97 protein-coding genes and 1 tRNA gene (1 of these 98 only partly in view) are annotated in these 95993 nt (G+C 69.0%); 53 read left to right on the plus strand and 45 right to left on the minus strand.

Annotated features, from left to right (window positions below; translation table 11 throughout):
* The 7 genes from DDE23_RS18080 to DDE23_RS18110 all read right to left on the minus strand — a co-directional run.
* Positions 1-159, minus strand: partial view of an ABC transporter substrate-binding protein gene (locus DDE23_RS18080; RefSeq protein WP_107751926.1) — the 5' end (the start) only. Its footprint begins 1170 nt before the window's first position; 159 of the gene's 1329 nt are visible here — the first part of the coding sequence; its start codon is at positions 157-159; its stop codon lies beyond the left edge, outside the window.
* A gap of 139 nt (positions 160-298) precedes the next feature.
* Positions 299-1546 carry a sigma-54-dependent transcriptional regulator gene (locus DDE23_RS18085; RefSeq protein ID WP_107751927.1) on the minus strand — a complete coding sequence of 416 codons (1248 nt, stop codon included), beginning with the start codon at positions 1544-1546 and terminating at the stop codon, positions 299-301.
* On the minus strand, positions 1539-3515 hold the full coding sequence (locus DDE23_RS18090) for a sensor histidine kinase (RefSeq protein WP_107751928.1): 1977 nt from the start codon (positions 3513-3515) through the stop codon (positions 1539-1541). Before DDE23_RS18090 ends, DDE23_RS18085 begins: the two co-directional genes overlap by 8 nt.
* The gene (locus DDE23_RS18095; protein ID WP_107751929.1) at positions 3512-4798 is read right to left on the minus strand and encodes an ABC transporter substrate-binding protein; all 1287 of its coding nucleotides are present in this window, start codon (positions 4796-4798) and stop codon (positions 3512-3514) included. Before DDE23_RS18095 ends, DDE23_RS18090 begins: the two co-directional genes overlap by 4 nt.
* 205 nt (positions 4799-5003) lie before the next feature.
* The gene (locus DDE23_RS18100; RefSeq protein WP_107751930.1) at positions 5004-6095 is read right to left on the minus strand and encodes a M24 family metallopeptidase; all 1092 of its coding nucleotides are present in this window, start codon (positions 6093-6095) and stop codon (positions 5004-5006) included.
* A 78-nt stretch (positions 6096-6173) separates the two neighbouring features.
* The gene (locus DDE23_RS18105) at positions 6174-7769 is read right to left on the minus strand and encodes an ABC transporter substrate-binding protein (protein WP_107751931.1); all 1596 of its coding nucleotides are present in this window, start codon (positions 7767-7769) and stop codon (positions 6174-6176) included.
* A 24-nt stretch (positions 7770-7793) separates the two neighbouring features.
* The gene (locus DDE23_RS18110; protein WP_107751932.1) at positions 7794-8423 is read right to left on the minus strand and encodes a helix-turn-helix domain-containing protein; all 630 of its coding nucleotides are present in this window, start codon (positions 8421-8423) and stop codon (positions 7794-7796) included.
* Between the two features lie 160 nt (positions 8424-8583).
* On the opposite strand from DDE23_RS18110, the gene DDE23_RS18115 reads away from it, so the two are divergent.
* From DDE23_RS18115 to DDE23_RS18170, 12 genes are all read left to right on the plus strand, one after another.
* Positions 8584-9666, plus strand: a complete 1083-nt coding sequence (locus DDE23_RS18115) for an ABC transporter permease (protein ID WP_107751933.1) — start codon at positions 8584-8586, stop codon at positions 9664-9666.
* Positions 9663-10580 carry an ABC transporter permease gene (locus tag DDE23_RS18120; RefSeq protein WP_107751934.1) on the plus strand — a complete coding sequence of 306 codons (918 nt, stop codon included), beginning with the start codon at positions 9663-9665 and terminating at the stop codon, positions 10578-10580. Before DDE23_RS18115 ends, DDE23_RS18120 begins: the two co-directional genes overlap by 4 nt.
* A complete protein-coding gene (locus tag DDE23_RS18125; RefSeq protein ID WP_107751935.1) occupies positions 10577-11407 on the plus strand; it encodes an ABC transporter ATP-binding protein in 831 nt (276 codons plus the stop codon). Before DDE23_RS18120 ends, DDE23_RS18125 begins: the two co-directional genes overlap by 4 nt.
* Positions 11404-12159: an ABC transporter ATP-binding protein gene (locus DDE23_RS18130; RefSeq protein WP_107751997.1), complete on the plus strand. Its 756-nt coding sequence runs from the start codon at positions 11404-11406 to the stop codon at positions 12157-12159. The genes DDE23_RS18125 and DDE23_RS18130 overlap by 4 nt, the downstream gene beginning before the upstream one ends.
* Positions 12156-12635, plus strand: coding sequence for a GAF domain-containing protein (locus tag DDE23_RS18135; RefSeq protein ID WP_107751936.1), 480 nt, complete (start codon positions 12156-12158; stop codon positions 12633-12635). The genes DDE23_RS18130 and DDE23_RS18135 overlap by 4 nt, the downstream gene beginning before the upstream one ends.
* A gap of 344 nt (positions 12636-12979) precedes the next feature.
* On the plus strand, positions 12980-14815 hold the full coding sequence (thiC, locus tag DDE23_RS18140) for a phosphomethylpyrimidine synthase ThiC (RefSeq protein ID WP_107751937.1): 1836 nt from the start codon (positions 12980-12982) through the stop codon (positions 14813-14815).
* Positions 14812-15765 (plus strand): FAD-dependent oxidoreductase, encoded by a 954-nt coding sequence (locus DDE23_RS18145; protein WP_107751938.1) that lies wholly within the window; start codon positions 14812-14814, stop codon positions 15763-15765. The genes thiC and DDE23_RS18145 overlap by 4 nt, the downstream gene beginning before the upstream one ends.
* Positions 15755-15952 (plus strand): sulfur carrier protein ThiS, encoded by a 198-nt coding sequence (gene thiS / locus DDE23_RS18150; RefSeq protein ID WP_107751939.1) that lies wholly within the window; start codon positions 15755-15757, stop codon positions 15950-15952. Before DDE23_RS18145 ends, thiS begins: the two co-directional genes overlap by 11 nt.
* A 1-nt stretch (position 15953) precedes the next feature.
* A complete protein-coding gene (locus DDE23_RS18155; protein WP_107751940.1) occupies positions 15954-16739 on the plus strand; it encodes a thiazole synthase in 786 nt (261 codons plus the stop codon).
* Positions 16736-17347: a thiamine phosphate synthase gene (locus DDE23_RS18160; RefSeq protein WP_107751941.1), complete on the plus strand. Its 612-nt coding sequence runs from the start codon at positions 16736-16738 to the stop codon at positions 17345-17347. Before DDE23_RS18155 ends, DDE23_RS18160 begins: the two co-directional genes overlap by 4 nt.
* Complete coding sequence (locus DDE23_RS18165; protein ID WP_107751942.1) at positions 17334-18284, plus strand: HesA/MoeB/ThiF family protein; 951 nt, start codon at positions 17334-17336, stop codon at positions 18282-18284. Before DDE23_RS18160 ends, DDE23_RS18165 begins: the two co-directional genes overlap by 14 nt.
* Positions 18281-18979 carry a hydroxymethylpyrimidine/phosphomethylpyrimidine kinase gene (locus DDE23_RS18170; RefSeq protein WP_107751943.1) on the plus strand — a complete coding sequence of 233 codons (699 nt, stop codon included), beginning with the start codon at positions 18281-18283 and terminating at the stop codon, positions 18977-18979. Before DDE23_RS18165 ends, DDE23_RS18170 begins: the two co-directional genes overlap by 4 nt.
* Positions 18980-19046: 67 nt before the next feature.
* Here DDE23_RS18170 and DDE23_RS18175 read toward each other — a convergent pair.
* Positions 19047-19136: transfer RNA gene (locus DDE23_RS18175), tRNA-Ser, on the minus strand.
* Between the two features lie 12 nt (positions 19137-19148).
* Positions 19149-19613 carry a cupin domain-containing protein gene (locus DDE23_RS18180; RefSeq protein WP_107751944.1) on the minus strand — a complete coding sequence of 155 codons (465 nt, stop codon included), beginning with the start codon at positions 19611-19613 and terminating at the stop codon, positions 19149-19151.
* A 347-nt stretch (positions 19614-19960) separates the two neighbouring features.
* On the opposite strand from DDE23_RS18180, the gene DDE23_RS25860 reads away from it, so the two are divergent.
* Positions 19961-20260 (plus strand): REP-associated tyrosine transposase, encoded by a 300-nt coding sequence (locus DDE23_RS25860; protein ID WP_420330171.1) that lies wholly within the window; start codon positions 19961-19963, stop codon positions 20258-20260.
* On the opposite strand, the gene DDE23_RS24935 is transcribed toward DDE23_RS25860, so the two are convergent.
* Positions 20187-21227: a hypothetical protein gene (locus tag DDE23_RS24935; protein ID WP_133239586.1), complete on the minus strand. Its 1041-nt coding sequence runs from the start codon at positions 21225-21227 to the stop codon at positions 20187-20189. The genes DDE23_RS25860 and DDE23_RS24935 overlap by 74 nt on opposite strands.
* The gene (thyX, locus tag DDE23_RS18185) at positions 21224-22129 is read right to left on the minus strand and encodes an FAD-dependent thymidylate synthase (RefSeq protein WP_107751945.1); all 906 of its coding nucleotides are present in this window, start codon (positions 22127-22129) and stop codon (positions 21224-21226) included. Before thyX ends, DDE23_RS24935 begins: the two co-directional genes overlap by 4 nt.
* A gap of 141 nt (positions 22130-22270) precedes the next feature.
* Here thyX and DDE23_RS18190 point away from each other — a divergent pair, with 141 nt between their 5' ends.
* Both DDE23_RS18190 and DDE23_RS18195 read left to right on the plus strand, forming a co-directional pair.
* Entirely contained in the window at positions 22271-22699 is a 429-nt protein-coding gene (locus tag DDE23_RS18190) for a VOC family protein (protein ID WP_107751946.1), read from the plus strand.
* A gap of 36 nt (positions 22700-22735) precedes the next feature.
* Positions 22736-23455, plus strand: a complete 720-nt coding sequence (locus tag DDE23_RS18195) for a DUF1194 domain-containing protein (RefSeq protein ID WP_107751947.1) — start codon at positions 22736-22738, stop codon at positions 23453-23455.
* A 42-nt stretch (positions 23456-23497) separates the two neighbouring features.
* Here DDE23_RS18195 and DDE23_RS18200 read toward each other — a convergent pair whose 3' ends face one another.
* The 4 genes from DDE23_RS18200 to DDE23_RS18215 all read right to left on the minus strand — a co-directional run bounded on the left by DDE23_RS18200 (position 23498) and on the right by DDE23_RS18215 (position 26873).
* Positions 23498-24388, minus strand: coding sequence for a DMT family transporter (locus tag DDE23_RS18200; RefSeq protein WP_170121840.1), 891 nt, complete (start codon positions 24386-24388; stop codon positions 23498-23500).
* A 113-nt stretch (positions 24389-24501) separates the two neighbouring features.
* On the minus strand, positions 24502-25722 hold the full coding sequence (locus tag DDE23_RS18205; protein WP_107751949.1) for a DUF2254 domain-containing protein: 1221 nt from the start codon (positions 25720-25722) through the stop codon (positions 24502-24504).
* 7 nt (positions 25723-25729) lie between these two features.
* Entirely contained in the window at positions 25730-25930 is a 201-nt protein-coding gene (locus DDE23_RS18210) for a heavy-metal-associated domain-containing protein (protein WP_107751950.1), read from the minus strand.
* Between the two features lie 106 nt (positions 25931-26036).
* On the minus strand, positions 26037-26873 hold the full coding sequence (locus DDE23_RS18215) for a hypothetical protein (protein WP_107751951.1): 837 nt from the start codon (positions 26871-26873) through the stop codon (positions 26037-26039).
* Positions 26874-26975: 102 nt separating this feature from the next.
* On the opposite strand from DDE23_RS18215, the gene DDE23_RS18220 reads away from it, so the two are divergent.
* Positions 26976-27647 carry an orotate phosphoribosyltransferase gene (locus tag DDE23_RS18220; protein WP_107751952.1) on the plus strand — a complete coding sequence of 224 codons (672 nt, stop codon included), beginning with the start codon at positions 26976-26978 and terminating at the stop codon, positions 27645-27647.
* A 552-nt stretch (positions 27648-28199) separates the two neighbouring features.
* Positions 28200-29702 carry a replicative DNA helicase gene (locus DDE23_RS18225; protein WP_107751953.1) on the plus strand — a complete coding sequence of 501 codons (1503 nt, stop codon included), beginning with the start codon at positions 28200-28202 and terminating at the stop codon, positions 29700-29702.
* 136 nt (positions 29703-29838) lie between these two features.
* Here DDE23_RS18225 and DDE23_RS18230 read toward each other — a convergent pair whose 3' ends face one another.
* From DDE23_RS18230 to DDE23_RS18245, 4 genes are all read right to left on the minus strand, one after another.
* Entirely contained in the window at positions 29839-31482 is a 1644-nt protein-coding gene (locus DDE23_RS18230) for a CTP synthase (protein WP_107751954.1), read from the minus strand.
* Positions 31483-31617: 135 nt separating this feature from the next.
* Positions 31618-31989 (minus strand): preprotein translocase subunit SecG, encoded by a 372-nt coding sequence (secG, locus tag DDE23_RS18235; RefSeq protein WP_107751955.1) that lies wholly within the window; start codon positions 31987-31989, stop codon positions 31618-31620.
* 79 nt (positions 31990-32068) lie between these two features.
* Positions 32069-32452 carry a VOC family protein gene (locus tag DDE23_RS18240; RefSeq protein ID WP_107751956.1) on the minus strand — a complete coding sequence of 128 codons (384 nt, stop codon included), beginning with the start codon at positions 32450-32452 and terminating at the stop codon, positions 32069-32071.
* Positions 32449-32847, minus strand: a complete 399-nt coding sequence (locus DDE23_RS18245; RefSeq protein WP_107751957.1) for a DUF6524 family protein — start codon at positions 32845-32847, stop codon at positions 32449-32451. The genes DDE23_RS18240 and DDE23_RS18245 overlap by 4 nt, the downstream gene beginning before the upstream one ends.
* Positions 32848-33003: 156 nt before the next feature.
* Between DDE23_RS18245 and DDE23_RS18250 the strand changes: the two genes are divergently transcribed.
* Both DDE23_RS18250 and DDE23_RS18255 read left to right on the plus strand, forming a co-directional pair.
* Complete coding sequence (locus DDE23_RS18250) at positions 33004-34302, plus strand: adenylosuccinate synthase (protein ID WP_107751958.1); 1299 nt, start codon at positions 33004-33006, stop codon at positions 34300-34302.
* Positions 34302-34526 carry a DUF2842 domain-containing protein gene (locus DDE23_RS18255; protein WP_107751959.1) on the plus strand — a complete coding sequence of 75 codons (225 nt, stop codon included), beginning with the start codon at positions 34302-34304 and terminating at the stop codon, positions 34524-34526. The genes DDE23_RS18250 and DDE23_RS18255 overlap by 1 nt, the downstream gene beginning before the upstream one ends.
* A 65-nt stretch (positions 34527-34591) precedes the next feature.
* Here the strand turns inward: DDE23_RS18255 and DDE23_RS18260 are convergent, their stop codons facing one another.
* Positions 34592-37264: a hypothetical protein gene (locus tag DDE23_RS18260; protein WP_107751960.1), complete on the minus strand. Its 2673-nt coding sequence runs from the start codon at positions 37262-37264 to the stop codon at positions 34592-34594.
* Positions 37265-37401: 137 nt separating this feature from the next.
* Between DDE23_RS18260 and DDE23_RS18265 the strand changes: the two genes are divergently transcribed.
* Positions 37402-38094: a thiamine diphosphokinase gene (locus DDE23_RS18265; RefSeq protein WP_107751961.1), complete on the plus strand. Its 693-nt coding sequence runs from the start codon at positions 37402-37404 to the stop codon at positions 38092-38094.
* Here DDE23_RS18265 and DDE23_RS18270 read toward each other — a convergent pair.
* The 5 genes from DDE23_RS18270 to ribB form a co-directional block, all read right to left on the minus strand.
* Positions 38039-38974 carry a DMT family transporter gene (locus DDE23_RS18270; RefSeq protein WP_238150046.1) on the minus strand — a complete coding sequence of 312 codons (936 nt, stop codon included), beginning with the start codon at positions 38972-38974 and terminating at the stop codon, positions 38039-38041. The two genes, DDE23_RS18265 and DDE23_RS18270, sit on opposite strands and share 56 nt — an antisense overlap.
* A 359-nt stretch (positions 38975-39333) precedes the next feature.
* Positions 39334-40707, minus strand: a complete 1374-nt coding sequence (locus DDE23_RS18275; protein ID WP_107751962.1) for an L-serine ammonia-lyase — start codon at positions 40705-40707, stop codon at positions 39334-39336.
* Positions 40708-40808: 101 nt separating this feature from the next.
* Positions 40809-41288, minus strand: a complete 480-nt coding sequence (nusB, locus tag DDE23_RS18280) for a transcription antitermination factor NusB (RefSeq protein WP_107751963.1) — start codon at positions 41286-41288, stop codon at positions 40809-40811.
* On the minus strand, positions 41285-41818 hold the full coding sequence (locus DDE23_RS18285; RefSeq protein ID WP_107751964.1) for a 6,7-dimethyl-8-ribityllumazine synthase: 534 nt from the start codon (positions 41816-41818) through the stop codon (positions 41285-41287). The genes nusB and DDE23_RS18285 overlap by 4 nt, the downstream gene beginning before the upstream one ends.
* Before the next feature lie 3 nt (positions 41819-41821).
* Positions 41822-42940 (minus strand): 3,4-dihydroxy-2-butanone-4-phosphate synthase, encoded by a 1119-nt coding sequence (ribB, locus tag DDE23_RS18290; RefSeq protein ID WP_107751965.1) that lies wholly within the window; start codon positions 42938-42940, stop codon positions 41822-41824.
* A 236-nt stretch (positions 42941-43176) separates the two neighbouring features.
* On the opposite strand from ribB, the gene DDE23_RS18295 reads away from it, so the two are divergent.
* A complete protein-coding gene (locus tag DDE23_RS18295) occupies positions 43177-43893 on the plus strand; it encodes a transmembrane-type terpene cyclase (RefSeq protein WP_107751966.1) in 717 nt (238 codons plus the stop codon).
* Between the two features lies 1 nt (position 43894).
* On the opposite strand, the gene DDE23_RS18300 is transcribed toward DDE23_RS18295, so the two are convergent.
* Both DDE23_RS18300 and DDE23_RS18305 read right to left on the minus strand, forming a co-directional pair.
* Positions 43895-44776 (minus strand): patatin-like phospholipase family protein, encoded by an 882-nt coding sequence (locus DDE23_RS18300; RefSeq protein WP_107751967.1) that lies wholly within the window; start codon positions 44774-44776, stop codon positions 43895-43897.
* Positions 44777-44786: 10 nt separating this feature from the next.
* Entirely contained in the window at positions 44787-45215 is a 429-nt protein-coding gene (locus tag DDE23_RS18305) for a MarR family winged helix-turn-helix transcriptional regulator (RefSeq protein ID WP_107751968.1), read from the minus strand.
* A gap of 89 nt (positions 45216-45304) precedes the next feature.
* Between DDE23_RS18305 and DDE23_RS18310 the strand changes: the two genes are divergently transcribed.
* Genes DDE23_RS18310 through DDE23_RS18325 form a run of 4 tightly spaced genes read left to right on the plus strand, consistent with a single transcriptional unit; the run spans position 45305 to position 48610 of the window.
* On the plus strand, positions 45305-46255 hold the full coding sequence (locus DDE23_RS18310) for an MBL fold metallo-hydrolase (RefSeq protein WP_116548250.1): 951 nt from the start codon (positions 45305-45307) through the stop codon (positions 46253-46255).
* 4 nt (positions 46256-46259) lie between these two features.
* On the plus strand, positions 46260-46778 hold the full coding sequence (locus DDE23_RS18315; protein ID WP_107755099.1) for a DinB family protein: 519 nt from the start codon (positions 46260-46262) through the stop codon (positions 46776-46778).
* A 13-nt stretch (positions 46779-46791) separates the two neighbouring features.
* A complete protein-coding gene (locus DDE23_RS18320) occupies positions 46792-48423 on the plus strand; it encodes an FAD-dependent oxidoreductase (RefSeq protein WP_107755098.1) in 1632 nt (543 codons plus the stop codon).
* Between the two features lies 1 nt (position 48424).
* Entirely contained in the window at positions 48425-48610 is a 186-nt protein-coding gene (locus DDE23_RS18325) for a DUF2783 domain-containing protein (RefSeq protein ID WP_107755097.1), read from the plus strand.
* A gap of 170 nt (positions 48611-48780) precedes the next feature.
* Here DDE23_RS18325 and DDE23_RS18330 read toward each other — a convergent pair whose 3' ends face one another.
* From DDE23_RS18330 to DDE23_RS18380, 11 genes are all read right to left on the minus strand, one after another.
* Positions 48781-49974 (minus strand): UbiH/UbiF family hydroxylase, encoded by a 1194-nt coding sequence (locus DDE23_RS18330; protein WP_107755101.1) that lies wholly within the window; start codon positions 49972-49974, stop codon positions 48781-48783.
* Positions 49975-50039: 65 nt separating this feature from the next.
* A complete protein-coding gene (locus DDE23_RS18335) occupies positions 50040-50285 on the minus strand; it encodes a hypothetical protein (RefSeq protein WP_107755096.1) in 246 nt (81 codons plus the stop codon).
* 208 nt (positions 50286-50493) lie between these two features.
* Entirely contained in the window at positions 50494-51099 is a 606-nt protein-coding gene (gene plsY, locus DDE23_RS18340) for a glycerol-3-phosphate 1-O-acyltransferase PlsY (protein WP_420330172.1), read from the minus strand.
* A gap of 2 nt (positions 51100-51101) precedes the next feature.
* Positions 51102-52379: a dihydroorotase gene (pyrC, locus tag DDE23_RS18345; protein WP_107755094.1), complete on the minus strand. Its 1278-nt coding sequence runs from the start codon at positions 52377-52379 to the stop codon at positions 51102-51104.
* An 86-nt stretch (positions 52380-52465) separates the two neighbouring features.
* The gene (locus DDE23_RS18350) at positions 52466-53017 is read right to left on the minus strand and encodes a hypothetical protein (protein ID WP_107755093.1); all 552 of its coding nucleotides are present in this window, start codon (positions 53015-53017) and stop codon (positions 52466-52468) included.
* A 74-nt stretch (positions 53018-53091) separates the two neighbouring features.
* Positions 53092-53541, minus strand: a complete 450-nt coding sequence (locus tag DDE23_RS18355) for a hypothetical protein (protein ID WP_107755092.1) — start codon at positions 53539-53541, stop codon at positions 53092-53094.
* A 49-nt stretch (positions 53542-53590) separates the two neighbouring features.
* Positions 53591-54607, minus strand: a complete 1017-nt coding sequence (gene hflC / locus DDE23_RS18360) for a protease modulator HflC (RefSeq protein ID WP_107755091.1) — start codon at positions 54605-54607, stop codon at positions 53591-53593.
* Positions 54607-55791 (minus strand): FtsH protease activity modulator HflK, encoded by a 1185-nt coding sequence (gene hflK / locus DDE23_RS18365; protein WP_107755090.1) that lies wholly within the window; start codon positions 55789-55791, stop codon positions 54607-54609. The genes hflC and hflK overlap by 1 nt, the downstream gene beginning before the upstream one ends.
* 129 nt (positions 55792-55920) lie before the next feature.
* Positions 55921-57279, minus strand: coding sequence for a glutathione-disulfide reductase (gene gorA / locus DDE23_RS18370; protein WP_238150047.1), 1359 nt, complete (start codon positions 57277-57279; stop codon positions 55921-55923).
* A gap of 119 nt (positions 57280-57398) precedes the next feature.
* On the minus strand, positions 57399-58181 hold the full coding sequence (rpiA, locus tag DDE23_RS18375; protein ID WP_107755088.1) for a ribose-5-phosphate isomerase RpiA: 783 nt from the start codon (positions 58179-58181) through the stop codon (positions 57399-57401).
* A 100-nt stretch (positions 58182-58281) separates the two neighbouring features.
* Entirely contained in the window at positions 58282-59724 is a 1443-nt protein-coding gene (locus DDE23_RS18380) for a hypothetical protein (protein WP_133239587.1), read from the minus strand.
* Between the two features lie 415 nt (positions 59725-60139).
* Between DDE23_RS18380 and DDE23_RS18385 the strand changes: the two genes are divergently transcribed.
* The 10 genes from DDE23_RS18385 (at position 60140) to DDE23_RS18430 (ending at position 69777) form a co-directional block, all read left to right on the plus strand.
* Positions 60140-60823, plus strand: coding sequence for a glutathione S-transferase family protein (locus DDE23_RS18385; RefSeq protein WP_107755083.1), 684 nt, complete (start codon positions 60140-60142; stop codon positions 60821-60823).
* A 278-nt stretch (positions 60824-61101) separates the two neighbouring features.
* The gene (speB, locus tag DDE23_RS18390; RefSeq protein WP_107755081.1) at positions 61102-62067 is read left to right on the plus strand and encodes an agmatinase; all 966 of its coding nucleotides are present in this window, start codon (positions 61102-61104) and stop codon (positions 62065-62067) included.
* On the plus strand, positions 62064-62813 hold the full coding sequence (locus tag DDE23_RS18395) for an SDR family NAD(P)-dependent oxidoreductase (protein WP_107755079.1): 750 nt from the start codon (positions 62064-62066) through the stop codon (positions 62811-62813). Before speB ends, DDE23_RS18395 begins: the two co-directional genes overlap by 4 nt.
* 256 nt (positions 62814-63069) lie before the next feature.
* Complete coding sequence (locus DDE23_RS18400; RefSeq protein ID WP_107755078.1) at positions 63070-64251, plus strand: SPOR domain-containing protein; 1182 nt, start codon at positions 63070-63072, stop codon at positions 64249-64251.
* A gap of 103 nt (positions 64252-64354) precedes the next feature.
* Complete coding sequence (locus DDE23_RS18405; protein ID WP_107755076.1) at positions 64355-65506, plus strand: D-alanyl-D-alanine carboxypeptidase family protein; 1152 nt, start codon at positions 64355-64357, stop codon at positions 65504-65506.
* On the plus strand, positions 65503-66129 hold the full coding sequence (gene tmk / locus DDE23_RS18410) for a dTMP kinase (protein ID WP_107755074.1): 627 nt from the start codon (positions 65503-65505) through the stop codon (positions 66127-66129). Before DDE23_RS18405 ends, tmk begins: the two co-directional genes overlap by 4 nt.
* Positions 66126-67229 carry a DNA polymerase III subunit delta' gene (locus DDE23_RS18415; protein WP_107755072.1) on the plus strand — a complete coding sequence of 368 codons (1104 nt, stop codon included), beginning with the start codon at positions 66126-66128 and terminating at the stop codon, positions 67227-67229. The genes tmk and DDE23_RS18415 overlap by 4 nt, the downstream gene beginning before the upstream one ends.
* A gap of 14 nt (positions 67230-67243) precedes the next feature.
* Entirely contained in the window at positions 67244-68032 is a 789-nt protein-coding gene (locus DDE23_RS18420) for a TatD family hydrolase (RefSeq protein ID WP_107755071.1), read from the plus strand.
* Complete coding sequence (locus DDE23_RS18425; protein WP_107755070.1) at positions 68029-68829, plus strand: MBL fold metallo-hydrolase; 801 nt, start codon at positions 68029-68031, stop codon at positions 68827-68829. The genes DDE23_RS18420 and DDE23_RS18425 overlap by 4 nt, the downstream gene beginning before the upstream one ends.
* A gap of 18 nt (positions 68830-68847) precedes the next feature.
* Positions 68848-69777 (plus strand): AEC family transporter, encoded by a 930-nt coding sequence (locus tag DDE23_RS18430; RefSeq protein WP_107755068.1) that lies wholly within the window; start codon positions 68848-68850, stop codon positions 69775-69777.
* Positions 69778-69959: 182 nt separating this feature from the next.
* On the opposite strand, the gene DDE23_RS18435 is transcribed toward DDE23_RS18430, so the two are convergent.
* The gene (locus tag DDE23_RS18435) at positions 69960-71618 is read right to left on the minus strand and encodes an NAD+ synthase (protein ID WP_107755067.1); all 1659 of its coding nucleotides are present in this window, start codon (positions 71616-71618) and stop codon (positions 69960-69962) included.
* Between the two features lie 182 nt (positions 71619-71800).
* Positions 71801-72145, minus strand: a complete 345-nt coding sequence (locus DDE23_RS18440) for a cupin domain-containing protein (RefSeq protein WP_107755066.1) — start codon at positions 72143-72145, stop codon at positions 71801-71803.
* A gap of 121 nt (positions 72146-72266) precedes the next feature.
* Between DDE23_RS18440 and DDE23_RS18445 the strand changes: the two genes are divergently transcribed.
* On the plus strand, positions 72267-73067 hold the full coding sequence (locus DDE23_RS18445) for a crotonase/enoyl-CoA hydratase family protein (protein WP_107755065.1): 801 nt from the start codon (positions 72267-72269) through the stop codon (positions 73065-73067).
* Between the two features lie 318 nt (positions 73068-73385).
* Here the strand turns inward: DDE23_RS18445 and DDE23_RS18450 are convergent, their stop codons facing one another.
* Complete coding sequence (locus DDE23_RS18450; RefSeq protein ID WP_107755063.1) at positions 73386-74813, minus strand: amidase; 1428 nt, start codon at positions 74811-74813, stop codon at positions 73386-73388.
* A 145-nt stretch (positions 74814-74958) separates the two neighbouring features.
* On the opposite strand from DDE23_RS18450, the gene DDE23_RS18455 reads away from it, so the two are divergent.
* From DDE23_RS18455 to DDE23_RS18505, 11 genes are all read left to right on the plus strand, one after another.
* On the plus strand, positions 74959-75900 hold the full coding sequence (locus tag DDE23_RS18455) for an aspartate carbamoyltransferase catalytic subunit (RefSeq protein ID WP_107755062.1): 942 nt from the start codon (positions 74959-74961) through the stop codon (positions 75898-75900).
* A gap of 514 nt (positions 75901-76414) precedes the next feature.
* Entirely contained in the window at positions 76415-77008 is a 594-nt protein-coding gene (locus DDE23_RS18460) for an aspartate carbamoyltransferase catalytic subunit (RefSeq protein ID WP_107755060.1), read from the plus strand.
* Positions 77009-77089: 81 nt separating this feature from the next.
* Positions 77090-77899 (plus strand): S49 family peptidase, encoded by an 810-nt coding sequence (locus DDE23_RS18465; protein ID WP_107755059.1) that lies wholly within the window; start codon positions 77090-77092, stop codon positions 77897-77899.
* Positions 77899-78102, plus strand: a complete 204-nt coding sequence (locus DDE23_RS18470) for a hypothetical protein (RefSeq protein ID WP_107755057.1) — start codon at positions 77899-77901, stop codon at positions 78100-78102. Before DDE23_RS18465 ends, DDE23_RS18470 begins: the two co-directional genes overlap by 1 nt.
* Positions 78099-79031: a calcium/sodium antiporter gene (locus tag DDE23_RS18475; RefSeq protein ID WP_107755056.1), complete on the plus strand. Its 933-nt coding sequence runs from the start codon at positions 78099-78101 to the stop codon at positions 79029-79031. Before DDE23_RS18470 ends, DDE23_RS18475 begins: the two co-directional genes overlap by 4 nt.
* A 7-nt stretch (positions 79032-79038) precedes the next feature.
* Complete coding sequence (locus DDE23_RS18480; protein WP_107755055.1) at positions 79039-79821, plus strand: SDR family oxidoreductase; 783 nt, start codon at positions 79039-79041, stop codon at positions 79819-79821.
* A gap of 301 nt (positions 79822-80122) precedes the next feature.
* A complete protein-coding gene (gene uvrC / locus DDE23_RS18485) occupies positions 80123-81973 on the plus strand; it encodes an excinuclease ABC subunit UvrC (RefSeq protein ID WP_107755054.1) in 1851 nt (616 codons plus the stop codon).
* A gap of 75 nt (positions 81974-82048) precedes the next feature.
* Entirely contained in the window at positions 82049-83434 is a 1386-nt protein-coding gene (locus tag DDE23_RS18490; RefSeq protein WP_107755053.1) for a PAS domain-containing protein, read from the plus strand.
* A 2283-nt stretch (positions 83435-85717) separates the two neighbouring features.
* On the plus strand, positions 85718-86386 hold the full coding sequence (pgsA, locus tag DDE23_RS18495) for a CDP-diacylglycerol--glycerol-3-phosphate 3-phosphatidyltransferase (RefSeq protein ID WP_107755100.1): 669 nt from the start codon (positions 85718-85720) through the stop codon (positions 86384-86386).
* Positions 86383-86634 carry a molybdopterin converting factor subunit 1 gene (gene moaD, locus DDE23_RS18500; protein ID WP_107755052.1) on the plus strand — a complete coding sequence of 84 codons (252 nt, stop codon included), beginning with the start codon at positions 86383-86385 and terminating at the stop codon, positions 86632-86634. Before pgsA ends, moaD begins: the two co-directional genes overlap by 4 nt.
* A gap of 3 nt (positions 86635-86637) precedes the next feature.
* A complete protein-coding gene (locus tag DDE23_RS18505; protein WP_107755051.1) occupies positions 86638-87078 on the plus strand; it encodes a molybdenum cofactor biosynthesis protein MoaE in 441 nt (146 codons plus the stop codon).
* A 31-nt stretch (positions 87079-87109) separates the two neighbouring features.
* Here DDE23_RS18505 and DDE23_RS18510 read toward each other — a convergent pair whose 3' ends face one another.
* From DDE23_RS18510 to ubiA, 4 genes are all read right to left on the minus strand, one after another.
* Positions 87110-87736 (minus strand): hypothetical protein, encoded by a 627-nt coding sequence (locus DDE23_RS18510; protein ID WP_107755050.1) that lies wholly within the window; start codon positions 87734-87736, stop codon positions 87110-87112.
* A gap of 127 nt (positions 87737-87863) precedes the next feature.
* Positions 87864-88187, minus strand: a complete 324-nt coding sequence (locus DDE23_RS18515) for a hypothetical protein (RefSeq protein WP_107755049.1) — start codon at positions 88185-88187, stop codon at positions 87864-87866.
* A gap of 23 nt (positions 88188-88210) precedes the next feature.
* Positions 88211-90205, minus strand: coding sequence for an OmpA family protein (locus DDE23_RS18520; protein WP_107755048.1), 1995 nt, complete (start codon positions 90203-90205; stop codon positions 88211-88213).
* Between the two features lie 70 nt (positions 90206-90275).
* Positions 90276-91280, minus strand: coding sequence for a 4-hydroxybenzoate octaprenyltransferase (gene ubiA / locus DDE23_RS18525; protein ID WP_238150048.1), 1005 nt, complete (start codon positions 91278-91280; stop codon positions 90276-90278).
* 12 nt (positions 91281-91292) lie between these two features.
* Between ubiA and DDE23_RS18530 the strand changes: the two genes are divergently transcribed.
* The 6 genes from DDE23_RS18530 to DDE23_RS25615 form a co-directional block, all read left to right on the plus strand.
* Positions 91293-92045, plus strand: coding sequence for a 16S rRNA (uracil(1498)-N(3))-methyltransferase (locus tag DDE23_RS18530; RefSeq protein WP_107755046.1), 753 nt, complete (start codon positions 91293-91295; stop codon positions 92043-92045).
* Positions 92046-92255: 210 nt separating this feature from the next.
* Positions 92256-93119 (plus strand): GNAT family N-acetyltransferase, encoded by an 864-nt coding sequence (locus tag DDE23_RS18535; protein ID WP_107755045.1) that lies wholly within the window; start codon positions 92256-92258, stop codon positions 93117-93119.
* Positions 93116-93631 (plus strand): hypothetical protein, encoded by a 516-nt coding sequence (locus tag DDE23_RS18540; protein ID WP_107755044.1) that lies wholly within the window; start codon positions 93116-93118, stop codon positions 93629-93631. Before DDE23_RS18535 ends, DDE23_RS18540 begins: the two co-directional genes overlap by 4 nt.
* Before the next feature lie 57 nt (positions 93632-93688).
* Complete coding sequence (locus DDE23_RS18545) at positions 93689-95059, plus strand: glutamate--cysteine ligase (protein WP_107755043.1); 1371 nt, start codon at positions 93689-93691, stop codon at positions 95057-95059.
* Between the two features lie 267 nt (positions 95060-95326).
* Positions 95327-95587 (plus strand): hypothetical protein, encoded by a 261-nt coding sequence (locus DDE23_RS18550; RefSeq protein WP_107755042.1) that lies wholly within the window; start codon positions 95327-95329, stop codon positions 95585-95587.
* A 144-nt stretch (positions 95588-95731) separates the two neighbouring features.
* A partial coding sequence (locus DDE23_RS25615; protein WP_238150049.1) for a hypothetical protein occupies positions 95732-95993 on the plus strand: 262 nt, incomplete at its 3' end.

Below are 95993 nucleotides of genomic sequence, written 5' to 3' on the forward strand. Positions count from 1 at the left end.
GTCGTATTCCGGATGCGCCGCCTCGAACGCGGCCTCGATGACCGAGGTCATGTCATCGGGGAAGGACGTCACGACGACGACGCTCCCCTCGGCCCAAGCCATGGATGCGGTGCTGGTCAGAACGAGCGCCGCCGCCGTTCCCTTCAGGATCTTGCGCATGATTTCCCTCCCTATGCGTCTGACGAATGGTCAGCATCGGTAGGCCATGACGAAAATTTGCGCAAACTATTAAAAACGCAAGGAAAAATATGGGCTATTGGGTCAGGATCGACACGCCGGACGGGTCAGTTCCGACCCGTCACGACAGGCCGCAGGCCCGCATCCTGAGGTAAAGCCGCTTGCGCGGGATGCCCAGCGACTCGGCCGCTTCCGCCTTGCGCCCGCCCGCGCGCCTGAGCGCCGCCAGCAAGAGGTCGGTCTCGAAAAGCCGCATGGCGCTGTCATAATCCTGCGCCTCGTCCGGCGGCTGGGGCCGGTCCTTGAGCGAGACGCTGAGCCCGATCACCAGCCGTTCGACCACGCTTTTCAGCTCGCGCAGATTGCCGGGCCAGCCATGCGCCCGGAGCTGGCGCAACTCGGCCGCGGGCACCACCGGGAAGGGGCGGTTGTGGCGCGCCACGGCGTCGCGGACGAAATGCTCGAAGAGGAAATAGAAATCGTCGCCCCGTTCGCGCAGGGGCGGCACGGCGATCTCGGCCAGGTTCAGCCGCAGGACGATCTCGCGCAGCTGGTCGGCGGCCTCGTCCGGCGTGGCCGAGGCGATGATGCGGCAGCGCCCCTCGGTCGGCCGGGTGGTCAGGAGCGTCAGCAGGCGCGACAGCATCGGCTCGCCGATCGCCGCCAGCCGGTCGATGAAGAGCGTGCCATTCGCTGCCAGCGCCATGACCCCGGCCCGGTCGCCACCGCCGCGCATCGTGTCGTCGAAATTGGCCTCGGTCAGGGCCGGGCCGCTGATGGTCACGAAATCGCCCCTGGTCCCGGCCACGTCGTGGATCACCCGGGCGATGCTCTCGCGTTCGGTCCCGGCCTCGCCGACCAGCAGAACGTCGATGGCGGTATCGGCCACCGCCACCACCTCGCGCCGCAAGGCCTTTACCGGCTCGGACCGGCCGAGGATCCGGGCGCGGATATCGGTGCCCCGCGCGATCCGGGCCCGCAGGCGCCGGTTCTCCAGCACCAGCGCCCGCGCGTCGAGCGCGCGCTTGACCGTGGCCCTGAGCAATTCGGGCGGGGCCGGTTTTTCGAGGAAATCGAAGGCCCCGCCACGGGTCGCGGCAACGGCGGCGGGAATGTCGCCATGGCCGGTAATCAGGACCACCGGCACGTCGGGGGCGGATTTGCGCAGCTCGGCCAGCAGGTCGAGGCCGCTCATCCCCGGCATCAGCAGGTCCGAGACGACGACGCCCTCGAATTCGGGATCGAGGCCCCTGAGCAGCGCCTTGCCCGTGTCGAAGCCGCGCGCCTCGAACCCGGCCTTGACCAGCATCTCCAGCATCGCGGCCAGGAAATCGGCGTCGTCATCGACCACGAAGACCTGTCTAGCCATGGGTGTCGTCCTCCGCTGCCCGGGGCAGCCGCAGCGTGGCCACGGCGCCCGGCCCGTCCGCACGCGCGGCGAGGGTCAGATCGCCGCCCATGTCGCGGGCGATGTTGTAGGAAATGGACAGGCCCAGCCCCATGCCGCGGCCCGCCTGCTTGGTCGAGACGAAGGGCATCATCGCCGCCTCCGGCTCCAGATCGCCCAGCCCGATCCCGGTGTCGCAGACGGCAAGGCGCCAGGCCTCGGGCTCGGGTTCGGCCGCCACCCGGATGCGGCGGCGCGTGGCGGGGGCCTCGGGGCCCAGATCGACCACCGCGTCGACGGCATTGGTCAGGATGTTCAGCACCACCTGTTCGGTCAGGATCGGATCGCCCATCACCCGCGCGCCCTTGAGCGAGGGGTCGAGGTCCAGCGCGATCCCCGCCTCGCGCAGCCGTGGCTCCAGCAGACGCGCCGGGTTGCCGACAAGGTCGTCCAGCGCCAGCGCCGTCGGCTCGAACCGGCCGCGCCGGGCAAAGCGGCGCAGGTGCTGGACGATGCGCTGGATGCGCTCGGACAGCGCCGTCACCAGCTCGGCCTGCCGCGTCACCTCGGGCAGATCGCCCGCCCCGGCCGCGTCGCTGAGCAGGCTCATGCGGTAGCTGATGGCGCCGAGGGGCTGGTTGATCTCGTGGCTGATGCCCGCCGACAGCGCACCCAGCGCCGCCATCTTGCCCGCCTGCACCAGCTCGTCCTGGGTGCGGCGCAGGGTCTCGATGGCCGCATCGCGGGCGGCGATGGCGCGCTGGAATTCGCCCACCGCAAAGGACAGCCGCTCCAGATCGTCGCCGCCCCGGGGCCCGGCCTCGGCCTCGGCGGTGGCCATCAGCCGCTCGGTCAGCGACCTGAGCGGCACCACGATCCGGGTGCGGATCAGCCGGTCGATGCCCAGCGCGCCCAGCCCCACGACCAGCGCCGTGCCCCCCACCAGCCAGAAGGTCATGGTCCTGATCTGCTCGGCCGAGGCCTCGATCCGGGCCAGCACCGCCTCGCGCTCGGTGTTGGACAGATCGCCCAGCCGGGTCTGGATCGCGTCGATCTCGGCCAGCGTGGCGGTGATCGCCTGATAGGCGCGGTCGCGGGCCTCGATCCAGCGGCGGCGGTGGTCGATGACCGAACCCTCGCCGGCAAAGAGCGCGAAGAGCCGGTCGATGGACTGGCGCAAGGTCACCAGTTCCGGCGCCTCGGGCAGGGCCGAGAGGCGCTCGTTCAGCCGGGCGCGGAAATCGTGCAGCAGCGTCTCCAGCTGGGTGACCCGCTCGGCATCCTCGGCCACCGCGCCCTGCACGACCAGCGTCATCGCCACCGCCGCATCCGAGCCGATCTCGGCGAAGATGTCGCGTTCCTCGCGCTCGGCGCCGATGCTGGCGGCGAGCGCGGCCCGGGCGGCCGGGTCCCCGGCCTGCCAGAGTTCCAGCATCCGCGCGGCGATGTTGTAGTCGAAATCGCGCAGGACCGGCTCCACCTCATCCTGGATATCGACGTTGAGCCAGCGCAGGGCCTCGACCTGCGCGTCAAGGCGGGCGCCGAGGTCGCGCTGCGCCTCGGCCGCCAGCAACACCTCGGCGAGCGTCGCACCCAGCCCGCCCTGGCCGATGGGATTGACCGCCTCGGCCCCCGATCCGGCGGCGGCGAGGCTGGCGCGGATCGCGTCGCCGATGCTGCGCGTCTCGGCGACGAAAGCGTCCTCGCCGGTCTGGCCGGACAGAACCGAGGTGGCAAGCCCCGCCAGATCCGCCGAATGGCGCGAGAGTTCGCCGACCAGCAGCAGCCGCGGCACCTCGGTATCGACCAGCGCCCGGTAATTCTGCTGCGCCCCCCAGAGGAGATAGATCGCCGCCGCCAGATTGGCCCAGAGGATGAAGACGATCAGCCCGACCAGCAGCAGAAGCCGCCGCCAGACGCTGCGGCCGGATCGGGACGCGCGGCGGCTCATGGCGCCCGCCCTTCCAGCGCGCTCAGCGCGCCGTCGACCGCGGCCAGCTGCCCGGCGATGCGGTCGTCCCAGTTGCGGATCAGGGCCCGTTGGGCGGCGGGCAGGTCGGTCAGCTCCATCACCCGGCTCACCGCCGGGCCGCGGTCGAGGTTCAGCACCTCGCTTTCGCTGACCGGCAGGCGCGAGAGCTGCCGGGCCAGCAGGTCCAGCGCATGCGCATCGCCCCGCCCGCGCAGGGCCTCGAGCCGTGACCAGAGCAGACGGCGGGTCTCCAGCCGGTCGGTGATCGCCAGATCGAAGAGCACGTTCACCGCCCAGAACCGGTCCGAGGCGAGGCCCGCGTTGTAATCGAGCCAGCGCGAGCGCAGCGCGGTGGTGATCTCGGGCGGGATCAGCGCGCCCGCCGCCTCGCGCACCGGGGCCGAGGCGGGGATTCGGCCGATGCCGGGGGTCAGCATCAGCCGCTGTCCCTCGTCCCCCGTCACCAGCGTCAGGAAATCGCAGCCCATGCCCGGGTCCCCCGCCCCGGCCAGAACGCCGATCTGCGCCGGGAACAGCACGGCGGGCGTGCCGTAGTGGAACATCAGTTCGGGTTGCGAGGACCCGGCGAGGAAGTCGATGGTCAGCCCGATGTCGAACCGCCCGCTGCGCACCCCGTCGGTCACCGCGAAGCTGCGCGAGGTGACGGTGGCGAGGTTGCGCGCCAGCCGCAGCAGGAAACCCCAGCCGTCGTTCCAGCCCCGCACCTGCAGGAACCGCTCGACCAGCATATGCGAGGTGCCCGAGCGCGAGGGCGGGGCCATGCCGATCTGCCCCTCGTAGCGCCGGTCAAGCAGCTCTTCCCAGGTCCGCGGCACCCGCTGGCCGCCGTCGCGGCGCAGGGTCCAGCCGATCGAGGAGATGGCGAAGGGCGCATAGCCCGCCTGCCCCGCCGCCGCGCAGGTGCCGCCCCCCGCGAAACGGCCGTCGCGGGACAGGATCTCGAACGCCTCGGGCGAGGAGGCGAAAAACACGTCGAAGGCCCGGGCATTGCCGCGCAAAAGCTCCTCGACCGCGGCGACGGTGTTCTTGTTGAGGACCAGCACCTCGGTCCCGGGGTGATGGGCGCGGAAGGCCTCGACCAGCGGCGCGGTGGTGGCGGGGGGCAGCGAGGTGAGGATGCGCAGCACCTCGGCCCCGGCGGGCGGGGCGGCGAGGGCCAGAAGCGCGGCGCCCAGTCCCGCAAGGCGCAGCCGGAACCGGGGCCACGCCCGGCGCGGCTGCACTCTGTTGATGCGGGCCATCCTCCCTGCCCTCCTGCCTGCTGCGCCCCAACCGGCGCGGTCCCGTCCGGGACGCGGCAGGGGCCTCCTCTGCCCCCGTCGCACCGCCACGGGATCTTGTCCTTTCCCGACCCGGCGTGGATAGCGCAAAGGCCCGCGGGGAGGCCAAGGAAAGCAGCGCGGCGGGGAAACGTGTCAGTTTTGACACGCACCCCGCCGCCCCGGGTCAGAGGTCCAGCATCCGCGGCAGGCCGCTCAGCACCTCCGCCCCGTCCTTGCGCAGCACCACGATATCCTCCAGCCGGACGCCGAACTCGCCGGTCAGATAGATCCCGGGCTCGATGGAGAAGACATTGCCCTCCTCCAGCACGCTGTCCGAGGTGGCGGTGATATAGGGCGTCTCGTGCACATCCATGCCCAGCCCGTGGCCGGTGCGGTGGACGAAACGCGGCCCGTAGCCCGCGGCCTCGATCACGCCGCGCGCGGCGCGGTCGACCTCACGCGCGATGGCGCCCGGCTTGGCCGCCGCCAGCGCCGCCTGCACCGCGGCCTCGACCGTCTCGCGGACCTTCTTGTACTCGGCCGGCTCCTCGCCGAACCAGAAACTGCGCGTCATGTCCGAGGGATAGCCGCCGATCCGGCAGCCGGTGTCGATCAGCACCGCCATGTTGTCCTGCAGCACCGTGTCGCCGGTGTGGTGGTGCGGGAAGGCGCCGTTGGCACCGAAGCCGATGATGGTGAATTCGGCCGCCGCGCCATGGGCCTTGTAATAGTCGCGGATGATCGCCTGCAGCTCCAGCTCGGTCATGCCCGCGCGCAGCCGGGTCATGGCATGGCGCACCGCGTCGTCGTTGAGCCGGGCGCAGGCGATCAGCGCCTCGGTCTCGGCCGCGTCCTTGCGGGCGCGCAGCCGGCCGATGGTGTCGGCGGTATAACGGCGTTTCGGCGCCTCCAGCGCATCCAGCACCATCAGCGCGAAATCGGCGCGCATCGTCTCGTCCAGCACGATGGACAGACCCGGGCGCCCGGCGTCGCATTTGTCCAACAGAGCGGCCAGCGCGGCGGCGGGCCCTTCGGCATCGGCCCATTCATGGAACGGCAGACCGGTATGCTGGCGGGCCATGTCGGCGTTGAGCGCGGGCATCAGGAAGCCTGCGTAATCCTTGGCGACGATGACCAGCACCGGGCGCTCGTCGCCATGCGGATCGACGCCGGTCAGATAGACCATGCTGGTCGAGGGGCCGAGGACCACGAGGTCGGTGGCGGTTTCGGCCATCACCGCGCGCAGGGCGGCAAGGCGGGTTTCGTGGATCCCCATCGGGACCTCCGTCCTAAGTGTGAAAAGGGCCGCCCGCATCTGGCGGACGGCCCGTTCTTGGTCAGGCCTGAACCTGGATCACTCGGCCTTCTCGACTAGACGGTAATAGACGAAATCCGAGGTCGCGCCGTTCACATAGCCCGAGACCCGGTTCGACATCGCCACCTGATAGGACGCCTGGAACATGATGACGATGGGGCTTTCGGCCTGCACCTGACGCTGCAGGTCCAGATACATCTCCTCGCGCCGCGCCGGGTCGGCCTCGGTCAGGGCGGCCATCGTCTCGGCGTTCATCTCGGCCGGAACCGCCCAGGAATTGCGCCAGGTCGTGGTGGCGGCATAGGCATCCTGCGCGTTGTTCGAGTTATAGGCGAAGGCCTTGGCGTTGGAATGCGGGTCCATGAAGTCCGGGCCCCAATAGAGCAGCATCGCCTGATGGCTGCGCTCGCGGTAGCGGGTGATGACCTGGCTGCCGGTGCCGGGCAGGATCTCGAAATTGATCCCGGCAGGCGCGAAGGACGCCTGCAGCGATTGCGCCATATCGGTGAAGGGGGCTGCGTTGATGACGTCGAGCGTCACGGTGATCGGCAGTTCCACGCCCGCATCGGCCAGGATCTGCTCGGCCCGGGCCGGGTCATAGGTGAAGGGCGTGTCGTTCAGCGCGCCCGGGAAGCCGTTCGGCCAGAAGGCCTGATGGACTTCCATCTGACCGGCGAGGAAGCTGTCCACCATGCCTTGATAATTCACGAGGTAACGCGCGGCTTCCCAGACGGCGGGGTTGGTCAGTTGCGCGTCGGCCTGGTTGAAGGACAGGAAGTGGACGGCGGCCTGCGGGAAGGTCTCGACGCTGAGGGCGTCGGTATCCAGCCCGGCGATCTGGTCGGCGGTCAGGTTGCGCGCCAGATCGACGTCGCCCTGTTCCAGCAGCAGCTGCTGGGTGGCCGATTCCGCGACATGGCGGATGATGACGCCATCAATCGCCGGGGCGCCGTTGAAGTAGTTTTCGTTGGCCTCAAGCCGGATCATCTCGGCCGGGCGGAACATCCGCAGCGAGAAGGGGCCCGAGCCCGCCGAATTGGCGTTCAGCCAGGCGTTGCCCATGTCGCCGTCGACCTCATTGGCCATGACGGTTTCCGCGTCGACGATCGAGGCCGGGCGCGCGGCCAGCACGTTCATCACGAAGGCGGGCGAGAAATCGCCGGCGTAGCGGATGGTGACACTGTTGCCCTCGCCCGCCGTGACCATCTGGTCCACGTTCTCGGGCGTCCAGCCGAGCTGGGTCAGGATGAAGGCGGGCGTGAGGTTCAGCTTGACCACCCGGGACAGCGAGAAGACCACATCCTCGGGCCGCACCGGGTTGCCGGAATGGAAGGTCGCGCCATCCCGCAGGGTGAAGGTGATGGTCTTGCCCTCGGCGTCGATCTCCCAGCTTTCGGCCAGGCCCGGCGCCAGCACACTGGTGTCGGCGGCGTCGTATTGCACGAGGCGGTCGTAGACATTGGTGACCAGCTCGCCCGAGGTGAATTCATAGGCCTGGGCCGGGTCGATGGCGACGATGTCGTCGATGTTCTGGGCCACGACCAGCACGTCGGCGGGCGTGTCGGCAAGCACGGGCAGCGTGCTCAGCGGCATCGCCAGCACGGCGGCCAGGATGGCAGGGCGAAGGATGGACATGGCAGTCTTTCTCCGTGTTGGGGGTCAGGTTTCGAGATTGGCCGGCAGCATCTCGGGGATGATGTCCGGCAGGTGGGTCTTGGGCCGGCTGCCCAGGACCGAAAGCGTCCCGGTCCACAACAGCCGCGCGGGCCGTCCCGTCCGGTTGGCCCAGGCATGCGGCGTCGAGCCGCTGTAATGCAGGCTGTCGCCCTCGCGCAGGATGAAGGTCTCGTCGCCCAGCGTCTGGACGACCTCGCCCTCCAGCACGAAGAGGATCTCCTCGCCCTCATGCGCCACGGTTTCCGAGACGAAGCCGGGCGGCACATGCAGCAGGTAGGACGAGAGTTCCGAACCCGGGAAGGGCGTGGCCAGCGCCTCGTAGCCCATGGTCGAGCCATCGACCGAGAATTGCGCCCGCTGCCCGGCCCGGGTCAGCGCATCCGAAGGGCGCGAGCCGCCGACGAAATGCTCGAGCCCCAGGTCCAGCCCGTCGGCGATCTGCGCCATGGTGCCCAGGGACGGCGAGGCAAGGCCGCGCTCCACCTGGCTCAGGAACCCCGGCGAGAGCCCGGCGCGGTCGCAGAGCTGCTGCAAGGTCAGGCCCAATTGCTTGCGCCGCCGCCGGATGCGGGTGCCGAGATTGGGGTCGGTCTGGGGCTTCGGTCTGGCCATCTCTGCGGGGGCGCCGCGCTCCGGTTTGTCAAAATTTTTTTGATCTAACCAAACTTTTTTGTTACAGCCAAGAAAATTGTTGCCGTGATCGGCAGCAGAACGCCGCTTTTCCCTGCCGCCCGGGCGCCTGTCCGGCGGGCGCTTTCCTTGCAGGAGTCCCATGAGCACAGACGTCGAATCCGGCGCGATTTCCGGCCCTCCGGCGCCCGTCCGGCGCGGAGGGCGCCGCTTCGCGGGCCTGCGCAGGCTGGCCGAATTCCTGGTGATTCTCGCCTTCACCTTCCTCGGGCTTCTGGCCATCACCTTTTTCATCGGCCGGGTGATCCCCATCGACCCGGTGCTCTCGGTCGTGGGCGACCGCGCCACTACCGCGCAATACGAGGCCGCGCGGATCGCCATGGGCCTAGACCAGCCGCTGCCGGTGCAATTCGTGCATTATGTCGGCGACGTGTTCTCGGGCGATCTGGGCCGTTCGGTTTCCACCAACCGGCCGGTGGCCGATGACCTCGCCCGAGTCTTCCCGGCCACGCTGGAGATGGCGACGATCGGCATCGTCATCGGCGTCCTGCTGGGCGTGCCGCTGGGCGTGCTGTCGGCGGTGAAACGGGGCAGGCTCATCGACCAGCTGATCCGCATCTTCGCGCTGCTGGGCTATTCGGTGCCCGCCTTCTGGCTGGGCCTCGTTGGGCTCGCGCTCTTCTACGCCGGGCTGGGCTGGGTCGGCGGGCCGGGGCGGGTCGATATCTTCTATGACGGGCTGGTCGATCCGGTGACGGGCCTTCTGCTGGTCGACAGCCTGATCGCGGGCGATCTGGACGTCTTCTTCTCGGCGCTCGATCACATCATCCTGCCCGCCACGATCCTCGGCTTCTTCTCGCTGGCCTATATCGCCCGGATGACGCGCTCCTTCATGCTGGACCAGCTGGGGCAGGAATATGTGACGACCGCCCGGGTCAAGGGCGTGCCGGAATGGAAGGTGATCTGGGTCCATGCTTTCGGCACCATCCGCGTGCCGCTGATTACCGTGATCGGGCTTTCCTACGCCGCCCTGCTGGAAGGCTCGGTGATGATCGAGACGGTGTTCAGCTGGCCCGGCATCGGCAATTACCTGACCACCGCGCTGTTCAACGCCGACATGAACGCGGTGTTGGGCGCGACGCTGGTCATCGGGACGGTCTTCATCCTGATAAACAAGCTGTCCGACGTCCTTTACCGCATCCTCGATCCCCGGAGCCGTACATGAGCCCCAAAACCACGGGTCTGTCTGCCTGGCTGACCGACGACGCCCCCGCCTCGCGCGCGCAGGCCAATCTGGGCCGCGCCTATGACATCTTCCGCCGCCTGTGCCGCAACCCGCTGGCGGCGCTGGGGATGGCGATCCTGCTGGTGCTGGTGATCTGCGCCGCCTTCGCCCCCTGGATCGCGCCCTATTCGCCGATCGGTCAGGACCTGCCGAACCGGCTGCTACCGCCGTCCGCCGCGCATTGGATGGGCACCGACGAACTGGGCCGCGACATCTTTTCCCGCGTGGTGCATGGGGCGCGGCTGACGCTGCTGATCGTCGGGCTGGTCGCGGTGATCTCGGCCCCCGTGGGTCTGATCCTCGGCGCGGTGTCGGGGTATTTCGGCGGCTGGGTGGACCGGATCCTGATGGGGATCACCGATATCTTCCTGTCGCTGCCCAAACTGATCCTCGCGCTGGCCTTCGTCGCCGCGCTGGGTCCGGGGATCGAGAACGCGATCATCGCCATCGCCATCACCGCCTGGCCGCCCTATGCCCGCCTTGCCCGGGCCGAGACGCTGACCTTCCGCGCCGCCGAATTCGTGCAGGCGGCGCGGCTGGCGGGGGGCAGCCATGCGCGGGTCATCGGGCTGCATATCCTGCCCTTGTGCACCTCCTCCACCATCATCCGGGTGACGCTCGACATGGCCGGGATCATCCTGACCGCCGCGGGGCTCGGCTTCCTCGGCCTCGGCGCGCAGCCGCCCCTGCCGGAATGGGGCGCGATGATCTCGCGCGGGCGGGCCTTCATCCTCGATCAATGGTGGGTCGCGACCATGCCGGGCTTTGCCATCATCGTCGTCTCGCTGGGCTTTTGCTTCCTCGGCGACGGGCTGCGCGACGTGCTGGATCCGAAGAGCGGGGACAAGGCATGAGCCTGCTGGACATCCAAAACCTCACCGTCACCTTCCCGACGCCCCGGGGCCCGGTCAACGTGGTCGATGGCGTCTCGCTGACGCTGGGCCAGGAACGGCTGGGCATCGTCGGCGAATCGGGCTCGGGCAAGTCGATGACCGGGCGCGCGATCCTGGGGCTGGTGCGCCCGCCGGGCGTGGTGAAAGCCGACCGCATGGCGTTCGAGGGGCAGGAATTGCAGGGCCTCTCGGACCGCGCCATGCGCAAGATCCGGGGTGCCCGGATCTCGATGGTCATGCAGGATCCGAAGTTCAGCCTCAACCCGGTGATGACCGTGGGCCGCCAGATCGAGGAGGCGCTGCGCACCCACGAAAGCCTGCCCCGCCGGGCGCTGAAGGCCCGCGTGGCCGAGATGCTGGAGGCCGTGCGCATCCATGACCCCGAGCGGGTGATGGACCTTTACCCGCACGAGGTCTCGGGCGGGATGGGCCAGCGCATCATGATCGCCATGATGCTGATCCCCCGCCCCCGGATCCTGATCGCCGACGAGCCGACCTCGGCCCTGGATGTCAGCGTGCAGGGGCAGGTGCTGGACCTGATCGACGAGCTGGTGCGCGAGAACGGGATGGGCCTGATGCTGGTCAGTCACGACCTGCATCTGGTCGGCCGCTATTGCGACCGGGTGATGGTGATGAACGCGGGCCGCGTGGTCGAGGTGCTGGACGCGAAGAACCTGCACGCGGCCCAGCACCCCTATACGAAGGGCCTGCTGGCCGCCGTCCCCCGGATGAACGAAACGCGCGCCGAGCTGCCCACGCTCGACCGCTCGCAATGGGCTTCGACATGAGCGCCATCCATCTGAAAGACCTCAACATCTTCTACGGTGACACGCAGGTTGTGCATGACGTCACCCTCGACGTGGCAGCCGGGGAAAGCTTCGCGCTGGTCGGCGAATCGGGCTCGGGGAAATCGACGATCCTCAAGGCGATCATGGGCCTCGCGCCAGACTGGACCGGGGCCATCGAGGTCGACGGCAAGCCCCGCAGCCACGGGCCGGACCGGGCTTTTTCGCGCCAGTGCCAGATGGTGTTTCAGGACCCCTATGGCTCGCTCCATCCGCGCAAGACCATCGACGCCACCTTGGCCGAGCCCTTGCTTATCCACGGGCTGAAGAACCGCGACGCACGGGTGGTGGAGCTGCTGGGCGAAGTCGGCCTCGACGCGCGCTTCCGCTTCCGCTTCCCGCATCAGCTGTCCGGCGGGCAGCGCCAGCGGGTCGCCATCGCTCGGGCGCTGGCGCTGGAGCCGCGGTTCCTGCTGCTGGACGAACCCACCTCGGCGCTGGATGTCTCGATCCAGGCGGAAATCCTGAACCTCTTGAAACGGCTCAGGAAAGAACGCGGGCTGACCTATCTCATGGTCACCCACAACCTGCCCGTCGTCGCCTTCATGTGCGACCGGCTGGCGGTGATGCGGCACGGCCGGATCGAGGAAATCGCCAGTGCCGAGGCGCTGAAGACCGGCGCCCTGGCCACCCCCTATGCGCGCGAGCTTTACCGGCTCAGCAATCCCGAAGAAACGGCCGAGGAACAGCCATGACCACCCCGCTTGCCACCTTCACCACCGCCCTCGAAACCGCCCGCACCCGGGCCGAGGCCTTCGACGCGCTAGGCGCCTATGTCGCGGCCGAGATCGGCGTGAAGCTCTTCACCGTCTCGACCATGAAGCTCGAGGAAAAGATCGCCCGCCGCGCCTGGACCAACATGCCGGACGCCTATCCCGTCTCGGGTGACAAGGCGGTCGAGCGGGACGCCTTCTACGAGGAGGTCATCGACCAGGGCCGCTGCTTCATCCGCAACACGATCGAGGAGATCGCGCTGGTCTTCGGCGACCATGAACTCATCAAATCGCTGGGCTGCGGCTCGGTCCTGAATATCCCGGTGCGGATCAAGGGCCAGTTCACCGGCACGCTCAACCTGTTGGACGCAGACCATTATTTCGACCCGGCGACGGTCGCGCGCTGCGTCGCGCTCCTGCACGTGCCGGGCATCGCCTGCTTCCTCTTGCCGGAATGACCCGCGCCGGGGCGGGTCCCTTCCGCCCCCCGCACGCACGCACTGGTTGAAGCGCTCTGTTGACGCCCCCCCGACCCTTGGTCTATGACAGCCGGACTGTCAGGGGAGTCCCGCCCAAGGGACTGAGAGGCTGATGGCAGGGGCAACCCTGCGGTGACGCGACCCTTTGAACCTGACCCAGTTGATACTGGCGTAGGAAGCACAAGCGGTCGCGCTGCCGGTCCCGAAAGGGTCGGTCCGCCCACGGGAACGGTCCAGACCGGATCCCGACATGGCACAGGGCGACCACGGGAATTCCCGGCTTCTTCCCCTTTTCGACGGGTCATCAATGCGAAGAGGCTTTGATGAACCAGATCGACCTGAACCCGCAACCCGCCGCGCGGGCCTCGGCCCTGCCCGAGGTCACCACCGGGCCCCTGCCCGCCTCGACCAAGCGCCATGTCGCGGGCCACCTGCACCCCGGCATCCGCGTGCCGATGCGCGACATCGCGCTGCACCCTTCGGCGGGCGAACCGCCGGTCACGGTCTACGATGCCTCGGGCCCCTATACCGACCCGGCGGTCACGACCGACATCACCCGCGGCCTGCCGCCGCTGCGCGAGGGCTGGATCGCCGCGCGGGGTGACTGCGAGGCCTATGAGGGCCGCGCCCTGCAACCCGCCGACAACGGCTTCGTCTCGGGCGAGCGGCTGACGCCGACCTTCGCCCTGACCCGCGCCCCGCTCAGGGCCCGAAATGGCGCCGCGGTCACCCAGCTGGCCTATGCCCGGGCCGGGATCATCACCCCTGAGATGGAATTCGTGGCGATCCGCGAGAATCTGGGCCGCACCGCCGCCGCCGGTCCCCGCGACGGCGAGGATTTCGGCGCCGCGATCCCCGATCTGGTGACGCCCGAATTCGTCCGGCAGGAGATCGCCGCCGGTCGTGCGATCATCCCCGCCAACATCAACCACCCCGAGCTGGAGCCGATGATTATCGGCCGCAATTTCGCGGTGAAGATCAACGCCAATATGGGGACCAGCGCCGTCACCTCCTCCATGGCCGAGGAAGTCGACAAGATGGTTTGGGCGATCCGCTGGGGTGCCGATACGGTCATGGACCTGTCGACCGGCCGCAACATCCACAACACCCGCGAATGGATCCTGCGCAACGCGCCGGTGCCGATCGGCACGGTGCCGCTCTATCAGGCGCTGGAGAAGGTGAACGGCATCGCCGAGGACCTGAGCTGGGAGGTGTTCCGCGACACGCTGATCGAACAGGCCGAGCAGGGGGTGGATTACTTCACCATCCACGCGGGCGTGCGGCTGCACATGATCCCGCTGACCGTGAACCGGGTTACGGGGATCGTCAGCCGGGGCGGCTCGATCATGGCGAAATGGTGCCTGCACCATCACCGCGAGAGCTTCCTCTACGAGCATTTCGCCGAGATCTGCGAGATCATGCGCGCCTATGACGTGAGCTTCTCGCTGGGTGACGGGCTGCGCCCCGGCTCCATCGCCGACGCCAACGATGCCGCGCAATTCGCCGAGCTGGAGACGCTGGGGGAACTGACCCAGATCGCCTGGGCCCGTGATTGTCAGGTGATGATCGAGGGGCCGGGCCATGTCGCCATGCACAAGATCAAGGCCAATATGGACAAGCAGCTGGCCACCTGCGGCGAGGCGCCGTTCTATACCCTCGGCCCGCTGACCACGGATATCGCGCCGGGCTATGACCATATCACCAGCGCCATCGGCGCGGCGATGATCGGCTGGTTCGGCACCGCCATGCTCTGCTACGTGACGCCCAAGGAACATCTGGGCCTGCCCGACCGCGCCGATGTGAAGACCGGGGTCATCACCTACAAGATCGCCGCCCATGCCGCCGATCTGGCCAAGGGTCTGCCCGGCGCGCAGGCCCGCGACGATGCGCTGAGCCGGGCGCGGTTCGAATTCCGCTGGGAGGACCAGTTCAACCTCTCGCTCGACCCCGAGACCGCCTGCGCCTTCCACGACGAGACGTTGCCGAAAGAGGCCCACAAGACCGCGCATTTCTGCTCCATGTGCGGGCCGAAGTTCTGCTCGATGCGGATCAGCCACGACATCCGCTCGGAAGCGCAGAAGGAGGGCATGGCGGCGATGGCCGAGAAGTTCCGCGAGAAGGGCGAGGTGTATCTGCCCAAGGACGGGGCGGCGGAATGATGACCATCCTCGGGGCTGGCGTGGCGGGGCTTTGCACCGCGACCGCGCTGGCCGAACGGGGGCGCGCCCTGCGTGTCCTCGACCCCGGGCCCGAGGGGGCCGGGGCAAGCTGGCTGGCCGGTGGCATGCTGGCGCCCGATGTGGAAAGCGACGGCGCCCCGGCCGAGGTGGCGCGGCTGGGCGCCATGGCCGCCGATTGGTGGGCGGCCCGGGTGCCGGGCGTGCAGCGGCGCGGCACACTGGTGGTGGCGCCGCCGCGCGACGGGGCGGAGCTGGACCGCCTTGCGCTGCGCACCCGGGGCCATCGGCGCCTGGGGCCGGAGGGCATCGCAGCACTTGAGCCCGACCTCGCCGGGCGTTTCCCTGCCGCGCTGTTCTACCCGGATGAGGCGCATCTCGACCCCCGCGCCGCGCTTCGGGCACTGGCCCAAGGCTTGCGGAACCGGGGGGTGGAGATCCGTCACCATGCACCCCCGCCCGAAGGGGAGGTGATCGACTGCCGCGGCATCGCCGCCCGCGACGCCCTGCCCGGTCTGCGCGCCGTGCGGGGCGAGATGATGCTGCTGCATTGCCCCGACCTGACCCTGACCCGCCCGCTGCGGCTGCTGCATCCGCGCTTCCCGGTCTACCTCGTGCCCCGCGGTCAGGGCCTCTACATGCTGGGCGCGACGATGATCGAAAGCGACGCGACCGGCCCGATCACGCTGCGCAGCAGCATGGAGCTGATGGCCGCCGCCTTCGCGCTGCATCCCGCCCTGGCCGAGGCCGCGATCCTTGAGACCGGCAGCGGGTTGCGCCCGGCCTGGCCCGACAACCTGCCCCGCCTGTCCCGCGCCAGCGACCGGCTGCACCTCAACGGCCTCTACCGCCACGGCTTTCTCACCGCGCCCGCGCTGGCCGAACAGCTGGCCGACACCCTCACCCGACCGGAGCCCGCCCATGCGCCTTGACCTGAACGGCACGCCCACCGAAATCACCGCCACGACGCTCGCCGAGGCGCTGACCGACCTCGGCTATCAGACCGGCGCCCTCGCCACCGCCCTGAACGGCCGCTTCGTTCCCGCGGCCGAGCGCGCCGCGACCCCGCTGCGCGAGGGCGACCGGATCGAGGTTCTGGCGCCGATGCAGGGGGGCTGAGATGCGGCTTTACGACATCCAACTCCCCTCGCGCCTGATGCTGGGCACGGCGCAATACCCCTCGCCCTCGGTGCTGACCGAGGCCATCGCCGCCTCGGGCGCCGCCGTCGTCACCGTCTCGCTGCGGCGCGAGGCCGCCGGGGCGCCCGGCGCGAACGGCTTCTGGGCGCTGATCCGGCAGACCGGTGCCCGCATCCTGCCCAACACCGCCGGTTGCCATTCGGTCACCGAGGCCGTGACCACCGCCCGCATGGCGCGCGAGGTCTTCGGCACCGACTGGATCAAGCTGGAGGTGATCGGCCATGCCGACACGCTGCAACCCGACCCTTTCGCGCTGGTCGAAGCCGCGCGCATCCTGACCGCCGAGGGCTTCGCCGTCCTGCCCTACACGACCGAGGATCTGATCGTCGGCGAGCGCCTGCTCGAGGCCGGGTGCCGCGTGCTGATGCCTTGGGGCGCCCCCATCGGCACCGGCCGCGGGTTGCGCCATGCCGAGGCGCTGGCGACGATGCGCCAGCATTTCAAGGACGTGCCGCTCATTGTCGATGCCGGCCTCGGCGCCCCCAGTCAGGCGGCGCAGGCGATGGAGATGGGCTTTGACGGCGTACTCCTCAACACCGCCGTGGCCCGGGCGGGCGATCCGGTGGCGATGGCGCGGGCCTTTGGCCTGGCGGTCGCGGCCGGACGGCTGGCCCATGAGGCCGGGCTGATGCCGCCCCGCGACATGGCCGCGCCCTCGACCCCGGTGCTGGGGCTGGCCGACCTCGGCCTCGGCGGGCTGCCATGAGGTTGCCCCGCGTTTATGCCGTCCTGCCCGATGCGGCGATGATCGCCCGGCTGGTGCCGCAGGGCCTGCGGCTGGTGCAACTGCGCTTCAAGGGCGCGGCCGAGGACGTGCCCGCCCAGATTGCCGCCGCCCGGGCGATCTGCGCCCGCCATGGCGCGCAGCTGGTGGTCAACGATCACTGGCAGGCGGCGCTCGATCAGGGCGTCGATTTCATCCATCTCGGGCAGGAGGATCTGGACAGCGCCGATACCACCGCCATCGCCCGCGCCGGGGCCCGGCTGGGGATCTCCACCCATGACCGGGCGGAACTCGACCGCGCTCTGGCGCTCGCCCCCGCCTATGTCGCGCTGGGGCCGGTCTGGCCGACCCGGCTGAAAAAGATGCGCTGGCAGCCGCAGGGGCTGGAAAAGGTCAGCCGCTGGAAGGCACGGATCGGCGACCTGCCGCTCGTCGCCATCGGCGGGATCACCGCCGAGCGGCTGCCGGCACTCTTCGCCGCCGGAGCGGATGTCGCCGCGGTGGTCAGCGATCTGGTCACCGCCCCCGAGCCCGAGGCAAGGACCCGCCACTGGCTGACCGAGGCGGAGGCCGCGCATGACCCGCTATGACCGCCAGATCGCCGTGCCCGGCGTCGGACCCGAAGGGCAGGCCCGGCTGGGCGCGGCGCAGGTGCTGGTGGTCGGCGCCGGGGGCCTGGGCTCGGCCGTGATCCCGGCACTGGCGGCGGCGGGGCTGGGGCATCTCACCATCGCCGACCCGGACCGGGTGTCGCTCAGCAACCTGCACCGCCAGACGCTGTACCGCGCGGCCGACATCGGCCAGCCCAAAGCCCCTCTCGCTGCCGCCCGGGCCGCGGAGATCAACTCTGATTGCCGCACGCGGGGCCTGCCGCTCAGGCTCGACCCGGCCAACGCCCCGGCCCTGATCGCCGAGGCCGATCTGGTGATCGACGCCGCCGACAGTTTCGCCGTGACCTACACGCTGTCGGACCTCTGCAAGGCGGCGGGGAAACCGCTGGTTTCCGCCTCGGTTCTGGGACGCGCGGGCTATGCCGGTGCCTTCTGCGGCACCGCCCCCTCCGTCCGCGCGGTCTTTCCCGACCTGCCCGAGCAAGCCGCCAGCTGCGCCAGCGCCGGGGTCCTCGGCCCCGCCGTCGCCGCGCTGGGGGCAGTGCAGGCGCAGATGGCGCTCACCCTGCTGATCGGGCTCTCGCCCGGCCCGCTGGGACGGCTCGTGACCCTCGACATGGCGCGCTGGCATTTCGGCGGTTTCGACTTCCGCAACGCGACCGAGGCACCGGGCTTCGGCTTCCTCGCGCCTGCGCAGATCGAACCCGGGGACCACCTCATCGACCTGCGTCCGGCGGGCAGCGTCGCGACCCTGCCCGGCGCGCGGGCGCTCGGCCTCGACGACCTCGCCCGCTGGCCGATCCCCCCGGGGCGCGTGGTGCTCTGCTGTTCGAGCGGCCTGCGCGCCTGGCGGGGCGCCTCGGTGCTGGCCGCGCGCGGGGCGACGCGGCTCGCGCTGCTGGCGGACGGGCAATGAGCGTGCTGATCGTCGCCGGGCTCGACAGCTCGACCGGCGCCGGGCTGGCCCGGGACCTCGCGGTCATGGCCGAGCTGGGCCTGCAAGCGCGGATCGCCGCCACCGCCGTGACCGCGCAGGACGCGGCGGGCGGCTGCCTGCGGCATCCGGTGCCGGGCGCGATGGTCGCCGCCCAGATCCGCGCCGCCGGGCCGGTCCGGGCGGCGAAACTGGGGATGCTGGCCGATGCCGAGGTCGTGGCAGCGGTGGCCGAATCGCTGCCCCCGGTGCCCATCGTGCTGGACCCGGTCCTCGCCACCAGCGCCGGTGTGGCGCTGATCGACGCGGCGGGTCTGGCGGCGATGCTCGCCCGCCTCTTCCCCCTCGCCACGCTGATAACCCCCAACCTGCCCGAGGCCGCGCGGCTGACCGGCCTGCCCGAGGAGACCGCCCCCGACCGGCTGGCCGCGGCCCTCGTCGCGCTGGGCGCGCGGGCGGTCCTGCTGAAAGGCGGTCATGGACAGGGGGCGGAGGCGGTCGACTGGCTCTTCCGACCGGATGCCCCCGCCCTGCGCCTCGCTTCGCCGCGCAAGCCCGGCACGACGCGCGGCACCGGCTGCACCCTGGCCAGCGCCATCGCCGGGCATCTGGCGCTCGGCGCCGATCTGGCTGTGGCCTGCGCAGGGGCCAAGGCCCATCTCGACGGCTGGTTGTGATTGCGGCTGAAACCGGGCGTCCGCGGCCCGTTCAGGACGCTTCCGACGGATCAATCAGGGGGAAGGGTGGCGGAGAGACAGGGATTCGAACCCTGGGTGGGCTCTCACCCACAACGGTTTTCGAGACCGCCCCGTTCGACCGCTCCGGCACCTCTCCGCGCTTCGGTGGTCAACGTGGGGCGGATTTAGCGGGGTTCGTGGGCGGGTGCAAGGGGGTTTCGGCATCACCGGGAATGTCGAAGCCGGGCGGCGCGAGGGTGAAGCCCGCGAAGTCGAAACCGGGCGAGACGAGGCAGGAAACCAGCGTGAAATCCCCGGTCGTGCGCGCCGCCTGCCAGTGATGGGGCGGGACGATCACCTGCGGCGTCAGGGGGGCGAGGGCATGGGCGCGGGCGGGGCCGGCCCCGGTCTCGCTCAGCCGCAGGATCAGGGGGGCGCCGGCGTGGTAGAGCCAGATCTCGGTCTGGTCGATCCGGTGCCAATGCGAGGTCTCGCCGGCCTTCAGGAGGAACAGGATCGCGGTGCCGGAGGGGCGCCCGCCAGGCTCGGCCGGGGCGCGCCAGGTCTCGCGGTAATGGCCGCCCTCGGGATGGGGGCTGAGGCCGAGCTGGGCGATGAGCGCGTCGGGGTCCATGGGGGGAGGATGGCCCCGGACGGGGCGGCTGACAAGGGGTGTCCCACGCGTGGGACAGTTTTCGGGGCGTGTGATTTCAAGGGGTTGGGGTAGCGTTTAAGGATTTGGCAAGACGTCCCACGGTTCCGCGAGGGCGTCCGGCCCCCGTAGGGTGGGTTTTCAACCCACCGTCGCGGGCCAGTTTCGAGGGCCCCCCCCTGTAGGGTGCGTGCTCGCACGCACCGATTGGGGGAACGGCCCGATGGGTGGATGTCGTGGCGGAGGGGCGGTGCGGTGCGTGCCAGCACGCACCCTACGGCCGGCTGCGCAGGCGGGTCGAACGCCCGGTCGGCATCGACGCCTGAGTGGTGTTGCCGGACCATAGGCATTGCGTCTGGGCTCTGCCCGAGGGGGACGCCGATTTTGCGACCCGGTGGCGCGTGATCAAGGCCCGGTTCGCGCGCGCGATTCCGCCGGTCGCGCGGCGGGAAAGCCTCAGGCGGCGGCGCGAGCATGGGGTGTGGCAGCGGCGGCTCCGGGAACACCCCATCCGCGATGAACAGGATTGGGACAATCACATCCAGTATTGTTGGTTCAATCCGGCTTGGCAAATAGGTTATAGAGCTTCTTTCTATCATGATCAGGCATCAAACCCAAAGGATCCCTAAGCTCAATCATATAGTCGACCTGCTCTTGAGAAAAAGCCGGCAGAGATAAAATCCTTGCAACTTCGTCCTCAGTAAAATACCTGCGCAAGTGATCATACGGAAAAACAATTTGCTTCTCTATCTGATGTAGCACCAAACGCAGGTTCGCAATGCCTTCAAATGTCTTGCGTGCAGTGTAGCACCTAGAGATCTCGAGAAACCCACCATCGAATATCAAGCCACTTCTGGAGAGGTAGCCTCGATGCAGAGCTGCCGCAGCACTATAGTAATTCTTCAGCGCAGGGACAATATCAACGGAATCCGATCTTTTGACGAATTCCCGTGCCGCAGAGTTCCATTTCATTTCGCGTAGAAGCGCGGCCGAATCAAAGTATATTTTCGAACTGACCCGCCTATGAACGCCGAACCTGACCATGAAAGCCGACGAAGCCCGCGGAATGTACTGATGACTAATCCCATTCCTCAATCCCTGAACAAACTGAGCCAGCGCCTGATCAGAGAACATCTCAGTTCGGAAAGCATCAAAGGCATCCTGAGAAGCCCGTGAGAGCTCACCCCTCAATCCTCTATATGCATCGACGAGAGAATAGGCGGCATAAGAGAACTGAAAGATCGCATTTAGTGCCTCCCTCTCTATTCTATCATGATTAACAATATCTGAGAACTCAGCCGACGCTTGGAGCTCGCCGTAAATAAGGAGAATTCTATCAAAGGAGTCTGAGAGAATTCTAAATCCAACCTCGACACAATCAATCTTCTTCCAAGTCGGCCAAAAGGGATGCGCACTAACAATTTCCTCGAAATCCATGACATAATGCCATAGATCATTTAACTGGACACGACTTAGGCTGCCGCCCCGCCTCCAAGTCGTCGAAAAATCTTCCTTCACCTGCTCAAGACCAGACTCGCGCTGGCTTTCAATGGCCTTCATTATAGCAATGAAGTCCTTAGGGGGTTTGTCGCTCACTCCCAAACCCCCTTAAACTCTCGCCACTCGCCCACACTCATCCCCGAGGACTCGCGCGTCACCTCTTCACCCTTCAGCATCCGCTTCAACGCGTCAACGGCCTTGCCCGAAAGGTTCACGCCGCCCATCCGGTAATCCTCGAACGCCCCGAACGCGAGGGGCACCCAGTCGGCGACCATCTTGGCAATCGCCTCGGCATAGACGCGGATCTCGTATTGGGCGTGGGCATCGGCGCGCAGGCGCAGGAAATGGAAGAGGTTGTGCAGATCCGTCTTCCAATACCATTGCGTATAGATGTTCATCGGCAGGTTCATCCGCGCCAATTCACGGGCGAGGCCCTGTTGGCCGTCCTGCGAGAGCATCTCCTCGTAATGGTCGTACATCTGGGCGGCGTCGGATTTCAGCAGCGCCAGCACCCGGGCGGCCTCGGCCCCCTCCAGCACGGCGCCCCGGCCCTGGTTGTTGACCGTCGATTGGGCGGCCAGTTGGGCGGGTTCGGGGATATAGAACTCGCGGTCCAGAATCGAATAGCGGGCCGAGTATTCGTTGACGTTGGCGGTGCGGTGGCGGATCCACTGGCGGGCGACGAACACCGGCAGTTTGACGTGGAGTTTCAGCTCGCACATCTCGAAGGGGGTCGAGTGCCAGTGGCGCATGAGGTAGCGGATCAGCCCCTCGTCGTTGGACACGTGCTTGGTGCCGGCGCCATAGCTGACGCGGGCGGCCTGCACGATGGCCGAATCGTCGCCCATGTAGTCGATGGCGCGCACGAAGCCGTGGTCCAGCACCGGATGGGCGGTGTAGAGATGCGCCTCCATCCCCGGGGCGACGGCGCGCAGCGTCATCTGGGGCGTGGCGCGGGCGGCGGCGATCTCGGCCTCTTGCTCGGGGGTGATGGTCATGGCGGGCCTCCTGGGGGATTCGGGTTGGTCCCTCTATAGCATCCGCGCGGGGGAGGCACGCAACATGATGGGTGTCGCGGAAAGCCCCTGACAAACGCTTGCGGCGGGTTATGTTGGGGGAAAGCAACATCGGAGGGGCGCATGGGCCTGACTTATCTGCACACAATGGTCCGGGTGAAGGATCTGGAGGCCTCGATGGCCTTCTACCGGCTGCTGGGTCTCGAGGAGACGCGGCGGATGGACAGCGAGAAGGGCCGCTTCTCGCTGGTCTTCATGGCCCCGCCCGGCCAGCCGGAATGCCCGGTCGAGCTGACCTATAACTGGGACGGGGACGAGGGGCTGCCCTCGGACAGCCGCCACTTCGGGCATCTGGCCTACCGGACGGACGACATCTATGCGCTGTGCCAGCACCTGATGGACAACGGCGTCACCATCAACCGGCCGCCGCGGGACGGGCATATGGCCTTCGTGCGCAGCCCCGACAACGTGTCGGTGGAGCTGCTGCAGGCGGGCGATGCGCTGGCCCCGGCCGAGCCCTGGGCCTCGATGCCCAATACCGGGCATTGGTGAGGGATGGCCCCGGGCGCAAGGCGTATTTGGGGCAGAATGAAGCGGCGCGCGCGGGGCCTGGGGCCTGGCGCGCGCTTTTTGCTGGCGGGGGTGCTGGCGGCGGCTCCGGCCGGGGCGCAGGAATGTCGGCTGGCGCTGGTGCTGGCCTTCGACGTCTCGGCCTCGGTCGATCAGCGGGAATACCGGCTGATGATGGAGGGCACGGCGGCGGCGCTCAGGGCGCCCGAGGTGCAGGCGGCGGCGCTCAGCGGGGCGCCGGTGGCGCTGGCGGCCTATGTCTGGGCCGGGCGGCGCGAACAGGCGATCGCGGCGGATTGGCGGGTGATCCAGAGCGCCACGGATCTGGCGGAGCTGGCGGACCGGCTGGCGGGGTTTCCGCGGCCCTCGGGCGATCCGCTGGGCATCTGGTCGGGGCGCACCGGGGTCGGTGCGGCGCTGGCAGCGGGCGGGCGGCTGCTGGAGCGGGCGCCGGATTGCGAGGCGCAGGTCATCGACCTGGCGGGTGACGGGCAGAACAACGACGGGCCGGAAACGGTGCGCTTCGAGGCGGTGACGGTCAACGCGCTGGCGGTGGCCGGCAACATGCCGCTCGATTACGACGGGGCGGTGGACGGGCTCGCGCGCTGGTACGCCGAGAACGTCCTGCAGGGGCCGGGCGCCTTCGTGCTGGAGGCGCAGGGCTACGAGGATTTCGCGCGGGCCATGCGGATCAAGCTGGAGCGCGAGTTTCGGCCGCTGCTGCTGGGGGCGCTGTAGCGGCGGGTAGGATGGGCAATCCTGCCCATCCTGCGCCAGCCCTCAGCGGGGCGGACGGCTCATGACATGGGCCATGACGGCGATGGCGCTGCCCGAAACCAGGATCAGCCCCATGCCCGCCAGCGTCACCGTATCGGGGATATGGCCGAAAAGGCTCCATCCCATCAGCGTGGCCCAGACGAAATGCAGGTAATTGACCGGCGCGATCAGCGAGGTCGGCGCCTCGCGGTACGCCATGCCGAAGAGGAAATGCCCCAGCGTGAAGATCGCCCCCAGCGCCGCCATCATCAGCGCGTCGGTGAGATCCGGCAGGGGCGCGTCCAGGGTCGGCAGCGCCGCGACGAGGAAGAAGCTGGCGCCGATCGCATTGACCCAGAAGAGCAGCGCCAGCGGCGTCTCGGTCCGGGTCAGCACCCGGGTCATCAGGTGAAAGACCGTGTTGCTGGCGGCCAGCAGCAGCGCCAGCCCCACGCCCGCCGGGTTCAGCGCCGATCCCGGCCGCACGATCAGGAGCACTCCGGCAAAGCCCAGCGCTGCCAGCACCCAGCCGGTGCGGGTGACCGTCTCGCCCAGCAGCGGCACGGCCAGCGCCATCACCGCGAAGGGCGCGAGATACATGATGGCGATGGTCTCGCCCACCGGCAGCAGCCTCAGCGTGTAGCCGATGACCAGCGTGGCAAGCGTCAGGATCAGCGCCCGGATCCCCACCAGCACCGGCCGCTTCACGGTCCAGAGCAGGCGCCCGGCCCTTGGTGCGACGAAGATCAGCAGGATCAGGAGGCCGACGCCATAGCGCACGGCGGCGATGCGCTCGACCGGGTGGCGTTCGGTCAGGACCTTGGTCAGCGTGTCGCCGGCGGCGAAGAGGAACACGGCCGAAACCGCAAGGCCGATGCCCAGCAGGAGGCGGGCGGCAGGAGGGGCGGCGGTCACGGGGGCCTCGGGGCAAGGGATCTTCCTCGCCGGGTTAGGGGGTTCCGCGGCGCTTGTCGAGCGCGGGCGGCCGGTAGGATGGGCAATATTGCCCATCCTACGGGGGGCGGCGCTCAGGCCTCGGGCGGCAGGCGGGCGGTGTCGGCCTCGAGCCTGAGCGCGGCCTCGGCATGGGCGCGGGCGCGGGTCTGCATGGCGCGCGCCGCCTCGGCCAGGCGGCCCTCGGGCGCCTGGCCCAGCGCCGTCAGCGCCTCGAGCAGATGGCCCGCGACCTCCAGCATCGGCGCGCCGTCGCGGGCGATGGCAGCGAAGGCGGCCTCGATCAGTTCCGGCGGGGTCCAGGGGTGGACGAAGACCCCCGGCCCCTCGACCGCGTCGCTTTTCGAGGCCTGCGCCCAGTCCCAGAGCAGCCGTTCCAGGCGCGAGACGACTTCGATGGCGGTCCCCGGGTCGTTGACCGCGGGCGACAGCGCGCGTGAGGCGATCTCGGACAGCACGGTCAGCGCGAAGGCCGGGTCCTGTTCGAAGGTCCGGGTGTCGCCGATGACGAAGCAATCGAGCATCGCCTCGTCGCTGGCCGTATCCCCCTGCCCTGCCGGCACCTGCAGGAACGGTGCCCCGCGCAGGATCTGCTGGCCGGGCCGTCTGAGCACCCAGACCGGCCCCGGCGCGCAGCGAGCGAGGCCCTGCACGTCGATCACCTGCAACACCCCCGAGCGGGGCGCGGCGATGGTGCGGGCATCGTCTGGCAGCACGGTGTCGGGACCGATCGGGCTGGCGCCCAGCGCCGGTTTGTGGCGGTGGCGTTTCAGGGCGCTGCGGGCCTGATCCTCGGCCCGGGCCAGCGCGTCGCGCAGCGTGCCGAGCGTGGTCAGATGGGCGATCCAGCGCAACAGCGCCAGCACCACCGCGCCGGTCACCGCCAGGGTGACGCCCAGGACCAGCGCCGCGCCCGAATCGAAGCCCGCCTGGAACAGGATCAGCGCGGTCAGCGCATAGACGAAGGCACCGATGAAGATGCCCAGCACGTTATGGGTCAGCCCGTCCTCGAGCATCAGGTCCAGCACCCGGGGCGTCGCGTTCTGCAGCGCCGACCGGTGGGTCTGCACCATGATCCCCAGCGAGAAGGTCGAGACCGCCAGCATCGAGGAGGCGAGGATCTCCAGCACCGGCAGCACGGCCTCGGCGTCGATCCGTTCTTCCAGCCAATCGGGCACCAGCGGCGCCGCGAGATGGGCGGCGATGACCGCGAGGAAAGCGAGGACCGCGAAAAGCGCGACCCTCAGCCAGAGCGCATGGGCAAGGCGCCTCAGCCAGACGAAGAGTCTGAACATTCCGGCGTCAGACCGGCTCGGCCGGGAAGCCGATCCGGTCGAGCGCGGCGATCACCGCCTCGGGCGTGGCCTCGCCGCTCACGGTGACGCGACGCTGGCTCATGTCGAAATCGGCCTTGGCGCCAAGCGGCGTCACCGCCGAATCGATCGAGGCGCGGCAATGGCCGCAGCTCATGTCGGGGACGGAAAGGGTGAAGTGCCGGGTCATGGAAACCTCCTGTGATCGCCTGACGGAACGCCTTGCCCCGGTCCCTGTCAAGTCTTCCACCCAGTGGAACGCGGCGCGGGGCCGCAGGGTTCCGCCCCCTCCGCCCTCAGCCGCCGAAGGCCCGGTCGAGGCAATCCTGCGCCGCATCGGCCATGGCCTGCGAGGCGGGCCAGGGCAGGCCCGGCAGCAGGGTGACGCCCTCGGGCGGCTCGGCATCCTCGGCCGCGAGGTCGGCCAGCAGCGCGAAGGCCTCGGCCGCCTCGCTCTCGGCCGCGGCGGGCGGAGGGGCGAGGCCGCTGACGGCAATGCGCTGGCCCTCCAGCACCGGCGCGGCGGCGATGAGGGTGGCGGACAGCGCCTCCCAGGCCTGGGGATCGGCGTGCAGCGTGCTGACCGGGCAAAGGGCGCGGGCGATGTCCAGATCGAAGGTCACGAGGTAATCGTACAGCGCCCCGGGCAGGGCCGGATCGACCTGCAGCCACAGACGGATCATCGGGATCGTGGTCTCGGCAATGGTCGCCTCGCGCGTGGTCATCAGCCGCCCGTCCTGGCGGAACAGGGTCCAGGGCGCGCCGTCGAGCGCCAGCAGCGGCCAGAGCGGCGCCACCTCCTCCCCGGCGAAGGGCGAGGCATTGGCGCCGTCGGGCTCGATCCCGATCTCGAAACTGTTGCCGCGGAAGGCGCCCGAGGCGGTGGGGATCGGCAGCACGCAGCCCGGCGCCGCGGGCTGCGCCCCGCAATCGCCGGCCGGCGCCCGCCAGGTGACCGAGGTCGCGCGGTCACCGGCGATGGTCAGCACCTCGATATGGCCGGGCAGCACGCCCAGCATGTCGCCGATGGCCATCCAGGTGCCCTCGATCCGGGCGCCCTCGGAGGCGGCAAAGGCAGGGGTCGCGGCGCCGAGAAGCGCGGCGAAGGTCAGGGAAGGGGTGAGTCGCGGCATGGGGCCTCCTGTTCGGGCCGTGATAGCAGCGCGCGCGATTGTCAGCGATGGCGTTTGCCGCTAGGACGCCGGGAATCCCCAAACTGCCGCAGGAGTGACCCGATGATCCCGACCTCGCATATCGAACCGGCCGTCATGGCGCGCCTTGCGGCGCGGATGCTCCTGGACATCGGCGCCGTGCATTTCAACGCGCGCGACCCTTTCACCCATGCCTCGGGCAACAAGGCGCCGACCTATGTCGATTGCCGCAAACTGATCTCGTACCCGCGGATCCGCGCGACGCTGATGGATTTCCTGGTGGCGAAGGTGATGGGCGCGGCCGGGTTCGAGGCTTTCGACAACATCGCCGGCGGCGAGACGGCGGGCATTCCCTTCGCCGCGCTGGTGGCTGACCGCATGGCGCTGCCGATGACCTATGTGCGCAAGAAGCCCAAGGGCTACGGGCGCAACGCCCGGATCGAGGGGGTGATGACCGAGGGCCAGCGGGTGCTGCTGGTCGAGGACATGACCACCGACGGCGGCTCGAAACTCTCCTTCGTCGATGCGATCCGCGACACCGGGGCGAGCTGCGCGCATACGGCGGTGATCTTCTATTACGACATCTACCCCGAGACAGTGACCCGGCTGGGCGATCACGGCGTGTCGCTGCATTACCTCTGCACCTGGTGGGACGTGCTGGCCGAAGCCCGCGCCCGCGGCGATTTCGACACCGAGACGCTGGATTCGGTCGAGGCCTATCTGCGCGCGCCGAAGAGCTGGACGCCGCCCGCCTGAGCGGTTTCGCCCTCGGCTGCGCCTGCGGGCGACCAACGGCGCGGCAGAGCCGCGCCGACAGGGGGGCGCTGCCCCCCTCGGCCTGCGGCCTCACCCCCCGGGATATTTGCAGAACGAAGAGGGACGGGGCGGCGCGGGCGTACACGGCGGGGCGACGATAGGGACGCGCGCCGGAAGAGCTCGAGGCGCGACACACCTCCGGGTCGCGAGGCTCCCTTTCTCAGAGGCGCGCGGGCGCTGCCCTGCGTTAACGCCTGATTAACCCGCATCTTCGTTCTGCAAATATCCTCGGGGGGTGAATTGGCCCTCGGGCCAAGAGGGGGGCAGAAGGCCCCCCTTCCCTGACCACCGGCCGGGCGCGACCGGACTTATCCACAGCACCGTCCCCCGCTTATTTGCCCTGGCCGATTGTCGCGGAGGGTCGCATTTGCGATAAGGGGGCACGGTGCCGCCGGACCTCCGCCCCTTCCGGGCCCCGGACCGCCGGGCGCCGTCGCCCTGTTCCGTGCCCGCGCCCCACCGCGTTTGCCGCCCCCTGCCCCGGACCCGCCCATGACCGAGATCGCCGCCCTTCGCCCCGCCGCCCCGCAAGGCTCCGACACGACGGCGGCCGCCGAGGTCCTGCCGCATAACGTCGAGGCCGAGCAGCAGCTTCTGGGCGCGATCCTGACCAACAATGATGTCTATGACCGCATCTCCTCGCTGGTGAAGCCCGACCATTTCTTCGAGCCCGTGCACCGGCGCATCTTTGAAATCGCCGCGGCGCGGATCCAGAAGAACGCGCTGGCCTCGCCGGTGACGCTCAAGGCCTTCATGGACGACGATGCCGGGCTGAAGGAGCTGGGGGGCGCGGCCTACCTCGCGCGGATCGCGGGCGCCGCCGTCGCCTCCTATGCCGCGCGCGATTACGCGCAGATGATCTACGACCTGGCCGTCCGGCGCGAGCTGATCCAGCTGGGCCGCGACATCGCCGCCCGCGCCGCCACCGTCGAGGTCAAGGACGAACCCAAGGAGCAGATCGTCGCCGCCGAGCAGGCGCTCTACAAGCTGGGCGAGCAGGGCGTGGCGGAGAAGGGTTTCCAATCCTTCCTGCGCGCGGTGACCGAGGCGGTGAATGTCGCCGCCGCCGCCTATCAGCGGGACGGCGGGCTGGCGGGCATCTCGACGGGCCTGGTCGATCTGGACAAGAAACTGGGCGGTCTGCACCCTTCGGACCTCATCATCCTTGCCGGACGGCCCTCGATGGGCAAGACCTCGCTCGCCACCAACATCGCCTTCAACATCGCCAAGGCCTACAAGCGCGGCATCCGCCATGACGGGCAGGAGGGCGCGGTGAACGGCGGCGCGGTGGGGTTCTTCAGCCTCGAGATGTCGGCCGACCAGCTGGCGGCGCGGATCCTGTCCGAGGCGGCCGAGGTCCCCTCGGAACAGATCCGCCGCGGCGACATGTCCGAGGAGGAATTCCGCCGCTTCGTCGAGGTGGCGAAAACGCTGGAGAATTGCCCGCTCTACATCGACGACACCCCCGCCCTGCCGATTTCGCAGGTGGCGGCGCGGGCGCGGCGGCTCAAGCGGACGCATGGGCTGGACGTGCTGATGGTCGACTATCTGCAACTGCTGCGGGGCTCGTCCAAGGAAAGCCGGGTGCAGGAGGTGTCCGAGATCACCCAGGGCCTCAAGGCCATCGCCAAGGAGCTGAACATCCCTGTTATCGCCCTCTCGCAGCTCAGCCGCGCCGTGGAAAGCCGCGACGACAAGCGGCCGCAGCTGTCGGACCTGCGCGAATCGGGCTCGATCGAGCAGGACGCCGACGTGGTGATGTTCGTGTTCCGCGAGGAATATTACCGCGAGCGCGAGAAGCCCTCGGACCACGATCTCGACGCCATGGCCAAGTGGCAGGAGATCATGGAGCGCGCCCATGGCAAGGCCGAGGTGATCATCGGCAAGCAGCGGCACGGGCCGATCGGCACGGTCGAGCTGAGCTTCGAGGGGCGCTTCACCCGCTTCGGCAATCTGGTGCAGAGCTGGCAGCAGGACAGCGGGCCGGAATACTGACGCCCCCTTCCCCGACGCAAAAGGGGCGCAAGCTGGCTGCTTGCGCCCCTTTTCTCATGCCGCGCACCTGTAGCCGGAAGGCGGGGGCCGCAGGCGGGGTGGGCGGGCGGGAGCCTGCGGCCCCCGCCTTACGGCCTCAGACCAGCCGCGAAACCTCGACCGCGGCGCGGACGAAATCGGCGAACAGCGGATGCGGCTTGAAGGGTTTGGATTTCAGCTCGGGGTGGAATTGCACGCCGATGAACCAGGGATGGCCCTTGTGCTCGATGATCTCGGGCAGGCGGCCATCGGGCGACATGCCCGAGAAATGCATCCCGCAGGCTTCCAGCTTGTCGCGGTAGCGGATGTCGACCTCGTAGCGGTGGCGGTGGCGTTCCTCGATCTGCGTCGCGCCATAGACCCGCGCCACCAGCGATTCGGGGTCGAGCGCCGCGTTATAGGCGCCCAGCCGCATGGTGCCGCCCTTGTCGTCGCCGAGCTTGCGCTCGACCACATGGTTGCCCTGCACCCATTCCTTGAGGTGATAGACCACCGGCTCGAATTTCTTGTTGCCGCGCTCGTGGTCGAATTCCTCGGACCCCGCGTTCTGGATGCCCGCCAGGTTGCGCGCCGCCTCGATGACGGCCATCTGCATCCCGAGGCAGATGCCCAGATAGGGGATCTTGCGCTCGCGCGCCCAGGCGGCGGCGCGGATCTTGCCCTCGGTGCCGCGTTCACCGAAGCCGCCGGGCACCAGAATGGCGTGGAAGCCTTCGAGCACCTCGGTCGGATCGCCCTTCTCGAAGAGTTCGGCGTCGATCCATTCGGCCTTGACCCGCACCCGGTTGGCCATCCCGCCATGGGTCAGCGCCTCGGCGATGGATTTATAGGCGTCTTCCAGCTGGGTGTATTTGCCGACGATGGCGACGCGGACCTGCCCTTCGGCATGGGTCAGGCGGTCCATCACGTCTTCCCAGCGGCTGAGGTTCGGGCGCGGCGCCGGGGTGATCCCGAAGGCGTCCAGCACCGCCTGATCCAGCCCCTCGCGGTGATAGGCCAAGGGCGCCTCGTAGATCGTCTTCAGGTCATAGGCCGGGATCACCGCATCGGGCCGGACGTTGCAGAACAGCGCGATCTTGGCGCGTTCCTTGGCCGGGATCGGGTGTTCCGAACGGCAGACCAGCACATCGGGCGCAAGGCCGATGGATTGCAGTTCCTTCACCGAATGCTGGGTCGGCTTGGTCTTCAACTCGCCCGAGGCCGCCAGATAGGGCAGCAGCGTCAGGTGCATCAGGATGCACTGGCCGCGCGGGCGTTCGTGGATGAACTGGCGGATCGCCTCGAAGAACGGCAGCCCCTCGATATCGCCGACCGTGCCGCCGATCTCGCAGAGCATGAAATCGACCTCATCGTCGCCGATGCGGAGGAAATCCTTGATCTCGTTGGTGACATGCGGAACGACCTGGATGGTCTTGCCCAGGTAATCGCCGCGGCGTTCCTTCTCCAGCACGTTGGAATAGATCCGCCCGGACGAGATGGAATCGGTCTTGCGGGCCGGAACGCCGGTGAAGCGCTCGTAGTGGCCCAGGTCGAGGTCGGTTTCGGCCCCGTCGTCGGTGACGAAGACTTCGCCATGCTCAAAGGGCGACATCGTGCCCGGATCGACGTTGAGATAGGGATCGAGCTTGCGCAGGCGGACCGTGAAGCCCCTGGCCTGCAACAGCGCACCCAGCGCCGCAGAGGCCAGCCCTTTGCCAAGGCTCGACACCACACCACCGGTGATGAAGACGTAGCGCGCCATGCTGGAAACCCCCGTGTTCGTCGCAGCCAAAATGATCGGATCACGGGAGTCGAGCTATACCTCAAACCCCCGGCTTCCGCAATACGGACCCAACATCCTGCGTTAATTGGGTGCAGGCCCCAAAATCTTGAGAGATCAGTCCTGCCGCGGCGGCAGGACGGGTGCGTCACCGGCCGGCGGCAACTGGATATCGGGCAGTTGCACGCCCGGCGTGGCGGGTGCCGCGGGGGCCGGAGCCGTCGGCGCATCGACGCCGAAGCGTTCCAACACCGAGGTATCGGCCGAGTTCGAGGCGGCGATGACAGTCAGCGCCAGCGAGGTCATGATGAAAGCCCCGGCGAACAGCCAGGTCAGCTTGGCCAGCCCCGTCAGCGGCGGACGACCGGCCTGCGGCCCGAGCGACGCGCCCCCCATGCCCAGCCCGCCATTCTCGGAACGCTGAAGCAGCACCACCCCCATCAGCGCCAGCGCGAGGAGGAGATGGATGATGAGAACGACAGTCTGCATGGACGGGCCCTTGTCTCCGGTTCGGGCCTATCTATGCCGCGTGTTCGGGGCGTGCAAGCCCTTTGCCCCTCTGCCGGGCTCAGCCGGGCCGGTCGCAGACCGCCGAGAGCTTGTTGCCGTCGGGGTCGCGCAAGTAGCAGGCGTAGAAATCGGGGCCATAGTCGCGCAGGCCCGGCGCCCCCTCGTCCGTGCCGCCGTGGCTCAGGCCCGCGGCATGGCAGGCATCGACCGCGGCGCGGCTCGGGGCGATGAAGGCGGGCATCGAGCCGTTGCCGGCGCTGGCCGCGCGCCCGTCCCAGGGGCGCATCACCCAGAAGACCGCCTGTTCCATCCCCGGCGCGCCGTAGCCAAGGCTCTGCGGTCCGGTCGAGAGGCGCAGGTAGCCCAGCGCGCCCAGCACCGCGTCATAGAAGCGGGCCGCGCGCGTCAGGTCGTTCGAGCCCACGTCGACGTAGCGGATCATTCCTGATCCACATCGTCGACATCCGCCTGGCCGCTGATTCGGCGCCGGATGATCGACCAGCTCATGCCGATGCCCAGCACCAGCGAGCCGATGAACACCGCCAGCCACTGGTTCAGCGCCGCGTTGCCGGTGCCGAGCAGGCCGTAATAGACCAGCACCCAGATCACCGCGGCACAGAGCGCCAGCACCAGCCCCACGCCCAAAGGCCCGATCGAGCGGAAGGTCGCGCGCAGATAGACGACATAGCCCACCAGCAGCACCAGCCCGCCCAGCACGGTGACGGGCAGGTTGTCGGTGCCGTTCGCCCGGACCCAGTTGATGAAGTTCCACTGGGTCGGGTTCCAGGTGGCGGCGAGCAGAATGAAGGCGATGAGCCAGCGCAGAAGAAAGGCCATGATGAAAATCCTTGGTGTCCGATCCTCGATTGGTGCCCAACCTGCGACGCCCTGTCCAGTGCCCCTGCCCGCCCCCCCGATCAAAAGGGTGTTTCGCCCGGGCGCCCGTGTCGCTATAGAACGCACGGCTTCAGCGAACCGAGGAAGGATTCCGGCATGGCCAACGTGGTTGTCGTAGGCGCCCAATGGGGCGACGAGGGCAAGGGCAAGATCGTCGACTGGCTCAGCGAGCGCGCGGATGTGATCGCGCGGTTCCAAGGGGGCCATAACGCCGGTCATACCCTGGTCATCGACGGCAAGGTCTACAAGCTGAACGCGCTGCCCTCGGGCGTGGTGCGGGGCGGCAAGCTGTCTGTCATCGGAAATGGCGTGGTGCTGGATCCCTGGCATCTGGTGGGCGAGATCGCCAAGATCCGCGAGCAGGGGGTGGAAATCAGCCCCGAGACGCTGATGGTGGCCGAGAACACGCCGCTCATCATGCCCTATCACGGGGAACTCGACCGCGCGCGCGAGGCTTCGGCCGCGGGCTCGAAGGCCAAGATCGGCACCACCGGGCGCGGCATCGGTCCGTGCTACGAGGACAAGGTCGGGCGCCGGGTGATCCGGGTCGCCGACCTCGCCGATCCGGCGACGCTGGAACTGCGGGTCGACCGGGCGCTCTTGCACCACAACCCCTTGCGGGCCGGTCTGGGGCTGGAGCCCATCGACCGCGACGCGCTGATCGCGTCGCTCAATGCCATCGCGCCGCAGATCCTGGAATATGCGGCCCCCGTGTGGAAGGTGATGAACGACCTGCGCCGGGCCGGCAAACGCATCCTCTTCGAGGGCGCGCAGGGCTCGCTTCTGGACATCGACTTCGGCACCTATCCCTATGTCACCTCGTCCAATGTCATCGCGGGTCAAGCCGCGACCGGCGTCGGCATGGGCCCGAACGCGATTGATTTCGTGCTGGGGATCGTCAAGGCCTATACCACCCGCGTCGGCGAAGGCCCCTTCCCGACCGAGCTGATGGACGATGACGGCGAGCGTCTGGGCACGCGCGGCCATGAATTCGGCACCGTGACCGGGCGCAAGCGCCGCTGCGGCTGGTTCGATGCGGCGCTGGTGCGCCAGACCTGCGCCATTTCCGGCATCAACGGCATCGCCCTGACCAAGCTGGACGTTCTGGACGGGTTCGAGACGCTGAAGATCTGCGTGGGCTATGAGCTCGACGGCCAGACGCTGGATTACCTGCCGACGGCCGCCGATCAGCAGGCCCGCTGCACGCCGATCTACGAGGAAATCGAGGGCTGGTCGGAATCGACCGAGGGCGCGCGCTCCTGGGCCGATCTGCCGGGCGCCGCGATCAAATACGTCCGCCGGGTCGAGGAGTTGATCGGCTGCCCGGTGGCGCTGCTCTCGACCTCGCCCGAGCGCGACGACACCATCCTCGTCACCGATCCGTTCGAAGACTGATGGCGCTGTCCTATCGCACCCGCAAGCGCCTCTCGGTGCTGATCCTTCTGGTCGCGCTGCCGGCCTATATTGTCGTGGCCATCACGCTGGTGGGCCTGTTCGACCGGCCGCCGTTCCTGCTGGAACTGGCGATTTATGTCGGGCTGGGGGTGATCTGGGCCTTCCCCCTGAAGGCGATCTTCAAGGGGGTCGGCCAGCCCGATCCCGACGCCCCGGAAGAGTGACACGAGTCCTGGAATGAGAAAAGGCGCCGGTTTCCCGGCGCCTTTTTCATGGTCTTGGCGGCGTCTCAGGCCTGGGCGAAGCGCTTGGCCTGTTCGGCGAACTCGGACCCCGGCGCCAGCTCGAACTGGCCACGACGCGAGCGCTGCATGGTGCCCTGCCGCATCAGGAGGCCAAAGGTCCGCAGCAGATTCTCGCGCGAGCGGGTCATCGGCTGGCCGGTCGAGACGACATGGCGCATGACCTGCGGGCGGCTGAATTCCTCCAGCCCCTCGACATGGGTGACATAGGCCGCGGCGGCCTCGGTCAGCTCGGCCAGCGTGGTCAGATGCATCGGCCCGACGAAATCGCCGAAGGCCTTGCCGCGGGGCGCGGGGGTCACCACCGCCTCCTCGTCGAACAATTCCTCCATCGCCAGCGCGCCGGTGTTGATGCGGCGCGGGCGCACCAGCTCGGTCTCGGCCGGTTTGTCGATGCGCTGCTCGCTGACCAGGACCAGCGGCGGCTGGGCGTTGCGCGGACGTTCGGTGCGATGCACCTGCGGGCGGGCCGGACGGCGCGGCGCGCCCTCGTCGGCGGGCTCGTCGGCGCCACGGCGGACCGAGCGCTCCAGATCGGCGCGGTAGCGGGCGATCTCGTCGCGTTCCTCCTGTTCGGCGTCACGGGGGGCACCCGCTTCTTCCTCGGCGCGGGTGGCGACGACGGCGGCCTTGAGATGGCTCAACGTCGACTGGCGGCGCTGCGCCTCGGCGCCCGACAGCGCGCTGTCGGCCTGACTGATCAGCCGGTCGACCGAGGCGTCGGCCGCCTCGCCGCGCAGCAAGGCGCGGCGTTCGTTCTCGGCCCGGCGGGCGGTTTCGGCCTCGCGCTCGACGGCGGCGAGTTCGGCGACCAGCGCGGCTTCCTCTTCGGCGGTGAGGCCGGTCTCGCCCAGCGCTTCCGCCACACGGCGTTGCAGGGCGTCGTCGTCGGTCAGCGGTTCGTCGTCGTCGATGACCTCGGCGTCGGCCTCGGCCCGATCCGCGGCCTGAGCGGGCGCGGGGGTGTCGTCTTCCTCGTCATCCTCGTCGGCGAAACCCTCGGTGGCGAAGGCCGAAGCCGTCGATTGCACGGGTGCCGGGGGGGCCGCAGGCGCCGGGGTGGGTTCGCTGGTCACCGCCTGCGCGGCCAGCGCCGCGCGGACGGCGGCCGAGACATCGCTGCCGGAGCCTTGCGGCGCCGCGGCGGTTTCCGATTGCGGCGCGGGCTGGGGCGCGGGCTGGACCGGGGTGCTGCGCACCACGACGACCCGGCGAACCGGACGCTCGGCCGGCGCCGCACCGTCGCGCTTGGCGATCTCGGCGCGGATCTCGTCCTCCAGCTTGCGGCGCTCGGCGGCCAGGCGCTCGCGCTCGGCATCAGCGGCTTCGGGGGCAGTTGCCTCGGCCTCGGGGGTCTGGGTCTCCGCCGTGCGGCGCTCCAGCGAAGCCAGAGCCGCCGCCTCGATCGCCGCAAGCTCCGCTGTCGCCCGCGATTCCTGCTCGGCGGTGAGGCGGTCGGCTTCCAGACGAGCCGCTTCTTCAGCCGCCAGACGTTCAGCCTCCAGACGTGCCTCTTCCTCACCCGCCAGACGCTCAGCCTCCAGACGAGCCGCTTCCTCGGCCGCCAGACGCTCCGCTTCCAGACGAGCCGCTTCCTCAGCCGCGAGACGCTCAGCCTCCAGACGAGCCGCTTCCTCGGCCGCCAGACGCTCCGCTTCCAGCCGAGCCGCTTCCTCAGCCGCCAGACGCTCAGCCTCCAGCCGAGCCGCTTCTTCAGCCGCCAGCCGTTCCGCTTCCAGACGAGCCTCTTCCTCCGCAGCGAAACGCTTAGCCTCCAGACGGGCCTCTTCCTCAGCCGCCAGACGCTCCGCTTCCAGACGGGCCTCTTCCTCAGCCGCCAGACGCTCAGCCTCCAGACGAGCCTCTTCCTCGGCCGCCAGACGTTCGGCCTCCAGACGTGCCTCTTCCTCAGCCGCCAGACGCTCAGCCTCCAGCCGCGCCGCTTCCTCAGCCGCCAGCCGCTCCGCTTCCAGACGGGCCTCTTCCTCAGCCGCCAGACGCTCCGCTTCCAGACGGGCCGCTTCGTCGAAAGCCAGACGCTCGGCCTCCAGACGGGCCGCGTCCTCGGCGACCAGACGGGCCTCTTCCGCATCCGCCTCGGCCTGCGCCGTCGGCGCCTCGTCCTCCTCCTCGTCGAAGAGCGGCGCCTCGGGGGTCAGGGCGAGCGGCGCGGGCGCTGCCTCTTCCTCGGTCCCGTCCTCGTAGTCGCGGACCCGGGCCACGGCGGCGCGGATGCGCTGCAGCTTGGCCGAGATGCCGGAAATCGATCCCGCCTCGTCGCGCTCGGCCAGACCCGCGGCGGCCATCGGCGCCGAGACCATCGACGCGGCGGCGGCCACCGGCGCTGCGGCAGCGGGGCGCTGGTGCATCGTCGCCCGCGGCATCGGGGCTTCCTCGGCCGCCTCGATCTGCGGACGGAGAATCACGCCATTGTCCTGGATCTTGGCCTCGACCCGGCGCTTGATCTCGCGCTCGGCGATCTTGTGCAGCATCTCGGCGTCAGGCGTCGGCGGCTCGGCGCCGAAATAGCGATCCTCGGCGGCAAGGTCACGGAAATACTCGGCAATCGCCTTCATCGTGTCGAAAGGCTCGTCAAAACCCTCCAGCGTGCACGAGAAGGTGCCATAGGACACCGTCAGAATTTTGCTCGGACCGACCATAGGAATTCGTCCCTTGTTCATACTCCGGTTCACCATGCCTGCGTCGACGGTACCTCAGTAAGGAGCCCAGAAGGTAATTTCTTGATCGGATTATGGCCATGCTTGCGCTTGGCTGCCCCAATTGACAAGAACAACGCATGGCGCGCGCATTTGCAAAACCCCTGGGGATCACGCTTGTGGGAGGCGGCGGCACCGATGCCGCAAGCCTGTCGCGGGCCCTGAGCATCGCCCCCTCGCTGGTGGGCGTCGATGGCGGCACGGATGCGGCGCTGGCCCTGGGCTTCACGCCGGAGCTGGCCCTGGGCGATTTCGATTCGATCTCCGAGGCGGCGCGGGCGACGCTGGGCCCCGACCGACTGCGCCACGATCCCGATCAGGAGACGACCGATTTCGACAAGGCGCTGGCGCTGACCCGGGCGCCACTGATCCTGGGCGTGGGCTTCACCGGCGGGCGGCTCGACCATACGCTGGCGGCGATGTCGACGCTGGCGCAGAACCCGGACCGGCGGGTGATCCTGGATACCGGGCATGATCTGGTGCTGCTCTGCCCGCCGCATCTGGTGCTGGATCTGGCGGCGGGGACGCGCGTCTCGCTCTACCCGCTGGCGCCGGTCCGCTGCGGATCGAGGGGGCTGCAATGGCCGACCGATCCGCTCTCTTTCGACCCGCTGGGCCGGATCGGCACCTCGAACGCGGCAACGGGCGGGCCAGTGACGCTGACCCCCTCGGCGCCCCGGATGCTGCTGCTCTTGCCGCCCGGGACGCTGGCGCCCCTCAGCGCCGCGCTGCGCGCCGCGCCGACCTGGCCAGCACCTGCTCGCGGGCAATGATATAGAGGCCCGAGGCGACGATGATCGCGATCCCGGCCCAGCTGAGCCGGTTCGGCCAATCGCCGAAGAACAGCCAGCCGAAGAGCACGGCATTGACGATCTCCAGATAATGCAGCGGCGCCAGCGTGGCCGAGGGCGCCCAGCGCAGCGCATAGGTCATCGCCATATGCGAGACGCTGGCGGCGAGCCCCACGCCCATCAGCCAGAACCAGATCTGCGGCGCGGGATTGGTCAGCATCAGCCCTTCCAGCCCCAGCCCGTGGCCCAGCGCCAGCGCCGGCAGCATCAGCAGCGTGCCCATCCAGGCGGTATGGAATTGCATCGCCTCGGGCGGGACCTCCTGCGCGACGCGGCGGGTCAGCAGCATGTAGAAGGCGAAGAACAGCGCCGTCGCCAGGGGATAGAGCGCCACCACCCCGAAAGCCGCGAAATTCGGCTGAATGACCAGCAGCGCCCCCAGAAACCCCACGACCGAGGCCGCGATCCGCCGCGGGCCGACCTGATCGCCGAACAGAAGCGCCCCCAATGCCAGCAGGATGAACGGCTCGATGAAGACGATGGCCAGCGCATCGGCCAAAGGCATCTCGCGCACCGCGCCGACGAAAGCCGCGGTCGAGCCGATCAGCATCAGCGAGCGCCAGATGTTGAGCCAGACCAGCCGTCGGCTCAGCCTGAGCGACTGGCCCAGCACCAGCACGACGGGCGCCATCAGCACGGCCTGAAAGACCATGCGGAAGAAGGTGACCTGGGCGATCGACACCTCCTGCGAGGCGATCTTCGACGAGACGTCGATCAGGGGAGCGATGGCGCAGAAGGCCAGCATCATGACGATGCCGAGGGGCACGCGATCGGAAGACAGGGTCGGGGTCAGGCTGCTCATGCCACGGGGCTACGCGCTGGCCGCAATGCCGTCCACTCCGTTTGCGACATGCCGGGCAGGTTCTTGACCCCGGGCGGGATCGGCGAGTGACTGCCGGGGCAGGATGGCCGCGCAGGGCGGCCGCTCCCTGCCTCTGGCCGCCTGCCGGGCTTCACCTTTTCCAACCTCACCTCGGCCGACTTTCCCGTCCGCCCGCCTCATCCTTCCACAAATCGAACAAACGTCCCTGCCCCGAAAAACGTCTGACCTTCCGCCTTCTTTGTTCGTCAAATATCCTCAGGGGGGTCCGGGGGGCAGAATGCCCCCCGGCTTCCGGCGCCCGAGGCGCCCGCGTCAGCGGGGAACGAGGGCGAAATCCCTCAGCAGTTCGGCACGTTGACCGCCAGCCCGCCCAGCGCGGTTTCCTTGTATTTCTCGCTCATGTCGGCGCCGGTCTGGCGCATCGCCTCGATGCAATTGTCGAGCGGCATGAAATGCACCCCATCGCCGCGCAGCGCCAGCGAGGCCGCCGAGACCGCCTTGATCGCCCCCAGCCCGTTGCGCTCGATGCAGGGCACCTGCACCAGCCCCTTCACCGGGTCGCAGGTCATGCCCAGATGATGCTCCAGCGCGATCTCGGCCGCATTCTCGACCTGCTCGGGCGTGCCGCCCATCACCGCGCAGAGCCCCGCCGCCGCCATCGCCGCGGCCGAGCCGACCTCGGCCTGGCAGCCGCATTCGGCGCCGCTGATGCTGGCGTTGTGCTTTATCAGCCCGCCGATGGCCGCCGCGGTCAGCAGGAAATCCTCGATCTTCTCGCGCGACGCGCCCGGCACGTGGTCGAGGTAATAGCGGATCACCGCCGGCACCACGCCCGCCGCGCCATTGGTCGGCGCCGTCACCACCTGGCCGCCGGCCGCGTTCTCCTCGTTCACCGCCATGGCATAGACCGACATCCAGTCGTTGATCACATGCGGCGCGGTCAGGTTGAGGCCGCGCTCGGCGATCAGCGCGTCATGGATCCCCTTGGCGCGGCGGCGCACCTTCAGCCCGCCCGGCAGGATGCCATCGGTGACCAGCCCGCGCTCGATACAGGCGTCCATCACCGCCCAGATCCGGGCGATCCCCGCCGACAGCGCCGCCGGGTCGCGCCGGGTCAGCTCGTTGGCGCGTTTCATCGTGGCGATGGACAGGCCCGAGTCGCGGGCCATGGCCAGCATCGCCTCGGCGCTCTCGAAGGGGAAGCGGATGGGCGGGCCCTTGGGGCCGCTGGCCGCGCCGTTCATCTCGGCCTCGGTCACCACGAAGCCGCCGCCGATGGAGAAATAGGTCTCTTTCAGGATCACGTCGCCCTGGCCGTCGGTGGCCATCAGGATCATGCCATTGGCATGGCCGGGCAGCGCCGGGCCGTAATCGAAGATCAGATCGGCCTCGGGGTCGAAGCGCAGGGGCGGCAGGTCGGGGGGGCTGACGGTTTTCGTCGCCCGGATCTCGGCCAGCACCGCCTCGGCCCGCTCGCCGTCGTAGCTTTCGGGCAAAAACCCGGCCAGGCCGAGGATCACCGCCCGGTCGGTGGCATGGCCCACGCCGGTGAAGGCGAGCGAGCCGTGCAGCGAGGCGCGCAGCCCCGCCGCCTGGAACGGCGAGCCGCGCAGCCGGTCGAGGAACCGGCCCGCCGCGACCATCGGCCCCATCGTATGCGAGGACGAGGGGCCGACGCCGATCTTGAAGATGTCGAAGACGGAGAGGAACATGGGGAAAGGCTCCGCGAGGGTTTCGCGAAGCCTAGCCATCGCGCCCGGAACCGGACGCCCGCCAGCGACCCCTCGCCCGCCGATTGCGGCTTGAGCGCGGGTCAGAAGGCCTCGGGCCGGACCTCGCGCGCCATATGGTCAAGGACGGCGTTGACGAATTTCGATTCCTTGCCTTCCGGGAAGAAGGCCTGGGCGATCTGCACGAATTCGGTGATGATGACGCGCGGCGGCGTCTCGGTCTCGACCAGTTCGGCCCCGGCGGCGCGAAAGAGGGCGCGCAGCGTCGGGTCGATACGGGCAATCGGCCATTTGGCGACCAGCGCCCGGTCGGTCAGCTGGTCGATGGTGCCCTGCTGGTCAACGGCCTTGTCCACCAGCGTGCGGAACAAGGACACATCGGCCTCGACCCAGGTCTCGTCCTCGCCTTCGGCGCCGATGCGGTAATTCTCGAATTCGGCGCGGATCTTGTCGACGGTCTGGCCCGAGCTTTCCATCTGGAAAAGCGCCTGCACGGCGTAGAAACGCGCCGCCGAGCGCAGCGCGCGTTTTTCCTGCGCGCGTTGGTCCTTGGCGGTGGTCATGCCTTGGCTCCCCCGTCGGCCAGCTGGATCGTCTCGCCCAGCGGACGGAAGCCGACCGCGCCTTTCGGTTTGCCCCAGCGCTGTTGCAGCGCGATGAGATGCAGCGCGGCGGCCGCAGCGCCGCCGCCCTTGTCCTGCTCACCGGCGCGAACCGCAGCCTGTTCGTGGTTCTCCACGGTCAGGATGCCGTTGCCGAGGCAGCAGCCCTGCAGCGACAGCAGCGTCAGCCCGCGCGAGCTGTCGTTGCAGACGGTGTCGTAATGCGTGGTCTCGCCGCGGATGACGCAGCCCAGCGCGACGAAGCCGTCGAAATTGGCCATCCGCCAGGCCTGGCTGATGGCCGCCGGAACCTCCAGCGCGCCGGGGACCTCGATCAGGTCCCAGCTGCCGCCGGCCTCCTCGATGGTCGCCTTGGCCCCGGCGATCAGGTCATCGGCGATGTCGCGGTAATAGGGCGCGACGACGATCAGCAGTTTCACCGGCTTGTCGAAGCGCGGCAGCGGCAGGGTGTAGTGGCTGGCTCCGGCCATGGCTCACTCCTTGGGGATGGGGCGGGTGCCCGCGATATGAAGGCCGTAAGCCTCGAGCCCGACCACGCGCGGGGTCGGCGAATTGGTGACCAGCGTCAGTTCGTGCAGGCCCAGCGCGGCGAGGATCTGCGCGCCGAGCCCGTATTGGCGCAGGATCTGCGGCGAGGTGCCCTCGTCCAGCGCCAGTTTCATGGCGGTGTCGCGCAGCAGGACCACGACGCCCCGCCCCTCGGCCGCGATGAGCCGCATGGCGCCGCGCAGATCGCCCGCATGGCCGTCGCCGATGCCCAGCACGTCCTCCAGCGGGTTCATGGCATGCATCCGCACCAGCACCGGATCGGCCGTGGTCAGGTCGCCCATCGACAGCACGACATGCTCGGCGCCCTGCGTCTGGTCGGTGAAGACCCGCATCAGCCAGTCGCCGCCATGCACCGAGCTCACCGCCCGCTGCGCCGTCTCGCGCACCAGGTTGTCGTGGCGGCGGCGATAGGCGATCAGGTCGCTGATCGTGCCGATCTTCAGGTTGTGCTTCTGCGCGAAGGCGATCAGGTCCGGCAAACGGGCCATGTCGCCGTCGTCCTTCATGATCTCGCAGATCACGCCCGAGGGGTTCAGCCCCGCCAGCCGCGAGATATCGACCGCCGCCTCGGTATGCCCGGCGCGGACCAGCACCCCGCCGTCCCGCGCGCGCAGCGGGAAGATGTGGCCGGGCGTGGCGATATCGGCGCCGGTTTTCGACGGGTCGATGGCCACGGCCACGGTGCGGGCGCGGTCATAGGCCGAGATGCCGGTTGTCACGCCCTCGCGCGCCTCGATCGAGACGGTGAAGGCGGTCTCGTGCCGCGAGGCGTTGTTGGTGGACATGAGCGGCAGGCCCAGCGCGTCGATCCGGTGGCCCGGCATCGACAGGCAGATCAGGCCGCGGCCATGGGTGGCCATGAAATTGATCGCCTCGGGCGTGGCCATCTGCGCCGGGATCACCAGATCGCCCTCGTTCTCGCGGTCCTCGTGGTCGACGAGGATGAACATGCGGCCGTTGCGCGCCTCGTCGATGATCTCTTCGATCGACGAGATGGCGTCGCGCCAGTTTTCCTCGACGGGGCCGGGCTTTTCGTAGTCCATCGCGCGCTCCTTGGCTTCAGGGGTGCAGATAACCCAACGAATGCCCCTGTGAAAGGGGGAGGCGGCCCTGCAAACGCGCGATGACGCAGCGGTCCCTGCCCCGCGCGACAGACGAAACGGGGACGCCGCGTCAACCGGCAGGGGAAACGGTGCGGACCCGAACAGCTTGCGGGAGGCGGCGCCAGACGGCAGAGTGCAATCCGTTCAATCTGTTACGGTAATGTTGGAAGACGCGAATGCAGGGTTACACGATCGCCGCCTATCATCTGGCAACCTATAGCTGGGCGCTGTGCTACATCGCGCTGATCTACCGGGGGTTCAAGGACAAATCCTACGGCATGCCGATTGTGGCGCTGTCCCTGAATCTGTCGTGGGAACTGGTCTTTGCCCTCTTCATCCCGCCCTATGGATCGGCCGATGCCGGCCTCATCCCCCATGGCGGGCTCAAGGCGCAGATCATCTTCCTGATCTGGGCAACGCTGGATCTGGTGATCCTCTATACCTATTTCCGCTACGGCTATCCCTATTTCCAGAAGAGCTATGGCATCAGCAAGGCGACATGGCTGGCCTTCACCGCCGGGCTTATGGTGTTTTCCTTCGCGCTGATGCTGACGGGGGGCGATTTCTTCCGCCAGTTCACCCTCTATTTCAACAACGACCAGATCGAGGGCGCCAAGCTCATCGCCTTCGGCCAGAACGCGCTGATGTCGATCTCGTTCATCGCCATGTATTACCTGCGCGGCAACACCGACGGGCAGAGCTTCACCATCGCCTGGACGAAATGGATCGGCACCTCGATGACCGGGGGGATCATCTATATTCTCGACCGCGGCTCGGACGGGGCCTTCGTCATCACCTTCATCGCCTGCGTCTTCGTCTGCGACGTGTATTACATGCAACTGATCTACCGGGCGTTGAAGCGGCAGGGGATCAACCCCTGGAAACGCTTCTGACCTAAAGGCCCAGGCTCGCCGCCAGATGGTCGGCCTGCGCCTTGACGATGCGGTGGCCCTCGTCGATGCATTCGGCGGCGCGGTGGAATTCGATCACCGTGACCCCGGGCAGCCGCGCGCCCAGCAGCACCTGCGGCGGATCGCCCGCCAGCCGCGAACGGCGGATCTGGTCGGACATGATGTCGATCGTGGCGTTGACCAGCGCCATGTAGGAGGGCGCGGCGGGGGCGGGTTCGCCCGGTGCCTCGCTGCCCAGAAACGCGCGCAACCCCTCGGGCAACAGCGCGGCGAGGTCGGGCTTCGGCTCGGGCTCGTCATAGAATCCGGCGCTGACGGCGGCATTGGGATTGACCGCGATCACCGATTCCGCGCCCAAGGCCCGCGCGGCCGAGACCGGCACCGGGTTCACCACGCCGCCGTCGATCAGCCAGCGCCCGTCCAGAAGCTCGGGCTTCAACACGCCGGGGATCGAGACCGAGGCGCGGATCGCCGGGATCAGCGGCCCCTGCCTGAGCCAGATCTCGCGCCCGTGGCGCAGGTCGGTGGCGATGGCGACGAAGGGGCGGGCCAATTCCTCGATCGTCTCGGGCAGGCCGAGGCCGCGCAGCATGGTCAGGATCCCCTGCCCGCCGACCAGCCCGGCCCCGGGAAGGCCGATGTCGATCAGCGGCAGCATGGAACGCATGGTCAGCCCGCGCGCCCAATCCTCCAGCGCGTCGAGCCGCCCCGCCGCATAGGCCGCGCCGACCAGCGCCCCCATCGAGGAACCGGCGACGACCTCGGCTTTGAGGCCCATCGCCTCCAGTTCGCGCAACACGCCGATATGGCACCAGCCGCGCGCCCCGCCCGAGCCCAGCGCCAGCCCGATCACCGGTTTCGCCATGGTCTGCTCCTCATGCCTGTCCGAAGAGACGTTCCAGCACTTTCAGCCCCTCGTCCAGCTTTTGCCGGTCTTCCGGCGTCAGGGGGGCCAGCAGCGCCTCGGTCGCCTGCTCCATCTCGGGGCGGATGCGGTTGAAGGCGCGCCTGCCCTTCAGCGTGAGACTGGCATGGGCCACGCGGCGGTCGGCGGCGTCGGTGCGCCGGGTCAGCCAGCCCTTGGCCTCGAGCGAGGCGAGCGCCCGGCTGACCTTGGTCTTGTGCGCCGGCACCCGCTCACACAACTCCGAGGCGGTCAGGCTCTCCGCTTCCGCCAGATTGACCAGCACCCGCCATTCCGGCCGCGTCAGATCGTGGCGGCGGCGATAGATGGCTTGGGTGTTTTCCGAGGTCAATTCGGCCAGAAGGTTCAGCCGATAGGGAAGATACCCCTTCAGAAACATGCGGATAGTCGTTCCCGTTGATAGTTACATTCTCAACTAATACCCTGTGCAAAGATGATTCGCATAGACAAGAAACGGGAGTGTGGCGGATGACCAAGAGCTTTGCCTCGGCCGGCGACATGGCGGAAAAGAAGATTTCGTTTACCGAAGTTGGCGAGGGCCTTTACGCCTTCACCGCCGAGGGCGATCCCAACACCGGCGTCATCATCGGCGACGACAGCGTGATGATCGTCGAGGCGCAGGCGACCCCGCGGCTGGCGCGCAAGGTGATGGAATGCGTGCGTTCCGTGACCGACAAACCGATCAGCCACCTCGTCCTGACCCATTACCACGCGGTTCGCGTGCTGGGCGCCAGCGCCTATGGCGCCCGGGAAATCATCATGTCGGACGTCGCCCGGTCGATGGTGGTCGAGCGCGGCCAGGAGGACTGGGATTCGGAATTCGGCCGCTTCCCGCGCCTCTTCCAGGGACACGAGGAAATCCCCGGCCTGACCTGGCCGACCACCACCTTCTCGGATTCCATGACCGTCTATCTCGGCAACCGCCGGGTCGACATTCTGCACCTCGGCCGCGCCCATACGGCCGGTGACGCCGTGGTCTGGGTCCCGGATCAGGAGGTGATGTTCACCGGCGACATCGTCGAATACCACTCGGCCTGCTATTGCGGCGACGGGCATTTCAGCGACTGGGAAGACACGCTGATGAACATCGCGGCCTACGAGCCGAAGGCGATCGCGCCGGGCCGTGGCGACGCGCTGGTCGGTGAAGAGATGGTGGCCAAGGCCCTGGAAAACACCGCCGATTTCGTCCGCTCGACCTATCGCCCGGTGCAGAAAGTGGCGGCCCGGGGCGGCTCGCTGAAGGAAGCCTGGGACGCGGTGCGCGCCGAATGCGACCCCAAGTTCAAGGAGTATGCGATCTACGAACATTGCCTGCCCTTCAACGTGGCGCGGGCCTATGACGAAGCCCGCGGCCTCGACACCCCCCGCATCTGGACCGCCGAGCGCGATCAGCAGATGTGGGCCGATCTGCAGGGCTGAGCCGATGCGCGATCCGTTCCTGACCATGGCCCTGAACAACGCCTGGGCGAATGCCACGCTGTTCGGGGCCATAACCGGGCTTTCGGAGGCGGCTTTCACGGCGCCGCGGCCGGGGTTCTTCCCCTCGCTCAAGGCGACGCTCAACCATATCTGGCTGGTCGACCTCTATTACCTCGACGCGCTGGAGGAAGGCGGCCAGGGCTACCGGATCTTCGACGAGACCCCGGAACAGACCTCGGTCGCAGGCCTCGCCGCCAGACAGGCCGCCGCGGACATGCGGCTGGCCAGGTTCTGCCAGCGGCTCACGCCCGATCTGCTGGACGCGCCGCGCATCACCCAGCGCCGTGACGGGCCGGTGACGGAACAGGTGGGGCCGCTGCTGCTGCACCTCTTCCAGCACCAGATCCACCACCGCGGACAGGCGCATACCATGATCGGCGACGCCGGGATCGCGCCGCCGCAACTCGACGATTTCCACCTGGAATTCGGCCGCGTGCCCAGCGCACAGGCCTATTTCGCCTGACGGAGGAGGGGCCATGACCGCCCAGACCAAGATTTTCGAGACCCCGCTCTACCCCTATGCCCGCCACCCCGATCAGGACGCGACAACACCCGCGCGCCACACGGCGGTGGTGGTCGGCGCGGGGCCGGTGGGGCTGGCGCTGGCCATCGACCTCGCGCAGATGGGCGTCGAGGTGCTGGTCATCGACGACAACGACAAGGTGAGTTTCGGCTCGCGCGCCATCTGCTTCGCCAAGCGCCCCTTGGAGATCCTCGACCGGCTGGGCTGCGGCGTGGAGATGGTCGACAAGGGCGTGGTCTGGAACCTCGGCAAGGTCTTCTTCGACGACCGCCAAGTGTACGAATTCAACCTTCTCCCGGAAAAAGGCCATAAATTCCCGGCCTTCATCAACCTGCAACAGTATTATTTCGAAGATTACCTCGTCGCCCGCGCCCGCGAGCTGCAGGCCGAAGGCGCGCCCATTTCCCTGCGCGGCAAGAACAAGCTGACCGCCATCGACCAGCAATCCGACCATGTGATGCTGGAGATCGACACGCCCGAAGGGCCGTACCGGCTGCGCGCCGACTGGCTGATCGCCTGCGACGGAGCCGGCTCGCCCGTGCGGCGGATGCTGGGCCTCGACTTCGTCGGCGAAGTGTTCCAGGACAACTTCCTGATCGCCGATGTGGTGATGGAGGCAGATTTCCCGACCGAACGCTGGTTCTGGTTCGACCCGCCCTTCAACCGCGGCCAATCGGCGCTTCTGCACAAGCAGCCCGACAACGTCTGGCGGATCGACTTCCAGATCGGCTGGGACATCGACCGCGAGAAGGAGCTGGACCCCGCCAATATCGACAAGCGGCTGAAGGCGATGCTGGGCGAGGACATCCAATACGAGCTGGAATGGTCCTCGATCTACACCTTCCAGTGCCGGCGGATGGAGAAATTCCACGACGGACGGGTGATCTTCGCCGGGGATTCGGCGCATCAGGTCTCGCCCTTCGGCGCGCGCGGCGCGAATTCCGGGCTGCAGGATACCGACAATCTGGCGTGGAAGCTGAAGCTCATTCAGGACGGGACCGCGCCCGAGAGCCTCCTCGACAGCTACGATGCCGAGCGCATCCATGGCGCGAAGGAGAACATCCTCAACTCCACCCGCTCGACCGATTTCATCACGCCGAAGTCGGAAACCAGCCGGATCTTCCGCGACGCGGTGCTGGACCTGTCGGAACGCCACGATTTCGCCCGGCCCTTCGTCAATTCCGGGCGGCTGTCGGTGCCCTGCATCTACGACGGCTCGCCGCTGAACACGCCTGACGCGCTGCCCGAAGGACCCGCCCGCGCCCGCCCCGGCGCCCCCTGCCCCGATCTGCCGCTGGCGGACGGATTCCTGCTGGAACGGCTGGGCGGCCGGACGGCGCCGCGCTTCCAGCTGCTGGCCATCGGCGTGGATGTTCCCGCCGACCTCGCCGTCCCGGGCCTCGACCTCGAGGTGATCGCGCTCGCCCCCGACGCCACTCCGGCGCTGACGGAACGCTATCTGGGCGAGGCCCAGACGGCGCTCTACCTGATCCGCCCCGACCAGCATGTCGCCGCTCGCTGGCCCGGCTTCGACCGCGCGCAGGTCGAGACCGCCCTCGCCCGCGCCCTCGGCAAGGAGGCCTGAGATGTCCCTGATCCTGACCCGCAACACCCCCCATGCCGACGACGTCTACCAGCGGCTGATCGACGCCCATGAGGGCAAGACCAAGGCCGAAAGCGACGCCTTCAACGCGCGGCTGATCCTGATCCTGATGAACCATATCGGCGACGAGACGGTCATCGCCGAGGCGCTGGCGGCGGCCGAGATCTGAGCGAGGCGCAGGGGGCACGCGCCGGGGGCCAGCCCCCGGACCCCCGGGATATTTGAGGAACAAAGATCAAGGTTAACAAAACCTTAACCGCCATCTTCGTGCTGCAAATATCCCACGGGGGTCCGGGGGTGTGAAACCCCCGGGGCCCGCCACGGGCGCCCGGCCCCGGCTCAGCGCATGCCGATCCCCAACTGCATCAGCCCCTTGCGGACCGGGGCCAGCGAATAGAGCGCGTTCAGCGCCGCGGCACGGGCGTCGCGCAGGGGGCGCGCTTCGATCATCGAGGCGCGGTTCAGCGCGTCCACCCCGGCCAGCCGAAGCGCCACCTCGGGCCAGCGGCGGCGCTGGTAGGCTTCGAGCGGTGCGGGCTCGCCCAGCGTGTCGGGGCGAGCGAGGTCGATCAGCGCGGTGAGGTCGCCCAAGCTCATGTTCAGCCCCTGCGCGCCGATCGGCGGCACGACATGGGCGGCCTCGGCCATCAGTGCCGTGCGCTGGCCGATGAAACGTTCCGCCTGCTGGGTGATGATCGGCCAGACGGTGAGCGCCGAGGCCTGTTCCAGCCAGCCGAAAAGCCCGCCGCTGCGGATGTTCATGGCGTGCGCGAAATCCTCGCGGCTCAGGGATTTCAGCCGGTCGACCTCGGGCCCCGTCTCCATCCAGACCACGGCCGAGCAGGGTTTGCCATCATGATCGGGCAGCGGCACCAGGGTGAAGGGGCCGCCCGAGCGGTGGACCTCGGTCGAGACATTGTTGTGCGGATCGGGGTGGGTGACGGCGAAGGCCAGCGCCTTCTGCCCGTAGCGGGTGGTCTTCACGCCGATCCCCAGCGCCTTGCGCACCGGCGAGTGGCGCCCGTCAGCGGCGACCACCAGCCTTGCGGTCACGCTGCTGCCGTCCGAAAGCCAGACCAGCGCCTCGCGGTCGCGGGTCAGCAGGCGTTGGGTGGCGACACCGGGGCGGAAATCGACCGCCGGCAGCTCGTCCAGCCGGGCCACGAACTCGCGCCGCAGCAGCCAGTTGGGCAGGTTCCAGCCGAAGGGCTGGGCCGAGACATCCGAGGCGTCGAAATCATGGACCACCCGTGCCACCGGCTCGGCCCCGCCCGCATCGACGATGCGCATGACCTGCAAGGGCATCGCATGGGGTTCGAGCCGTGCCCAGAGTCCCGCCGCCTGCAGGACCGGGATCGAGGGTTGCAGGAAGGCCGTGGTCCTGAGATCGGCGCCGGGCGCATCGCCCGAGGTCACCGGCGGCGCCGGATCGACGCAGATCACCGAATAGCCCGCCGCCCCGAAAGCGGCGGCTGCCGCGAGTCCCGCGACACCGCCGCCCGAAATCAGCACATCCACCGCTGTCTTCTGCATCGCTGCCTCCATCGTTGCGCCTTCCATAGCGCGTTCCGGCGGCGGGGGCGAGGCGACAGCGCGCCTCAGCCGCGGGTGATCAGCACCAGCATGACCACCATCAGGGGCGCGGCGACCACCGCCGGCAGGTAGAGGGCGGGCAGGCCGAAGAGGGTGATGGCGATGCCCCAGATCGAGACCAGCGCCAGAATGACATAGAGCGGGAAATCCGGGTCGCCATCGGTCCATTCGCGGGCCATCGCGCCAAGGATCGGCAGGCGATAGGCAAACGAGCGGCGGGCATTGGGGACGGCGATGTCGGCGCTGGCCATTGGTAACTCCGGGATAAAGGATTTACCGGGATATGGCTTTTGCCGGGCGTTCGGGCCATCGGGCGCGATGCCGCACTGCGGCAACGGGTCGCGCGCGCGCCGTTGTCGCAACCCGGGCGCTGCGGGCGGGGGGTGAGGCGCGTCAGCGCCGAGGGGGGAGGCCCCTCCCCCCTGCGCGGCCGCGGAACGCGCCGCGCCCTGCGACCCCTCAGCGCTTGCCGACGCGGGGTTCGGTGCCGGCCATCAGCCGGCCGATATTGGCGGCGTGGCGGAACCAGACCAGCGCCGCCAGCAGCAGCGCCAGCACGATCATGCTGGCCGGTCCCAGAACCCACAGCCAGACCGCCGCCGATGCCGTGGCGATCAGCGCCGAAGCCGAGGAGATGCGCAGCAGCGCGAAAGCCGCGGCCCAGGTGGCGCAGCAGGCCAGGCCCACCGGCCAGGCCAGCGCCAGCATTGTGCCGAGGAACGTCGCCACCCCCTTGCCGCCCCTGAAGCCCAGCCAGACCGGGAACAAATGCCCCAGGAACGAGGCCAGCGCCGCCAGCTGCGCCGCATCGGCCCCGGCGACGGCGCGGGCGATCAGCACCGCCACGCCCCCCTTGCCCGCGTCCAGCAGCAGCGTTGCCGCCGCCGCGCCCTTGTTGCCGGTCCGCAGCACATTGGTCGCGCCGATATTGCCCGAGCCGATCTTGCGCACATCGCCCAGCCCCAGCGCCCTTGTGATGACCACGCCGAAGGGGATGGAGCCCAAGAGATAGGCGCCGATGCCGATCAGGGCCAGCGCCAGGGGCGCGGTGGTGATCTCTGGCAGCATCAGGCGGCCTCGCGCTGATAGACCGGCGCACCGGCGACATAGGTGGCAAGGACCTTACCCTGCAGCCTCGCGCCGTCAAAGGGCGAGTTCTTGGATTTCGAGCGCAGCGTGAAACGGTCCAGCACGAAGGGCGCATCCGCGTCGAAGAGCACGAGGTCGGCGGGGGCGCCCGCCCCCAGCCGCCCGGCGGGCAGGCCCAGCCGTTTCGCCGGGTTGAGGCTGAGCGCGCGCCAGAGCTGCGGCAGCGTCAGGTGGCCGTTGTGGTAAAGCCGCAGCGCCGCGGGCAGCAGCGTTTCCAGCCCGACGGCGCCGGGCGCGGCCTCTTCATAGGGCAGGCGTTTCGATTCCTCGTCCTGCGGCGTGTGCATGGAGCCGATCACGTCGATCAGGCCCGAGGCCACGGCCTCGATCACCGCCAGCCGGTCGTCCTCGGACCTGAGCGGCGGGGTCAGCTTGAAGAAGGTGCGGTAATCGCCGACGTCGAAATCGTTCAGCGTCAGGTGGTGGATCGACACGCCCGCCGTCACGTCGAGCCCGTTCTTCTTGGCCCGCTCCAGCGCCGGCAGGGTGCGGGCGCAGGTGATCTGGTCGGCGTGATAGCGCGCGCCGGTCATCTCGATCAGCGCCATGTCGCGGTCAAAGCCCATCCGTTCGGCCATGGGCGAGACGCCGGGCAGGCCCCTGAGCGAGGCGAATTTGCCCGAGGTGACGGCGGCCCCGGCGGACAATCCCGGGTCCTGCGGGTGGCCCACGACCAGCGCATTCAGCGACCTTGCATAGGTCAGGCAGCGCGACAGCACCTTGGTATCGCGCGTCACCTTTTCGCCATCGGTGAAGGCCACGGCGCCCGCGTCCAGCAGAAAGCCGATCTCGGCCATCTCGCGCCCCTCGCGGCCGCGGGTCAGGGCGGCCATGTGGCGGACGTTGACCAGCGCCTCGACCCCGGCGCGGCGGGCAAGGAAATCCAACGCCTCGGGCGTGTCGGTGACGGGTGTGGTGTCGGGGCGGGTGATGAAGGTGGTGACGCCGCCCGCGGCCGCGGCCAGCCCCGCCGAGCGGTAGCTTTCCTTGTGCCGCGCGCCGGGTTCGCCGACATGGACGCCCCAGTCGACGATCCCCGGGGCGAGGCATTTGCCGCGCGCATCCAGGCGGGTCGCGCCTGCGGGGGCGGGCTGGTTCAGGGCGGCGATCTTGCCGTCGATGACGGTGAGACTGCCCTGGGCATCGGTCCCGGCCTCGGGGTCGATCAGCCGTGCGTTGTCAAAGTGAAGGATCATGCGCCCCGCCTCGGTTCCGCCCCGGCACGGGGCCCGGGCGGCTTATAGCGCCGGACGGCGGGCGGCGCTACCGGGGTTGTGCGGCCTCAGGGGCTTGGCGGACCGGCCCCCTGCCCGGTGCGCCGGGCGACAAGGCCCCGGATCATCCGCGCCGCGCCATGGGCATCCGCCAGCCCGGTCAGCCGCAGCGACTGCATGCCCTGCCCGTCAAGCCGCAGCCGGGCCGGGGCGACGGCGATGCGCCCGATCTCGGCCAGCGGCAGGCTGGCGCCCAGATCGGTGACGACGCGGCGGTCGGTGACGATCCAGCGGCTGCCCGCTGCCTGCGCCAGATGGGCCAGCCAAGCCAGCAGGAACGGCGCGAGGAACAGATAGGCCACCGCGGGCCCGGCGCCGAAGACCAGCTGTTCGGCCAGCGCCGCGGCCATGGTCACGGCCAGAAGAAACAGGGCCAGAATGCCCAGCACCCGGGGATCGGGGCGGATCTCGGTGAGGATCCGCTCCCCGGGGGCGAGGCTCAGCGCCGGTCGTCGGATGAGGAAGGCCTGCCGCACCGGCGCGAGGCCGGGCAGGCGCCACAGCAGCGCCAGCGCCAGCGGGACAAGGATCAGGATCTCGGCGGAGACAGAGGCGTTCATCGGACAAACCCTTTGCGTCAGCGCAAAGGGTGGCCCGACTCCCGTTAGCGGCCAGTAAACCGTTCGTGCGCGGCCTAATCTGCGCGGCGTTTCGCCCGCCGCTCGCGCGCCTGCAGGATTTTCGCCACCAGCCCGGCGCCGTCTGCCACATGCTTGAGCAGATGCTTGTCGCCCGAGCGGGTGATGAGCTGCACATCGCCCAGCAGCGTGCGGACGGTTTCCAGCTCCAGAAGCGGCACGCTGCGCTGACCCGGCAGGATCACCCGCCGGTCGGTCAGCACCCAGCGCAGCCCCAGCGTTTCCGACGAGAGATAGAGGGCGCGCACCCCCACGGCGAGGATCGCGCCCAGCGAGCCGATGGCCGGATAGGGCGTGCCGGTGGCCCAGAGGACCAGCCCGGCCAGCGCCATCAGCCCCACGGCCATCACCCCATGGTCGCGCCAGTAGCGGCCGCGGTCGGGGCGGATCTCGGCCAGGATCTTTTCGCCCGGCTCAAGCAGGGGATGGTCGGCGGTGGCGGTCATGGCAGGGTCCCGAAAAGGCCGCGCCCCCGGTGAGGGGGGCGCGGGAAGGTCAGTTGCCGGCGGCGGGCGCCGGTTCTTCGGCGGGTGCCTCGGCCGGTGCTTCCGCCGGGGCCGGGGCCGGTTCCGGCTCGGCCGGGGCCGCAGCGGCGGCATCGGCGCGGGCCTGATCCTCGGCCGCCTGGTCGGCGGCGGCGGTGCCCGACGGGTCGATCTGCCGCAGGAAGCGGAAGAAGTCGCTGTCCGGGCTCAGCACCATGCTGGTGTTCGCCCCGGTCAGCGCCCGTTCGTAGGAGGTGAGCGAGCGCGAGAAGGCGAAGAACTCGGGATCCTGACCGAAGGCTTCGGCATAGATCCGGTTGCGCTGCGCATCGGCTTCACCGCGGACGATCTCGCTGTCGCGGCGGGCCGAGGAGACGAGTTCCACCACCGTCCGGTCGGCCTGGGCACGAACCCGCTGCGCGGCCTCGTTCCCGCGGGCGATCTCGTCCGCGGCCTCGCGTTCCCGTTCCGCGCGCATCCGCGCATAGGTGGCGGCGAGGTTCTGCTCGGGCAGGTCGGTGCGGGTCAGCCGCACGTCGATGACGTCGACGCCCAGCGAAAGCGCCTCGCGCCGCGACACGTCGCGGATCTGGTTCATCAGCCCGGTCCGGTCCTCGGAGAGCACGGCGTTCGAGGGCACCGAACCCAGCACCTGACGGATGGCGGCGTTCAGGATCCGCTCGATGCGGACCTGGGCGGCGCGGACGCCTTCGGTGCCGACGGCCTGCCGGAACTGCTGCACATCCGAGATGCGCCAGCGCAGGAAGGCATCGACCACCAGACGGCGGTCATCGGCCGGGGTGACTTCCAGAGGCTGCGACTGCAGGCCGAGGATGCGCGAATCGTAGCGCACCACCTGGTCGAAGAAGGGCAGCCGGAAATAGAGACCCGGATCGGTGCGGATCTGCTCGACCTGGCCGAAGCGCAGGACCAGCACGTTTTCGCGCTCATCAACGATGAACATGGCCGACAGCGCGATGGCGGCGGCGATGATCGCGGCGGGGATCAGAAGCGTGAGCCGTTTCATCAGTTGCTCCCCTGGCTGGTCTGGCCGCTGCGCGGCGTGCTTCCGGCAGGTTCGCGCCGCAGGCTGTCAAGCGGCAGATAGGGCACGACGCCCGAGCCGCCCTCGCCCGTCACGTTGTCGAGGATGGTCAGATCCATCCCGCCCAGCACGCGTTCCATGGTTTCGAGATACATGCGCTCGCGGGTGACCTCGGGGGCGTTGCGGTATTCGTTCCAGACGGCGAGGAAGCGGCTGGCCTCACCCTCGGCGTTATTCACCACCTCGGCGCGGTAGGCCTCGGCCTCTTCCAGCACCTGCGCGGCTTCACCGCGGGCCCCGGCGAGAACGCGGTTGGCATAGGCATCGGCCTGGCGTTCCAGACGATCCCGTTCCTGCCGCGCGGCCTGCACTTCGCGGAAGCTGTCGATCACCTCGCGCGGGGGGTCGGCGCGGTCGAAGTTGATCCGGATGACCTGGATCCCCGAGGCGTAATCGTCGAGGATCTCCTGCACCGCGGTCCTCAGTTCGGCGGCGATCGCCTCGCGGTCGCGGTTGAGGATGGGCGAGAGTTCCGAGCGCGCGATGATGTCGCGCATCGCCGATTCCGCCGCCGCCCGCACCGTGTTGGTGGGATCGGCCAGGTTGAACAGGAAATCGGACGGATTGGTCACGTTCCAGACGACCTGGAATTCGATGTCCACCACCGCCTCGTCGCGGGTCAGCATCAGGCCCGAATCCAGCGCCGAGCGGCCGGTGCCGACCTCGGTGATGCGTTCGGTCGTGGTCTGCACGATCTCGGCCTGGATGATCGGCCAGGGGGCGAAGTTCAGACCGGGGCTGCCGGTGCTGGATTCCTGCCCGAAGAGCAGCTCGACCGAGCGTTCTTCCGGCCGCACCTGATAGACCGAGGCATAGACCCAGAGCGCCCCCAGCGCCAGCAGGCCGAAGATGACGCCCCGCCCGGTGATTCCCGGACCCGAACCGCCACGGCCCGATCCGCCGGTGCCACCGCCATTGCCGCGGCCGCCGAAGATCACCTTCAGCTGCTGCTGGCCCTTCTTGACGATATCCTCGATTTCAGGGAGCGGGGGCCGCTCGGGACCGTTGTTGTTGCCGCCGCCGTTGCCGCCGGGGCGATTGCCGCCCCCACCCGAGTTGCCGCGGTTACCACCGCCGCCCCACGGGCCTCCACTGTTGCCTGACATGGCCTCTCCTTGGTTCAGGTCTGTCATCTCTCGCGTATCATGCCCTCAATTGGGCACGTTCGGCGGGGATTCAAGCCAAATCCGCCGCCGCCCTGCCCGTCTGACGGGCATTTTAACCGAAGCGCGCCCTCAGCGGGTGGGCTTCTTCATCAGCACCAGTTCCTCGCTCATCGTCGGATGCACCGCGATCGTGGCGTCGAAATCGTCCTTGGTGGCGCCCATCTTCACCGCGACCCCGGCGATCTGGATCAATTCGCCCGCCCCGGGTGCGACGATATGACAGCCCAGCACGCGACGGCTGTCACGGTCCACGACCAGCTTGAACAGCGCCTTGGTCTCGGCGCCGATGAACGAGGTCTGCATCGGGCGGAAGCTGGCGATATAGACCTCGACCGCGTGATCCTTGCGCGCCTCTGCCTCGGTCAGGCCGACGCTGCCGGCCTCGGGCCGGGTGAAGACCGCCGAGGGGACGTTGCTGTGATCGACCTTGACCGGCTTGCCGCCGAAGACGGTATCGGCAAAGGCATGCCCCTCGCGGATCGCCACCGGGGTCAGCTGGATACGGTTCGTGACATCGCCCACGGCAAAGATCGAGGGGACATTGGTCTGGCTGTAATCATCGACGATCACCTCGCCGCCCTCGCCCAGCGCCACGCCCGCCGTCTCCAGCCCCAGCCCGGCGGTGTTGGGCGTGCGGCCGGTGGCGAAGAGCACCGCCTCGAACTCGCGGGTCCGGCCCTGGGTGTCGGTGGCGCGGAACCGGCCGTCCTCCAGCCGCTCCAGCGCGGTGAGGTCGGTGTTGACCTCCAGCCCGATGCCCTGCCCGACCAGAGCCGCCGCCACATGCTCCTGCAGATCCTCGTCGAAGCCGCGCAGCACCTGGCGGCCGCGGTACATCAGCGTGACCTGCGATCCCAGCCCCTGGAAGATCCCCGCCATCTCGCAGGCGATGAAGCCGCCGCCCAGCACCAGGATGGAGGCGGGCAGCCGGTCCGACAGGAACACCTCGTTCGAGGTCCAGGCGCCCGCGTCGCGGAAGGCCTCGGGCACGAAGGGCGTGCCGCCGGTGGCAATGAGAATATGCTTCACCGCCAGTGTGCGGCCATCGGCCAGCGTCACCTCATGCGCGCCCGACACCGTGGCGCGCTGGTGGAAGATCGTCACCCCGGCGCTTTCGGCGTTGCGGGTATAGATGGATTCGAGCCGGTTCAGTTCCGCATCCAGCCGGTGGCGGAAGGCCATCCAGTCGAAACGCCCCTTCTCGACCTGCCAGCCATAGGCCGCGCCCTCGTCCATCGCGGCACCGTGGCCGGCGGCAAAGACCATCAGCTTCTTCGGCACGCAGCCGCGGATCACGCAGGTGCCGCCCATGCGGTATTCCTCGGCCATGGCGACCTTGGCGCCGTAGTCGCTGGAGGCGATCCGCGCCGCGCGCACCCCGCCCGAGCCGCCACCGATGACAAAGAGGTCGTAGTCGAAATCGGGCATCATTCTCTCCAGGCGGCCGTGTCCCGTCTAGGTAATCGGCCACCCGGCCGAGGACAAGCGCCGCCTGCCTGCTTCATTCTGCCCCAAATACGCCCTTCTGGGGCAAGGCCGCAGCCGGCTCAGAGGTCCTTGAAGATGTTGTCCGGCTCCTCGAAGACGATCCGCTCATGCTCGACCGTGCCCGAGGCGATGTCGCGCATCTCGACCCGTCCGTCGCCGTAACCGATCACCACCGCGTCGCAGATGTCGATGAAGAGCCCGTTCTCGACCACGCCCGGCACCTGGTTCAGCGCCAGCGACAATTGCCGCGGGTTGCCGATCCGGCCCAGCGCCAGATCGAGGATATGGTTGCCCTGATCGGTGACGAAGGGCCGCTCGCCGTTCATCCTGAGCCGGGCCGAGGTGCCCATCACGTCCATGGCGTTGAGCAATTCCTCGATCAGCATGCGGCTGGCCTGCCAGCCGAAGGGGATCACCTCGACCGGCAGCGGGAAATGGCCCAGCGTCTTCACCTCTTTCGAGGCATCGGTGATGACCACCATCCTGTCGCTGGCCGTGGCCACGATCTTTTCCATCAGATGCGCGCCGCCGCCGCCCTTGATCAGTGTGAGATCGGCGTCGAATTCATCGGTGCCGTCGATGGTCAGGTCCAGCCAGCCCGCCTCTTCCAGCGAGACGATCTTCAGCCCGAGTTCCCGCCCCAGATCGCCGGTCCTGACCGAGGTCGGCACGCAGGTCAGCCTGAGCCCCTCGTCCCGGACCCGTTCGGCCAGCGCGCGGACCATCCAGGCGGCGGTCGATCCGGTGCCGAGGCCCACTTTCATGCCGTCCTCGACAAGATCGACGGCACGGCGGGCGGCGGCGTATTTGGCGCGGTCGATGGGGGTGAGTTGCACGGGCATGGCGGGCTCCTGGGCTGGATGGCCGCGTTATAGCATCCCCTCGGCCGGGGCACAGGGGGAAAGCCGCCCCTGCCCCGTCCGGTGCCTGCGTCGCCCCTGCTCAGGAGCGCGTCGGCAGCGAGAAGCGGTAGGTCATGCCCAGGCCGATCGAGGTGTTGCGCCAGGAATTGGTCATCGAGGCATTCATGTAGCGCCCCAGCGAGATCGTCGCGCCAAGCTGGCCGTAGATCGAGACGCGCTCGTTCAGATAGTAGTTCACGCCGATGGAGGGATAGAGCAGCGCGCCCACTTCGCGGGCCGGATCGACGCCCACGTCATTGAGGCCGTAGAGCACCTGCGCATAGCCCTGAAGGCGGCCGCCGGCGAAGGGACGGGTCTGCCAGCCGGCGCCGAAGAAGCCCTCGGCATAGCCCGCGAAGCCGCGGAAGGCATTGGTGGCGGCGGCGATCTGCCCGGCCAGATACCAGCGGTCGTTCAGCATGTAATCCGCCTGGAGCGCGACCATGGTCAGCCCCTCGGATTCGCGCCCGTTGTAGAAGATGGGCGAGGTGACGCGGCCGAACGTATGCAGCCGGATGCCGCGCAGCGTGTATTCGGCCCCCGCCAGCACCCCGCCGCCCCGGCGTTCGGGATGCGACAGGTGGTAATTGAGGCCGACGCCCACCGTCCAGTTCCGCGAGGTGCCGAAGGGCGCGTAGAAATAGCCCGCCGACAGGGTGGTCCCCACCCCGTTGCCCCAGAGGTATTCCAGCGTCACCTTGGGATAGATGATGAAGCCGGGGCCGGTGTCGATGGTATCCGTCACCCAGCCGCCGCTGCCGATGCCAAGCTGCGCATAGAGGTTGACGTTGCGGCCCAGCGCCACCCGTCCGCCGATCCCGCCATGGGCCTGATTATACCACAGAAGGCCGGTCGCGCCGATGTCGACGCCGAAATAGGAATAGACGTTCGGCGTGTGGAAATGCGTGAACTGGGTCGAGGCAAAGCCGATGGTGCCCTGGTAGAGCCCGGTCGGGTTGATCTGCTGCACATGGTTGAATTGCAGCGAGATGATGTTCTGGTGCTGCGGTGCGCGGAATTCGTCGGAGGTCAGCACCTGTCCCGCGTCCCCGAAGCGGCCCACCGCGAAGGAGAACGGCACCTGGACGAAGAAATTCAGCGTGGAATCGTTCAGCTCGGACCCGGCGATGGCCACGCGCGCATAGTTCACGCCAGCGCTGAAGCGCCGGAAGTGATAGCCGATCCCGGCATAGGCCCGGGTATAGAAACCCTCGCCCGACAGGCGGCGGATGCCGTTGACGCTGGCCCCGCCCGCCCCGGCGCCCACCGCGAGGCCCGCGTTGACAAAGAAGTTCCGGCCGATGTCGCGCTGCGCGTGCAGCGTCACGTCGGCGGCGAAGAAGCCGCCGTAATTGCCCCCGGCAATGGGGGCGCTGGCGCCGACGCCGAAGGCGAGCCAATCGTTGATGTTCTGCAGGTAATGCACGCCCAGCAGATCGAAATCGCCGCCGCTGGTCAGCGTGAAGGCGCTGTAATCGATCATGATGCGGCCGCCGACATCATGGAAGGCGGGCCGCCCCCCGGGCGCGTCCTGGCCCTGTGCGGCCCCGGGCGCCATCGACAGCCCCAAGCCGCAGAGCGTCAGGGCGGCACCGCGCAGAAGGCGGCGGGCCGCTTCCTTCCTTGCCCGCAAAAGGGGGAGCGGGCGGCTGCGGTTCGGCATGTGCATCAGGGAACTGCCTCTCTGGATTTTCCGGTCGCCCGTTCAGGGCTGAAATTTGATGTCGCGGACGGTACTATGCCTGCCGCATGGAGGCGACGAGAAATCAAGGCCCTCGTGCATCTTGCGCGCGTCCGTGGCGCCTCTGCCGCGGTTTGCCCGTTGTCGCCCGGGCTTCGGGGTCTTGCCCCCGGCGCGCAGGCGCGTTTCACTCGCCGCGGCCGAGGGAGGGCCGCCGATGACCTATGTGCTGCATTACGCCCCCGACAATGCCTCGCTGATCGTGCGGCTGGCGCTTCTGGAACTGGGCCAGCCGTTTCGCACGCTGCTGGTCGACCGCCGCGCCCGCCAGCAGGACAGCGCCGCCTATCGGCGGCTGAACCCCGCCGGGCTGATCCCGGTGCTGGAGACGCCCGACGGCCCGGTCAGCGAGACGGCGGCGGTGCTGCTCTGGCTGGTGGACCGGCACGGCGCGCTGGGGCCGGGGGTCGGAGAGCACGAGCGCGCGGCGTTCCTGAAATGGCTGTTCTTTGCCTCGAACACGCTGCATGCCGATCTCAGGATGGTGTTCTATCCCGGCCAATACGCCCCCGGAGCGGAGGACGCGCTGCATGCGGGCGTCACGGCGCGGATGCGGCGGCATTACGGGCTGCTGGATGCGCTGTGCGGCAGCGTGCCCTGGTTCGGGGGCAGCACGCTGTCGGTGCTCGACCTCTATGTCGCAACGACGCTGCGGTGGGCCGCGCTTTACGCGCCGGGCGGCGCCTGGTTCCGGCTGGCGGATTTTCCGGCGCTCGAGGCGCTGGCCGCCCGGGTCGAGGCCCGCCCCTCGATGGTGCAGGCCATCGCCGCCGAGGGTCTCGGCCCCCTGCCCCTGACCGCGCCCCGGCCCTGCATGCCCCCCGAGGGCAGCGCGCTGTAGCCCCGGGTAGGGATGACGCTCGCTCCGAGGGCCCGGGCCTCCGGTCCGTGAGGCAGCCGCCGCCTGACACGACACACCGCCTCCCCGGTCGGCCCGGGGTTCGCGCGACGGCTGACGGGTCTGTGTCGCTGGCGACGGATCTGGCCTTGCCATGTCGGTCCGATCCGGCCCGGGCAGGGGCGGAACACCCCGGGCCGGGCTTCACGGCAGGGGTGACAAGCCCGCCCCCATCTGCTTCTCTGGCGGCAGACGTCTCTGGCGGCAGTTTGGGGTCCAGAATGACCGACTTTCAGCCCGTCTCGGGCTTCGTCCTGCCGCGCTTTGCCGGCATTGCCACCTTCATGCGCCTGCCGCATGTGCCGCTTGACGATCCGCGCCTTTCCGAGGTGCAGATCGGCCTGATCGGCGCGCCCTGGGATGGCGGCACCACCAACCGGCCCGGCCCCCGCCACGGCCCGCGCCAGCTGCGCGACGCCTCGACCATGATCCGCGCCCAGCACGGCATCAGCGGCATCCGCCCCTTCGAGGCCGCGCGCTGCGCCGATCTGGGCGACGTGGCGCCGAACCCCGCCGATGTCCAGGACAGTCTGCGCCGCATGACCCAGTTCTACGCCCGGGTCCGCGCCGCCGGGATCATTCCGCTGACCGCGGGGGGCGATCACCTCTGCACCCTGCCGATCCTGCGGGCGCTGTCCCATGACCGCCCGCTCGGCATGATCCATTTCGACAGTCACACCGACCTTTTCCATTCCTATTTCGGCGGCCAGATGTACACGCATGGCACCCCCTTCCGCCGCGCCGTGGAAGAGGGGCTGCTGGACCCGCATCGCGTCTGCATGATCGGCATCCGCGGCACCGCCTATGACAGCGAGGACCGCGATTTCGCCAGGGCCGAGGGGATCCGCGTCATCCCGATCGAGGAATTCCACCGCCGCAGCGTCGAGGATGTCATGGCCGAGGCCCGCGCCATCGCCGGGGATGGCGAGACCTATGTCAGCTACGACATCGATTTCGTCGACCCCGCCTTCGCGCCCGGCACCGGCACGCCCGAGGTCGGCGGCCCGACCAGCTGGCAGGCGCTGGAATGCGCCCGCGGCCTGAGCGGGGTCCGCATCGTCGGCGCCGATCTGGTCGAGGTCTCGCCCCCCTTCGACCCCTCGGGCGGCACCGCCTTCCTCGGCGCGTCGCTCATGTTCGAGATGCTCTGCGCCATCGTGGCCGGGCAAGCCCAGGAGAACCCATGAACAAAGTCGCCCTCGTCACCGGCGCCGCCCGCGGCATCGGCCTGGCCACGACCGAGCTGTTTCTCGCCGCGGGCTGGCAGGTCGCCATGATCGACCGCGATGTCCCGGCGCTCGACAGCGCCGCGGCCCCGCTGGAGGGCGCACACGCCTTTTATTGCGACGTCTCGGACCCGGGCGAGGTCGCCCAGATGGTCGCCCAGGTCACGGCGCATTTCGGCCGGATCGACGCGCTGGTCAACAACGCGGGCGTCGCCGATTTCGGCCCGATCGAAGAGACCGATTTCCAGCGCTGGCGGACGGTGATGGCGACCAATCTCGACGGCCCGTTCCTGGTCACCCAGGCCTGCACGCCCGCGCTCAGGGCCACCAAGGGCGCCATCGTCAACATCGCCTCGATCAGCGGGCTCCGGGCCTCGACCCTGCGGGTCGCCTATGGCACCTCGAAAGCCGCCGTCATCCAGCTGACCAAGCAGCAGGCGGCGGAGCTGGGCGAATATGGCATCCGCGCCAATTGCGTCTGCCCCGGCCCGGTGCGTACCAAGCTGGCGATGGCCGTCCACACGCAGGAGATCATCGACGCCTATCACGACGCCATCCCGCTGAACCGCTACGGCTCGGAACGCGAGATCGCCGAGGTTATCGTCTTCCTCTGCTCGGAAAAGGCGAGCTATGTCACCGGCCAGGTGGTCGCCGCCGACGGCGGGTTCGACAGCACCGGCGTCGGCCTGCCGGCGCTGCGCCGCTAACCCGCGTCACACCGCACTTATCCGCAAGGGGGGCAAACGGCCCCCCTGCCCGGCCTCGGCCCGGCGCAGGGTCCGAAAAACCCGCGGCCTTTCGGCAAGTTGATGCCCCGCCCCCCCGGAAGCCCGCGCCATCAGGCTTTCCATGGCCGCCGCTTGGCGCTATCCTGCCGGGAAAAATCCACGCCCGCCGGTCGGGCGGCAAGGAGGCGCGGGCACGGGGCTGAACCCCGGTCACGCACCGGGGCACGAGGGCAGAATGGGTCGAGACTTCACCAAAGCTATCCCGCGGCCGGCGGCGACCTCGGTCGTGGCGCTGTCGCTCGTGCTGGCGCTGGGCGCCTGCCAGATGTCGCAGACCACGGCCGAGGGCGCGCCGGTGACCGCGTCGGCCCCCGCCGCCTCGGGGCCCGGCCAGCGGGTGATCGAACGCGATGTCGAAGCGCCCGAGGTCTTCGAAATGCAGGAACCGGGCCTGTGGGACGGGCGGCCCTCGCTCGGCGGGGTCTGGGTGGCGCATCCGACCGCCCGCGACCCCGAACGGGTGATGATCCGCAACACCCGCACCGGCGCCACCGTCATCGGCGCCCTGTTCCGGCGTGAACGCGAGAATCCGGGGCCGCGGTTCCAGGTCTCGTCCGAGGCGGCGAATGCGCTGGGGATTCTGGCGGGCGCGCCCACCGAGATCCAGGTGACGGCCCTGCGCCTGCAGCGCGTCGAGATGGAGATCGACCCCGAACCCGCCACCGCCGCCACGGAAACGCTGGCCCTCGCCCCGGTCGAGGCCCCCACGGCGACGGCAACCGTTGCCGCGCCGATGGCCCCGCCACAAGGTCAGGTGGCCATCATCGACGAACCCCAGCCGCGCCGCCGCCTGCGCGACCTCTTCCGCAGCGACGACACTCCGCCCGCGACGACCCCCATCGCCCAGACGGCGCTGGCCCCCGCGGCAGGCGCCGCAACCGCCGCCCCGGCGGCCGTGGCGGCCGCGGTGCCACCCGCGAGCGCGCCGGCGATCATCCCGACCGAACCGCCGCGCCGCACGCTGCGCGACCTCTTCCGCCGTCGCCAGCCCGCGCCCGATACCACGCTGATCCCGCTGCCCGATGCCTCGTCCGGCCCCGCCGCCGCGACGCAGCCGCTGCAGGCGACCGGCACGCAGCCGCTGCCCGCCACGGCGACCGCGCCCGCCGCGCCGACCCCGCGCATCGACCGGCCCTTCGTGCAGATCGGCATCTTCAGCGTCGAACAGAACGCCGCGAACGCCCGCGCCCAGATGATCGCCGCGGGCCTCGGCGCCGAGATCCGGCGCGGCCGCGTCGGCGAGAACGACTTCTGGCGCGTGGTCGTCGGCCCCGCCACCTCGACCGCCGAGCGCGGCCAGTTCCTGCAGCGCGTCCGGGGGCTGGGTTTTGCCGATGCCTATGCGGTCCAGCGCTGAGGTGATTTGAAACCCCTTGCCGAATGCGGCTAAGGTGGCGCAGCCCGCGCCCGGCCGCGCCACGCGTGCCGGGATGCGGCACGCTTGCCCGAAGGAGAACACGATGCCCTTGATGCGCCTGCTGATCGCCACGGCCCTGCTGCTGGCCGGCACCGTCGCCGGCTTCGCCCAGTCGCCCTATGGCGGCCGCGCGCCGAATTACTTCATCCTCGACGTGGCCTCGGGTCAGATTCTGGCGCAGCAGAATGCCGATATCCCGCTGCCGCCCGCCTCGATGTCGAAGCTGATGACGCTGGCCATGCTGCTGGACGCGCTGGACCAAGGCCGGATCACGCTGGAAACGACCTGGAGCGTGTCGGAACGCGCCCATGCCATGGGCGGCTCGTCGATGTTCCTCGAAACCCGCGACCGGCCGACGACCGAGGACCTGATTCGCGGCCTGGCGGTGGTGTCGGGCAATGACGCCGCCGTGGTCATCGCCGAGGGGCTGGGCGGGACCGAGGATTCCTTCGCGCAGATGGCCCAGGCCCGCGCCGCGCAGATCGGCATGACCCAGACCACGATCGCCAATTCCTCGGGCTGGCCCGACCCGCGCCACCGCATGAGCCTGCACGATCTGGGCATGCTGGGGCGCTATCTGATGGTCGATCACGCCGAATACTACCATTACCTGGCCGAGACCGAATTCACCTGGAACGACATCACCCAGCCGAACCGGCTGCCGCTGCTGTCGGCGGGGATCGGCATGGACGGGTTGAAGACCGGCCATACCGAAGAGGCCGGGTATTCCATGGTGGGCTCGGCCCATCAGGGCAACCGGCGGATCATCTTCGTGTTTTCCGGCCTGAACTCGACGGGCGAACGCGCCGAAGAGGCCGAGCGCATCGTCAACTGGGCCTTCCGCCAGTTCGTCGAGCGTGAGGTGCTGGAAAGCGGCCAGTCGATTGCCGAGGCCGAGGTCTGGCTCGGCACCGCGCCCACCGTGCCGCTGGTCGCCTCGCAAAGCCTGACGGTGCTGATGCCCGCCATCGAACAGGGCCCGGTCAGCGCGAGGGTCGAATATGACGGCCCCCTCGCCGCGCCGGTGCAAGAGGGTGCCGAAGTGGCGCGGCTGATCGTCGAGGTGCCGGGCCTGCCCGACGCCTATACGATGCCGCTGGTGGCCGGGGCCTCGGTGCCCGAGGGCGGGATCGTGCCGCGCATGCGGACCGCCGCCATGGTGCTGGGCAACCAATTGGGCCTGACCGCACCGTGACCGCCGGAAGGGGCGCCTTCGTCACCTTCGAGGGGATCGACGGATCGGGCAAGTCAACCCAGGCGCGGCTCCTGGCCGAGGCGCTGCGCGGTTCGGGCCGCGAGGTCGTGCTGACCCGCGAGCCCGGCGGCTCGCCCGGGGCCGAGGAGATCCGCCGTCTGGTGCTCGAGGGCGACCCCGAGCGTTGGTCGGCCGAAACCGAGATCCTGCTCTTCACCGCCGCCCGCCGCGACCATCTGGAACGCACCATCGAGCCCGCGCTGGCCGCGGGCCGCACCGTGATCTGCGACCGATTCGCCGATTCGACGCGGATGTATCAGGGCCTGTCGCGCGGCGATCTCAGGGCGCTGGTCGACCAGTTGCATGCGCTGATGATCGGCCGCGAGCCGGATCTGACCGTGCTGATCGACATGGACCCCGAGGTCGGGCTCGCCCGCGCCAAGGGCCGCCGCGGCACCGAGGAACGGTTCGAGGATTTCGGGCCCGACTTGCAACGCCGGATGCGCGCCGGGTTCCTGGCGCTGGCCGGGGAATTCCCGGCCCGTTTCCGGGTGATCGACGGCGCCCGCCCGGTCGAGGCGGTGGCGGCCGATGTGCTGGCGACCGTCCGGGCCGCGCTATGAGCGAGGCGCCCGAGGCCGACCGCATCGCCGGGGCGCCGCATCCCCGCGACACGCGCCGTCTCTATGGACAGGCGGCGGCGGAGCGGCGGTTCCTCGATTCCCTCGCCCAGGGACGGCTGCACCACGGCTGGCTGATCACCGGCCCGCGCGGCATCGGCAAGGCGACGCTGGCCTGGCGGCTGGCCCGGTTCCTGCTGGCCGAAGAGCCGGGCGGCGGCCTGTTCGGTCCGCCCGAGACGCTGGACGTGGACCCCGTCCACCCGGTGTCCCACCGCATTGCCGCGGGGTCTGAACCCGGGCTGCTGCCGATCCGCCGCGCCGCGGACGACAAGACCGGGCGGCTGAAAAGCCAGATCACGGTGGATGAGGTCCGCAAGCTGCGCGATTTCTTCGGCATGTCCTCGGCCGAGGGCGGGCGGCGCGTGGTGATCGTCGACAGCGCCGACGAGATGAACCCGAGCGCCGCCAACGCGCTGCTGAAACTGCTGGAGGAACCGCCCGCCGGGGCGATGCTGCTCTTGGTCTCGCACCAGCCCTCGCGCCTGTTGCCGACGATCCGCTCGCGCTGCCGGGAGCTGCGCTTGCAGCCGCTGGGTCCCGAGGACATGGCACGGGCGCTGGAACAGGCGATGGGCCTGGCCGAGGAATCCGAGGCGCTGACCGCGCTGTCGGGCGGCTCGGTCGGCGAGGCGATCCGCGTCGCCTCGGGCGGCGGATTGGAGCTCTATGCAGAAATAGTGGCAATTCTGGCCGAATACCCCCTGATGGACCGCGCCAGAATATTGAAATTGTGCAACTCGCTGGGCGGTCGCGAGGCCGAGCCGCGCTTCGATCTGACCGTGCGGCTGCTGGATCTGGCGCTGGCCCGGCTGGCCCGTGCGGGCGCCACCGGCCAGCCCCTGCCCGAGGCCGCACCCGGCGAATCCCGCCTGCATGACCGGCTCGCCCCGGATGCCCGCGCCGCCCGGCACTGGGCGGAAATGGCCGCCGATCTGGGGGCACGGGCGCGCGGCGGACGGGCGGTCAACCTTGACCCCGGCGCGCTGGTGCTGGATATGTTCCTGCGACTGGAATCCGCGGCGCGCACGGCGAGTGGATAAATGCCGGACCCCCGATGACGCCCCTTCTTGTTGACAGCCACACCCATCTCGACTTCCCCGATTTCGACGGCGAGCATGACGCGATCCTGGAGCGCGCCCGCGCCGCCGGGGTCACGCGCATGGTCAGTATCTGCACGCGGCTGGACCGTGAGCCGATCGTGCGGGCGCTGGCGGAAAAATACCCGGAAGTCTATTACGCCGCCGGCATCCACCCGATGCGGGCGGGCGAAGAGCCGCTGGTCGCGCTGGAGGATCTGACGGCTCTGGCCGCGCATGCCAAATTCGTCGGCATCGGCGAGACCGGGCTCGATTACCATTACACCCCCGAAAGCGCCCCGATCCAGCAGGAGAGCCTGCGCGTGCATATCGAGGCCGCGCGCCAGACCGGCCTGCCGCTCATCATCCACGCCCGCGACGCAGACGAGGATATGGCCCGCATCCTGACCGAGGAACACCGCGCCGGCGCCTATACTTGCGTCATGCATTGCTTCTCGTCGGGGCCGGAACTGGCGGCGGCGGCGCTGGATCTGGGGTTTTACCTCTCCGCCTCGGGCATCGCCGCCTTCCCGAAATCGACCGCCCTGCGCGAGATCTTCGCCAGCGCGCCGGTGGACCGGATCCTGGTCGAGACGGACGCGCCCTATCTGGCCCCGCCCCCCTATCGCGGCAAGCGCAACGAGCCCGCCTATACCGCCCATACCGCCCGCAAGATGGCCGAGGTCTGGGGCCTTTCCTTCGAGGATTTCGCCCGCCAGACGACCGAGAATTTCGACCGTCTCTTCACCAAGGCACGCCCGGCATGAGCGACATCCTCCGCGCCACGATCCTCGGTTGCGGCTCGTCGGGCGGGGTGCCGCGGCTGGGCGGCGATTGGGGCGCCTGCGATCCCACCAACCCGCGCAACCGCCGCAGCCGCTGCTCGCTGCTGCTCGAACGCATCGGCCGGAACGGCACCACGCGGGTGCTGGTCGACACCTCGCCCGACATGCGCCAGCAACTGCTGGACGCGGGCGTCGGCACGCTGGATGCGGTGGTATTCACCCATGCCCATGCCGATCATGTGCACGGGATCGACGACCTCAGGATGATCGTCTTCAACACCCGCCGCCGCCTGCCGGTCTGGGCCGATCCCTCGACCCAGGACGCGCTGCTCAGCCGCTTCGGCTATGCTTTCGTCCAGCCAGAGGGCTCGCCCTATCCGCCGATTTGCGACCTGCACACGATCCGCGGCGACGTGACCATCGAGGGCGCGGGCGGCCCCCTGACGCTCACGCCCTTCGAGGTGGACCACGGCAGCATCGACGCCCTGGGCTTCCGCATCGGCGGGCTGGCCTATCTGCCCGATGTGGTGCGCATCCCCGATCCGGTCTGGCCGGTGCTCGACGGCCTCGACTGCTGGATCCTCGACGCGCTGCGCTACAAGCCGCATCCGACCCATGCCCATGTGGCGCTGGCGCTGGAATGGATCGCGCGCGCCGCACCGCGCCGGGCGGTCCTGACCAACATGCATGTCGACATCGACCACAGCGTGATCGAGGCCGAAACCCCGGACCACATCTCTGCCGCCTATGACGGCATGACCATCGAGCTGGCGCTGTAGGCCCGCAGAAAGGCGGCCATGCAGGCGCTTGTCCAGGTCATTCTTCCCGTCTTCCTTGTGGTGGGCGCGGGCTATCTGGCCGCCTGGCGCGGCTGGATGACGCCCGGCGGCGTCGACGGGCTGATGAAATTCGCGCAAGGGATCGCCATCCCGATGCTGCTGTTCCTGGCGATGATGCGGCTCGATCTGGCGCATGTCTTCGACTGGCGGCTGCTGGTCAGCTTCTACGGCGGCGCCATCTCGGGCTTCGTCGCGGGTCTGCTGGGCGCACGGTTCCTGTTCGGGCGCGAGTGGGAGGATGCGGTGGCGGTGGGCTTCATCTGCCTCTTCTCGAACTCGATGCTGCTGGGCGTGCCGATCACCGAACGCGCCTATGGCGCCGCGGCGCTGGCCCCCAATTACATCATCGTCGCCTTCCACGCGCCGCTTTGCTACCTGATCGGCATCACGGCGATGGAGGGGGTGAAGGCCCGGGGCGCCGGTCTGGGGCGGACGGCGATGAAGGCGCTGAACGGGCTCTGGCACAATCCGCTGGTTATCGGCATCGCGCTGGGGGCGGCGGTGAACCTGAGCGGGCTGACCCTGCCCGTCGTCGTCGTCGATGCGGTCGAGCTGATCTCGCGCGCGGGGCTGCCCGCGGCGCTGTTCGGGCTGGGCGGCGTGCTCTTCCGCTACCGGCCCGAGGGCGATCTGCGCCTCATCGCCTATGTCGTGGTGATCTCGCTGGCGCTGCATCCGACCATCACCTGGGGGCTGGGCCGGTTCCTCGCGCTGGACCACGGGCCGTTCCGCTCGGCGGTGCTGACCGCGGGGATGGCGCCCGGGGTCAACGCCTATCTCTTCGCCGACATGTACGGACGCGCCAAACGCATCGCCGCCTCCAGCGTGCTGATCGCGACCGCGCTGTGCATCCTGACCGCCTGGGGCTGGATGACGCTGCTGGGGTAGCGCCGCCGCGCGCAGCCCGTCCACCGGGTGGGCGCAGGGACGATTGACCTGCGCGCTTAATGGCGTCAACTCCGGATGACTTTGTTCTTGCAGACCAGCGGTGCAAGGGCGCCCGCCCGAGGGGGCGGACGGGCGCCGGCCCGGCGCGCTGCGCGCTTGATTCCGGGCCAGGAAGCGCTGGCTCAGCTCGGGTCGCGCCAGCGGTTCACCATCGGATAGCGCCGGTCCAGCCAGAAGGCCCGCGTGGTCAACCTTGTGCCCGGCGCCGACTGGAAGCGTTTCCATTCGCTGATGTAAAGGAGGTGCTCGACCTTCTTCACCGTCTCGCGCGCGAAGCCCTCGGCCACCAGCTCCTCGACCGACAACTCGCGCTCGACCAGCCCGTCGAGGATCGCGTCCAGCACCGGATAGGGCGGCAGGCTGTCCTCGTCCTTCTGATCCTCGCGCAGCTCGGCCGAGGGCGGCTTGTCAATGACCCGCGGCGGGATCACCTCGCCCGCAGGCGCCAGCATCCACGGCCGGTGGTTCAGGTTGCGCCAGCGGCAGGTCTCGAAGACGCGGGTCTTGTAGAGGTCCTTGATCGGGTTGTAGCCGCCGTTCATGTCGCCATAGATCGTGGCATAGCCCACCGCGACCTCGGATTTGTTGCCGGTGGTCAAGAGCATGGCACCGGTCTTGTTCGAGATCGCCATCAACAAGAGGCCGCGCAGACGCGACTGGATATTCTCCTCCGTCACATCGGGGGCGAGACCGGCAAAGAGCGGCCCCAAGGCCTCGGTCACCGCGGCCCGGGGCCCGCTGATCGGCACGGTATCGAGCTTTGTGCCCAACGCCCGCGCCACCGCCTCGGCATCCTCCAGCGAATGGGCCGAGGTGTATTCCGAGGGCAGCATCAGGCAATGCACATTCTCGGGCCCCAGCGCATCGGCGGCGATCGCCGCCACCAGCGCCGAATCGATCCCGCCCGAGAGACCCAGCAGCACCCGCCTGAAGCCCGATTTGTGCAGGTAATCGCGGGTGCCCACCACCATGGCGTGATAATCCCGCTCCCAGTCGTCGGGCAGCGGGGCCTTCTCGCCCGACAGCGCCCGCCAGCCCTCGGCCGTCTCCTCGAAATCGACATGCACCAGCGCCTCGGTGAAGCCGGGCATGAGATGGGTCAGATGCCCGCCCGGGTTCAGCACGAAGGAGGTCCCGTCAAAGACCTGATCGTCCTGCCCGCCCACCATGTTCAGATAGACCATCGGCAGACCGGTCTCGATGACCCGGCTGACCATCAGCCCCATGCGGGTGTCGAAACGGCCCCGCGAATAGGGCGAGCCATTGGGGACCAGCAGGATCTCGGCGCCGGATTCCGCCTGCGCCTCGGCCACATCCTCGTGCCAGGCATCCTCGCAGATCGGCGTGCCGATCCGCAGCGGGCCGACCCGGTAGGGGCCGGAAATGTCGGCAGGGGTGAAAAGCCGCTTCTCGTCGAAGACCAGATCATTCGGCAGATGATGCTTCTTCACCACCGCCGCGATGCGCCCGCCCGCCAGAATGTAATAGACGTTGTAAAGCCGCCCGCCCTCGATCAGCGGGCCCCCGATGCCCATCGCCGGGCCCTCGGCGCAGGCTGCCGCCAGCGCCTCGACCTCGGCCATGGCGGCGCGGGCGAAGGCCGGTTTCATCACCAGATCCTGGGTCTGGTAGCCGGTCACGAACATCTCGGGGAAGGCGATCATGTCCGCCCCCGCGGCTTTGGCCTCGGCCCAGGCATCGCGGGCCTGCGCGGCATTGGCGGCAAGCGCCCCCACGACGGGGTTCAGCTGGGCCAGGGTCAGGCGGAAGGTCTGGGTCATCGCGGGTCAATCCTCTGCACCCGAGCTACATAGCAGGCTCACCGCCAAGGAAAAGCACCCCCTGCCCGTTCATTCTGCCACAAATACGCAGGGGTGGGCGCAGGGAGGGGGTGGGCGCCGGGAGGGGCTCGCCCCTCCCGGCCGGGGGGCGCGGGGGGCTGGCCCCCCGCCTCCTCGCGCCGTCACAGCCGGATCACGTAATCCTTGAGCATCGTCTCGAAGACCTCCCAGACGCCCGAGAGCCCCGGCCGGATCACCACGCTGTCCCCCGCCTTCAGCTCCATCACCGTCCCGTCGTCGCAGGTCAGCACCGCCCGCCCCTCGTGCACGCGGATGTATTCCCATTCCTCGTAATGGAACCGCCAGGCCCCGGGCGTCGATTGCCAGAGCCCGGCGTAAAGCCCGTCCCGTTCCTCGAAATCCCAGCTGGTATGCACGGGGTCGCCCCTCACCAGCGTCTCGGGATCGGGGCGGCTTTCGACGGCGGCGACCCCGTCCTTGGCCATGCGGAAGATCAGCGCGCTCATGGGACACTCCGGTTGTTCGGCCCGCAGCATGCCCGGCCCCCGCCCCACCGGCAAGACGCAGCGTCTCGTCTGGACTTCGCCTCAGCCCCGGCCCACCTTGCCCGCCAAACCGGAGGACATCATGAAATCTCTCGACGCGCTCGACCTCACCTTCACCACGCTCTCGGTCGACGGGGACGGCATCGCCACGCTCAGCCTCAACCGCCCCGACAAGCGCAACGCGCTGAACGAGGCCACCGTGGACGAGCTGATCGACATCTTCACCGTCATCCCCCGCGCCGGGGTCCGCGCCGTGGTGCTGCGCGCCGAGGGCACGCATTTCTGCGCCGGGCTCGATCTGGTGGAACACCATCAGGAAGACCGCCGGCCCGAGGATTTCATGCATGTCTGCCTGCGCTGGCACGAGGCCTTCAACAAGATGGAATACGGCGGCGTGCCGGTCATCGCCGCGCTGAAGGGCGCGGTGGTCGGCGGCGGGCTGGAACTGGCCTCCTCCGCCCATGTCCGGGTGGCCGATGCCACGACCTATTTCGCCCTGCCCGAAGGCCAGCGCGGCCTCTTCACCGGCGGCGGGGCGACGATCCGGGTGGCCGATCTGGTCGGCAAGGCGCGGATGATCGACATGATGCTGACCGGCCGGGTCTATCAGGGCGACGAGGCGATTTCCGTGGGCCTCGCGCAATATCTGGTCGAGGACAGCGAGGCCAAGGCCTATGCCCTGGCCCGCGCCGCCGCCTCGAACCCGCCCCTGTCGAATTTCGCCATCTGCTCGGCCATCAGCCATATGCAGAACATGTCGGCCCTCGACGCCGCCTATGCCGAATCGGTGGTGGCGGGGATCGTCAACACCCAACCCGCCAGCCGCGCCCGCCTCGCCGCCTTCGCCGACAAGACCGCCGCCCGGGTCCGTCCGAACGCATGATCGCCCCTCGTCTCCCGCAGCAGGGGCGCGGGCAGCGAGGTGGCAAGGATGCGGGGGGCCAGCCCCCCGCGCCCCCCGCCAAAGGGGACCCTCGGGCCCCCTTTGGAAACCCCCGAGGATATTTAGAGAACAAAGATGAAAGTTAAGAGGGCGTTAAGCCGCCTTCTTTGCGCTCCAAATATCCTCGGGGGGTGAATTGGCCCTTGGGCCAAGAGGGGGGCAGAAAGCCCCCCTCCCTGCGGCGCGGCGGCACGCCGCGCCGCTGGTCGCCCGAGGCGCCCGCGGCAGCGGGCAACGAGGGCGAAACCCCTCCTCCGCTCAGTCCCGCTCCATCCGTGTCCAAAGCCGGGGCGCCATCGGGCCGACCGCGGCCTCGATCGCCACCATCGCCTCGACCACCAGATCCTCGCGCCAGCGGCGCCCGACGATCTGCACCCCGATCGGCTGCGTCCCCGCCTCCAGCGCCGCCAGCCCGGCCGGCACATTCCCCGCCGGCAGACCGAGGAAGTTCATCGAGGTCGACCAGATCGCCGATCCCATCACCTCGGCCACGCCTTCGGGCCCCTCCGCATCGCGGCCGGCGGCGAAGAAGGGTTGCGGCAGGAACGGCGTCAGGACCAGCGGATAGTCCTCGAGCAGCAGCGACCATTGCCGGGCAAAGCCGGTGCGCGCGGCGATGGCGCGCAGGTAGTCGTCCGGCTCATAGGGCGGGAAGGCCGCGAAATATTCGGCGAAGATGCCCTTGATCGTCTCGGACCCCAGCCGCTGGATATCCGCGCCCATCATCGCCTGCGTCTCGGTCATCAGCGCGCGCAGCGCCGTCCCGGCCAGCGCCCGCAGGTCGGGCGGGGTGATCTCCTCGACCGCATAGCCCGCTTCCTCGAGCGCGGCGCGGGCCTGGTCGAGTGCCGCCGAGACCTCGGGATGCAGCGGGAAATCCAGCGTCTCGCGGGTGAAACCAACCTTGACCGGCCCCTCGATCGCCGCCCCTTTCCAGGGCAGAGGCACGTGAAACGGGTCGCGCGGATCGGGGCGGATCATCACCGGCATGGCCAGCGCCAGGTCGCGCGCGGAGCGCGTGATCAACCCCTGCACCGACATCGCCTGCGCCAGCATCCCGCGCTCGGCCTTTTGCGAGGGGTTCCAGGCCGGCACCCGCCCCAGCCCCGGCTTCACCGTCACCGCCCCGTTGGCCGAGGCCGGATAGCGCAGGGATCCGGCGATGTCGTTGCCCTGCGCCAGCGCCCCCATCCCCGCCATCACTGCGGACCCGGCCCCACCTGACGAGCCCCCGGCCGAGACATGCCGCCCCCAGGGGTTCCAGGTCCGGCCAAAGAGCGGGTTGTCGGTATCGACGCGGAACGAGAATTCCGGGGCGTTGGTGCGCCCGATCACCACCGCGCCGGCCTCGAGCAGATTGCGCACCAAGGGCGCATCCTCGGGCGCGAGGTAGTCCTTCAGCCCGGGCAGACCGTTCGAGGTGGCATGCCCCTTCTGGTCGATGTTGATCTTGATCGTCACCGGCACGCCATGGAGCGGGCCCCTGGGCCCCTCGGCAGCGTCGAGCGCCCGGGCCCGGGTCAGGGCGGCGGCGGACAGATCCTCGACCACGGCATTCAGCGCGGGATTGGTCGCCTGCATCCGCCCGACGGCAGCGGCGACCGCGTCTTCGGCCGAAACCTCGCCCGCCCGGGTCAGGGCCGAGAGTTCGGTGGCGGTCAATTGCCAGAGGGGGGTGTCGGCCATCGTCGCTCCAGGGTTGTGACGGCGCGAGACTAGGCCGGAGGCGGCGCCCGGCGCAATGGCCTAGGCCCGAGGCGGGCCACCGGGGGCTTGCCGCGGCGGGTCGGGCTTTCTATACCCGCCCAAAGCCGCGCGCGAGAGGCCGCCCATGACCTTCACCCACCGCCATCTCCTCGGGATCGAGCCGCTGCACCCGGCCGAGATCACCGCGATCCTCGACCTCGCCGACGATTACGTGGCGCTGAACCGCTCGGGCGACAAGCATTCGGACGCGTTGAAGGGGCTGACCCAGATCAACATGTTCTTCGAGAATTCGACCCGGACCCAGGCCTCGTTCGAATTGGCCGGCAAGCGACTCGGCGCCGATGTGATGAACATGGCGATGCAGAGTTCGAGCGTGAAGAAGGGCGAGACGCTGGTCGACACGGCGCTGACCCTGAACGCCATGCACCCCGACCTGCTGGTGGTGCGCCACCCCTCGTCGGGCGCGGTGGACCTGCTGGCACAGAAGGTCAATTGCGCGGTGCTGAACGCGGGCGACGGCAAGCACGAGCACCCGACGCAAGCGCTGCTCGACGCGCTGACCATCCGGCGCAAGAAGGGCCGACTGCACCGGCTGAGCGTGGCGATCTGCGGCGATATCGCCCATAGCCGGGTGGCGCGGTCGAACCTGATCCTGCTGGGCAAGATGGAGAACCGGGTGCGGCTGATCGGCCCGCCGACGCTGATGCCCGCGGGCGTGGCGGAGTTCGGCTGCGAGGTCTTCGACGACATGCGCGAGGGGCTGGAAGGCGCCGATGTGGTGATGATGCTGCGGCTGCAGAAAGAGCGGATGGACGGCGGCTTCATCCCCTCCGAGCGCGAATATTACCACCGCTACGGGCTCGATGCCGAGAAGCTGGCCTATGCCAAGCCCGATGCGATCGTCATGCACCCGGGGCCGATGAACCGCGGGGTGGAGATCGACGGCACCATCGCCGACGACATCAACCGCTCGGTGATCCAGGAGCAGGTGGAGATGGGCGTGGCGGTGCGGATGGCGGCGATGGACCTGCTGGCGCGGAACCTGAAAACGGCCCGCGCGGCCTGAGAGGGGTTTCGCCCTCGTTGCCCGCTGTCGCGGGCGCCTCGGGCGACCAGCGGCGCGGCGTCGCCGCGCCGAAGAAGGGGGGCTTTCTGCCCCCCTCTGCCCTGCGGGCATTCACCCCCCGAGGATATTTGGAGAACAAAGTTGGCAGGTTAGCAACCTCTTAGCCTCCATCTTTGTTCTCCAAATATCCTCGGGGGTCCGGGGGCAGACGGCCCCCGGGGCCGCCACAGGCACCGACCTCTCCGTGGCGGGAGGCGCGCGGGGTGGGCGGGTGGGAGCGTGCCTCCCGCCGCTTTGCCTGCCCGCAGCCGCGAGCGAATTCCGGGGTTGTCGTGCCCACCGGGGCGCGGCATCCTGCGGGCATTGATGACGCGCCAATTGATCCAAGGATTGCACCGATGCGGACAACGCCCCGCGGGGACGGGTTCCCGATCCCCGGCCATTTGCCTCTGCGGCAGGACGCCCCGTGCCGGGCCCCGGACCAGAGGGCGCCCCGTCGCAGGGGGTTCCGGGCATGAGCATACCCGACGGCTGGGAGGGCATTCTGGAGGAGGGGGAGACGATCCTGTGGCAGGGACGGCCGGTCACCGGCGTGCGGCTGGGGGATTTCCTGGGCCTTCCCCTGATCTTCGGCCTGTTCTTCACCGGCTTTTCGCTGGTCTGGATCGCCATGGCCCGGATGATGACCCGGGGCGAGGCGTTCTCGGTCTTCCCGCTCTTCGGCCTGCCCTTCCTGCTGGTCGGCCTCTATGTCAGCTTCGGCCTGCCCTTCGTCAGGGATTACCTCCGCAAGCGCAGCTGGTACACGCTGAGCGACCGCAGGGCCTATGTCGCGACCGAAGTCTTCGGCAGGCGGCGGCTCAAGTCCGTGCCCTATGCCGAGATGAACATCCTCGAACTCGAGGATGGCTCCCCCGGCAGCGTGACCTTCAAGCGCGAGGTCAGTGTCAGCCAATACACCCGGCGCAGCCGCAACGGCAGGCGCAGCAGGCGGACCCAGACCACGACCACCAACACCGGTTTCGAGCGGATCGAGGATGCCCGCGCCGTCTACCGGATGATCGCCGCGCGGCGGGAGCCTGCCCGGGCGCAGGCGGCGCAGGGGTAATCGGTCGCGCGCGCACCAGCGCCTTGGAAACTCCGCGCCCGAGGGGTTGTTGCGGCGGGGGGACCACCCTACATCGGGGCGATGAACGCGCCCCTGTCCCTGCCCGCCCGGCTATTCCGCCGCCCCAAGAGGGTGACCATCGTCCGTTTGCAGGGGATGATCGCCGCGGGTGGCCGCGGGCGGCTGTCGGACGAATCCACCGCGCCGCTTCTGGAACGCGCCTTCCGCTCGGGCAAGCCGTTGGCCGTGGGGCTGCTGATCAACTCGCCCGGCGGCTCGCCCGTGCAATCGGCGCTGATCGGCGCCCGGATCCGGCGGCTGGCAGATGAGACCGGGACCCCGGTCCATGCCTTTGTCGAGGATGCGGCGGCCTCGGGCGGCTACTGGATCGCCTCGGCCGCCGATACGATCCATTGCGACGCGGCCTCGATCCTGGGCTCGATCGGCGTGATCTCGTCGGGCTTCGGCCTGCAGGAGGCGATCGGCAAGCTGGGGATCGAGCGGCGGGTGCATACCGCCGGGCGCTCGAAGAGCCAGCTCGACCCGTTCCGCCCGGAAAACCCCGAGGATGTGGCGCGCCTTGACGCCCTGCTGGAAGACCTGCACGGCGTCTTCACCGAGCATGTGCGCACCATGCGCGGCAACAGGCTCAGCACCGAGACCGACCTCTTCGACGGCCGCTACTGGCTGGGGCGCGAGGCGGTGCGGCTGGGGCTGGCCGACGGGATCGGCCATGCCGTGCCGGTCCTGAAAGAGCGTTACGGCGAGACGATCCGCTTCCGGGTCTTCGGCCCGCGCCGCCGCCTGCTGTCGCGTTTCGGCCTGAGTCTGGCGCAGGACGCGCTGGCCGGGGTCGAGGAGGCGGCGCTCTGGTCGCGGCTGGGCCTCTGATGCTGCTGCGCGTCGTCATCCTTTTCCTGATCTTCATGCTCGTCATGGCGATGATCCAGAAGGCCCTGCGCCCGGGCCGCCGCATCGGCGGCAGCGGCCCCACGGCCACGCTCGACCGTCTGCGCTGCCCGACCTGCAAGCGGATCAACCTTTCCCAAGAACCCGGGCCCTGCGCGCGCCCTGACTGCCGGTACAAGACATGATGATCGACCTTCTGATGGTGGCCGGTGGCCTGGTGCTGCTGGTTGTGGCCGGCGATGCGCTGGTCAAGGGCGCGGTGAACCTGAGCCTCAGGCTGGGCGTGCCCGCCCTGATCGTGGGCCTGACCGTGGTGGCCTTCGGCACCTCGGCGCCGGAACTGCTGGTTTCGGTCGATGCGGTGCTGAACAACGCCCCGGCGCTGGCGCTGGGCAATGTGATCGGCTCCAACATCGCCAATATCCTGCTGGTGCTGGGCATCCCGGCGCTGATCTCGGTCGTGCCGGTTTCGCGCGAATTGACCCATGATTTCCTGGTGATGATGGGGGCGGCGCTTCTGTTCATCGCGCTGGCCTGGGTCGGCCCCTTCGGCTGGATGCACGGGCTGGCGCTGCTGGCGGGTCTGGCGGCGATGCTGTGGAACAGCTACCGCCGGGCGCAGGCCCATCGCGCCAGCGCCGAGCCGGACCTTGAAGGTGCCGACGCCAGCATCTCGGGGCTGAAGATCGCGCTCTTCCTGATCGGCGGCCTGATCGGCCTGCCGGTCGGCGCCAACCTGCTGGTCAGCGGCGCCACCTCCATCGCCACCGCGCTGGGGGTCAGCGAGGCGGTGATCGGCCTGACGCTGGTCGCGGTCGGCACCTCGCTGCCCGAACTTGCCACCACCATCGCCGCCGCCTTCCGCAAGGAAGCGGGCGTGGCCATGGGCAATGTCATCGGCTCCAACATCTTCAACCTGCTGGGGATCATCGGCATCGCCTCGCTGGTCGGGCCGCTGCCGGTGCCCGAGCAGATGCTGAACGTCGACCTCTGGGTCATGCTGGCCGTCTCGGCGCTGCTGGGCCTCTTCGTGCTGACCGGGCGCAGCATCGGCAAGCTTGCGGGCGTGGTGCTGATCGCGCTCTATGGCGCCTATCTGGTTTCCCTTTTCTGAGGCGGACATGGCGGGCAAGGCACTGATCACCGGCGCGGGGCATCGGCTGGGCGCGGCCATGGCGCGGGAACTGGCCGGGCGCGGCTGGGACGTGGCGCTGCACTACGCCAGCTCGCGCGAGGGGGCCGAGGCGGTGGCGGCCGAATGCCGGGCGCTGGGCGTCAAGGCGGTGACGCTGCAGGCCGACCTTCTGGACGAGGCCGCGACCCAGGCCCTGCTGCCTGCCGCGGCCGAGGCGCTGGGCGGGACGCTGACCCTTCTCATCAACAACGCCTCGATTTTCGAGTATGACACGCTCGGCACCGCCACCCGGCGCGGCTGGGACCGGCATATGGAGTCGAACCTGAGGGCGCCTTTCGTGCTGACCCAGGCCTTCGCCGCCCAGGCCCCCGATGCCGCAACCGATGCGCGGGGCGAGCCGGTGGCGACCGGACTCGTCATCAACATGATCGACCAGCGGGTGCTGAAACCGACGCCCGAATTCATGACCTATACGCTGGCCAAGATGGGCCTCTGGGCGCTGACCCGGACCTCGGCCCAGGCGCTGGCGCCCGCGATCCGCGTCAATGCCATCGGCCCCGGACCGACGCTGAAAGGCGCCCGCCAGACCGAGACGCATTTCACCCGCCAGCGCGCCAATACCGTGCTGGGCCGGGGCTCGGACCCCGAGGATATCACCGCCGCCCTGGCCTATCTTCTGGACGCCAAGGCCGTCACCGGGCAGCTGATCTGCGTCGATGGCGGCCAGCATCTGGGCTGGCGGACCCCTGACATCATCGGGGTCGAGTAGCCCGCCACGGCCCGACCCCGCGTCACCTTGTCCACCGCAAAAATGACTGTCACATTCTCGTTAAGAAAACCCTAGAGATTTCAGGGCCTTGCATCCGCGTCATATTTTTATCAAGCAATTTCAATGACTTGATAAATCGCCTATTTATTAGGCAGTTCACGGAATCGGGCCGGAAACAAGGATTTTTCGCAGATCACGGCCAGGCCTCCACAGGCTTATCCACAGATTCCGTGGAAACCTTTGCCCTTGAACTCAGGGGCGCTAGAGTGCAACGAGCGAGCAGAATCACTCAGACCGACCCATGACCGAGACCCCTGAACTGACCGGTCACGCGCTGATCGCCAGCTATGTCCGTACCCTCGACGGCTCGCCCGGTGTCTACCGGATGCTGGATGCCGAGGCGCGGGTGCTTTACGTCGGCAAGGCGCGCAATCTGAAGGCGCGGGTGTCGAATTATGCGCGTCCCTCGGGGCATTCGGGCCGCATCGCCCGGATGATCCACGAGACGCGCTCGATGATGTTCCTGACCACGCGCACCGAGACCGAGGCGCTGCTTCTGGAACAGAACCTGATCAAGCAGTTGAAGCCCGTCTACAACGTGCTGCTCAGGGACGACAAAAGCTTCCCCAACATCCTGATCTCCAAGGACCACCCCTTCCCGCAGATCCGCAAGCATCGCGGCAAGCGGACCGGGCGCGGCAGCTATTTCGGCCCCTTCGCCAGCGCGGGCGCGGTGAACCGGACGCTGAACCAGTTGCAGAAGGTGTTCCTGCTGCGCTCCTGCGCCGATTCGTCCTTCAACAACCGGACCCGGCCCTGCCTGCTCTATCAGATCAAACGCTGTTCCGGTCCCTGCGTCGACCTGATCTCGCCCGAGGATTACGCGGGCCTCGTCTCGGACGCCGAACGCTTCCTGTCCGGCAAGACCTCGCATATCCAGGCCGATCTGGCCAAGCAGATGCAGGAGGCCTCCGAGGCCATGGAATTCGAGCGCGCGGCGGCGCTGCGCGACCGGATCCGGGCGCTGACCGCCGTGCAGCAGGGCCAGGGCATCAACCCCCGCGGCGTCGAGGAGGCGGATGTCATCGCGCTGCATCTGGAAAAGGGGCAGGCCTGCGTGCAGGTCTTCTTCATCCGCGCCAACCAATCCTGGGGCAACAAGGATTTCTACCCCCGCACCGGCTCGGGCGCCGAGGAGGGCGAGATCCTGGAGGCCTTCCTCGCGCAATTCTACGACGACAAGCCGCCGCCCCGGCAGATCCTGCTGTCGCATCCGATCGACAACGAGGATCTGATCCATGAGTTGCTCAGCGCCCGCGCCGGCCGCAATGTCGAGCTGCGCGTGCCGCAGCGGGGCGAGAAGGCGGAACTGGTTGAAAACGCGCTGAGAAACGCCAAGGAATCGCTTGGCCGCAAGATGTCGGAAAGCGCCGCGCAATCGCGGCTGCTGGACGGGCTGGCCGAAGCCTTCGATCTGGACGAGGCCCCGAAGCGGGTCGAGATCTACGACAACTCGCATATCCAGGGCGCCCATGCCGTCGGCGCCATGGTGGTGGCCGGACCGGACGGCTGGCAGAAGAACCAGTACCGCAAATTCACCATCAAGACCGCACCCGGCGACGATTTCGGCATGATGAAAGAGGTGCTGACCCGCCGCTTCGAGCGTCTGCTGAAAGAGGACCCCGGCCGCGTGACCGAGGCCTGGCCGGACCTCCTGCTGATCGACGGCGGCGCCGGGCAGATCAGCGCCGTGGCCGAGGTTCTGGCCGAGCTGGGCGTCGATGACGTGCCCTTCGTCGGCGTCGCCAAGGGCGTCGACCGCGATCTGGGGCGCGAGGAATTCCACCGCCCCGGTGCCCGGCCCTTTGCGCTGCGCCACAACGACCCGGTGCTCTATTTCGTCCAGCGCCTGCGCGACGAGGCCCACCGTTTCGCCATCGGCACCCACCGTGCGGCGCGCGCCAAGGCCACGACCAGCACGCCGCTGGACGAGGTCCCCGGCATCGGCGCCGCCCGCAAACGCGCGCTCCTGCAGCATTTCGGCTCGGCCAAGGCGGTGACGCGGGCCGGGCTGACCGATCTGATGGCGGTGCCGGGGATCAGCCAGGCCATGGCCGAAACTGTCTACAATTTCTTCCATACCGGCAGTTGAGACGGCGCCGCGGGTAACCTTGCGGAAAGACTCCCGCGGCATTCTGGCGGCTCCTCCAGCCCCGGGACCGCGATCATGATGCAGGCCACGCCGACCACCAGCCACTCCGGCGCCCCCCGCGATGCGGGGCAGGAAGTCCCGTTCGAAATGGGCGAACTGGTCTATTCCAGGACCGACGAACGCGGCATCCTGCTGGCGGCCAACGATGTCTTCGAACGCCTCGGTGGCTACGACTGGCGCGAATTGATCGGCTCGCCGCACAAGATCGTGCGCCATCCCGACATGCCGAAGGCCTTCTTCCACATCTTCTGGCAATATCTGAAGGCCGGGGAACCGTCGGTCGGCTATGTCAAGAACCGCTCGAAGGACGGGCGCTATTACTGGGTGCTGGCCGCGGCCATCCCCTACGACGGCGGCTATTTCTCGGTGCGGATGCGGCCCTCCTCGCCGATCTTCCACGCGATGCGCGCCGAATACGCGCGCCTGCGCCGGCGGGAGGAGACGGAGAAGCTTTCGGCCGAGGCCTCCGCAGCGATCCTGCTCGCCCGGCTGACCGAGCTTGGCTACCATTCCTATCCCGAATTCATGAGCCAGGCGCTGCATGAGGAATCGCTCGCCCGCGACGCGGCTTTGGGCAAGCCTCCGGACAAGGTGGCGACGCATCTCTCGGGCCTGGTGACGGCGCTCAACGACGCGCTGAAGGAACAGACGCGGCTGGTCAGCCTGTTCGACAGTCTGAAGCTGCTGCCGGTGAACATGCGCCTGATCGCCGCCCGGCTGGAACCGCAGGGCGGGCCGATCAGCCAGATCTCGATGAACTACAAGACATCCTTCGACAATATCTCCGAAAAGCTGTCGAATTTCGTCACCGGCGAGGGGAATATCTGCGGCCAGATGGACATCGCCGTGCGCCGAAGCCTGATCCTGACCAATTGCGCCCGGCTGCATCTGGAAATGGCCCGCCATATCCGCAAGCCCGAACGCACCCCGCCCGAGGTTGAACGCCGCGAGGAGTACCAGATCGTCGAGACGCTCGGCCAGAGCAGTCATGCAAGGGTGCAGATCTCTCTGAACGAGGCGCTGCGTCTGGCGGCGGCGCTGATCGCCTCGGCCTTCGAGATCCGGCGCCTGGTGCTGGGGCTCGATACGATCCGCATCCTGGGCCGGGTCGAAAGCCGCCGCGACCACGTGTCCGAGGCCGCCTGTTCGGCCACGCTGGACCAGATCGATGCCGTTCAGGCCGAGATTTCCGAAAGCCTGCAAAGCCTGTCGAACCTGGCAGTGGCGATCCAGACCGGCCTCTCGCTGATCAACGTCTCCCGCCGACCGGAGAGCGAGGCGATGGCGCATCGCGCAGCGGCAACCGGCACCGCGACAGGCAAGGCCACACGAGCGCCCAACGCCCCGGCCGCCACCAGGCCCCCAGGCGCCCGCCCCGACGACCGTATCGCCGCGGAATAGGGTTGCCCGCGCCCTCTGCGCCTGTACCCGCCTCTCAGCCCATCCCCCCGGGTCTCCGCTGCTGGAGCCTCGGACGCTCGCGATGGGAGGCACCTGCCCTGCCACCGGCTTGGGCCCCCGAACCAAGGCCGGAGCGGGTGCCTCCTTCCGGTGAACAAGCGGCCCAAGAAACAGCGCAGCCACACTCCCGCCGCCGTCGCACAAGCCCGCCCCAATCCAGAAGGCCTGCCCGGAAGGTCGCGAGGGCAGCGGTCACGTCCCGCGGCCCTCCGAACCCACACACCCTGCGCTCACGCTTGGGCCGGGGACCAGACAGAACGGCCGGCGGTCGGAAAGACGGTGACCGGCATCTCCACCATCCCCGCCCGCACGCCCTGCACTCACCTTCGTGTCGCTGACGAGGCGGGTCAGCCGGAAGGCACCACGACGGCGGACGGGACTGCCGCCATACTGGCCCGCCTGCCCTGTGCTGATGCGCACCAAGGCACGACGAGGGTATTGCTGAAACCGTGGGGAATACCTCTCGGGGCGCGCGCTCCCCAAGACCCGACCACCCTGCATCTGTCCCCGTACCGGGGCGCGAGGCAACTTTGCAAGACGTCACGGGGACGGCGCTCGGCGGCTCCGCCATCCCTGCCCGCACGCCCAGCACTCACCTTCGTGCCCCAGATTAGACGGGCCAGCCGGAAGTCACGAGTGCGACGGACGGGGCGCTGCCATCCGGGCCCGCCTGCCTTGTGCTCATGCGCGCCAAGGCACGACGAGGGTCCTGCTGAAACCGTGGGGACTACCCCTCGGGGCACGCGCGCCCCCAGGACCCGACCACCCTGCATCTGTCTCCGTGCCGGGGCGCGAAACAACCTTGCAAGACGTCACGGGGACGGCGGTCGGCGCCTCCGCCATCCCTACCCGGACTCCTTGCGCCCACCTTCGTGCCCCAGTTTAGGCGGGCCAGCCGGAAGGCACCACGACGGCGGACGGGACTGCCGCCATACTGGCCCGCCTGCCCTGTGCTGATGCGCACCAAAGCACGACGAGGGTATTGCTGAAACCGTGGGGAATACCTCTCGGGGCGCGGCTCCCCAAGACCCGACCACGCTGCATCTGTCCCCGTACCGGGGCGCGAGGCAACTTTGCAAGACGTCACGGAGACGGCGCTCGGCGGCTCCGCCATCCCTGCCCGCACGCCCAGCACTCACCTTCGTGCCCCAGATTAGACGGGCCAGCCGGAAGTCACGAGTGCGACGGACGGGGCGCTGCCATCCGGGCCCGCCTGCCCTGTGCTCATGCGCGCCAAGGCACGACGAGGGTCCTGCTGAAACCGGGGAGACTGCCCCTCGGGGCGCGCCCCCAAGACCCGACCACCCTGCATCTGACCCCGTGCCGGGGCGCGAGGCAACTTTGCAAGACGTCACGGAGACGGCGCTCGGCATCTCCGCCATCCTGGCCCTCATTACCGGCGTTCATACCCGCGCCGGGGGCGGGAAGGGCGGGAGGTGGATCAACCGGCGGGCTGCTGCCATCCGCTCACGCCTGTCCGCTCACGCATATCTTCGATGGAGCGCGAGGCAGCCGGTCCCGAAGGTCACGAGGACCGTCCCTCGGGGCACGGGCACCCAGGGCGGCGAAGCCCAGACTCATGGCTGCACCTTGGCACAGGACGGCCTGCCCCGGACGCCACGAGAGCCGCGGCGGGTGCCTCCTTCCCGGGCCGAACGCGGCGTGCTGACGCCCGCACCGGGGTAGGCTCCGGTTTGGCCGGAGGCGTGACGGCAGTGGTCGCGGGCGCTGCCCTCGGGCACTGAGGGCAGCGCCCGGCTGTGCCGGAGGACATGACACATTGGCCGGAAGCGACGGCGGCCGGGGAGCGGCGCCTTCCAGGCCGTCAGGCCTTGCAACCGCCATCGTGGTGAATTCCCGACGGGCCGGCCCCGGGGGCCAGGCAGGCTGGGCATAGGTATCCCCTCGCGCCGCATCCGGCCGGTTCCGGATGACCGGACCGCCGGTCCGGACCAAAGCGCAGGGCGGCCCCCCGAAACCGCGCGCACCGAACTCAGCCCCGGGCCGGCCATCAGGTATCCCCGTCCGGACGCCCGCCGGAAACCCCGACAGGCACCGCGCGGCAGGGGCAACGGCCTCGCACCACCGGGCGCCGCCCTGCGGGGCCGCGCGGCCGGCAAACCCGAGACCTCCCGCCCCCGCGCCCTGCGACACGCCGCCCAGCGCAGGGCCGAGGGGAACTGGCCTCTTTTCCCGGCGATGCGCTTGGGCTACGAACAGGCCATGCGATGGACGATACCCAACACGCTGACCTTCCTGCGCCTGATCGCAGCCCCCGGGGTGGCGATCATGTTCCTGTATTTCGCCCGGCCCTGGGCCGACTGGTTCGCGCTGGTCCTGTTCCTGGTCGCCGCGATCACCGATTACTTCGACGGCTATCTGGCGCGGCTCTGGCGGCAGGAAAGCCGCATGGGCGCCATGCTGGACCCGATCGCCGACAAGGCGATGGTGGTCATCGCCCTGCTGGTGCTGACCGGCTATTCGGGGATGGACCCCTATCTGATCCTGCCCGCCACGGTGATCCTGTTCCGCGAGGTCTTTGTCTCGGGGCTCAGGGAATATCTGGGCAATACCTCGCGCCTGCTGGCCGTCACCAAGCTGGCGAAATGGAAGACCACGGCGCAGATGGTGGCGATCTCGACGCTCTTTGCCGCGCTGGGGCTGGAATACGTCCGCGAGCAGGCGCTGGCCCGCAACCGCCAGATCATCGCCCAGATGACCGATACCGGCATCGACGCCGAACTCAATCTGCTCTCCATCGCCAATATGGGCGGCGAAGCGGTATGGAACTTCGGCCTGGTGCTGATCTGGATCGCCGCGGCGCTGACCGCCATCACCGGCTGGGACTATCTGCGCAAGGCCCTGCCCTTCCTCAAGGACAGCGGCGAATGAGCGTGACGATCCTGTACTTTGCCTGGCTGCGCGAACGCATCGGCCTGCCGCGCGAGACGGTCGAGACCGGGGCCGCCACCGTGGCCGAGCTGGTCGAGGAACTGCGCGGCCGCGAGGAGCGCTACGCGCTGGCCTTCGCCGACCTGAAGGCGGTGCGGGTGGCGCTGGATCAGGAGCTGTCGGATTTCGACGCGCCGCTGACCGGGGTGCGCGAAATCGCCTTCTTCCCGCCGATGACCGGGGGCTGAGCCATGGCGATCCGCGTCCAGGCCGAGCCTTTCGATTATGGCGCCGAATGCAACGCCTTCGCGGCGGCCTGCGGCGGGGCCGGGGCGGTGGTCACGTTCTGCGGGCTGGTGCGCGACGAGGACGGGCGCCTCAGCGGCATGGAGATCGAGCATTACCCCGGCATGACCGAACGCGCGCTGGCCGCGATCGAGGCCGAGGCCCGCGCCCGCTGGTCGCTGACCGAGGCGCTGATCCTGCACCGCCACGGGCCGATGCAGCCGGGCGAGGCGATCATGATGGTCGCCACCGCCTCGCGCCATCGGGGCGAGGCCTTTGCCGCCGCCGAATTCCTGATGGATTACCTGAAATCCCGCGCCCCCTTCTGGAAGAAGGAATTCGGCGCCGGAGGCGAGGCCTGGGTGGCGGCGCGGGACGCGGATGAGGATCAGCTCAAGCGTTGGTGAGTGACCACTCACACGGGCTTGCCCGCCCCCTCTACTTGCGCTCGGCGCTGGCCGGCGATGCCCCGAATACCACCGGCAGCGAGAATTCCGCCGTCTGGCCGCTGGCGCGGTCCACGACATGGGTGCGCAGGGTGAAGGGCCCCTCGGCGCCGGTCACCCGATAGGTCAGGTGGAAGAACCCGTCGACCGGCTGGCTGAAACTGTCCAGCTGCACCTCGCCCATCGGGATCATGGCATCGGTCATCTGCCGCCCTTCGGGGCTGTCGAGCGTGAAGGACACGTCGAACAGCAGCCGGTTGGCCCCATTGGCCAGCGGCGTCATCGAGAAGCCGTAGACCTCGACATAGGCATAGACCGGCTCGCCCAGGGCATAGACATTGCTCGGGCGCGGCTCGAACATGCCATAGCCTTCGGCCGGCAGCAGGGTGAGGCGCGCGTTGGTGACGCCAAAGCCCGCCTCGCCCGTGACATGGCGCAGGAACATCCGGGCGGCAGCCACGGCCTCGGGGCCGCGGCCGGTGGCGAGAAGCTGCTCGATGGCGGAGGCGGCGTCGGTCAGGTCCTGGGCGGGGGCGGTCCCCGGCAGGGCCATCACCGCCGCGAGCGCAAGCGCCGGAAGGGTCCGAAGCCGGACCCGTGACCGGGATCGGTTGCTCATCGTGAAGTCCTGTGCGGCGTGAACATGGGCCCCACTCTGCCCGGGGGCGCGACACCGGGCAAGTCCCGCTCGCGCGCTTTTGTAGCGACGGCAGGAGGGCGGCATCGGGGAAGCCACGGCGCGCCGCTCAGCTGCCGCGGGCCTCGAGCTGATGGCGCAGCATGTCCGATTCGTGGCGCGCGCTGCGCAGCCCGTCCATCGCCGCGCGCAGTTCGGCCTGCAGCTGCGCCATCTCGCGGCCGACTTCCTCGTCGCGCTGATGGATATAGGCGATGGCCTGGTCGCGGGTTTCCTCGGCCTCGTGCAGCGATTGCGCCATGCGCTCCAGCTCGCCCAGATCGGCCTGGGTGACACGGGTGAAGCGGTGGATCAGCCAGTTCACGAACCATCCCAGCGCGAAGGCCGCGGTCAGAACGATCACGGTCACGATGACGAATTCGGTTCGGTTCATGAGGGGCGTCTCCGGGCGGCAGGCTATTGGGATTCGGCAGGGGTCTCGTCGGTCGCCTCTTCGTCGCCCGAGCCGATGGTCGGCGCATCGGCAACCTGGCTGCCGGGGCGCGGACGCGGGCGGATCGTGTCGGCACCCGGGGATTGTACCTCGAAGGTGAGCTGGGCTTCCAGTGCCGGATCAATCGGTTCCGGCGGCGCCTCGGGGCGGATCAGGCGGAATTCGATGCGGCGGTTGGCCTCGCGCCCGGCTTCGGTGCCGTTGTCGGCGATGGGATCGGCCGCGCCATAGCCCTGCGCCACCAGCGAGGCGACCAGCACCCGCCGCGCGAGCAGCGCGTTGATCACCGCCTCGGCCCGGGCCTGGCTGAGGTTGAGGTTGGTCTCCTCGCGCCCCTGGCTGTCGGTATAGCCCGCCACTTCGAAGGGCAGTTCGCCGCATTCGCGCAGCACCTCGGCGATGCGGTCGATGACCGGCGCCGAAGCGGCGTTGATCTCGGTCGCGCCGGGATCGAAGGTGATCTTCGTCTCGCGCAGGATGTCGTGGATCCGCGCCTCGCAATTGTCGGGCGTGGGCGCATTGGCCACCGGGTCCAGCGCCTCGTCATAGCGGACCTGCACGTCGATCCGCGCCTCGCTGCCCAGCCCCTGCAGCAGCGCCTGGGTGACCTGGCTGCGGGCATCGGGGTTGCCCGAGACGCCGCTGATCCGCACCCGGTCGGCGCGCACCAGCGCCTCGCCGTGGTGCAGTTCGGCCAGCGCCTCGATGACGGTCAGCACCCGGATCGCCCAGCCCGAGGGCAGCTCGGGGTCGAGCCGCGCGCCGATCTCGACCGCCTCGCGGCCGAAACGGGCCCCGGCAAAGGCGCCGACCGCGGCGCGGATGCGTTCGTCCGGCAGGCGGCCCGCCAGCGACAGGCGCCCCTCCTCGGTGAGCCTGAGCTGCACCTCGGGCGCGGCATCGGCATCGGGTTCGACCTCGGGCGGCGGGTCGAGGTGACGGGCCGAAAGGCTGAACGCCTCGGGCAGCGCGGTTTCCAGCGAGCCGACCGCGCGGTCGAAATCGCTGCCCGCGACGGTATGGGGGATGGCCAGGATCACCGTGCCGTCCGACATGGTCAGATTGCCCTCGCCCAGCGAGGCCAGCGTGGCGATGCCCAGCGCCGCCCCCTCGCCCCAGCGCGGGGTGGGCGCGCCCAGCGCCAGCGGGCAGACCAGACGCCTTGCATAGCCCGCGCGGGTCAGGGCAGTGGCGATGGCCTGCTGCGCCTCTTCGGTATCGGCGTTGCAGGCGCCGACATGCAAGACACCCGCCTCGGCATCGACCCGCAGCAGGAAGGGTGCGGCGACCGGACGGGGCGCGATCAGGTCGAGCGTCAGCACCTGGCCGCGCGGTGCCATGCCGCGCAATTCCTCTTCCAGGCTGCGGCGTTCCTCGGGCCCGTCGACCAGTGCCTCGACCTCGATCCGCCCGGCGGTGACCGAGATGCGCCCGACCTCGAATTTCTCCAGCGCGGCGACGGCGAAATCGGTGGCCGCGACCCATCCGCCCGGCACGGCATAATCCGTGGTCTGCAGCAGATCCTCGATCGCCAGATCCGGCAGCGCGTCGCGCAGGCGTTCGGCGATGGGCGCGCGCCCCGGCCGCGCCGGCACCAGGCCGATGACCGACAGGTCGTCGCGGTTGCGCATCATCTCGACCCGGAACACCGGGGCGACGATGGCGTTGCGCTGGGTCACGGCGATGGTTTCCGAGATCCGCGTCGCGTCCACCACCTCGCCCGCGACCTGCAGCGCGCTGATCCGGGCGCTTTCATCGGGCGCGGTGCCCGCCAGCGTCACATCGAGCCCGTCCAGCGTCACCTGCACCCAGCCGATTTGCGCCCGGGCAAAGGCCTGCTGCAGCGCTTCGGCGGTCCGACGTTCCAGCAGGGCGACCAGCAAGAGCGCCGTCCCCAGGGCCAGCACCGCCGCCGCCACGAAGGCCGCGATCGAAACGAGCAGGGTTTTTCGTGACATGGAGCATCCGTATCGGCGGCCCGGCCGGGCCAGTCAGGCCTGACCTAGCCGCATCGCGGGGGCGATGCAATCATACCAGAAGGGCTGCGGCAAGAATCAGCACAACGATCAGCCCGGCGTCCCGGTTCGAGCGGAAGAGGCTCAGCAGTACCGCGGAATCATGGATATTGAGGCGGCGCAACTGCCAGTTGAGATGCGCGCCAAAGGCCCAGGCCCCGGCCAGCGTCAGCGACAGGACCAGCGGCTGCGCGAGCGGCGCCAGCGCGTAGATGATCGCCAGCGACATCAGCACGACCGAGGCGACCAGAAACCCCCGCAGCCAGTTCTCGGTATTGTCGCCGAAAAGCCGCGCCGTCGACCGCACGCCGATCAGCGCGTCATCCTCGCGGTCCTGATGGGCATAGATCGTGTCGTAAAACAGCGTCCAGGCGATGCCCGCGATGTACAGCACCACCGCCGGCCAGTCGAGATGCCCGGCCTGTGCCGTCCAGCCCAGCAGCGCGCCCCAGTTGAAGGCCAGCCCCAGGAAGGCCTGCGGCCACCAGGTGAAGCGCTTGGCAAACGGATAGATCGCCACCGGCAGCAGGGCCAGCACGCCAAGGAAGATCGCCGCGCCGTTGAAGGTCAGCAGCAAGAGGAACGAGGCCACCATCTGGATGCCCATCCAGATCAGCGCCTCGCGCACGGTCACCGCGCCCGAGGCCAGCGGCCGGTTGCGCGTGCGCTCGACCTTGTCGTCGATGTCGCGGTCGGTGATGTCGTTCCAGGTGCAGCCCGCACCCCGCATCAGGAACGCCCCCAGCGCCGAGGCGATCATCAGCCACAGCGTCGTCGCCCCCCGCGTCTCGGGATAGGCGAGCGCGGCCAGCAGCACGCCCCACCAGCAGGGCAGCAGCAAAAGCCAGGTGCCGATCGGCCGGTCGGCGCGGCTGAGCCGCAGATAGGGTTTCAGATCGTCGGGCGCCTTGGTATCGACCCAGCTGCCCACGACCCGGTCCTGGATCGCGCGATCCTCGGCGGATCTGTCCTGCGGGTCGGGCGCGCCGCCCTCTGGTGTTTGCCCTGACCCGGTCATACACTCCCGTCCATGCCTAGCGACTTGTCCCGGAACGATCCCCGCCCCAAGGTGCGCCTCTATGTAGAGCAAGCGCTGGGCCAAGGGCAACACATCGCGGTGACGCAGGACCAGGCCCATTACCTGGGCAATGTCATGCGGATGCCCGAGGGGGCCGAGGTTGCCGTTTTCAATGGCAAGGCGGGGGAATGGCGGGCACGGATCGCGGGACTGTCCAAGCGCGGCGGCACGCTGACCTGCGAGGCCCCGGTCGCGCCGCAGCTTGATCCGCCCGACCTGTGGCTCCTGTTCGCGCCGATCAAGAAGGCGCGCACCGATTTCATCGTCGAGAAGGCGGTCGAGATGGGCGCGTCGCGGATCCTGCCGGTGCAGACCGAGTTCACCAATGCCGAACGCATCCGCCGCGACCGCCTGCAGGCCCATGCCATCGAGGCCGCCGAACAATCCGCCGGCACCTTCGTCCCCGAGGTGGCCGAGCTGCAGCGCCTCGACCGGCTGCTGGCCGACTGGCCCGAGGGACGCAGCCTCTGGTGGGCCGATGAAAGCCTTGCGGGCGCCACTCTCGCCGAACCCGCTCCCGCGCCTGCCGCCATCCTGATCGGTCCCGAGGGCGGCTTTTCCCCCGCCGAACGCGCGCGCCTCAAGGCGCTGCCGCAGATCCGCCGCCTCTCGCTCGGCCCCCGGATCCTGCGCGCCGATACCGCAGCTGTGGCGGCGCTCACCCTCTGGCAGGCCCGGCATGGCGACTGGCCGCACCAGACCTGACCCTTCATTCTGCCCAAAATACGCCAGCGACGGCACAACCCACGCGCCCGTCGCCGGGCTGCGGCGGGCCGCGCGCGGGGGGGGCGGGCGGGAGCGCGCGGCCCGCCGCAGCCCGGCCTTTGCCCAGCCGCCTCCCTTGACACAGCCGCCTCCCTTTACACAGGCCCAGAAACCCGCCATCCCTCGCAGACCCGCTCCGAGGCCCGCCCGATGACCGACATGAACCCGGCCCGCGATGCCGACCTGCCCGAGGTCGAGGCCTTCCTCGCCGGGCATGCCCCGACCTCGATGCTGCTGCGCGCCAATCTGCGCCGCTACGGGCTGGGCGACCGGCGCGCGCCCCGGGCGGTCTCGCTGGTCCTGCTGCGCGAGGGCGGGGCGATCACCGGCCTGATGGGCATCACCAACGCCGGATTCGCCATGCTCCAGGCGCCCGGGGCCAGCGCAAACGACTGGCAGGACCTCGCCCGCTGGCTGGGCGGGCGGCGCCTTGCCGGTCTGACCGGCGAGAGCACGCAGGCCGAAGCACTGATCGCGGCACTCCGCCTCGCGCCCCAAGCCTTCATCCATTGCGCGACCGAGCCGCTCTATCACCTCGACCTCGCGGCGCTCGATCTCTCGACCCTGGCCCCGGGCACGATCCGCCGCCCGCGCGAGCGCGACCGCGATCTGCTCACCGCCTGGTACAGAGATTTCGAGGCCAGCGCGCTGAACACGCCCCCCGCCCTTGCCGCCGAACGGGGCGGCGACCGGGCGGATCTGGCCATCGACGGCGATCATGTGCGGCTGTTCGAGCACGACGACCTCCCCCTCGCCATGACTGCCTTCAACGCCGAACTGCCCGGGATCGTGCAGGTCGGCGGCGTCTATACCCCGCCCGAGGGCCGCAACCGCCGCGCCGCCCGCAGCGCCGTCGGCCTGCATCTGGCCGAGGCGCGGCGCCATGGCGTGCGGCAGGCGGTGCTGGCCGCCGCCTCGCCCTCGGCCTGCCGCAGCTACGAGGCCCTGGGCTTTCGCCGCATCGGCCAGATGACGCTGGCGCTGCTGCATGCCCCGGCGGGGGCCGCGCCATGAGCCGCTTCATCCGCCCCGCCGCCCGCGCCGCGCTGCGCCGCTGGGCCGAGACCGGCGCCGCGCTGGCGGTGACCCTGGCCGGGCTCTGGTGGGCCTTTTCCGGCCCGGGGCCGGTGCATTGGCTGGGCTGGGTGCTGGCGGCGCTGGGGGCGGGCCTGACGCTGGGCGCGGTGCAGCGGGCGCAGTTCACCGCCGCGGGCCTCGGCTCGGGCCTGATCGAGGTCATCGAGGGCGAGGTGCGCTATTTCGGCCCGCGCGGCGGCGGGGTGCTGGCGCTCGATCTGATGGTCGCGCTTTCGCTCAGCGCCGATGCCGCCTATTGGCTGGTCGAGGGCAAGGACGGCACCGTGCTGGTCATCCCCCGCGCCGCCTCGGGGCACGAGGCGCTGTTTGATGCCTTCGCCGCGCTGCCCGGCTTCGACATGACCCGGCTTCTGCGCATGGTGGCGCAGGGTCCGGCGCCCCGGGCGCGGCTGGTCTGGCGACATCCCGATCGGCGCCTCTTGACTTGAGCCCTGTCGCGAGACAGGTCTGGGGTCCACACAGACCCAGCCGGAGCGCCCTTTCCCATGTCCATCCCCCAGTCCGGCGGCGGGCCGATCGAGCATCGCGACCAATTGGCCGAATATCTCGCCTCGGGCTGCAAGCCCGAAAGCGACTGGCGCATCGGCACCGAGCACGAGAAATTCGGCTATTGCAAGGACAGCCTGAAGCCCCTGCCCTATGACGGCGAGCGGTCGATCCGCATGGTGCTGGAGGGGCTGCGCGACCGCTACGGCTGGCAGCCGGTGCTGGAAGGCGACAAGCTGATCGGCCTGACGCTGAACGGGGCCAATGTCAGCCTTGAACCCGGCGGGCAGCTGGAACTCTCGGGCGCGCCGCTCGATTCGATCCACCAGACCTGCGACGAGGTGAACGAACACCTGCGCGAGGTGAAATCCATCGCCGATGCGGTCGGCGTGGGCTTCATCGGTCTCGGCGCCGCGCCGGTCTGGACGCATGACGAGATGCCGCTGATGCCCAAGGGCCGCTACCGGCTGATGGACGGCTACATGCAGACAGTCGGCACCCATGGCACGCAGATGATGCGGCGCACCTGCACCGTGCAGGTCAACCTCGATTTCTCGTCCGAGGCCGACATGGTGCAGAAGCTGCGCGTGTCGCTGGCGCTGCAATCGGTGGCCACGGCGCTGTTCGCCAATTCCCCCTTCTTCGAGGGCAAGGAGAACGGCCACAAATCCTGGCGCTCGCGCATCTGGCGCGACCTCGACCCCACCCGCACCGGCACCCTGCCCTTCGCCTTCGAGGACGGGATGGGGTTCGAGCGCTATGTCGATTACGCGCTCGATGTGCCGATGTATTTCGTCTATCGCGATGGCAAGTATATCAACGCCCTGGGCCAGTCCTTCCGCGATTTCCTGAAGGGCCAGCTGCCGGCGCTGCCGGGCGAGGTGCCGACCCTTTCCGACTGGGCCGACCACCTGACGACCATCTTCCCCGAGGCACGGCTGAAGAAATACCTGGAGATGCGCGGCGCCGATGGCGGCCAGTGGCGCCGCCTCTGCGCGCTGCCTGCCTTCTGGGTCGGGCTGCTCTACGACCAATCCTCGCTCGATGCCGCCTGGGACCTGTGCAAGACCTGGGACGCGGAAACCCGCGAGGCGCTGAGGAAAGCCGCCAGCATCGACGGGCTGCAGGCCGAGACGCATGGCGTCAGCATGCTGACGCTCGCGCGGGACCTGGTGGGTATCGCCGAGGCCGGGCTCAAGGCGCGCGCGCGCCCCGGTGCGGGCGGGCTGATCCCGGACGAGACGCATTTCCTCAACGCGCTGAAGGAAAGCGTCGAGACGGGGATGGCGCCGGCCGACGAACTGCTGGCCCATTACCGGGGCGACTGGCAGGGTGACCTTAACCGGATCTACGCCGATTACAGCTATTGAGCCGGGACAACCCCGGCCCAGGCCCCGCGCGCGGCCCGGCGTTGGCGGGCCCGTGCCCGACGAGACGCATGGTCTCAACGCCCGGAAAGACAGGCTCGAGGCCGGAATGACCCCGGCCGACGGGTTGCTGGCCCCTGACAACGGCGACTGATCCTTCCGCCGCTGCCAAGCGCGTGAATCGCGAAGCCCGTGGCTTGTCCGGCCACGGGCTTTCTGCTTTCCTGCGGGTCCGGGCCCTTTTCAGACCTTGTTCTTCAGGAGATTTCCATGCGCGACTTTTTCATCAACCTGCTTGAGAAGCTCATCAACGTCTTCGTCATCATTGCCCTGATCGGCGTGGTGGGCGGGGCGATAGCCGCTTCGATGGCCCCGCAAAACGGCGTGCCCGGCGGCGTCGTCGCCCTCGGCGTGCTGGTCATCGGCGTCCTCTATGTCGTGCTGATGGCCGGCTTCATGTATCTCGGCCTCGGCATCTATCAGAACACCCGTCGCACCGCCGCCGCGATGGAAGACCTCGCCAGGCGCTGAGCCCGACATGGCGAAGGGGCACCCGATGGGTCCAGCCCTTTGCAGTAAATGGTGCAGAAAATTCGGAAAAATTTTGGTTGGCCAGATTTTGGCCAACCTTTCCCTCGATAGCAACCACATGTGGTATTTTCCGAGGGAGTATTCGTGCTCGCACCCGCGATTATTTCTCCGCCAGCGTCCGAACGCAGGCTGCCTTTCCCTAAGCACGGGATCGACATAAACTTCTGCCGGAATCCGCAATGTGATCTGTTCGCGGAACCTCCTGATCCTTTCAAGAAACAAGGCCGTCCGAAGGGAAATGTCAAACCGAACTACCCGCGTGGGGAGGTCATCGGTTCTGGCGACGAAAAAACCTTCAAGTGTGGCGCTTGCAGACAGTCCTCGATCATCAAGAACAACGGCGCCG

Origin of the sequence: Pararhodobacter aggregans, assembly GCF_003075525.1 — a bacterium.
GTDB classification, from domain to species: Bacteria; Pseudomonadota; Alphaproteobacteria; order Rhodobacterales; family Rhodobacteraceae; genus Pararhodobacter; species Pararhodobacter aggregans.

Coding starts and splice junctions, on each gene's coding strand:
- DDE23_RS18120 (WP_107751934.1), top strand. CDS start 9,663: ATGAGCCCCAAAACCACGGGTCTGTCTGCCTGGCTGACCGACGACGCC.
- DDE23_RS18295 (WP_107751966.1), top strand. CDS start 43,177: ATGCAGGGTTACACGATCGCCGCCTATCATCTGGCAACCTATAGCTGG.
- DDE23_RS18425 (WP_107755070.1), top strand. CDS start 68,029: ATGAGCGACATCCTCCGCGCCACGATCCTCGGTTGCGGCTCGTCGGGC.
- DDE23_RS18385 (WP_107755083.1), top strand. CDS start 60,140: ATGACCTATGTGCTGCATTACGCCCCCGACAATGCCTCGCTGATCGTG.
- DDE23_RS18085 (WP_107751927.1), bottom strand. CDS start 1,546: ATGGCTAGACAGGTCTTCGTGGTCGATGACGACGCCGATTTCCTGGCC.
- DDE23_RS18540 (WP_107755044.1), top strand. CDS start 93,116: ATGAGCCGCTTCATCCGCCCCGCCGCCCGCGCCGCGCTGCGCCGCTGG.
- uvrC (WP_107755054.1), top strand. CDS start 80,123: ATGACCGAGACCCCTGAACTGACCGGTCACGCGCTGATCGCCAGCTAT.
- DDE23_RS18520 (WP_107755048.1), bottom strand. CDS start 90,205: ATGTCACGAAAAACCCTGCTCGTTTCGATCGCGGCCTTCGTGGCGGCG.
- DDE23_RS18215 (WP_107751951.1), bottom strand. CDS start 26,873: ATGCCGCGACTCACCCCTTCCCTGACCTTCGCCGCGCTTCTCGGCGCC.
- thiS (WP_107751939.1), top strand. CDS start 15,755: ATGCGCCTTGACCTGAACGGCACGCCCACCGAAATCACCGCCACGACG.
- DDE23_RS18430 (WP_107755068.1), top strand. CDS start 68,848: ATGCAGGCGCTTGTCCAGGTCATTCTTCCCGTCTTCCTTGTGGTGGGC.
- ribB (WP_107751965.1), bottom strand. CDS start 42,940: ATGGACTACGAAAAGCCCGGCCCCGTCGAGGAAAACTGGCGCGACGCC.
- DDE23_RS18110 (WP_107751932.1), bottom strand. CDS start 8,423: ATGGCCAGACCGAAGCCCCAGACCGACCCCAATCTCGGCACCCGCATC.
- DDE23_RS18230 (WP_107751954.1), bottom strand. CDS start 31,482: ATGGCGCGCTACGTCTTCATCACCGGTGGTGTGGTGTCGAGCCTTGGC.
- DDE23_RS18130 (WP_107751997.1), top strand. CDS start 11,404: ATGAGCGCCATCCATCTGAAAGACCTCAACATCTTCTACGGTGACACG.
- nusB (WP_107751963.1), bottom strand. CDS start 41,288: ATGACCACCGCCAAGGACCAACGCGCGCAGGAAAAACGCGCGCTGCGC.
- DDE23_RS18240 (WP_107751956.1), bottom strand. CDS start 32,452: ATGATCCGCTACGTCGACGTGGGCTCGAACGACCTGACGCGCGCGGCC.
- DDE23_RS18305 (WP_107751968.1), bottom strand. CDS start 45,215: ATGTTTCTGAAGGGGTATCTTCCCTATCGGCTGAACCTTCTGGCCGAA.
- DDE23_RS18475 (WP_107755056.1), top strand. CDS start 78,099: ATGATGATCGACCTTCTGATGGTGGCCGGTGGCCTGGTGCTGCTGGTT.
- DDE23_RS18335 (WP_107755096.1), bottom strand. CDS start 50,285: ATGGCCAGCGCCGACATCGCCGTCCCCAATGCCCGCCGCTCGTTTGCC.
- DDE23_RS18455 (WP_107755062.1), top strand. CDS start 74,959: ATGACCTTCACCCACCGCCATCTCCTCGGGATCGAGCCGCTGCACCCG.
- pgsA (WP_107755100.1), top strand. CDS start 85,718: ATGCGATGGACGATACCCAACACGCTGACCTTCCTGCGCCTGATCGCA.
- DDE23_RS18275 (WP_107751962.1), bottom strand. CDS start 40,707: ATGTTCCTCTCCGTCTTCGACATCTTCAAGATCGGCGTCGGCCCCTCG.
- DDE23_RS18210 (WP_107751950.1), bottom strand. CDS start 25,930: ATGACCCGGCACTTCACCCTTTCCGTCCCCGACATGAGCTGCGGCCAT.
- DDE23_RS18100 (WP_107751930.1), bottom strand. CDS start 6,095: ATGGGGATCCACGAAACCCGCCTTGCCGCCCTGCGCGCGGTGATGGCC.
- DDE23_RS18090 (WP_107751928.1), bottom strand. CDS start 3,515: ATGAGCCGCCGCGCGTCCCGATCCGGCCGCAGCGTCTGGCGGCGGCTT.
- DDE23_RS18265 (WP_107751961.1), top strand. CDS start 37,402: ATGGCGCGCGCATTTGCAAAACCCCTGGGGATCACGCTTGTGGGAGGC.
- DDE23_RS18450 (WP_107755063.1), bottom strand. CDS start 74,813: ATGGCCGACACCCCCCTCTGGCAATTGACCGCCACCGAACTCTCGGCC.
- DDE23_RS18115 (WP_107751933.1), top strand. CDS start 8,584: ATGAGCACAGACGTCGAATCCGGCGCGATTTCCGGCCCTCCGGCGCCC.
- rpiA (WP_107755088.1), bottom strand. CDS start 58,181: ATGCCCGTGCAACTCACCCCCATCGACCGCGCCAAATACGCCGCCGCC.
- DDE23_RS18470 (WP_107755057.1), top strand. CDS start 77,899: ATGCTGCTGCGCGTCGTCATCCTTTTCCTGATCTTCATGCTCGTCATG.
- ubiA (WP_238150048.1), bottom strand. CDS start 91,280: ATGACCGGGTCAGGGCAAACACCAGAGGGCGGCGCGCCCGACCCGCAG.
- DDE23_RS18400 (WP_107755078.1), top strand. CDS start 63,070: ATGGGTCGAGACTTCACCAAAGCTATCCCGCGGCCGGCGGCGACCTCG.
- DDE23_RS18095 (WP_107751929.1), bottom strand. CDS start 4,798: ATGGCCCGCATCAACAGAGTGCAGCCGCGCCGGGCGTGGCCCCGGTTC.
- DDE23_RS18320 (WP_107755098.1), top strand. CDS start 46,792: ATGACCGCCCAGACCAAGATTTTCGAGACCCCGCTCTACCCCTATGCC.
- pyrC (WP_107755094.1), bottom strand. CDS start 52,379: ATGATCCTTCACTTTGACAACGCACGGCTGATCGACCCCGAGGCCGGG.
- DDE23_RS18480 (WP_107755055.1), top strand. CDS start 79,039: ATGGCGGGCAAGGCACTGATCACCGGCGCGGGGCATCGGCTGGGCGCG.
- DDE23_RS18445 (WP_107755065.1), top strand. CDS start 72,267: ATGAAATCTCTCGACGCGCTCGACCTCACCTTCACCACGCTCTCGGTC.
- DDE23_RS18260 (WP_107751960.1), bottom strand. CDS start 37,264: ATGGTCGGTCCGAGCAAAATTCTGACGGTGTCCTATGGCACCTTCTCG.
- DDE23_RS18170 (WP_107751943.1), top strand. CDS start 18,281: ATGAGCGTGCTGATCGTCGCCGGGCTCGACAGCTCGACCGGCGCCGGG.
- thyX (WP_107751945.1), bottom strand. CDS start 22,129: ATGACCATCACCCCCGAGCAAGAGGCCGAGATCGCCGCCGCCCGCGCC.
- gorA (WP_238150047.1), bottom strand. CDS start 57,279: ATGCCCGATTTCGACTACGACCTCTTTGTCATCGGTGGCGGCTCGGGC.
- DDE23_RS18285 (WP_107751964.1), bottom strand. CDS start 41,818: ATGGCCGGAGCCAGCCACTACACCCTGCCGCTGCCGCGCTTCGACAAG.
- DDE23_RS18145 (WP_107751938.1), top strand. CDS start 14,812: ATGATGACCATCCTCGGGGCTGGCGTGGCGGGGCTTTGCACCGCGACC.
- thiC (WP_107751937.1), top strand. CDS start 12,980: ATGAACCAGATCGACCTGAACCCGCAACCCGCCGCGCGGGCCTCGGCC.
- speB (WP_107755081.1), top strand. CDS start 61,102: ATGACCGACTTTCAGCCCGTCTCGGGCTTCGTCCTGCCGCGCTTTGCC.
- DDE23_RS18440 (WP_107755066.1), bottom strand. CDS start 72,145: ATGAGCGCGCTGATCTTCCGCATGGCCAAGGACGGGGTCGCCGCCGTC.
- DDE23_RS18135 (WP_107751936.1), top strand. CDS start 12,156: ATGACCACCCCGCTTGCCACCTTCACCACCGCCCTCGAAACCGCCCGC.
- DDE23_RS18190 (WP_107751946.1), top strand. CDS start 22,271: ATGGGCCTGACTTATCTGCACACAATGGTCCGGGTGAAGGATCTGGAG.
- DDE23_RS18545 (WP_107755043.1), top strand. CDS start 93,689: ATGTCCATCCCCCAGTCCGGCGGCGGGCCGATCGAGCATCGCGACCAA.
- DDE23_RS18350 (WP_107755093.1), bottom strand. CDS start 53,017: ATGAACGCCTCTGTCTCCGCCGAGATCCTGATCCTTGTCCCGCTGGCG.
- DDE23_RS18125 (WP_107751935.1), top strand. CDS start 10,577: ATGAGCCTGCTGGACATCCAAAACCTCACCGTCACCTTCCCGACGCCC.
- DDE23_RS18270 (WP_238150046.1), bottom strand. CDS start 38,974: ATGAGCAGCCTGACCCCGACCCTGTCTTCCGATCGCGTGCCCCTCGGC.
- hflC (WP_107755091.1), bottom strand. CDS start 54,607: ATGAAACGGCTCACGCTTCTGATCCCCGCCGCGATCATCGCCGCCGCC.
- DDE23_RS18380 (WP_133239587.1), bottom strand. CDS start 59,724: ATGATCGATTACAGCGCCTTCACGCTGACCAGCGGCGGCGATTTCGAT.
- DDE23_RS18535 (WP_107755045.1), top strand. CDS start 92,256: ATGACCGACATGAACCCGGCCCGCGATGCCGACCTGCCCGAGGTCGAG.
- DDE23_RS18300 (WP_107751967.1), bottom strand. CDS start 44,776: ATGGCGAAACCGGTGATCGGGCTGGCGCTGGGCTCGGGCGGGGCGCGC.
- DDE23_RS18220 (WP_107751952.1), top strand. CDS start 26,976: ATGATCCCGACCTCGCATATCGAACCGGCCGTCATGGCGCGCCTTGCG.
- DDE23_RS18180 (WP_107751944.1), bottom strand. CDS start 19,613: ATGGACCCCGACGCGCTCATCGCCCAGCTCGGCCTCAGCCCCCATCCC.
- DDE23_RS18225 (WP_107751953.1), top strand. CDS start 28,200: ATGACCGAGATCGCCGCCCTTCGCCCCGCCGCCCCGCAAGGCTCCGAC.
- DDE23_RS18105 (WP_107751931.1), bottom strand. CDS start 7,769: ATGTCCATCCTTCGCCCTGCCATCCTGGCCGCCGTGCTGGCGATGCCG.
- DDE23_RS18250 (WP_107751958.1), top strand. CDS start 33,004: ATGGCCAACGTGGTTGTCGTAGGCGCCCAATGGGGCGACGAGGGCAAG.
- DDE23_RS18155 (WP_107751940.1), top strand. CDS start 15,954: ATGCGGCTTTACGACATCCAACTCCCCTCGCGCCTGATGCTGGGCACG.
- DDE23_RS18510 (WP_107755050.1), bottom strand. CDS start 87,736: ATGAGCAACCGATCCCGGTCACGGGTCCGGCTTCGGACCCTTCCGGCG.
- DDE23_RS18310 (WP_116548250.1), top strand. CDS start 45,305: ATGACCAAGAGCTTTGCCTCGGCCGGCGACATGGCGGAAAAGAAGATT.
- DDE23_RS18435 (WP_107755067.1), bottom strand. CDS start 71,618: ATGACCCAGACCTTCCGCCTGACCCTGGCCCAGCTGAACCCCGTCGTG.
- DDE23_RS18515 (WP_107755049.1), bottom strand. CDS start 88,187: ATGAACCGAACCGAATTCGTCATCGTGACCGTGATCGTTCTGACCGCG.
- DDE23_RS18395 (WP_107755079.1), top strand. CDS start 62,064: ATGAACAAAGTCGCCCTCGTCACCGGCGCCGCCCGCGGCATCGGCCTG.
- DDE23_RS18245 (WP_107751957.1), bottom strand. CDS start 32,847: ATGGCCTTTCTTCTGCGCTGGCTCATCGCCTTCATTCTGCTCGCCGCC.
- DDE23_RS18405 (WP_107755076.1), top strand. CDS start 64,355: ATGCCCTTGATGCGCCTGCTGATCGCCACGGCCCTGCTGCTGGCCGGC.
- DDE23_RS18355 (WP_107755092.1), bottom strand. CDS start 53,541: ATGACCGCCACCGCCGACCATCCCCTGCTTGAGCCGGGCGAAAAGATC.
- moaD (WP_107755052.1), top strand. CDS start 86,383: ATGAGCGTGACGATCCTGTACTTTGCCTGGCTGCGCGAACGCATCGGC.
- DDE23_RS18255 (WP_107751959.1), top strand. CDS start 34,302: ATGGCGCTGTCCTATCGCACCCGCAAGCGCCTCTCGGTGCTGATCCTT.
- secG (WP_107751955.1), bottom strand. CDS start 31,989: ATGCAGACTGTCGTTCTCATCATCCATCTCCTCCTCGCGCTGGCGCTG.
- DDE23_RS18325 (WP_107755097.1), top strand. CDS start 48,425: ATGTCCCTGATCCTGACCCGCAACACCCCCCATGCCGACGACGTCTAC.
- DDE23_RS18460 (WP_107755060.1), top strand. CDS start 76,415: ATGAGCATACCCGACGGCTGGGAGGGCATTCTGGAGGAGGGGGAGACG.
- DDE23_RS18420 (WP_107755071.1), top strand. CDS start 67,244: ATGACGCCCCTTCTTGTTGACAGCCACACCCATCTCGACTTCCCCGAT.
- hflK (WP_107755090.1), bottom strand. CDS start 55,791: ATGTCAGGCAACAGTGGAGGCCCGTGGGGCGGCGGTGGTAACCGCGGC.
- DDE23_RS18490 (WP_107755053.1), top strand. CDS start 82,049: ATGATGCAGGCCACGCCGACCACCAGCCACTCCGGCGCCCCCCGCGAT.
- DDE23_RS18315 (WP_107755099.1), top strand. CDS start 46,260: ATGCGCGATCCGTTCCTGACCATGGCCCTGAACAACGCCTGGGCGAAT.
- DDE23_RS18195 (WP_107751947.1), top strand. CDS start 22,736: ATGAAGCGGCGCGCGCGGGGCCTGGGGCCTGGCGCGCGCTTTTTGCTG.
- DDE23_RS18205 (WP_107751949.1), bottom strand. CDS start 25,722: ATGTTCAGACTCTTCGTCTGGCTGAGGCGCCTTGCCCATGCGCTCTGG.
- DDE23_RS18160 (WP_107751941.1), top strand. CDS start 16,736: ATGAGGTTGCCCCGCGTTTATGCCGTCCTGCCCGATGCGGCGATGATC.
- DDE23_RS18505 (WP_107755051.1), top strand. CDS start 86,638: ATGGCGATCCGCGTCCAGGCCGAGCCTTTCGATTATGGCGCCGAATGC.
- DDE23_RS18165 (WP_107751942.1), top strand. CDS start 17,334: ATGACCCGCTATGACCGCCAGATCGCCGTGCCCGGCGTCGGACCCGAA.
- DDE23_RS18330 (WP_107755101.1), bottom strand. CDS start 49,974: ATGCAGAAGACAGCGGTGGATGTGCTGATTTCGGGCGGCGGTGTCGCG.
- DDE23_RS18415 (WP_107755072.1), top strand. CDS start 66,126: ATGAGCGAGGCGCCCGAGGCCGACCGCATCGCCGGGGCGCCGCATCCC.
- DDE23_RS18465 (WP_107755059.1), top strand. CDS start 77,090: ATGAACGCGCCCCTGTCCCTGCCCGCCCGGCTATTCCGCCGCCCCAAG.
- DDE23_RS18530 (WP_107755046.1), top strand. CDS start 91,293: ATGCCTAGCGACTTGTCCCGGAACGATCCCCGCCCCAAGGTGCGCCTC.
- DDE23_RS18550 (WP_107755042.1), top strand. CDS start 95,327: ATGCGCGACTTTTTCATCAACCTGCTTGAGAAGCTCATCAACGTCTTC.